This is a genomic window from Streptomyces sp. NPDC051320 (assembly GCF_040682175.1).
GTDB lineage: Bacteria > Actinomycetota > Actinomycetes > Streptomycetales > Streptomycetaceae > Streptomyces.
On record NZ_JBFBAL010000005.1, the window covers coordinates 226,075 to 341,359 of the forward strand.

Genomic DNA, 115,285 nt, shown 5'->3' on the forward strand with positions numbered 1-115,285 from the left:
CCGGCCGCGGTCCTCACCGGAATCGGCCTCGCGGTCCTGGTCTACCTCGGACTGCAGCTGGCGTTCCTCTTCACCGTCCCCGACGCACTGCTCGGCCACGGCTGGCACGGAGTCAACTTCGACTCGCCCTTCGGTCAGCTCGCCCTGGTGCTCAATCTGCACTGGCTGGCGACGCTGCTCTATGCCGACGCGGTGGTCTCTCCTGGCGGCTCGGCCTACGTCGGGGTGGCCATCGACGCCCGGCACACCTACGCACTGGCCAAGAACGGACTGCTGCCCCGCTTCTTCATGCGCATCGATGCCGGCTCGGGGACGGCGCGCCGGGCGCTGGTGCTCAACCTGGCGGTCATCATCATCTTCATGCTGCCGTTCGGCGGCTGGCAGGACATCGTCAGCGTGATGGGGGATATGTATCTGCTCATCTACGCGGCATCGGCCGTCGCCGTCGCAACGTTCCGGGCACATGACCGGGAACAGGGCCGGGCACGGACCGAAGGTCAGGTGCCCGGAGTGCGCTGGATCGCGCCGGTGAGCTTCGTGGTGGCCGGCGAATTCGTCTACTGGTCGGGCTGGCACGATCTGCGGCTCGCCCTGCCGCTCGTGCTGGTAGGCGTCCCGCTGTTCCTGACGTTGCGCAGGCAAGCGGACGGGCCTTCTCCGCGCGACGAACTGCGGCACGGAGCCTGGCTGGTCTGCTATCTGGCCGCACTCACCCTGCTGTCATGGCTCGGCACGTTCGGCGGTTCCGGCCACCTGCCCGCGCCCTACGACACCGTGGCGGTGGGCGCCGTCTCGCTTGCCGTGTTCGGCTGGGCGGTCCGCTCGGGCGCCGACCATCTCAGAACTGATCCCCCCGAGGTCTCACCGGGCCCAGCCGTGTGAACGCGCGGTCCTCGCCGCGGGTGTCCAGCTGCTGACCGGCGCCGATCCGGTGCGGGCCGGTCGTGCGATGCTGGGGCCTGTCCGGAACCGGACCTGGGCAGAAATCAGGAGAGTACGGCAGCGCGATGGCAGTGAAACGGGGTAGCGGCACCGGTATCTGGGGCCGATTCGCGGCATCCGACCCGGGGCTCCTGCGGCTGATGGCCGGATTGCGCACGGTGGGCTCGATCGCATTCACCCTGGTCGTACTCGCCGTGCTTCACACCGCCGTCACACATCTGGTCGCCGGCGCCATGACGGCCATGGTCGCCACCTTCGCCATCAGGGAGAAGCAGGTAAGGGCCCAGGCGATCACCCTCGCGCTGGGGCTGCCCGTCGTCCTGGCGGCCATGTCGCTGGGCGCACTGCTCAACACCCGGATCATCGCCGGTGACGCCTTCTTCGTTCTGCTGATCTTCGGCGCCGTGTACTTCCGCCGGTTCGGCGACCGGGCCACCGCGCTCGGACTGATGGGCTTCCAGGTCTACTTCGTTTCGCTCTTCGTGCACGCCACATCCGCGGCCCTGCCAGAGCTGTACGTGGCCCTGACCATCGCCTTCGCCGGCAGCGCGATCGTACGCTTCGCCCTGGTGCCCGAGACGCCCGAACGCACCCTGGGCCGATTGCGAGAGGCGTTCCGAGCGCGTCTCGCCCAGCTGGTGGCCACCCAGCTCGAACTGCTGGACGCCACCCCGGATCAGCTGGACAAGGTCCTCGACGACCTGCGCAGACACACCGCGCGGTTGCACGAAGCCGCTCTGATGATCCAGGGCCGCCTCGAGGAGGGCACCCGTCACGCGGGCGATGCGGCGCTGGTGCAACGCCGCGTCGCCGAGGCCGAGATCGCCGCCGAAAGGCTCGGTGTCCTGCTGCTCAACGCCCGCAGTGCCGAGCGGGCGGACACCCTCACCCTGCACCTTCCGCACGCGCCGGTCCCGGCTCCGGCCGGGGCAATGGCGGAGGGAACGCGCCGCGAGGACGACACGACCGCGGCCCTGCGCCGCGACCTGACCGCGCTGCACCTGCTGGTGACCCGGCTCGGCCCCGACAGCCGCGGCACGGCGCTGGCCCATCTGCGCAACCGGCTGCTCGGCTACCGCGATGAGGGGAACCTGCCGCCCACCTCGCTCGCTGTCCAGGACGTCTTCCGCGGACTGGGCGAGGCCGCACGTTCCGTCCTGGGCCTGCGGCTGGCGCTGGACGGACCGCAGGACGAGTCGGACGACGCACCCGAAACCACTCGCTCCCGCGAGGAGTTCGAGGCCGAGGACATCGCGTTCGCGGAAGGCCCGGAAGACGCCGAGGAGGCCCGCGGGCTGCAACGCTCCACCACCCGCGCAGCCTTCCAGGTGGCGGTGGGCTCCACACTGGCCATTGTCGGCGGTGAGTTCCTGTCCAGCCAGCGCTGGTACTGGGCGGTACTCACTTGCTGGGTGGTCTTCCTCAACACGGCGTCCACCGGCGAGATCGTGATCAAGGGCTATCGCCGGCTGCTGGGTACGGTCCTCGGGGTGGTCGCCGGGGTCGGCCTGGCCGGCCTCGTCGGCAACCACACGTGGACCGCGTTCGCCCTGGTACTGGTCCTGATCTTCGGGATGTTCTTCACGGCGCCCCTGTCGTACGCGCTGATGTCCTTCTTCGTCACCGCGATGCTGGGGTTGCTCTACACCCTGCTCCACACCTACAGCTTCGCCGTCCTCGTGCTGCGGATCGAGGAGACGGCGCTGGGGGCGGCCTGTGGTGTCATCGCCGCCGTGCTGGTACTTCCCGTGCACACCGACCGCCGCACCGACGAACTGCTGCGTACCGTCCTCGCCCGACTGCGGGACATCTCCACTGCCGCGGTGTCACAGCTCAGCGGCGGTCCCGCGGTCGATCTGCTGGACATGGCGCGTGACCTGGACACCGCACTGGACGACCTGCGCCGATCCACCAGGCCACTGACGCACCCCATCACCCCGTTGCGGGTGCGCCGCCAGACAGTCCGTTACCTGGTGGCACTGCTGGAGACCTGCGCCTACCACACCCGTTCGCTGGCCGCGACGGCCGAATTGGTGCCGTACAGCAGGACCGTGGCGGCGGACCCACGCCTCGAGCGGGCAGGCAGGCGCATCGCACACAACATCGACGTGCTCGTCGCCGGCCTTCTGGACGAGGACGCGGGCGGCGAAGTGGAGTCCGGCGCCAGCATCGCCTCGATGCTGGAGGACAGCGGCTCCGGAATTCCACGCTCGGGCACGGTGACCTTCCGCGTACTGCGCCACCTGCAGCGTCTGGACGAAGGCGTGGCGGGGCTGGCCCGCCCGCTCGGCGTTCCCGTCGTCGGCCGGGACGAGCACAAGAAGGGCTAGCACGGACGACACGCGGGGCCCGGGGCACGCCGCGCGGGTTTCATCGGTACGGGTGAGGATGGAGTTCCGCGACCGTGGACAGCGGTGACACCGTCACCAGCACATCGGAGGAACTCCCATGCTGACGACCAACTACGTGCCGGGCACACCGAACTGGCTCGATCTTGGAGCCCCCGACATCGACGCAGCGGTCTCCTTCTACAGCGCCGTTTTCGGCTGGACCTTCGAGTCCGCCGGCCCCGATGCGGGCGGTTACGGGTTCTTCCAGCTGAACGGCAGGACGGTCGCCGCGGTCGGTCCTCTGACCGAGGACGGTGCGAGTTCGTCCTGGACGGTGTACTTCCACAGCACGGACGCCGACCGCACGACCGACGCCGTGCGGCAGGCCGGCGGGAATGTACGTCGTCCGGCCATGGATGTCTTTACCGCCGGGCGGCTGGCCGCCTTCACGGACCCCACGGGCGCCGATTTCGCCGTGTGGCAACCGGGCGACGTGCAAGGCCTGGAATCGGTGATGGACGCGAACACCCTCTGCTGGACGGAACTGCACACCATCGACGCGGCGGCAGCGAAGGAGTTCTACCGTTCGGTCTTCGCCTGGGACTACCAGGACATGACGATGGGTGGCGACATGGTGTACACCGTAGCCTCCTCGCCGGGCGGGGGTGTGGAAGGTGACACGGGGCAGGGTGGCATCATGCAGCTCCCGAAGGAGAACGTGCTGGCCGGTTCGACATCCGAGTGGCATCCGTACTTCGGTGTGCAGGACTGCGACGCGACGTTCGCCGCGGCCACCGAACGCGGAGCCACCGTCATGATGCCGCCGAGCGACGCGCCGGGTGTCGGACGTCTGGCGATGTTGCGTGACCCCGCAGGCGCTCAGTTCGCCCTCATCAAGGGCGACCCGGCGACGGCATGATCCCGCCCCAACGACCTTGTGCTGCGTACGGTCGCCTGCCGTGCGGTCGCCTGCGGTGCGGTCGGCCTGTCAGTGGTGGCTGGCAGGGTGGAGGGCATGGACGAATTGATACGGCGCAGGGTGTACGGCGCCGACCATGACGACCCGGACCCGGGCCCGCGGCCCGGCCATGTCTACCGGGAGCTGGTGGGCGGGCCGTTGGACGGTTTGCTGCTGGATGTGACCGGTTGGAGCGGAGCGCAGCTGGGGGAGGGGGCGGTCCTCGTCACCGAGATCGGCTCCTACGGCCCCGGCGGGCGGACGCTCTACGGCCCCCGCGCAGCGGACCCGTTGCGATGGGACTGGGAGGGAGACACACCCTGACCGCCGTCCGGCCCTTCTTGCGGGCCGGACGGCGGTCAGGGTGCGGACGGGTCGATCAGTACGCCGAGTTGACGTTGTCGATGGAGCCGTACCGGTGGGCCGCGTAGTTGGCCGCAGCCGTGATGTTCGCTACCGGGTCGGTGAGCTTATCGGCGGTGCCCGCGACGTGGTAGGTGTCGAAGGTGGGCTGGATCACCTGCAGCAGTCCCTTGGAGGGTATGCCGTTGATGGCGTTGATGTCCCAGTCGTTGACGGCGTTGGGGTTGCCGCTGGACTCACGCATGATGTTGCGGTGCAGTCCCTCGTAAGTGCCGGGAATGCCCTTGGCCTTCATGATGGCGAGCGACTGGCGGATCCACCCGTCGAGGTTGTTCGTGTAGTGCTTGGGCGCCAGAGCCTTGCGGTGCGTGGACCGGTTGGCAGCCTGCTTCGCGGCGTGCTTGGCGGCCTTGGACTGCGCCATGACTGTGAGCTTGAGGTGGTCGGAGACGGATGAGGCGTCCACGATCTTCGCCGTCTTCGTCGTGTCCTTGGCCGTGTCCTTGGCCTGCGTGATGTTCGACGTGACCGGCTTCACGGTGGTGGGCAGCCCGTTCGCCTTGACCGGCTGGACGGTGGAGGCGGCCGCCGTAGTGGTGTGTGCGCTGCTCGGTGCGGCGGTGGCGGTCAGGGCGGTGGCTGCGCCTGCGCTCACGAGAACAGCAGTGGCGATCTTGTGCGAGCGGGTGATGCGGAACGTGGTGAAGCGGGGCATGCGGACCTCTTCCAGGTGCGGGGACGGGGAGGCGGCCTTCGGTGGCGCGTGTCCAGGGGAACCGAGGGTCTTGGCCGCGTCCGCCGGGCTTGGCGTTGTTCGCAGGCTCGTTCTCGGTGCTTGCCGGGAACCATGGTTAGCGCCGGTTCTCGGCGGAGGCAATGCACCCTTCTACTACCTCTCATAGTGAGATAGGGCGGAATGACCGATATTGATGTGGTTTTTTAGGTGATGTACGGGGGCGACCCCCTACTAACCGTGGTCGTATGTGACCAAGGTCCTGTGTCGGGTGTCACGACCTGAGGCCGGCGAAAAGGGCCGCCAAGTTGCCTGGGTCACACGGCATTTCGGCTGCAGGGCAGCTGTGTTGGAGCGGCGCACGGCGAGGGCTCCTGGACGGGCCCACCGGCCGGGCATGGCGAAAGGCGCGTTCGCCGAGATCGACACCGAAACGTCAGACCCGATGAGGCGCTCAGCCGCTGACAGGCCGCTTGTGAGCGGTCATGGGTGGATCGTGCAGGCAGCGCCGATTCCCCCGACGGCAGGAAGGAATGGCGTGGCGAATTGTTTACTCTCCGCTACGCCCTGGTCCCAGCCGCCTCCGTGCGTCAGGCGCGCCGGTCCGCGGTTTCCTCGACCGAGAACCACACGGTCTTGCCTTCCGGCTCCGGACGGACGCTCCACTGGTCGGAGAGGATGTCGAGCAGCACCAGACCACGGCCGGAGGAGGCCATTTCGCCGGGCGCGCGCTGATGCGGCAGCTCGTCACCCCGGTCGGTGACCTCCACTCGCAGGGCCCGGTGGCCGAGCTCCCCATTGACAGTGGCGGTGAACGCGGCGGCCTCGTCGGTATGCACCAGCACATTACCGAGCAGCTCGGAGGCCAGCAGCACGGCTGTATCGATCTGGTCGGGCGACGTCCAGTCGTGCAGTAGCGCCTTCAGCTCGGTCCGCATTTCCGACACGCCTTGCGCCCGGTCCTGCGTGATGGTCAGCACGAGCCGCCGTTCGGGCACGTCCGGCTTCGGCACGCCACCGTCGCGACGCAGCAGCATCAGCGCGATGTCGTCCTCGTTCAGGGTGATCGGCTGGTCCTGGTCGTGCTCCGGCAGCGGACCGCTCACCGCCCGGAGCAGCCGGTCTGCCATCGCCTCGAGGTCCGATCCCGGCCCCGGCGACAGGGCGTCCCGCACGCGCGCCCAGCCGCTGTACATGTCGTGACCGCCGCTCTCGATCAGCCCGTCCGTGCAGAGCAGCATGGTCTCCCCGTCGTGAAGCTTCAGGACGGAGACCGGGTAGTCGTCCTCGCCGGGAATCAGTCCCAGGGGCAGTCCGCCGTCGATGTGCTTGATCACGCAGGTGCCGTCCGGCATGCGCAGCACCGGGTGCGGGTGACCCGCTCGCGCGATCCGGAGAATCCCGGTGGCCGGATCCGCCTCGAGGTAGATGCAGGTGGCGAACCTGTCCGCGTCCAGAGCGGACAGAAAGCGCGAGGCCCGCGAGAGCACGGCGTCGGGCCGGTGCCCCTCCGCCGCGTAGGCGTGCACCGCGGTCCGTAGCTGGGCCATCAGTCCAGCCGCGTGCACGTCATGGCCCTGCACGTCACCGATGACCACAGCGAGTCTCCCGTTGGGCAGCTCGATGCTGTCGAACCAGTCACCGCCCACCACCAGCCCCCCGCCGGCCGGCAGGTAGCGGGTAGCCAGGCTGATCCCTGGGAACGACGGACCATCGTTTGCCATGCTCATCCGCAGGCCGTGGGACAGCGCGAGCTCCGCTTCGCCCGTACTGGCGCGTTCCAGCCCCTGCGCGACCAGCCGCGCCGCCTGGGCCAGCAGGGTGCGCTCGTCCGCGGTGAACGCGACGGGAGAGCGGAACCCCGCCAGCCACACCCCGTTGATCCGGCCGGCGGTCACCAGTGGCAGGAAGGCCCATGAAAGCCGTCCCTTGCGGGCGGAAAGCGGATAAGTCGCCGGAAAACGCCGAAGGTATTCCTCCGGTGATTGCAGAAAGACAGCTCGCCCGGTCCGTACCACTTCCACAGCCGGATAGTGCGTCGTCAGCGGCATCCGGAACATCCGGTCGATCCCTCCGGGGCGGAATCCGTACTCGCCGAGGGCGTTGAGGAACTTCCCGGTCACGCCGAAGACGGCCTGGCCGTCCAGCTGGAAATCCGGTGCGTGCAGCCGGGACAGCACCTTCAGGATGTCGTCGAGCGTCTCCGCCACCGCGACTGCGTGGCCGGCGCCCAGCAGCAAGTTGTCACGGCTGCGGGACGTGGCACGCGAGCCGTCCGGGCCCGCCTCCGGCCCCAGCGCCGGTCCGGGGCGGTCCGCCCGCTGTCCGTCGATCGCCTCCGCCACGGCTTCCCGCCGGTTGAGCGCATCGATCTGGCTCAGCTCGGCAGCGTATTCCCCAGGATTCGGTTCATCCCGTCCGCCACCCATCCGATGCCCCTTCGTGCCGGTGCATGCTCCTCCTTCCATGCTCCGACGGGATGCTGCTCCTCGCAGTGCGGGGCGGAACCAACGACCCGACGGCGGGCCCGTCCGGAGCGGGCGGCTCGGCGCCGGTGGCGGCCCTGGCCGCGTCGGCCGTGACGCCGCCCCGCTACCTCGCAGTGCTTGGGGGGCGGTCTGCTGGGCGCGTATGGGTCGCACCGGCTTCGCTCGCCTGCACGGGTTCTTCGAGCGGTGACCGCCGGAACGCGGCGGGGGCGGTGGCGCCTCAGCGGCTGCGGCGCCGCGGACACCCCGGCCGACCCGTCGACCCACCGCGGAGGGACAGGCGCGGAGGGACAGGAAGCAACTCCCGGGCCGCACCGCCTATTCGGCACCTGCTGCGATCGAATTCAGTTGCGGCGAATGGAAGTTGTACAGGTGCCTTGTTCCCCGTGAGTCACTTGTGCAAGGGTAACGGGCGTCACGCATGGGCAATCGTCGGTCTGCTTCCGGCGTCCGAGATGCCGTACCGGTCGCCCCAAAGGCCTTTCGTCGGCGGCCCCCATCTGTGAAATAGGTACGCACCAATCAGGCCCGCTTTCCGGCGGTCGGAACTTCTCTGTGCCGTTTTTGCGCCTTGGAAGGAAGCAGTGCTGTGTACACCCCCCACACCCCGCGTTCGTCCTCTTTTCCTCCCGCCGGTTCCGTTCCGAGGGAGCCCGACGAGAGCCTCGCAGCTCAGCTGAGAATGCCCTCCGAGGACGACCCGGCACATCCGGTGGCGGTGCTGCTTTCCTGCCACTGGGAAGCGGTCCACGACTATGCGGTCATCTGCGTCGCGTCCTCGGGGGGCGTCGCGCCGGTCGTCGCCGCTGCCGCCTTTCACCAGGTACTCGAGCGCGTGGCACGGGGCGAGTCGGCTGAGGCACTGCGCCCGCGGCTCCTGGTTGTGGTCCGTGACACCGTCCGGGCGTGGTCCGCGGAGCAGCACATCACCATGCTGATGCCGGAACTCCGGAAGCCGACGGGCGGACGCGGCATGCGGACCGCGAAGTCCATTACGGCCGAAAACAGGAAGCTTGCCCGTCGCTCCTTTCGGACATTGCCCGGAGTCGCGCAGTGCTTGCTCTGGCACATCGAGGTCGAGGCTGACCCCATCTCAGTGCCTGCCGGTTTGCTGGGCATGGACGTCCACGAGGCGTCGGCCGCACTCGAGCAGGCGCGCGAGCAATTCCGTGCGGGTTGCGTACGGGCCCACAGGGAACTCGCGCCGAGTAAGGAATGCCGTTCCTACAGCCGACTGCTCGATGTATCGATTCACCGCGGTGACACCCTTCTTCCGGATGTCCAGCAGCATCTCGTGGAGTGCCGCTACTGCCGCGACGCGGCCGAGCAGCTCAGATACGTCGAGGGGGCAGTGGGCACCCTGTTGGCGGAAGCGGTGCTCGGTTGGGGGGCCCGGCGCTATGTCGAGTCACGGCCTGCTCGCGTCACCCGTGGGCTGCACGCCCGGGAACCAGCGGGAGAGGGGCTGTGGCAGCCGGGCACCGGAGGCCATCGCCTGCGGCCCCGGCTCGCCGATATCCGCGCCCGGGTCGCACCCGGGGGGAGGCAGTCGAAAGCATTCATCGGCGGAGTCGGGCTCGTCGCGGCAGCCCTGCTCGCTGCCGTGCTCACCGTCAGTCTCGTCTCCGACGGCGACGGACCTTCGGGCCCCGCCGCGTCCACGGGTGCCACCGGCTCGCACTCCAGCACCTCCGCCCCCCCTTCCGGTACTCCGTCTGCGGGGCCGTCCGCCGACATGTCCGCTGGGCTGCCCGGCACCCCGATCCGCACCAGGCTGCGCAACGCCGCCGCGGGGTTGTGTCTCGACATCAGGGGTGGGGAGGCAGAAGCCGGTGCCGACACGAAACTGGCTGCCTGCTCCTCGGGCCCGAACCAGCAGTGGTCGTACGAGGACAACGGTCTTCTGCGCAGTCTCGCCGACCCGGAACTCTGTCTCGACTCCCGATCCGCCGACGGTCTGACGACGCTCAGCAGGTGCGCCGGGCGCCCCGCGGCGCGCGCCGACGACGTCCGCTACGACCTCACGGTCCAGGGTGAGCTCTTGCCGCGCTGGCAAAGTGGCTTGGCCGTCGCCCCCACGTCCACCCACCCGGACGTGGACGTGGTCGTCAAGACGCGCGACGGTTCCGCGCAGCAGCGGTGGCTGCTCGACTCGTCCACGAGTGCCCCGGTGCCCAAGTCGATCGCCAAAACGCCCCCTCCGTCAGGGAGTCTCCCGCCCGCAGTTTCCCTCCGCCGTGCCGTCGCTGCGGGAGCCGCCCCGGGGCGGCTCCCGCAGCTCGACGCAGCACTGGCCGGCGCGGGGAGCGAGTAGCGCAGCCACGCCGGTGGCTTGCAGACCGTGGAGGAACCCGCAGAGGAACGCGTGGTTGATCCCGCAGACAAGCTCGGGTGAGCGTGCGGCCTGCGCGTGGAAGGGGCAGTTGAGCAGCCGCATCCGCGTGGGAGCCTGTCGGTCGGGTTCGAAACCGTACCGCTCGAGCATGACTTCGGCCGCGCTGATCGAGCGTTCAGGACCCAGTCGACCGGGTCGCACGCGGGTGCGCTCGGCGGCTCCGAGGTCCTCACCACGCCGGCGGGCCGTACGCAGGGCCGCCGCTCGCGCGCCTTCTCCGGGTGACTCGGTGAGGACCGCGTCGATGAGGATCTCGGCGATCACATCGGGTCGCCGTTCCGGGATGCTGATACGGATGTCCGCGTCCGTGGGTTCGTAGACCTTCGGCTTCCGCCCCACCCTGGGTGCACCACCGGGATTCTCGTACCGGCTGCGCAGCAGACCCGCCGCGACGAGCTTGTCGAGATGGAAGGCGGCCAGTTTGACGGAGATCCCGGCAGCGGCAGCGGTTTCCTCCCGGGTGACCGGGCGCCGCGCACGCCGAGCGATGCCGAAGAGGCGGCGACGCTGCTCGTCCGCGAGCACCGAAACCGCTGCCACCGGCGCGTCACTGGACTCTTCGGGGGAGGGCGAACTCGGATACGTTTCCACACCTCCACGATATCGCCGATGCCCATGGGTGTAACCGACGTACCTTGACAGTCGTCGGCAATAAAACCAATACTTGTTAGTGAAATTGCGAGCAAGACCCATCAGCAAGACCCATCGATGTCCCGCATCAAGAAGGTGTGCCATGACGAGTGAGCCCCAGCTTCGGGCGCAGCCTCCGCTGATCACACCGATCGCCGGACCGCCCGGGCAGCATCCGCACTTCGCCGCCACAGCCCCGACCCCCCGGTCGCGGAAGGGCAGTCCGGTCACGCCGCACACCCCGCTGCGGGTGGTGAACGAGACGGACGGTGTCGACCTGGAGGCGGCGGAAGAGGCGGCACGCCGGTTCCTGCATGCGCTCGGGATACGTACGGACACCGAAAGTACGCAGGGCACGCCCGGCCGGATGGCTCGCGCCTACGCCGAACTGTTCACCCCCCGGGCCTTCGACCTGACCACCTTCCCCAACGACGAGGGATACGACGAACTGGTGCTCGCCCGTTCCATTCCTTTCCGCTCGGTCTGCGAGCACCACCTCCTGCCCTTCGTCGGCACCGCGCACGTCGGTTACCTGCCGGGACAGCGGATCCTGGGGCTCTCCAAGCTCGCCCGGGTGGTCGAGCACTTCGCCTGTCGCCCCCAGGTGCAGGAGCGCCTGACCAAGCAGATCGGCGACTGGCTGCAGTTGCACCTCGATCCGAAAGGGGTTGGAGTCGTCATCGAGGCTGAACACACGTGTATGACACTGCGAGGCGTCCAGGCCACCGGCTCGACCACCGTCACGTCCGCTCTGCTGGGCTTGCTGCGCCGGGATCAGCGTTCCCGCAGCGAATTCCTCGCCCTCACCCGCATCGCGTCCTGAACTCGCGACGCATCCCGATCCCCGACACATCCGGGCCCCCGACGGAGGAGCTGGACATGGCAGGAAACAGAGCATTCGTCATCGCCGGGGCGGGTCTCGCCGGTGCGAAGGCCGCCGAAACCCTGCGCACCGAAGGCTTCGACGGCCCGGTCGTCCTGCTGGGTGACGAGACCGAGCGCCCCTACGAGCGCCCGCCCCTGTCGAAGGGCTACCTGCTGGGCAAGTCCGAGCAGGAGAGCGTCTACGTGCACCCGCAGGAGTGGTACGCGGATCACGAGGTCGACCTGCGGACCGGCACTGCGGTCACCGGCATCGACGCGGACGGCCATGAGGTGGCGCTCAGCGACGGCCGTCGCATCGGTTACGCGAAGCTGCTGCTGGCGACCGGGTCATCGCCCCGCCTTCTGCCGGTACCGGGGGCGGACCTCGACGGGGTGCTGTATCTGCGACGGCTCCGGGACAGCGACCGCCTCAAGGAAACCTTGCGCAGCGCGTCGCGCATCGTGGTGATCGGAGCCGGCTGGATCGGTCTGGAGACCACCGCTGCCGCTCGCTCTGCCGGTGTCGAGGTGACGGTGCTGGAGGCGGCGGAACTCCCGCTTCTGCGGGTACTGGGCCAGGAGGTCGCGCAGATCTTCGCCGGGCTGCACACCGAGCACGGAGCCGACCTCCGGTTCGGCACCCAGGTGGCGGAGATCACCGGGAGGGACGGCCGCGCCGACGGAGTCCGGCTCGGTGACGGCGCCCGGATCGCGGCGGACGCCGTTGTCGTCGGCGTCGGCATCGTGCCGAACAGCCGGCTGGCCGAGGTGGCCGGCCTCGACGTGGGCAACGGCATCCGCGTCGACGCGCGACTCCGTTCGTCGCACCCGGACATCTACGCAGCCGGTGATGTCGCCGCCGCGTTCCACCCCGTGCTGGGCAAACACATCCGCGTCGAGCACTGGGCGAACGCACTCCATCAGCCACGGACGGCGGCCCGGGCCATGCTCGGCCAGGACGTGAGTTTCGACCGCATGCCCTACTTCTTCACCGACCAGTACGACCTGGGCATGGAGTACACGGGTTACGTCGAACCGGGCGCCTATGACCAGGTCGTCTTCCGAGGCAGCACCGAGAATCGTGAGTTCATCGCCTTCTGGCTCTCCGGTGGACGGGTGCTGGCGGGGATGAATGTCAACGTCTGGGACGTGACCGACCCGATTCGCGCACTCGTGACCGGGGGGCGCCCCGTCGACGCGGAGGCGCTGGCCGACCCCGGCGTGCCGCTGACGGACCTCGTCCCGAGCGCCGGGCCGTCGTCCGAGTGACACCGGAGTCGGTCAATGCGCCCGGAGCGTCGTAGTGGGGCCGTAGTCGTCGAGGTCTCCCTTTCGCAGACGGTAGACCTGCAGCCGCAGTCCGTAGTACTTGTCGGTCTCCCCGACCCATTCCATCCCCACGCGCCGGGCTGTGGCGGCCCCCCGGTTGTTGCGCGGCCGCAGCACGGCGAAGAGCTCCTCGATGCCCGAGGGCGACTCGAAGGCCTGATGCGCGACGGCATGCCCCGCCTCGGCGGCCAGGCCCCGGCCCCAGACGTTCGGGGCCAGCTGCCAGCCGATCTCGAGATCGCCCTCGTCGGGGGGCAAGGGCAGCAGGCTGACTCCACCCACCAGTTGGCCCGTTTCCCGTAGCTCGACCGCCCAGCGGCCCTGTGGCGGCTCCAGCGTGTCGGCTTCGGCGACCCACCGATCCACCAGTCGCTGCATCGCTGCCACATCGGCCACCGGGTCCAGTGCCGGGGCCAGCCATCGGGAGACTTCCCCCGCGCCGTAGATCGCCAGCGCCGCTTCGGCATCACGCGTGGCCCAGGGCCGCAGGGTCAGCCGGGGAGTGATGATGCGCGAACCTTCGATCACGACACGGTGTGTACGGTCAACCATGACCTCGACAATATCACCGTAAGTATGGACATTGCCGGTCAAAAGTGCGCATTCGGTCCCAGGTGGATCGGTCGGTGCGGTGGTTCCGCGGCCCTCGGGCGCTTCCTGGCGATCATGTTCCGGCTCCGGCGCCCGTTTCTGCGAGAGGGCGTCCCCACCGGGAGTTCCTAGCCAGAGCATGTCAGGCCACTTCGTGGCAGGGTCCTGACAAATATTTGGCCAAATCTCGTACACCTGAGCACGCTTGCTCGCATGACCGTGATCAGGTCTATCCCGATCGGCTGACACAGAGCCCGCATCGGGAGGGAACACGGTGGCATCATCCGCCCGTAAGAGACGATGGTTCACGATCTGCGCCATCACCGCATCCGCCGCACTATGTGCCGTACCCGCAGGCGCGGCGTCCGGCGGCAAACCGAGCCCCTTCGGCCCCCGCGCCATGGACCGCCTCGCACACCAACGTACGGCGTCCCACGGCAACTTCACCGCCCAGGTGGCAGGTGATGACGACGGTAACGAATCCGACGAAATCGCCGAGGGCGCGGACCAGTTCGCCGAAGCCCGCACCGCGCCGGGGGTGGTATCGCCCGGCGCCTACGGAGCTGCCTGGAGCAGCTTGAACGGCCTGCGCCGTGCCGGCGGCAGCTGGAAGAACATCACCGACCTGCCGTACGACTCCGACGACCCCCGCTATCGGGACTTCGACTCCAACTCGAGTGGCGGATCCGGCACGGTCACCGGCCGGATGGCCGCGATGGCCGCCGACAACGACGGCTACGTGTACGCCGGCAGCGCGGGAGGCGGTGTCTGGCGTTCCCGCACCGGTGGCGGTCACTGGGCGCCCATCAGCGACAAGCTGCCGACCCAGTCCACCGGAGCGCTGGCGCTGGACGGTGCCGGCCGGCTGTGGCTGGGCACCGGTGAGGCCACCACCAACGCGGACTCCTATCTCGGCAGCGGCGTCTACGTGCTGGCGGGTCCTCACCACGGCACGTTCTCGCAGCGCGGCAGAGTCGGCGGTAACGAACTGGAGAGCACCACCATCCACCAACTCCGGTTCGGTGGCGGCCGGGTGTGGGCGGCAACCAGCGAAGGCGTGTGGTCCCACTCCACCAGCCGCCTCTCGGGTGCTTGGAAGCTGGAGTACGCCCCGAATCCGGACTACCTGCCGGGTCACGCCAAGGCGCACGATCCGGAGGCCGCATACAAGAACATCACCAACGACATCGCCATCGACGCGAAGGACCCTTCCCGGGTCGTGCTCGCGGTCGGCTGGCGCAGCGGTGACGACTACAACGGCTTCTACGCCAAGAAGGACGGCAGTTGGCAGAGGCTGACAACGGGTCTGGGCGACCTCCCGTCGGACCCGGACACGGTCGGAGAGGTGACCTTCGCCGCCTCCGCCGACGGGTCGCGCTACTACGCCATCGACCAGTCGCCGAAGCAGTTGGAGAACAACCCGGACAGCTCGTTGGAAGGCATCTACGTCTCCAAGTCCGGCTCTCCGTTCGGCCCTTGGACGAAAACCGCCGACTACCGTCAGCTGGCCGCCTCGGGCTCGGCGCTCACCGACCCGGGGTACATGCCGGGTGTGCAGGCCTGGTACAACCAGTTCCTCGCCGTGGACCCCGGGCATGCCGATCATGTCTACGCGGGTCTCGAGGAGGTCTACGAGAGCCAGGACGGCGGCGCCCGGTGGTCCACCGTCGGCCCGTACTGGAACTTCGGCTTCACCTGCTGGAACATCGATCCCGCGGAGCAGACGGGTGACTGCAACCCGACCACACACTCCGACCAGCACGGTGTCGCGATCGGCCGCTACCACGGGAAGGCGTACGTCTACGTCGGCAACGACGGCGGAGCGTACAGGCGTCCGGTGCAGGGCTCTCAGGACGCCGACGGTCACGCCACCGACTGGACCTCGCTGAACGACGGAACCATCGACACCCTGCAGTACTACTCGGTGGGCATCGGCAAGGACCTCGACCACGGTGGCGTCTCGGTCACCGGTGGCCTGCAGGACAACGGCCAGTCGGAGCTGCGCAGCAATGACAAGGTGATGGGCTCCAACTTCGGCGGTGACGGCACCGATACGATCACCGACCCCGCCAACGGCTGCAACATCGCCCAGGCCTACGTCTACCTGCAGATCCAGGTCACCCAGAACTGCGCCGTCAACGACGGCTCGTGGGAGGACGACCCGGCCAACGCCACCTCGTACTCCGTGGCCCCGCCGGACAACCTGACCGGCGAGGCCCGCTTCGTCGCCCCCATGGCAGCGGACGGCAAGGACAGTTCGACCTGGGTCGCCGGCGGCCGGCATGTGTGGGTCCAGACCCATGGTTACGCGATCCGCAGCAGCGCGGAGTGGTCGAGCGCGTTCGACCTCGGCGAGGGGCACACCGCTACCGCGGTGGCCTCCTCGGGCGGCAAGGTCTATGCCGCCTGGTGCGGTCCGTGCGACAGCAAGGACTTCACCCGCGGCATCGCGGTCGGCAACGCGGACGGCACCGGCTGGCACCAGGTCGCCCTTCCGGTGGACGGCTCCGTGCCCAACCGCTACCTCAGCGGCTTCGCCATCGACCCGGCGAACGCCGACCACGCCTACCTCACGGTCAACGGCTTCTCCCGCCAGTGGACCGAGGGCCCCGGCGCGGGGGTCGGCCACGTCTTCGAGACCAAGGACGGTGGCAGCACCTGGCAGGACATCTCCGGAAACTTTCCGGACATTCCCGCCGACGCGGCGGTGGTCCTGCCGGGTGGCGGACTCGCAGTCGCCACCGATCTGGGAGTCGTCTACCGCGGACACCGCACCACGCGGTGGGAGCGGCTCGGCTCACTGCCCGCGGTGGCCGTGCTCCAGCTCAGGATCGGCCCGGACGACAAGCTGTACGCGGCCACCCACGGTCGCGGCATCTACACGATGTCCGTGCGCGGTCTGAGGTGACCCGACGGTGATCACGGGCGCCGGACCTGCCGGGTCCGGCGCCCGTGGCGTGACCGTGAGGTACCTCCCCGCCCGGGGTGGCTGCGCCGTCACCCCTTCGGCGTAAGGGCCGGTGTCGCTACGTCCACCGTCGCAATCGGCGTCCGCCTGCGCCACACGGCCCACCGGCCGGTCCTAGCCCGGGATCATGGATTGCCGGTTCGCGGTTATGGCATTTGACTGATTTTCGTCAGAGCCTGAACCGGATTGTGGGCGCCTTGGTGCACGGAGGTGGCAGTGATGCTTTCGGCGCGGAGCATTCTCCAGGAAATCGTCGATGGCGAGCACTCCTTCCGTCTCTTCTGCTCCATCGCGGCAGGCGGGGAGTCCCAGGGTGGCTGGGAGAACGGTCGCATCGCCGCTCTGGTACCCGACAGCATGCGCGATCTCGCACCGAAGATCGCCCGGCACGGCGCGGACGAGGACAAGCACGGCCGGATCTTCAACGCCCTGCTCAGGAAGCGCGGTCTCGATCCGGTGGCGGTGCCGCCGGAGACCGACTACACGATGCTGCTGGAGCGGCAGGGAATCGGGCTGAGCCACCAGAAGTTGCACGGAAGTGAGCAGCTGTCCGAGCGGGACATCGTCGTCTACCTCGCCCACAGCCGGGTCACCGAACAGCGGGCCGCGGATCAGATGCACGTTCTGGTGAAATGTCTCGGCGCGGCATCCGAGCTCGGCCGGGCGGTGAGAATGATCAGTCAGGACGAGGACAACCACCTCGCCTACTGTCATGAGGAACTGCTCCGGCTCGCAGCGCAGGGCCACGCACGCACCATCCGTACGGTGCTGAGGGAAAGCGCGCTGGCCGAGATCCGGGTGTACCGGGAGGTCACTCTCGCGGTGATGGGTGAGATGGGCCGACTGCTCGACTGGCCGAAGGGCAAGGCCGGTGTGCTGGCCGCGGGTATCCACGGCCTGTACGGGTACGAACACATGGGCGGCTGGCGCCGGATGGTGAGCCTGAGCATGCCCGCGCGCAAAAACGCGCTGGGCGGCGCGTCGCCCGTTGCGCCGGCCCCGGCCAGTGAGCGAAGCTCGTCACGTCGGCTGTGACCCCTGCAGTCGCACGTCACGGGCAACTTCTGAGATGGGACGCTGGAACCATGCCTCTTGAGGGTCAGTACGAGCCGAGTCCGGAACAATGGGTGCGCGATCAGGTCGATTTGTACGAGAGCTCCGGCGGCACCGAGGGGACAGTGATGCGGGGCCTGCCCGTCATCGTTCTCACCACCGCGGCGCGAAGAGCGGGAAGATCCGCAAGAGCCCGCTGATGCGGGTGGAGCACGACGGGAAGTACGCCGCCGTCGCATCCCTGGGGGGCGCTCCCAAGCATCCCGTCTGGTACCACAACGTGGTGGCGGACCCGAGGGTGCAGCTGCAGGATGGCCCGGTGCGCCAGGACATGACTGCCCGTGAGGTGACCGGAGATGAGAAGGCCGTGTGGTGGGAGCGCGCTGTCGCGGCGTTTCCCGACTACGCCGACTATCAGAAGAAGACCGACCGTGAGATTCCGGTCTTCGTCCTCGAGGCCGCGCCCGAGGGGCACTGACCCGACCATCGCGAGCTTCCCGAGGCGCTCCCCAGCCCGTTCGGCGGTCTTGTCGTAAGCCGCCGGGTCTCCTACGGTCCTTTGCGAGGTGGTGCCGGGCAGCGGTCGACAACGTTGTCCACGCCACGGATCGCGATGCTGAGGGCGGGGATATGAAGCGAACAGGGCGAGGAGCCGGGCGGATGCTGCGGCTCGGTGCGCTGCTGGGTGTGCCGGTGCTCCTGCTGTCGCTGGGCGGCGCGGTGCAGGCAACCGGAGCCACCTCGGTACGTGCAGCCCACGACGGGGGCTGGTACACAGCGTGGGCGGAGTCCCAACAGGACGCCGCGCCCTCGCCGTTGCGCAACCAGTCGGTTCGTTCCCTGACGCACCTGAGCCAGGGAGGGGACGCCGTTCGGATCCGTATCCAGAACCAGTTCGGCACGGAGCCACTCGAGATCGCCAGGGGCGCCGTGGCCCTCAGCGACGGGACGGGACCGGCGGTTCGCGGCGGTACCGGTCACACGCTCACCTTCCACGGCGACCGCTCGGTCACCGTGCCCGTGGGTGGCGAAGCGTGGAGCGATCCGGTCGGCCTCGGCACCGAACCGGAGGCCGATCTGGCGGTGAGTCTGTACGTACCGGGGACCGCCAGGCCCGGCCGCCACATTTCTGCGTTCCGTGACAACTACCTGACTCCGGCCGGCAGCGGTGACCACGTCCGGGACACCGACGGTGCGGCGTTCACCCAGACCGTCGGCTCGACGTACCTGGTCAGCGCGGTCGACGTGCACAACCCACGGCTCCGCGGAACGGTCGTCGCGTACGGCAGCTCGGTCGTGGACGGTACCGGCAGCACCAACTGCGGACCCGGCTGCACCACGAGCGGCAACAACCAGCGATGGACGGACGACCTTGCCCGGCGGGTGACCGGGGAATTGACCGCACATCAGCAGTTCACCCTCGCCAACGCCGGCATCGGCGGCACCACCAGCTCGGAAGAATGCCCCAGCGAACCCGCGGGCGTCGTGGGCCTGGAAGCGGCCCCGCGACTCGGCCGTGACGTCCTCGCTCTGCACGGCGTCACCGGTGTGATCTTCTTCTACGGAACCAACGACCTGGCGGACGGCTGCACCTCGGCCCAGATCATCGACAGTTACCGGCAGGTCTTCACTCGCCTGCACGGAGAGGGGATCAAGGTGTATGTGGTTCCGAGTACCCCGAGGCCCTCGTACACCGATCAGATGAACCGGTACCGCTGGGATGTCGGCATGTACGCCTCCAACCAGGGAAGCTGTGGCGGTGCGTGCGACGGCGTAATCGACTTCGACCAGGTCATCAAGGACCCGGTGCACCCCAACAGCATCAACCGGGTCTACGACAACGGCGACGGCATCCATGTGAACGTCGCCGGGCAGCAAGCGGAGGCGGATACGATCTCGCTGCCCCTGCTTCTCGCGTCGACCCGTCACTGAGCCAGTGTCAGCCCCGGGCCGTCGTGGAATCGAGCGCGATTTCCGCGACGGGCATGACGGAAAGGTGCACACTGACTCATGGCCCGTCAGCCCGCCCTCGATGACCTCGACCGCAAGATCCTTGCGGCGCTCGTAGCCAACGCCCGCGTGAGTTTCGTGGAGATCGGACAGGACATCGGGCTGTCGCCGGCCGCGGTGAAGCGGCGGGTGGACCGGCTCCGGGACACCGAGGTCATCACGGGCTTCACGACACTGGTGCGCCCCAGCGCGCTGGGCTGGCGCACCGAGGCCTATGTCGAGGTCTACTGCGAAAGCGCCGCACCGCCGCGCAGGCTGGCCGAAGTCGCCCGCACCTACCCGGAGGTCGTGGAGGCGATGACGGTCACCGGAGGCGCCGATGCCCTGATGCACATCAGAGCGGCGGACATGGAGCACTTCGAGGAGGTCCTGGAGCGCATCAGGGCCGAACCCTTCGTCCACCGGACCAACAGTGTCATGGTCCTGACGCACCTGTTGCCCGCCAATCAGGCGACGGATCTGACGACTGATCCGGTCGACGAAAAGAAACGCCACTGAACCGGGGCGGAACGCAACGAAGCTGCGCGTTCGCACAATCGACGGTCCTTGCCGTTCGGCACCATGGATTTCTACGATTGCTGGCAACCTCAGAGTTGTTTCGGCGGAAGGAAACCCCTGGTGCCGTCCATTCCTGTCGCGCGCCCGCGCCGTTACCTGCTGTGCGAACCACGTCATTTCGACGTGCGCTACACCATCAACCCCTGGATGGCCGACGGTGTCGAGGTAGATCGGGAGCGAGCCCTGGCCCAGTGGCGTGTCCTCGTCGACACCTACCGCCGCCTCGGCCACACCGTGGAGACGGTCGATCCGGTAGTCGATCTGCCCGACATGGTCTTCGCCGCCAACGGTGCTGTCGTCATGGGCGGACGAGTCCTCGGTTCCCGCTTCCACGCACCGCAGCGCCAACCGGAAGCGGCGGCCTTCGAGGCCTGGTTCAAGGACGCCGGATTCGACGTCCACGAACCCGAGTCCACCTGCGAGGGCGAGGGCGATCTGGTACCCGTCGGCCGATTCCTCATGGCGGGCACGGGATTTCGCACCGTTCCCACCGCGCATCAGGAAGCCCAGGAGTTTCTCGGCGTCCCCACGATCAGCCTGCGGCTGATCGACCCGTACTTCTACCACCTCGATACGGCGCTGTTCGCCCTGGACGACGAGAACATCGCGTACTACCCGGACGCCTTCTCGCCCGGCAGCCGGGAGGTGCTGCGCGCGCTCTACCCGGACGCGATCATCGCCACCCGTGAGGACGCGCTCACCTTCGGGCTCAACTCGGTGTCCGACGGCCGCCACGTCATCGTGGCGCCTCGGGCCACCGGGCTCATCAACCAGCTGGCGGGCCGTGGATACGTCCCCGTCCCCGTCGACCTGTCAGAACTGCACAAGGCCGGCGGCGGCGCCAAGTGCTGCACCCAGGAGGTACGAACCGCATGACCACGACCGCTCAGGATATGACCGCCCAGGACAGGACCGCACAGGACGCGACCGTTCGCCGTTCTTCGGGGGCCCTGATCGAGGCGGAGAAGGCCTGCGTCGCGCACAACTACCACCCGCTGCCCGTGGTCGTCTCACACGCGGAAGGCGCGTGGGTGCGGGACGTGGAAGGCCGTCGTTACCTCGACATGCTGGCCGGCTACTCGGCACTCAACTTCGGTCACCGCCACCCCGCCCTCATCGAGGCGGCCCGCAGTCAGCTCGACCACGTCACCCTGACCTCACGAGCCTTCCACAACGACCGCCTCGCCGGATTCGCCGAGGGTCTCGCCCAACTGACCGGGCTCGACATGACGCTTCCGATGAACACCGGAGCCGAAGCCGTGGAGAGCGCCGTCAAGATCGCTCGCAAATGGGCGTACGAGGTGAAGGGAGTCGCCGAGGACCGGGCGACCGTCATCGTCGCCTCCGGCAACTTCCACGGGCGCACCACCACCATCGTCAGCTTCTCCGACGACCCGACGGCGCGTACCGGCTTCGGCCCGTTCACCCCGGGATTTCGCACCGTTCCCTACGATGACCTGGCAGCCCTGGAGGCTGCCGTCGACGAGACGACGGCGGCTGTCCTCCTGGAGCCCATCCAGGGTGAGGCCGGCGTCCGCATCCCGAGCGACGGATACCTGGCGGGTGTCCGCGAACTGGCGAGCCGTCGAGGCATCCTGTTCATCGCCGACGAGATTCAGTCCGGCCTCGGCCGCACCGGCGCCACGCTGGCCGTGGAGCACGAGGGCGTGCTCCCCGACCTGCTCCTGCTGGGCAAGGCGCTCGGCGGTGGCATCGTTCCCGTTTCCGCGGTCGTCGGGCGCCGGGACGTGATGGGCGTCCTGCGTCCCGGCGAGCACGGTTCGACGTTCGGTGGCAACCCGCTGGCCGCCGCCGTCGGCACCGCGGTCGTCGACCTGCTGAACACCGGCGAGTTCCAGCAGCGTGCCGGCGACCTGGGCGGTGTGCTCACCGAGCGGCTGTCCCAACTGGTCGGCCGCGGGGTGCTCGCCTTCCGGGCCCGCGGACTGTGGGCAGGCGTCGATGTGGACCCGGCGATCGGCACGGGACGGGAGATCAGCGAACGGCTGCTCGCCGAGGGCATCCTGGTCAAGGACACCCACGGTTCGACGATCCGGCTGGCCCCGCCGCTGACTCTGACCCGGCAGGAGCTGGAATCGGCGCTCGATTCGCTGCAGAAGGTGCTTTACCGCCCTCGATGACCGCCGCTGGTGTGACGTTTCTGCGGCTCCGTGCGCTGAAAGGGACATGCCCGGTCGTGCAGACGGAGACGTGATGAGCGTGGTGGAAGTGATCTCGCAGGCCGATGAACGAGGCCTCGCGGTGAGCGGGCTCGCCTGCCTCGACCGCTGTGTGCCCTTGTTGTGCGCTGACGACGAGGTCCTGCGGCCGTTGTGGACAGGGCTCGCGAACGGAGGCAGAGGCTGGAGTGAAGGCCTGGGCTCCGCGCGGTCCGCGCCGGTGTGCCCGGGCACCGCGGTCGACGCGGGCCTGGTCAGGGCGGCGGAGCTCACTCGGACCATGCTCGACGAGGCGCCTGCCGATCTCCTTCCGTACCTTGAGGGCACGGCAGGCGCCTCCGCCCGTGGCCCGCTGTACGCCTGGGCCGACTCGTGTTCCGCTGCCGCGCTGGAGGTCCACCGGATTCTGTCCGGCACCTGCGATGCCACCTGGTCCGTGACCGCAGCACGTGAGGACGGCGCTCATGGCACGGCACCCCTCGTCGTGGCGGAACTCCGGCGTCAGAAACAGATCCTGGGGCTGCTCTCGGATCCAGGGCCCGGGGCCCTGCGCCGCGCTCTCGACCTGACGACGGAAGGCCGCCATGTCGTCCGTGCGGTGGTGTCGCGCCGGGCACGGGCCAGGTCCTGACGCCCCCGCTGCCGGTGCGCGGTTCGCCCGGCCTATGCCGAGGGTGTAGAAAGAGGTCATGGCCGGACGCTACGGCCGCCCGCGTTCGGTTCTCAGGATGCGAACTGTCGCAGGCCAGGTCTTTCTCCTGCAGGTGGCGATCGTGGTGCTGCTCGTCGCCGCCGCCCTGACCGCGCTCGTCCTGGAGTCCCGGGCCGACAGCAAACGGGAGGCCCGCAACCGGTCGGTCGCCGTGGCGCAGACCTTCGCGAACGCGCCCGGCATGGAGAAGGCACTGGCGAGCCCGGATCCGACTGCCGTGCTGCAGCCACGGGCCGAAGCCGCCCGCAAGGGATCCGGCGTCGACTTCGTCGTCGTGCTGAACCGGCAGGGAATCCGCTATACGCACCCCCTGACCAACCGGATCGGAAAGAAGTTCGTCGGTAACCTGCGGCCCGCGCTCGCCGGTCACGTCAGCACCGAAACGATCAACGGGACCATCGGGCCCCTGGTGCAGGCCGTGGTGCCCGTCTTCGGCCGAGACGGCAAGGTCGTGGGGATGGTGTCCGCCGGGATCACCATCGAACGAGTGAGCGGCGTCGTGACGGATCAGCTTCCCCTCCTGTTCGGCTCCGCCGGAGGCATCCTGCTTGTCACCACGGGTGGGACCGCGCTGGTGAGCAGGCGGCTGCGCCGGCAGACCCACGGCCTCGGGCCCACCGAGATGACCCGGATGTACGAGCACCACGACGCCGTCCTGCACGCCGTACGGGAAGGGGTGCTCATTGTCGGCGGCGAGGGCCGGCTGTTGCTCGCCAATGACGAGGCACGACGGCTGCTCGGCCTGTCGGCGGACGTCGAAGGGCGCTCGGTGACCGAGCTCGGTCTCGACCCGGTCGCCACCGAGCTGCTGGTCTCCGGAAGAGCCGCGACCGACGAGGTCCACCCCATCGGGGACCGGCTGCTCGCCGTGAACCAGCGCCCGACGGACCAGGACGGCGGCCCGCCCGGGAGCGTGGCGACGCTGCGTGACACCACCGATCTGCGGGCGCTCACCGGCAGGGCCGATGTGGCACGGGGACGGCTGAAGCTGTTGTACGACGCGGGCGCGGAGATCGGCACGACCCTCGACGTGGTGCGGACCTGCGAGGAACTGGCCGACTTCGCCGGGACCCGATTGGCCGATTTCGTCACCGTGGATCTGGCGGAGGCCGTGCTGCGGGGCGAGGAGCCGACGGCCAGGGGTGCGGGCGGCACCATGCGCCGTATGGCCTTCAGCGGCCTGCGGGAGGACACCGGGCTCTACCCGCTGGGCTCGGTGATCCGCTTCTTGCCGATCACGCCGATGGGTTCCGGTCTCCGCAGGGGCGAGGCGGTCCTGCAAGCGGACCTGGGTGCGCTCTCCGACTGGCAACAGCAGAATCCGGTACGGGCCCGGCAGCTGATCGAGTGCGGGATCCATTCCATGATCGCGGTGCCGCTGCGCGCCCGCGGTGTGGTCCTGGGAGTGGCCATGTTCTGGCGTTCCGAGCAGCCCGCACCATTCGAGGAGGAGGACCTGTCCCTGGCCGAGGAGCTTGTCGCCCGCGCCGCGGTGAGTATCGACAACGCACGCCGCTACACCCGCGAGCACACCATGGCCGTGACCTTGCAGCGCAGCCTGCTGCCACGCGGTCTGCCCGAACAGAACGCCATCGACGCCGCCTACCGGTACCTTCCCGCGCAGGCTGGGCTCGGCGGGCTCGGGGGAGTGGGCGGGGACTGGTTCGACATCATCCCGCTGCCCGGAGCCCGGGTGGCCCTGGTGGTGGGCGACGTGGTGGGGCACGGACTCCACGCCGCCGCGACCATGGGACGGTTGCGTACCGCCGTCCACAACTTCTCCACCCTGGACCTGCCGCCCGATGAACTGCTGTGGCATCTCGACGAACTCGTGGCGGGGATCGACCAGGAGGAGGCACTCGACGGCGCCGACGCGGGGGTCACCGGCGCCACCTGCCTCTACGCGATCTACGATCCGGTGTCCGGACGCTGCACCATGGCCCGGGCCGGGCACCTCCAGCCGGTGATCGTCCATCAGGACGGCACCGCGGCATTCGCAGACGTCCCCGGCGGCCCACCGCTCGGTCTCGGGGGCCTTCCCTTCGAGACGACGGAAGTACAGCTCCCGGAGAACAGCCGGCTGGTCCTCTACACGGACGGACTCGTCGAGGACCGGCACCGCGACATCGACGAAGGGCTGGGACTCCTCCGGCGCACTCTCGCCGACCACGCCGACCGGACGCCTGAGGAGACCTGCGAGGCCGTCCTGCGCGTCCTTGTCCCCAAACGAGCCCGCGACGACATCGCGCTGCTCGTCGGCCGTACCCGTCGGCTGGACGCCGCGGACGTGGCCGAATGGGAGGTTCCGTCCGATCCGTCAGCAGTGTCCCGGATACGGGTCGACGTCACCGGCAAGCTGGCCGAGTGGGGTCTCACCGAAGCGGCGTTCACCACCGAGCTGATCCTCAGCGAACTGGTCACCAACGCCATCCGCTACGCCACCGGACCCATCGGCGTACGACTCGTCCGGGACCGCGCTCTCATCTGCGAGGTCTCCGACCGCAGCAGCACCTCGCCCCATCTGCGGCAGGCAGCCACCACCGACGAAGGCGGCCGCGGGCTGTTCCTCGTTTCCCAGTTCGCCGACCGGTGGGGGACCCGCTACACCCGCGACGGCAAGGTCATCTGGGCCGAACAGACACTGCTGGCGCATCGCGACTGACTCGCTGCACCAGCGTCGAGGACTGCGATCGCGGCTCACCTGCGCCGGCCCTGGCCGGAACAGACCCACGACGGAACACGGGGTCAGGAACGGGAGCCGGGGGCGTGATCGCCCCGCGCCGCGTTCTTCTCCTTGATACGCACCGTTTCCTTGCGGACCTCGGCCTGGGTGGCACGTTCTTTCCGCAGCCAGTCGGGAAGGTCCTCCTTCAGTGCCTCGATCTTCTCCGTGGTGAGGGCCTCCGTGACTCCGCCGCGGGCGAGACCAGCGATGGAGACACCGAGCTTCGCCGCGACCACCGGCCGGGGATGCGGGCCGACCCGGCGCAGTTCCAGCAGCCACTCCGGCGGATCCGTCTGCAGTGCGGCGAGCTCGTCGCGCGAGACGACCCCCTCCTGGAACTCCGCGGGAGTGGCCTCGAGATACACACCCAGCTTCTTCGCCGCGGTTGATGGCTTCATCGTCTGGGTCTTCTGGTGCGACGTCATGGTGTCAAGAGTATCGAGCGTGTACGGGGCCGCTGACCACGACCGGTAACCTGGCGGGGTGACCGGCTCGGAAGAACCCCCCTCGTTCCGCCTCGCGTACGTCCCCGGCGTGACACCCACGAAGTGGGTGCGGATCTGGAACGAGCGGCTGCCGGACGTCCCTCTGACCCTCGTCGCGGTGCCCGCCGCCGAAGCAGCCGCGCTGCTCCGGGACGGCGGGGCCGACGCGGGCTTCGTACGGTTGCCGATCGACCGGACGGACCTCAGCGCGATCCCCCTGTACACCGAGACGACGGTGGTCGTGGTCCCGAAGGATCATGTTGTGGCGGCCGTCGACGAGGTGTCCGTGGCGGAGCTGGCCGACGACATCGTCCTGCACCCCCTCGACGACACCCTCGACTGGGAGCACCGGCCCGGGCAGCCCGCGAACGAGCGCCCGGCCACGACGGCGGACGCCGTGGAACTGGTGGCGGCGGGGGTGGGACTGCTCCTCGTCCCCCAGTCGCTCGCCCGGCTGCACCACCGCAAGGACCTCACCTATCGGCCCATACGGGACGTCCCCGAGTCCCGCGTCGCCCTGTCGTGGCCGCAGGACGAAACCACCGAACTGGTGGAGGACTTCATCGGGATCGTCCGCGGGCGAACCGTCAACAGTTCACGGGGCCGCCAGGTGACCCCGCAGCAGCCCCCACGTAAGCGCGAAACAGGCGGCGCCCGACTGAAGCCGGCCGCAGGCAGGTCGACCGGCAAGAATCCGCGCAGCGGCTCCGGCGGCGGACAGGGCGGCAAGCGAGGCAAACCTCGCCGCCGGTCGTAGCCACGCCCTCGAGCACGGCCGCCGGGAACGAAATCAAGGTGATCGTCGGCGAGCGGTCGGCGAGACTGACACGGTGCAGCACAACGAGGAGCAGCCGTTGTCCGGCGGGAACGTCAGCGCCGAAGTCGTCCGCGTCGGCGACACGGTACGCCGTCCCGCGGGCCCGTGGACCCCTGCGGTGCACGCACTGCTCACCCATCTCCACGAGAGCGGCTTCCGTGCGGCGCCGCGCCCCCTCGGCATCGACGATCAGGGCCGGGAAGTCCTGACCTTCGTGCCGGGCAACGTCGTGTGGCCCGCTCGGTTCGCCTCGATGCGGCCCGCCCGGCGGCTGGCGCGCGTCGCACGACTCATCAGGGATTTCCACGACGCCGTGCAGGACTTCACGCCACCGTCCGACGCCCAGTGGCAGGTGCTCATCCCTGCTGAGGGAGCCACTGACGAAGCCGGCATCATCGCCCATCAGGACCTGGCGCCCTGGAACCTCGTGGTCTCCGAGCAGGACGACTGGGCCTTCATCGACTGGGACACCGCCGCCCCCGGCTCCCGCCTGTGGGATGTCGCCTATGCGATGCACGGCTTCATCCCGCTGTCGGCGCACCCCGACTGGCAGTGTGCCGACGCCGGCGCCCGGCTGCGGGTCTTCGCCGATGCCTACGGTCTCGATGAGGCCGAACGACGTCAACTCGTACCTCTGCTCGGCCGACGCACCCGTTCCATGCACGACTTCCTCCGCGGCCAAGCCGCCCGCGGCAACCAGCCTTGGACGACCCTCTGGGCGGGGGGCCACGGAGATGCCTGGCGCGGCGACGCCGCATACATCGAACAGCGCGAAGAACACTGGGAGCGGGTCTTGCTCGCCGGATGACGACGGTGTCCCGGGGGAGGGCCGGTGCGGCTGACGTCATGACGTGCGGCCCGCCTCTCACTTCAGAGTCGCTCGCCGGTCTCCTCGGCCTCAGCTCGGATTTCCGACCGGGCCGTGTCCAGACGCGCCCGCTGCTCAGCGGTCAGTTCCAGCTCCACCGCGTCCAGCGCCTCGTCCAGTTGCGAGATGCGGCTGACACCGATCACCGGTACGACAGCCGGCGAATCTCCCAGCATCCAGGCGTACACGACCTGATTGGGCGTGGCATCAGCCTCCGCCGCCACCTCGGCCAGAACCTTCAGCGCGTGTGCTGTACCGGAATGCTGGTACTCGGCAGGCAGTGCCTTGGCCGGCTCGGTGTACGCGCCGTTCAGCAGCGCACCGTAGGCTAGGACCGTCAGGTCGGGCCGACTGCGCGCGTAAGCGAGCATCGGCTCGTCCAGGGCGACCTGGTAATCGAAATCCGCCTCCGGGCCGGGCCGCAGGTAGGTGTGCCGCTGTTGCAGTGCCCCATAGCCGGGTACGCGCATCAGCCGGGCCAATTCACGGGCACGAGTGAAGCGCTCAACTCCCTGGTTGCTCATACCCACCACTTCGGCCAGACCGTCCTCGATCAGCCCGGCGAAAGCGGCGACGGTCTCCTCCAGCGCGGTGGACGGGTCGTCCACATGCCCGTAAACAAGCTCGACGCGATCGGTGCGGAGGCGCTGCAGGCTGCCGCCGATCGCCTTGCGGACGGCGCCCGCCGACAGCCCCTCCCGATTGGCCGGCCAGGCTCCCGCCCCTGCGGGCAGGGCGCCGAGCTTCGTGGCCAGCACCATCTCCTCGCGGTTGCCGCGCGCGGCCAGCCAGCGGCCGAGCAGACGCTCGCTGTCGCCGCCGTCGCTGCCCGCACGCCAGAAGCAGTAGCAGTTCGCGGTGTCGACGAAGGTGCCGCCGCGCTCGACGAATCGATCCAGCAGGGCGAAGGACGTCGTCTCGTCGACGGCTGAACCGAGCGGCAGGGTGCCCAGACACAGTGCGGAAACCTGACGGGTGCCCAGGGTGCGGTAACGCATGGATGGCCTCTTCTCCGGATCGTCTGCTCGTGCTGCACTTCGATGCTCACAACTGGAGCGCGCTCCAGGTCAAGTACCGGCAGAATGCGAGGCATGACCAACACCGCCCCGCACTACCTGACTCCGGCCCAGACCGCCGAGCAGTCCGGTTTCACGCTCGACACGCTGCGCTACTACGAGCGCATCGGCCTGTTGTCCGGGGTGGGCCGGGCTCCCAGCGGACACCGCCGGTTCACGGAGGACGATCTCCAGTGGCTCGGCATCCTTCGTTGCCTGCGTGACACCGGGATGCCCATCGCTGACATGCGCCACTACGCCCAACTGGCCCGCGCGGGAGACACGGAGTCACTGGCCGAGCGGATAGCGCTGCTGGAGAAGCACGACACGTCGGTCCAGCAGCAGATGGCACTGCTGCAAGCTCAGCGGAAGCACCTGAGGGACAAGATCGACTACTACCGTTCCGTACTGCCGCACTGATCGGACCTAGGGGGCACGGCCCGGCGGGTCACGACGACTGGACGGGGCGCCCGTCCTGCGGAGCGGCGACGCTGCGCTCGTGCAGGTGAGCGTGGGCCATGAGGCCGAGAAGGACGACTACGAGCACGGCCGAGGAGCCTGCCGTGCCCAGGTCGAGTCCGCCCTTGGCAGCCGGTTTGGTGAGGAAGTCGCCGGCCGTGGCCCCCAGGGGACGGGTGAGGATGAACGCGATCCAGAAGAGCGCCACGTTGGGGACCGCCGGCACCCGCACAAGAGTGGCGAGCACGGTCAGCAACCCCGTCACGAGCAGGGCGCCACCGGCGTAGCCGAGGCCGGAACTGTCGGACAGGAAGTCGCCCATGGACGTGCCCAGCGTGTTCGACACCAGGATCGCGGACCAGAAGAGGGCCTCGCCACGGAAGGTGACGATGTCTCTGATCGCGAACGTCTGCCCGGTGATCCGCCAAGCGACGAAGAGGGCGACCAGCAGGGAGAGCAGGATCGCCGCTCCCGTGGGATACCCCAGATCGAGGCCCTGCGGTCCCCAGCCGAGCGAGGTCGCACCCGCCGTGAGGAACTTGGCACTGGCGTCACGGTTCATGAAGTCGGAGGTGGTGGTGCCGGCCATGCTGGTGGACAGGATGACCGTCCAGTAGAAGAACGGGTTGTAGCGCCTGGACCGCAGTTGGACCACCAGCGTCACCACGAACACCAGGAACAGTGCGAGGGTGGTGAGGAAGTAGCCCAGTTGCAACGTCTGAGAGAGCAGGTCTCCCGCCGTCTCGCCGAGCGTGGTAGCGGCGATCTTCATGATCCAGAAGGCCGGAGTGACCTCAGGAAGCTTCTTCGTCACGTACAGGCTCTCACCGGAGATGTCCGCCTCGGCGAGAGATTCCGACTGTCCCACAGCGCACTCCCGGTTTACTTTTTGCTGCATCGCTGTGACGCACCGTAGTCGTCTACGTGTCTGTAGACAAATGGACGCGCGGTGGGAGTCTGCGCCTCAGAGCACCTCGGTGAAGGTCACCGTGCGTTCCGTGAGCAGCGGCCGCACACATTCCACATTGAGCTCGACGAAGTGGTCCGCCTTCGTGTGCGCGTCGAAGGCGGCACGGTCGGTGTACTGCTCGTACAGCACGAAACAGCCGGGCCGGTCCGCCTCGGCGTGCACCACGTACGCCAGGTTGCCCGGTTCGGCCAGCGTGCGCTCCCGCAGCTTCAGCAGCGCGGCACGAACCGTGGTCACGTCGGCGGGTTCGCAGCGGTAGTGGGCGATGACGGCGAATGCCATGGTGCTGTCTCCAATGCGGGCACGGGGCGTAGCGATGTCACTACCAGCATGATCGCGTACGCCCGTGCGCAAGGCTCGTCAGTCGACATGCCGCAGCCCTGCGGCCGTGAGCGGCTCGCGCATCGTGTACATGCCCGGCTGCAGCAGTACGGTGACCGCGGGGCGGCAGAGCCTGGCGCCGGGGTAGACCGGCCGCAGGTAAGGGCGCATCAGACCGTCCCGGTCGGTCCCTACATCTGCGGGGCGCGGGCCACCGTCGTGCTTTGCCGCTCGATCAGGCCGGGGAGCGGCACCTGCACCGTTCGCGCGGACCCGCCGTCCAGCAGCGAGGCGAGTTCCTGCGCTGCGGTCCGGCCGAAGGCGATCGTGTCCCGGGACAGTGCGGTCAGCCACGGCACGGCCAACCGGCACAGGGCCGAGTCCTCCCACGAGACGACGGAGACATCGCCCGGAACGGAGAAGCCGAGTGCCGCGGCTCCGGCCGCGCCCGCAGCTGCCATCACATCGTTGTCGTAGATCAGCGCGGTCGGCGGGGAGTCGCCCTCGAGCACTCCACGGGTGGCCGCCGCGCCCTCGGTGTCGGAGTAATCCGTGGTCACCGACCTGGCTTCGACCAGCCCGCGCCGGTCGGCCTCCGCCCGCAGGGATCGGATGCGCCGGTCGGTGTGTGCGAGGGAGGGCAGCCCCGCGATGTGCACGATGCGGCGGTGCCCCAATGCGTGCAACCGCTCGACGATGGACGCCATGGCGCCCGCGTCATCGACGCGCACCTGGGAGAGTCCCGGATGTGCGCCGGTGTCACTGCCGGGCAGCGCCCCGATGACGACGCCGGGCAGCCCGAGTTCGTCCAGCAGGGCGGGGCGGGGGTCATCCGTTCTGGGATCCACCACCAGTACCCCGTCGACCCGGTGCTCGGCCCACCAGCGCCGGTAGACCGCGCATTCCGCCACCACGTCCTCCACCACCTGGAACAGCAGACCGAGTTGGCGCTGAGCGAGGACCTCCTGGATACCGGAGATCAGCTGCAGGAAGAACGAGTCGACTCCCAGGGTCGCCGCCGGACGCGCCACCACGATGCCCACCGTGGCCGAACCCTCGCCGGAGAGCGCGCGGGCAGCGGTGCTCGGCCGCCAGCCCAACTGCTCGGCCACCCGCCGAACGCGGTCGCGTGTCACCTCCGAGACGCCTGGCCGGTCGTTGAGCGCGAACGAGACCGCGCTCTCCGAGACCCCCGCGCGCTGGGCGATGTCCTTCATGGTCGGACGGCGCGCAGGCGTGCGCCGGGCCGTTGGGCCCGTTCCGGGCGGCGAACCGGCGCCTGCCGACGGCTGCTTCCCTGCCATCCGTGTCCCACTCTCTCCGGTTGGGCCGGCCATGCCTCGCGGCACCCCTGTGCTGCTCACCTGGGCATCTTAAGTGCTCGATTCTTCGGCGTGTCCCTGGTGAGACTAAAGCGCTTGAGTCACCGTATTCTAAAGCGCTTTAGTCACCGACGGAAGGCACCTGGTCATATAGCTCTGACCTGCACGCTTGTGGGGCCGTAGACCTGCTTGGAAGCGAATGTATTGACTTTCTCAGAAGAGCATTGCAAGGTCTGCTGGGCGTGAGCAGCCGACGGTACGCAGATTTCGGCTCGCCGCCCGTATGCCTGGTCCGAGCAAAGGAGCCGTCCACCGTGCGCATCCCTCGCAGAGCAGCCGCTGCTGCCGTCGTACTCGCCACCGTCCTGCCGCTCAGCGCATGCGGAGGAGGCGGCGACGGCGACGCGTCCGACGCCTCCGGCAAGGTCGAAGGCAACATCACCTTCCAGACCTGGAACCTGCAGGCCAACTTCAAGGGTTACTTCAACGGCCTGATCGCGGACTTCGAGAAGAAGTACCCCGACACCCATGTGAAGTGGGTCGACCGGCCCGGCGAGGGATATGCCGACAAGATCAGCGCCGATGCCGCCGGCGGAACGCTGCCGGACGTCGTCAATGTGTCGCCCGACCTGGTCGCGCCGCTCGCCAAGGCGGGTCTCGCCCTGGACCTGGACAAAGCAGCCCCCCAATACCGCAAGGAGTACCTGGACGGTGCTTGGAAAGCCCACCAAGTACCGGGCATGCAGGGTACGTACGCCTTCCCCTGGTATCTGAACACCGGGCCGATGTTCTACAACAAGCGCCTGTTCAAGGAGGCCGGACTCGACCCCGAGAAGCCGCCCACCACGTACGACGAGATCTTCGCCGACGGCCTGCAGCTCGCGAAGAAGAGCAAGGGCAAGGTCGCCACGCTCGCGAACGTCCCCACCATCGAGGACTTCGGCCGGTACGGCGGGCAGCTGATGAACAAGGCAGGCACCGGCTTCGCGTTCAACGACTCGAAGGGGGTCGAGCTCCTCACGCACTACAAGGAGTTGTACGACGCCAAGGCGCTCGACCCGCAGGCGCTGACCGCCACCCCGGAGTCCTCCGGGCACAAGTTCCTCACCGAATCCGTGGCCATGAACCCCGGCAGTGCCCTGGACCTGGCCAACTTCAAGAAGCAGGCGCCGAGCCTGTACAAGAACATCGGGATCACCGACCAGGTCAGTAACACGGGCAACGCCAACATGTACGTCATGGGGGTCATGGTGAACTCACGCACGAAGCACAAGCCCGCAGCTGTCGCCTTCGCGCACTACGTGACCGATGCCACCAGGCAGATGGAGTTCGCGAAGAAGGTCGCCATCTTCCCGAGCACCGCGGGATCCCTGAACGACCCGTACTTCACCAAGGAGGACGGAACCGACGAGACCCGTGTCCGCATCGCCGCGGCCAAGTCGCTGAAGACGGCCGTCAATTACACACCCGTTCTCTTCAGTGAGCAGATGAAGACCGCGCTGCGCAACGAGATCGCCAAGGCGCTGCAGGGGAAGCAGAGCCCCAAGGAAGCTCTTGACAACGCTATCAAGGCCTGTGACCGGCTACTGCAGCAGAGCTGAGCCACCGATGAAGACCCCCACCGCATCAGGCGCGACCCTCCGGGACGCCCCCGCGGGCCGCGCTGCCCGGAACTCACCCGGTGACCGCCTGCCCGCCCGCTCCATCAGACGGCATCTGGCGTTCAGCCCCTGGCTGTTCGCGGCTCCCGGCCTGCTCGTCGTCGGCGCCTTCAGCCTCTATCCGTTCTTCAGCACGCTGGTCAACGCCTTCACGGACCGCCGGACCCTCGTGCCGGGCCGGTTCGTCGGCCTGGCGAACTTCCGGGAGCTGATCCACGACGACATGTTCTGGATCGGTCTGCGCAACAGTTCGCTGTACGTCCTGTGCGTCGTCCCGGCGCTCGTCCTCCTGCCGTTGCTGCTGGCGATGCTCGTCCAGCGCCAGATCCCCGGTATCACCTTCTTCCGTTCGGCCTTCTACACCCCGGTGGTCGCCTCGATCGTCGTCGTCGGCCTGATCTGGGTGTGGATGCTCGACGAACGGGGGCTGATCAACTCGCTGCTGGAGGCCGTGGGGGTCGGCCGGATCTGCTTTCTCAGCGATCAGTGGCTTCTGCTGTTCAGCGCCATGGCCGTCACGGTCTGGAAGGGCCTCGGCTACTACATGATCATTTATCTGGCCGCGCTGGCCAACGTACCGCGGGAGCTGCACGAGGCAGCCGCGGTGGACGGCGCCGGGGCCGTACGGCGCTTCATCACCGTCACCGTCCCCGCTGTGCGTTCCACCATGGTGCTCGTGGGCGCCCTGGCCTCGGTCTCCGCCTTCAAGGTCTTCTCCGAGGTCTATCTGATGGCCGGCCCCACCGGCGGGCCGGCCGGCGAGGACACCACTCTGGTGATGCTCGTCCAGCGGGTCGGCACCGGACTGACCGGCCGGGTGGGTTACTCCTCGGCCATCTCCGTCGTCATCTTCGCCGTCACGGTCGCCCTGATGCTTCTGGTGCTGCGCGCCGACCGCAGGGAGGACGCGTGAGCTTCCCGAAGACCACCGACGCCGACGGCCGCCGCATACCGGCCTGGCAGCTCGCCCTCCGCTACACGCTGCTGCTCGTGGTACTTGCGCTGACCGTCGGCCCCTTCCTGTGGCAACTGTCCACCTCGCTGAAGGGCCCGCACGAGGACATTTTCAGTTCCCCGCCGAAGTTCTTCCCCAGCCACCCGACGCTGGACAACTACACCCGCGTCGCCGACACCATCCCGGTGTGGGACTACGCACTGAACTCGCTGAAGGTGGCCACCGCGAACGTGGTGACCAACTGCGTCGGCGCGGCGCTGGCCGGCTACGCACTCGCCCGGATGCGCTACCGGGGCCGCAAGGCGGCGACGCTCGCGTTCATCCTCGCCATGCTCGTCCCCGTCGAGGGCATCATCATCGCCCAGTTCACCACGATGCGTGACCTCGGGCTGAACAACACCCTGATCGGTGTGCTGCTGCCCGGCTCCATCGGCGCGATGAACGTCCTGCTGATGCGCAACGCCTTCCTGCATCTTCCCCAGGAAGTCGAAGAAGCGGCTTTCGTGGACGGAGCCAACGCCTGGCAGCGCTTCCTGCGCATTGCCCTGCCCTCGGTGAGGGGCACGCTCGCCGTCGTCGCGATCTTCGCGTTCATGGGCGCCTGGGACGACTTCCTGTGGCCGCTGATCGTCCTGAGCGACCCGGCGAACTTCACCCTCACCATCGGGCTGAACTATCTGCACGGCACCTTCGCGAACGATGAACGGCTCGTCGCCGCGGGCACGATCATCGCGGTGCTTCCTCTCATCGTGCTCTTCGCCTGCCTCCAGCGCTTCTTCTTCCGCGGCGTCGGCGAAGGCGCCGTCAAGGGCTGAACCCGCCACCGCCCCCGCCCGACAGAACGAGGACCCCCCTTCCGTATGAGCACCTCCGCACTGCCCGCCTCCGTACTGCCCGACACCGCGCCCCCAGTGCCGCGCTTCGGAGCCAACTACACCCCCAGCCAGGGCTGGTTCCACCACTGGCTCGACTTCGATCTGGACGCCGTACGCGCCGACCTGGACTCGATCGCCGGGCTGGGCCTGGACCACATCAGGGTTTTCCCGCTCTGGCCGCTGTTCCAGCCCAACCGCACTCTGATCCGTCCCCGCGCCGTCGAACAGCTCGTCCAGCTCGCCGACGCCGCTGCGGAGCGTGGCCTCGACGTCAATGTGGACGGCCTCCAGGGCCATCTGTCGAGCTTCGACTTCCTGCCCGCGTGGACGCGGACCTGGCACCGGCGGAACATCTTCACCGACCGCGACGTGGTCGCGGCGCAGGCCGCCTACCTGCGGACGCTGGCGAGCGCGCTCGCCGACCGGCCGAACTTCATCGGCATGACGCTCGGCAACGAGATCAACCAGTTCTCCGGCTCTCCGCACCCCGACCCGGACGCCATCACCGCGGAGCAGGCAGGTAGTTGGCTGCGAACTCTGCTCGCCGCCTGCGAGGAGGGCGCCCCCGGGAAGTTCCACCTGCACGCGGAGTACGACGCGGCCTGGTACCACGACGCCCACGCCTTCACCCCCGCCCAGGCCGCCAGGATCGGTGCCGCGACCGCAGTGCACTCCTGGGTCTTCAACGGCACGGCACAGCGGCACGGCCGAACCGGAACCGCCACCGAACACCACGCGGCGTACCTGATCGAGCTGTCCAAGGCGTGGGCCCTCGAACCGCACCGACCGGTGTGGCTGCAGGAAGTCGGCGCCCCGGCGCCGCTGATCCCCGCCGAACACGCCGCCGCGTTCACCGAGGCGACCGTCTCCAACGCCCTGGACTGCGAGGACGTGTGGGGCGTCACCTGGTGGTGCTCCCACGACGTGTCACGTTCGCTGGCCGACTTCCCCGAACTCGAATACGGCCTCGGCCTGCTGACCAACGACCGGCAGGTGAAACCGGCCGGCCGGACCATCGCCCGGCTGGTCGAGGAACGGCGGGAAAGGACCCACCGGCCCGCTCCGCGCACCACGGCGCTCACCGTCGACGCCGGTGGCGACGACACCGCGCCGAACCGCTCGACATGCGCCCCCGGCGGACAGTTCTACGAAGCCTTCGCCCGCCTCACCGCGGACGGGGCCCGCCCCACCGCCGTCCTGGCGAGCCGGGCCGACGACGCGAAGCACCTTGCCGCCCGCTCCATCACCGAGGTACTCAGACCCGACCAGGTCAAGTGACCGCGGCTCCGCCGCTTTTCCCCCAGGCATCGGCACAGCACCGCCGGCCCGCCCCAGCCGCACTCATCCGTAACGGAGCCACCTCATGCATGATGACCGCCACCTGGTCGAAGCCCGTCTCAAGCGGGTGCTCGACGAACGCATACGACCCGCCGTGTACCCGCATGCGGTGCCCTTGGACGTCGCCGTCTGGAACGCCCCGGGAGAGCCCGTTCCCGTCGCCGAAGGCCTCGCCGCGCCGACCGTGCCGGCAGCCGTCGGGGACCGGTGGGGCGCGCCCTGGAGCACCTGCTGGTTCCGGGTGTCGGGAACCGTCCCCGCCGAATGGGCGGGATGCACCGTCGAGGCGCTGCTCGACCTCGGGTTCGACGAGAACATGCCGGGCTTCCAGTGCGAAGGCCTCGTCTACCGGCCCGACGGCACGCCGGTGAAGGGCCTCAACCCACGTAACCAGTGGGTGCGTGTGGGGGCGCCGGCCGCGGGCGGCGAAGAGGTGCTGCTGCACATCGAGGCAGCCTCCAACCCCGTCATTCTCGACTTCCACCCCTTCCTGCCGACCCCCCTCGGTGACCGGGAGACGGCGGGCAGCGAACCGCAGTACACGCTGGCCCGGATGGATCTCGCGGTCTTCGACGAGAACGTGTGGCACCTCGTCCAGGACCTCGAAGTGCTGGGTGAGCTGATGCAGGAGCTGCCCGTCGAGTCGGCCCGGCGCTGGGACGTCCTGCGGGCGATCGGAAAGGCACTCGACACGGTCGATCTCCAGGACGTGAACGGCACCGCGGCCGCCGCCCGTGAGCAGCTCGGCGCCGTCCTGGCCGCCCCCGCCGAGGCCTCGGCGCACCGCGTCAGCGCGGTCGGCCACGCCCACATCGACTCGGCGTGGCTGTGGCCACTGCGCGAGACGGTCCGCAAGGTGGCCCGCACCACGTCGAACATGACGGCGCTTCTGGAGGACGAGCCGGACTTCGTCTTCGCCATGTCGCAGGCGCAGCAGTTCGCCTGGATCAAGGAGCACCGGCCCGAGGTCTACGCCCGGGTCAAGGAGGCGGTGGCAGCCGGCCGGTTCGTGCCGTCCGGCGGGATGTGGGTGGAGTCCGACACGAACATGCCCGGCTCCGAGGCGATGGCCCGTCAGTTCGTGCACGGCAAGCGCTTCTTCCTCGACGAGTTCGGAATCGAGAACGACGAGGCGTGGCTGCCGGACACCTTCGGCTTCGCCGCCGGACTGCCGCAGATCATCAAGGCCGCCGGTTCCAAGTGGCTGCTCACCCAGAAGATCTCGTGGAGCCAGACCAACAAGTTCCCCCACCACACGTTCCAGTGGGAGGGCATCGACGGCACCCGGATCTTCACCCACTTCCCGCCCGTCGACACCTACAACTGCTCGATGAAGGGCAGCGAAATCGCCCACGCGGCGAACAACTTCAAGGACAAGGGGGCCGCACGGCACTCACTGGCACCGACCGGCTGGGGCGACGGGGGCGGCGGCACGACCCGCGAGATGATCGCGAAGGCCGCCAGGATGCGCGATCTCGAAGGATCGGCGACGGTGACCTGGGAGACACCCGCCGACTTCTTCACCAAGGCCGAGGCGGAGTATCCCAACGCCCCGGTGTGGGTGGGCGAACTGTATCTGGAGCTGCACCGGGCCACGCTCACCAGTCAGGCGAAGACCAAGCAGGGCAACCGGCGCAGCGAGCATCTCCTGCGCGAGGCCGAACTGTGGGCGTCGACCGCCGCGGTGCGGGCGGCTGCGCCGTATCCGTACGAGCAGTTGGACCGCGTCTGGAAGACCGTGCTGCTGCACCAGTTCCACGACATCCTGCCGGGATCATCGATCGCCTGGGTACACCGGGAGGCGGAGAAGACCTACGCGGCCGTCGCCGATGAGCTGAACCGGCTGATCGGCGACGCCCAGCGCGCCCTGGCCGGTGACGGCGGGTCGGGCACGACGGTTGCCTTCAACGCGGCTCCGCACGCGCGCGGCGGCGTTCCGGCCGGCGCGGCCGCGATCGTCAGCGGCGAGGACGCCGCAGCAGGCGATGCGAGCCGTCTCGGGACCCGCGAAGGCGGTGGCTACGTACTGGACAACGGTCTGCTCCGCGTGGAGATCGACGGCAGCGGACTGGTCGTGTCCGTGTACGACACCGGTGCCGAGCGCGAGTCGGTGGCGCCCGGCCTGGCGGCGAACCTGCTCCAGATCCACCCCGATTTCCCGAACATGTGGGATGCCTGGGACGTCGACGAGTTCTATCGCAACACGGTGACCGATCTGACGGGCATCGACGAACTCACCCCGCTCGAGCACGACGGAGCGGCCGCAGTCCGCCTCGTGCGCAGCTTCGGTGACTCGCAGGTCACCCAGGTGCTGACGCTCGCGCCGGGCGCGAAGCGGCTCGACATCGACACGGAGGTCGACTGGCACGAGACGGAGAAATTCCTCAAGGTGGCGTTCCCGCTCGACGTCCATGCCGAGCGGTACGCGTCGGAGACGCAGTTCGGCCATTTCTACCGGGCCACGCACACCAACACCAGCTGGGAGGCGGCCAAGTTCGAGGCGTGCAATCACCGCTTCGTGCATCTGGAGGAGCCGGGATGGGGTGTCGCGCTGCTCAACGACTCGACGTACGGCCATGACGTGACCCGCACGGTCCGCGGGACCGACGCGGGAACGACCACCACCGTCCGGGTCTCGCTGCTGCGGGCCCCGCGCTTCCCCGACCCGGAAACCGACCAGGGGGTGCACCGCTTCCGGCACGCCCTGGCACCCGGCGCCGGCATCGGCGACGCGGTCCGCGAAGGCTTCCGCGTCAATCTGCCGGAGCGCCGCGTCGCGGGCGACCGGGAGGTGGCCCCGCTGGTGTCCGTCGACAACGACGCGGTCGTCATCAGCGCCGTCAAGCTGGCCGACGACGCGAGCGGCGATGTCGTCGTGCGGCTGTACGAGTCGACGGGCGGTCGCGCGCGGGTGCGGCTCGGCCTCGGCTTCGACGCCTCGGGCGTGGCGTTGACCGATCTCCTGGAGCGGCCGCTCGAAGGGGCCTCCGTGCCTGCCCTGCAGGAGAACCGGGTGCAGCTGTCGTTGCGGCCGTTCGAGCTGGTGACGCTGCGTCTGACGCGCGGCTGAACCATGCGTCCGGTCCGGCACAGGTGTGCCGGACCGGACCCCGCCGTCGCGGGCGGCACGTCGGCACCTTCGGGAGCAGCACCACGTCTCCACTGGTCTGCACCACTGCCGATCCGCCCAGCTCTTGTCCGCCGTTCCGTTGGGGCCCACGATGGTCGCGACCCATGCATTGTCATGCACTCGCCCAGGTAACGTATCCCCCAGGGAGCTTCCTCATGGACAGGTCCGTACCCCCCACCCCACGCCCCTTAGCCACCCCTTCGCGCCGCGCGGTGCTGCGCGGCGGTCTGGCTTTCGCGGCCGCTGCCACCGCGGCCCTCGGCACCGCGGACAAGGCCATGGCCAGCACCGTCGACCACCCGGGCGCGGTGTGGTCGCCGGCCAGTACCAAGAACTACACGGCATCCAACCGGACCACCAGCTACCCCATCAGCCTCGTCGTCGTGCACGTCACACAGGAGACCTACGCCGACACCGTCCGGCTCTTCCAGGACCCCGCGCACGCCGCCAGCGCCCACTACGTCGTCAGATCATCCGACGGCTCCATCGGACAATGCGTCCGTGAACACGACGTCGCCTGGCATGCCGGGAACTGGAGCTACAACACCCGCAGTATCGGCATAGAGCACGAAGGCTGGGTCGACCAGCCCGGCTACTTCACCTCGGCCATGTACGCGTCCTCGGCGGCGCTCACCGCGGAGATCTGCGACACCTACGGGATCCCCAAGGATCGTGAACACATCATCGGCCATGTCGAGGTGCCGGGGACCGATCACACCGACCCCGGGCCCTACTGGGACTGGACGCGGTACATCCGCCTCGTCAACGGCGGCTGAACCCCCCGGGGGACGGCCAGGAGCGCCGAACGTTCCTGGCCGTCCCCCGCGGCGGGCGAAACACCCGGTACGGCAGACTGGTGTTCCGCCACAGGATGAGCGAGGCGACCGATGGCTTTGCAGATCAGTGCCACCAACCCGGAGCACCCCGCGCTCCTGCTCGAACTGCCCTGGCAGCTACCGCTCGAACAGTGGCCGGAGAAGTACCTGGTGACGTTGCCGCGAGGCATCTCCCGGCACATCGTGCGCTATGCGCGAGCCGGCGCCGACGTGGTCGCCGTCAAGGAACTGGCCGAGCGGCCGGCACTGCGGGAGTACGAGCTGTTGCGCACGCTGGCCCGCCTCGGGATCCCGGCGGTGGACGCGCTGGCGGTGGTCACCGGGCGCACCGGAAGCGACGGGCAGCCGCTGGAGCCGGTGCTGATCACCCGCCACCTTCACGGGTCCCTGCCCTACCGGTCCATGTTCGAGACGACGATGCGGCCGAGCACGGTCCACCGGCTCATGGACGCGCTGGCCGTGCTGCTGGTCCGGTTGCACCTGGCGGGATTCGCCTGGGGCGACTGTTCGCTGTCCAACACACTCTTCCGCCGGGACGCAGGCGCCTATGCCGCCTACCTCGTGGACGCCGAGACCGGCGAGACGCACAGCAGACTGAGCACCGGACAGCGCGATTACGACATCGACCTGGCCAGGGTGAACATCAGCGGTGAAATGCTGGATCTGGAGGCGGCGGGGGCGCTCCACCCCTCGGTGGACCCGATCGCTTTCGGCGTGGAGATCTGCCGGCGATACCACGATCTGTGGAACGAACTGACCCGCACCTCGGTCTATCCGGCGGGTAAATACCACTACATAGAACGGCGCGTGCGCCGGCTCAACGACATGGGCTTCGACGTGGCCGAGATGCAGATCGTCGACTCCGCGGAGGGAGACACGGTCACCTTCGTTCCGAAGGTGGTGGACGCAGGACACCATCAGCGCCAACTCCTGCGGCTGACCGGCCTCGACGCCGAGGAGAACCAGGCCAGGCGACTCCTCAACGACCTCGATACGTGGATGGCCACCCAGGACGACTACGCGCCCGGCGACCCGCTCGGCGCCCGCACCGAGGTGCTGGCCCACCGCTGGGTACGCGAGGTGTTCCGGCCCACGATCCGTGCCGTACCCCTGGACCTTCGCCGCCACCTGGATCCCGCCGAGCTCTACCACGAACTGCTCGAACACCGTTGGCGTCTTTCCGAGCGCACGCAGCAGGACACCGGCTTCGAAGCGGTCGTCGCGGACTTCATCGCCGCCGGCGCACTCAGGCCGTCGGAGTGACGTCGCCGGGCTCGATGGCGATCCGGACTTTGATGCGTTTGCCGACCGGCTCCCGCCGCACCTCGTACCCTTCGGACAACGACAGCACGATCTCCAGCCCGTGCTGCCCGATCCTGCCCGGCTCGGCCACCCGGGCCTGGGGGAGGACCGGGTCGGCGTCCCACACGGTGATCTCCAGAAATCGGCCGTGCAGTTCCAGGTCCAGTACACAGGGGCCGGGAGCGTACTTGCACGCGTTGGTCACCAGTTCACTCACAACCAGCTCGACCACGCCGATCACCCGGGACGACGCCGGAACCCCGCTGACGAAGTGCGCCTCGGCCAGGAAATCAGCGGCGAAGTGCCGTGCGGCAGCGATGGTCTTCGGCTGACCGTCGAAGGCCGCGCCGGCCCGTCGAGCAGACGTCGGAAGTGCCAGGTCTGTCCCGCAGCCCAGTGCCGGTGGATTCATTCGCTTCGTCCCCGTATCGCACGTCCGCACTGTGCGGACGTGCGGTCCTCTACCCCGGATCAGCCCCGGCACTCCCGGTGCGGTCGGAAATGAGGCCGTACGGGGGGTGTCGCGTGTCACAGTGCCGGGGGACCGCTGGGGCGTCGTACGGTCTACGGTCGCCGCACCTCGAACTGGAAACAGCCGTACTCCAGGGCCCGCACGTGCAGCAGCGCCACGTCCGGATCGGCGAAAGCCTCCGCGAAGACCCGGTCGAACCCGGCATCGGCGTTCCCGGGGACCTCGAAGAGTCGACCGCCGACGATGTGCCCCGCGGCGTTGTAGCGGCGGACGGTGCGCAGCGCCCCCTGGCGTGCGAACGGGTAGCCGTCGATGACCGGCGACTCCTTGCATGCGTCGGCATGGATGAAGACGGGCCCGGCCTCGTCATAGGCGCCGGGCTCGGCCCCGGTCGCCGCCGCCCAGCGACGCAGCGGCGCGTAGGACACGAGTGCGATCCGTTCGCCGGGCTCGACGGACCGCAGACAACAGCGCAGCGGGCTGCCCACGCAATCGAGGGGAACGCCGTCCTTCCGCGCGGTGTACGGCTGGGGGGCCCGCCCGAGGTCATCGACGTACCGCAGTTCTTTCAGCGCGGCAGGGGAGATGGGAAGAGGCGTGTACGTAGTGGTCATGGGGACAGCCTGGCTGCCTCCGGGTCGGCCTGCTGGCGGAATCCGGACGCAGAGCTCCGGGCCCCGCGGAGGCGCCGCCCGGCGGAGTGCCCGCCGCGTCACGCGAACCGGCTGGTCAGCCATTCGACCAGGTCAATGATGGTGGCGAAACTCTGGCGTAACATGTTTCGGATAGTCTCCGAGACATGAACCGCACCCTGGACGACGTCGGAAAGGGAGCCCGTCAGCTGTCGTCACCGCCGGGCCCGCCCGGCCGGAGTATTCCTGCCGACCGGGTCTCGTCGCGCCCGCGCGCCGAGCGGGCCCGGCAGATGGCCGACGTGCTGCGGCACCAGATCACCACCGGTCGTTTCACCGACGGCGTCCTGCCCGACGAGCCGAGCCTGGGCCGGGAGTTCAGCGCCTCCCGCAACGCGGTACGCGAGGCGTTGAGCCTGTTGCGCCGTGAAGGGTTGATCACCCGTCGGCGCGGGGTGGGCACCACAGTGGTGATGCCGAAGTACGGGCACGGGCTGGATCGGCTGGCGGGGCTGGCTGAGGTACTGACCGGATATGGCACCGTGACCAACGAGGTCCGGGTGGCGGAGACGGTGAGCGAACTGCCGGCCGCGATCGCCGAGCGGCTGGAGGTGCCTGCGGCGGCGGGCGGAGTTCGTCTGGAAAGGGTGCGGTGGCTGGACGGACTACCGTTGTCGCTGGACACCTCCTACCTCACCGCTGATGTCGGCTCCGGCGTGCTGGCCGGCGACCTGGCAGGCCGCGATGTCTTCAGCCTCATCGAGGAGACCACCGGCTGTCGCCTGGGACACGCCGACATCGCGGTCCATGCGGTCACGGCTGATCCGGACACTGCTGCGTTGCTGGAGGTGCCGGTCGGAGCGGCGATCTTCGCGTTGGAGCGATTGACCCGGCTGTCCGACGGGCGCCCGGTGGACGCGGAGTCGATCCGCATCCGCGCGGACCGGATGGCCCTGCGCGCCACGATGTATCGCGGTCTGCCGCCGGAGCACGGCTGAGCCCGCTGCTTCCTGCGTTGTTCCTGCCAGCCTGCCTCTCCGGGGAGTCGCCGTGTCATCCACCTGTCCCGCGCCACGCTCGATGCGAGCCAAGGCAAGCCGGTAATGGCAGAGCTGTCGATACCGGTGCTGTTCGTGCTGGTCCTCTTCGGGCTCGTCGGTGGGATAGGCATCACCGCCGTCGGCCCAGGTGGAGTGCTCCCCACCATCGGCTTGTTCGCCCTGACCGGACTGTCCCCGGCCGAGGTGGCCGGCACGGCCATCGTCACTCATGTCGCCACCGGGGCGTTGGGCGCTGCGGCCTACACCCGGTCCGGGCAACTGCGCGAACCCGAAACCAGGCGCACAGCGCTGATCCTCGCCGGTAGCGCCTTCGTCGGCACCCCGATCGGTGTCTGGACCAACACGTTCGTGTCCCCGCGTGCCTTCGGGCCGGTGCTCGGGCTTTTCGTGGCGGCTGTGGCCGCACTGGTGTGGTTTCGCGAACGCCGTGGTCCGGCGACGACCCGGTCCCACCCGCCGGCGCTGCTGCCGGCGGGGCTGGGTTTCTCGGTGGCCCTGGCCGCGGGCATCGTCGGCATCGGCGGGCCCATGCTCGCCGTCCCCCTTTTGGTCGCCCTCGGTGTGCCGGCACTTGAGTCCCTCGCCTCGGCCCAGGCACAGTCGATCGTGATCGCAGGCGTGGGAACCCTGGGCTATCTCGTCCATGGCGCCATCGACTGGCCACTGGCCGCCCTGGTCGGCATTCCGGAGCTCGCCGGTGTGCTGCTGGGTTGGCAGATCGCCCACGCGCTGCCGACCCGCAGCCTGAAGAAGCTGCTGATCGTCACTCTCTTCGCGCTCGCTCCCTACCTCGTCCTGCACGGCTGACCCCCGCGTGCTCGGCGGGAGTTGCGAACCGGCTCCCCACGGTTCCTTCGTCACGCGGTGCCGGGCGCACGGTGCCGTTTGTGTGCCCCGCCCGGGGAAGCGAGCGGTGTGGCGCCGGTACGTGTCCAGGTCAGCAGCTCTTCCGCCGTCCAGGACGTGATCACACTCTGCTCCGGGACGCCGCACTCCTCGGCCCGAGCGCATCCGAGGATCTGCCAGGCCAGCTGCCCCGGTGCGTGAGCGTCGGTGTCGATGGCGAAGAGCACGCCTGCCTCAACCGCCCGCCTGATGAGGCGCCTGGGTGGATCGAGCCGCTCGGGACGGCTGTTGATCTCCACTGCCGTGCCTGCCTCGGCGCATGCGGCGAAGACCCGGTCCGCGTCGAAATCTGATTCAGGGCGCCCACGTCCGGAGAGCAGACGTCCCGTGCAGTGCCCCAGGACGTCCGCATGCGGGTTTCTGACCGCCGCGATCAGACGCCGCGTCATCGGCCCGCTCTCCATCCGGAGCTTGGAGTGCAGGGACACCACCACGACGTCGAGCTGTTCCAGCAGCTCGGGTTCCTGATCGAGCGAGCCGTCCGGAAGAATGTCGCACTCGATACCGGTGAGCAGGCGAAACGGCGCCCAGCGCGTATTGAGTTCGGCCACCGTCGTCAGTTGCCGCCGCAGCCGCGCGGGAGAGAGCCCCCGCGCCACGGTCAGCCTCGGTGAGTGGTCGGTGAGCACCGCCCATTCGTGGCCCAGCTCCGCTGCCGTGCGGCCCATTTCATCGATCGGACTTCCACCGTCGGACCAGTCCGAATGCACATGGCAGTCGCCCCGCATCCGGGCAAGAAGACGTTCACCGCCGTCGGTGAGGGGCGCGGTGGACTCGTCCTCCAGCCGTTTCAGGTAGCCGGGCACCTCTCCGGCCTGCGCCTCTCGGATCACTGTGGCCGTTTTCGGCCCGATGCCGCCGACCGCCTCCAGCGACCCGGCTGCCACCCGTTCCGCGAGCTCGCCCTCCGCCATCGCGCCGACCGCGTCGGCGGCCCGGCGGAAAGCCTGCACCCGGTAGGTGGCAGCCCGGGAGCGCTCCAGCAAGAAGGCGATCCGCTTCAACGCGGTGACCGGGTTCATCAGCTCCTCCACTGCCGTCGCAGGCGGCTCCGCGTCAAGTTTCGCTCCGTACTTCCCTGCCCGCACAACGAGACGCGCTTCAGCAGGCACCGCCGGCGCGCCTGGAGGAGGTCCGCGGCTCGCGGTCAGGGCCGGGGTGCGGCTTCTTCGCTGCGGCCGGTTGTTGCCGGCCCAATGGGCTCTGAGCCGGTTCGCCGCGGCGGACGGATCCGGGGGCGCGGGTGACCAGAGCCCCCCAGGCCGTTGACGGCACGCGCGGTGCGGTGGCGGCGGCGCAGCGTGTGATCCGTCGTGGTGCGCAGGGCGCGGTTCCAGTGCCGGACCATGCCGCTCTGGGAGAGGGTGAAGGAGGTGAAGACGCCCAGGATGTAGAGGTGGATCAGGTTGGTGACCGACGCGTGGAAGGCCCAGAGGAGGCCGCCGGCCACGACGGCCAGGGCCACGATGCCGTTGGAGAAGGCGAGGCGGTCCCCGCGGGTGTGGAGTTGGCGGGGGAGATAGCGGTGCTGGGCGAGGATCGACGACAGGAGCAGGAAGCCGTGGCATAGGCCACCGACGACAGCGGGTCCGATGCGAAGATCGGTAGCGCCAGCCGCTTGGGCAGCAGGGTTTCCTGCAGCCCCTCACTGGGCAGGGCCCGTCCGACGACGACCCGCTTGACCACATCAAGAAGTTTTGCCACGTCGGGGAGCGTAAGGGGCGGGCGATGGGCTCGATGGCCGCCGACCCGCCGCCAAACCGGCCGTGCGAGTCCGGCTGCGACCCGCAACCCCCTGCCAGGAGGCCGCGGCGCCGCTCATCGGCACGGCTCAGCGGCGTTTCGGGTTGCCGCACACCCTAACGGAATCCATACGCCGTTCCACCTGATGGACGCCGACGGTGAGGCGGGGCGCAGGCACGGTGGTCGACTCGACGGGCCAGTCTGGCTGTGCCCAATATTTGCCCGACTATGTTTACTTCGCTCAGGCGAGCCCTTAATCTATCCGCAGAGCCACAGGGTCGGACATGAAACGGATCTAAATCAACATGGCCGGACCCCGTCCGTCTTTCGCCACCCACCAGGAGTCGCCTCATGTCTCAGCGCACCGTCGTCATCGCCTCGGCCAGCGGACTGCACGCCCGGCCGGCCTCGCTGTTCGTTCAGGCAGCGGCCCGCCAGCCCGTCAAGGTGACCATCGGCCGCGACGGTGACGCCCCCGTCGACGCCCGGAGTCTGCTCTCCGTCATGGCGCTGGGGGCCCAGTGCGGCGAATCCGTTGTGCTGTCCGCCGAGGGAGCCGGCGCCGAAGCGGCGATCGAGGAGTTGTCACTGCTGATCAGCCGTGACCTCGACGCCTGATCAGGCTCTCGACGGCCGGCAGCGGACCGCGGGCCGTGGTGACACGACGCTCACAGCAACCCCGGCATTCACGGCATCCGGTACTCCTGCTCAGGACGCCCGGTCGCCCCGTAACGCAACTTCATCCGGAGCAGCCCTGCGGTCACAAGACTCGCGAGGTAGCGCTGCGCGGTGGCGCGCGAGACTCCGATGAGCTCGCCGACCTGGCCCGCGGAGAGCGGGACCTCGGAGTCCCGTACCGCTGTCAGCACCGCGTCGCCCGTCACGGTACGGATGGTGGGCCGGCGGACCGGACGGCCGCCCGCCGGGCCCCGCAGCGCACCGTACGTGCTCTCGACCGCACCCTGATCGACCGCCTCCGCATCCGTGAGCTGCCGGAACCTGGCGTATCCCCGCAGCTTCTCCGCGAGCAGCTCCGGCGGGAACGGCTTGATCAAATACGCCAGCGCACCGGCCGACATCGCACGGCGTACCACCGCGCCCTCCGCCGCGGCGCTGAGGACAAAGGCATCACAGTCCAGGCGGCGCAGCAGGTCGATGCCGGAACCGTCGGGCAGATACACGTCGACCAGGGCCAGGTCGACGCCGGCAGCAGCATCCAGCGCCGCACCGGCTGTGTTTGCCGTGCCGGCCACGGTGAATCCGGGCACGCCGTCCACCAAGGAGGCGTGGATTCCGGCGACCCGGAAATCGTCGTCGACGACCAGCACGGACAGTGGCTCGCGGTCCGTCATCGGCTGATCTCCATGACGTCCGGCAGCCGGGCCACGAACACGGCGCCGCCGGAGACCTGTTCACGATCGTTGACCAGACCGCCGCCGGGTGGGCCGCCGGGCTCGGCGAGGTAGACGTCGCCACCCCGCGTCCGGGCGATCTGCCGGGCCAGTGCTAGGCCGATGCCGCGTCCGCCGATGACCGATGCGTGGTTCTTCGTCGACACGCCTTCGCGGAACACATCGTCCGCCAGGCCGTCAGCGACACCGTCGCCGGTGTCGGCGACCGTGATGAGCAGGGTCGTGCCCTCCGTCATGAGTTCCACTTCGACGAGGGAAGCGGTGCGCGCCCCGTGCCGGGCGGCATCGATCGCGTTATCGACGAGGTTGCCGAACACGGTGGTGACGTCCACCGGTGCCGCCACGACGCCGTCGGCCCAGGTCGCGCCCCCGAGCACGATGGTCACGCCGCTCTCTCTCGCCTGGGCGGCCTTCGCGGACAGGAAGGCGCGCAGGTAGGAGTCCCTGACGGCGTCGATGCCGGGCAGGGACTCACCGTGCGGACCGGTGCCGAGAAGCGTCTCGATGTAGTCGGTGGTTTCCGCGAGATGTTCACCGTGGACCAGCGCGGAGATCACATGCAGCCGGTTGGCGAACTCGTGGCGCTGAGCACGGAGCGCGGAACTCATGGCCTGCACCGCGTCGAGCTGGCGGGTCAGCGACTCCACATCGGTGCGGTCCTTGACGGTCAGCAGGGTACCGAGGTCGCGCCCGTCACGTTCGACCGGCCGGGACGAGATCACCAGCACTCGCTCGCCGACGGCCGCCATCACCGGGCTCCCGGCCGGAGCCTGGAGCGTGTCCAGCACCCGTGGAGTCAGCCCGAGGTCACCGACGGCCTTGCCGGGCTTCGCGGTGGTCGCCAGTAGCCGACGCGCCTCGTCGTTGACGATGGTGACCCTTCCTTCGGTGTCGATGGCCAGCACCCCTTCACCGATGCCGTGCAGGACCGCCTCCTGCTCCTGCACGAGACCGGCCAGTTCCTCCGGCTCGAGACCCAGGGTCAGCCGCTTCCAGCGCCCGGCAAGCAGCGCCGAAGCACCGACACCGAGCAGCAGGGCCACCACCAGCCAGCCTAGCCCGCCGAGCAGGACGCGGATCAGCTGGGCCTGTACGTCCGAGACGGCGACACCGGCGTTGGCCTCACCCACCACTCTCTTCGAACCCGGTGCGTACACAGGGACTTTCGCGACCACCTCGTCGCCGAGGTGAGCGTGGTCGCGCGCCATTACCTCGTGCCCGGAGAGCGCGACAGAAGGGTCGGTGCTCACCTTCTTGCCCAGCTGCGAGAGCTCCGGGTGGGCCAGCCTGATTCCCCGGTCGTCGGTGACCACCACGAACAACGAACCCGTACGGGCCCGTGCCGCCTGGGCCACCGTCTGGACCTGGCCGGCGGCCAGCGTCGCAGGAGGAGTGTGCGCCGCGCCGCCCCCCGGGCGGGCGTTCGCCGCCGAATACTGCGCGGCGCCGCGCCGGACGACGGGCTCTGAGGCGACCGTCCGGGCCACCGCCAGTGCGCGCAGCTGGTACTCCCGGACGAGCCGGTGCTCGTTGGAGTACGCGAAGGCGCCGAACGCTGCGGCAAGGGTGACCGCGACGACCGCGCACTGCAGGAGCAGCACCTGCGTTCTCAGCCGCACGTGCCCCTGCCGGCGCACCGACGGCCGCCGGGCGGACGGCTCGAAGATTCTCACCCCGCCGACGGTAACCGGCGCGCGTCCGTGCACAGAACGCGCACAACGTCCAGATCAGAGGTTTCGCGGGTTGCGAGCAGAACCTGGAGAAGCGCGGCGCGCGCCGGATAACTTCCGGGCCGGAACACAACGAGCCGCAAACCAGGAGTTCTTCGATGAAGATAACGCGCACCGAGCCATCCCGGCGTACGACTCGCGCCACCGGAGGCCGGCTGTGACGGGCCACACATGGACGCTCCTGATCATCCTGGCGGCGGCCATCGCAGCACTGATCACGCTGATCAACTCGCGACTGCGGTTCCATCCCTTCGTCGCGCTGATGACCGTCTCGATCGGCGTCGCCCTGGCGGCGGGACTGCCGGCCGAGAAGATCGCCGACTCGCTCGAGTCGGGAGCGGGCAGCATCCTCGGCAACGTCGGTGTGACCCTGGCGTTCGGCGCGATGCTGGGCAGGCTGCTCTCGGCATCGGGGGCCACGGACAGGATCGCGCGGCTGATCGTCGACCGGGCGAGCACCCGGTCGCTGCCCTGGTACATGGCAGGCGCGGCCTTCGTGATCGGCATTCCGATGTTCTTCGAGATCGGTCTGATCGTGCTGCTTCCGCTGATCTTCAGTGTGGCCCAGCGCCTGCAGAGCACCCACAAGGTCAAGGGTTCGCCCTACGTCTATCTGGCCACGCCCGCAATCGCCGCCCTGTCGACGCTGCACGGGATGGTCGCTCCGCACCCCGGGCCGCTGGTCGCGGTGGAGGGCCTGCACGCCAACCTCGGCCTCACCATCCTCGTCGGCCTGGCCTGCGCGATTCCGACGATCATCATCGCCGGACCGCTCTACGGCCGGTGGATCGCACCGCGTCTCGACGTTCGTCCCGACCCGGAGCTGATCGCGAAATTCACCGGTAGCGACCCGACGGCCGACAATGCCCCGCAGGCACCTGATGGGAACAAGGTGCGCACCGGCTGGGCCCTGACCGCGGTGCTTGTCCCCGTTGCGCTGATGTTGCTGCGCACCATCGCCGAGCTGGTGTGCGCCGAGTCCAGCCCGGTGCTCCACGTGCTGACCTTCACCGGCGAACCGGTGGTCGCCATGCTCACCGGATTTCTCTTCGCGCTGTTCGCCCTGGGCTACCGCAGCGACTTGGCGCCGGAGCAGATCCGCTCCTCGCTGACGGACAGCCTCAAGGCCGTTGCCGGCATCCTCCTGATCATCGCGGGCGGCGGTGCGTTCAACCAGGTACTCGAGGACTCCGGTATCGGGAAGGCCGTCGAATCCGCCGCATCCGGCCTGAACATCAACGTGCTGCTGCTCGGCTGGCTGCTGGCCCTGCTCCTCTCCTTCTCGACCGGATCGGCGACGGTGGGGATCGTGGCAGCGACCGGAATCCTGGCGCCCTTGGCGGAGAACGGCAGCAGCCTGCACACCGCGCTGCTCGTCGTCGCCATCGGTGCCGGCTCGATCGGCCTGAACTACGTCAACCACGCAGGGTTCTGGCTGGTCAAGGAGTCCTTCGGGATGACCCTGGGGCAGGCCACGAAGTCGCACACCACGATCCAGACGATCGTGAGCGTCTGCGGGCTGTTGATGGCCCTGCTCATCTCGGTGGTGGCCTGAGACACCGGTCCACGGTTTCGCCCGCCCGAAGCCGTGGACCGTATCGGTGGAGTCCACCGGCATCGACTACGGGGAACTCGATTTCTGAGCCCCGGGTTCTCCACCGTTGACATGGGTCAGGGCCGCTTCATCCGGCTCGCGCCTGGGGAGCGCCTTGAAGACCCACGTCCTGTAGGACCAGAAGCGGAAGAGGGTGGCGAGGCCGATGCCCAGAAACTTGAAGACGTTGCTCTGCAGCCCGCTGTCCCAGCCGAAACCATAGGTGGCCGTGTAGAGAACTCCGTTCTCTATGAGCAGCCCGACCATGCTGAATATCAGGAAGAGAAGCATCTCCGTTGTCTGTTGGCGTTTCCTGCGGCCGCGGTAGGTGAAATATCTGAGCCCCACGTAGTTGAATGCGATCGAAATCAGGGTCGCGATCACGCCGGCCCGAACCACTGGGAAATGACCGAAGTGGCGGCCCAGGTTGAAGAAGACAAGATTGACGATGACCCCCGCGCCACCGACCGCGCCGAATTTCGCGACTTCTTGAGTGAGCTCCCCGGCCGAAGAATGCGGTGCTTGACGTTCGCGCATACGAGTCAACCTCCGTGGTTCGGCGGTCAACAACTCAGTTCAGCTTTCGTGTCAACCATGCACCACCTGCCCGGAATCAACAATTTTGACCCAATCCGTGCTGGTGGACGGGTCGTGATAGGCTAGTGCCTAATCCTATTAGGTAGTACCCTAGTGGCTGAAGCCGAACGAGGAGGGTGATGGCGCGCGCAGGGCTTACTCCGAAGCGCCTGACCGAGGCTGGAGCGGAACTGGCCGACGAGGTCGGCTTCGACCAGGTGACCGTCTCGGAGCTGGCCAGACGGTTCGACGTCAAGGTCGCGAGTCTGTACTCGCACCTCAAGAACTCGCAGGACCTCAGGACCAGGATCGCCCTGCTGGCCCTGGAGGAACTCGCAGACAGAGGCGCCGCCGCCCTGGCCGGGCGGGCAGGCAAGGACGCCCTGATGGCCTTCGCGAACGTCTACCGCGACTATGCCCGGGAACACCCCGGCCGCTATGCCGCCGCCCAGTTGAGACTCGACCCGCAGACAGCAGCCGACAGCGCCGGTGGCAGGCACGCACGGATGACGCGGGCGATCCTGCGCGGTTATGACCTGGTGGAGCCCGAACAGACCCACGCGGTCCGGCTGCTGGGCAGTGTCTTCCACGGCTACGTCAGCTTGGAGATGCAGGGCGGGTTCAGCCACAGCGCCCCCGACGCGCAGGAAACCTGGTCTCGGGTCCTGGACGCCCTGGATGCCCTGCTGCGGAATTGGCCCGCCCCTGACCCGTCGACGTTTTGATCAGCAGACGGCTTCGACCCACAGACGACTTCGACCCACAGACCGCTTCGATCAACAGGACGAGAACATGCACACCAAGGCCGAGTGGATCACCACGCCCGTCACCGCCGAGCTCCTGCGCGGCTGCCTCGACGTGGAGCACACCGCTCATGGCGTGCTGCCGCACCGGTTGCCGGCGCACGCCCGGGCCCAATGCGCCGACGGGCAGCTGGCGATGGCGGAATCCCAGCCCTCCGGCGTACGGCTGATCTTCCGCACCCGGGCCACCGCCCTCGAGCTGGATACGCTGCCCACCAAGCGGGTCTACGCAGGCGCCCCGCCCCGCCCGGACGGCGTGTACGACCTGCTCGTCGACGGCCGCCTCATCGAACAGGCCTGCGTCGCCGGCGGCAACACCCTGACCATCGACATGACCACCGGAAAGACCGAGACCCGGCCCGGCCCGGTCGGCACCCTGCGCTTCACCGGGCTGTCCGACGACATGAAGGACGTCGAGATCTGGCTGCCGCACAACGAGACCACCGAACTCGTCGCCCTGCGCACCGACGCCCCCGTCGAGCCCGCACCGCCGGGGAACCGCCGGGTGTGGCTGCACCACGGCAGCTCGATCAGCCACGGCTCCGACGCCGCGAGTCCCACCACCACCTGGCCCGCGCTCGCCGCCTCCCTCGGCGGCGTGGACCTGGTGAACCTGGGCCTGGGCGGCAGCGCTCTGCTCGACCCGTTCACCGCCCGAGCCATGCGCGACACCGCTGCGGATCTGATCAGCGTCAAGATCGGCATCAACCTGGTCAACGCCGACCTGATGCGCCTTCGCGCCTTCGGCCCAGCCGTCCACGGCTTCCTCGACACCATCCGGGACGGGCACCCGACCGCACCCTTGCTGGTCGTTTCGCCCATCTTCTGCCCGATCCACGAGGACACCCCCGGGCCGGCCGCACCGGACTTCAGCAACCTCGGCGACGGAAGGCTTCAGTTCAAGGCCATGGGCGATCCGGCGGAACGCGCGAGCGGGAAGTTGACGCTCAACGTCATCCGGGCCGAGCTGGCCCGGATCGTGGCACAGCGGGCGGGGGAGGACCCGAACCTCTACTACCTCGACGGTCGGGACCTCTACGGCGAAACGGACTCCGCCGACCTGCCGCTGCCCGACCAGCTCCACCCGGACGCCGCCACACATCGCTGCATCGGCGAACGCTTCGCCGCTTTGGCCTTCGCCCGCGGCGGCTCGTTCAGCCGACGGTCCGGCGGCGCAGTCTGAGGGGCGCGTAGACGACGAGCGCACCGAGGAACGCCGCGTAGTAGGCGAGGTCGGCACCGTGCAGTGCGGCAGCCACCGGGCCCGTGTAGAGGCCGGTGTTCATGAACGGAACCGCTGCGGCGAAGGCGGCGCAGAAGGCCACCAGTGCCGCCCGGCCGGACGGGGAACGATTGCTCCCGGTGGTCAGGCCCACCGGCGCACCCGTCCGCGCCCGGGCGAGCCAGTCCACCAGCACGACGGCCACGAAGCCCGGAATCCAGTAGCCGACGAACAACAGCACGTTCTGGAACCGGGCCGCGGTGTCGGCGGCATGCATCCACAGCACCAGCGGGAAGCCGAGTACGGCGGCGATAACCGCCGCGAGCGGACGCGGGACGCGCAAGCCGATGGTCTGCAGAGCGAGCGAGCCGCTGTAGTCGTTCATCGCATTGCTGCACAGGGCGGCGAGCGCCACGGCCAACAGCCCCAGTCCGCCGAGTACACCGCCACCCAGCAACGCGTCGACACCCCGCGCGGTCTGGTCCGTAAAGACCGACGCCCCCCACAGACCGAGCGTCTGCACGGCGACGAAGGACACACTGACGCCGAGCAGCGTGTACCAGAACATCCGCGGGCGGGACGTGCTGCGCGGCAGGTAACGGCTGAAATCGCTGGCGTACGGCGCCCACGACAGCGCCAGACTCAGAGCGATCGTGCTGGTCAGGACGAACGCACCAACACGGTCGGCCCCATGGACGCTGCCGGCGGCCGCGGGGTGGGCGCTGTGCGGGAGCCTGACGGCCAGGGCGATGAACGCGGCAGCGAGCACGAAGGTCATCAGCTTCTGCAGCCGGTGAATGGCCTCGTATCCCAGCACACCGAGCGCCCCCTGCCCCACCATCATCACCAGCACACCCAGCCAGAACGGCCAGCCGCAGAGACGGGCCAGTGCGTCCCCGCCGAACAGTCCGATCAGCGCGTCCCAGGCCACCGAGGACAGCCACTGCAGTAGCCCCGGCACCGCCACGGACCGGCCGAACGCGAGCCGGGCCAGCGGGAGTTGACCCGCGCCGGTCCGACTTCCCCAGGTACCGAGGTACGCGGTGGGAACAGCACCGACGAGGGTGCCCAGCACCACGGCAAGCAGCGCGGTGGGCAAGTCCAGGCCGAGCGCGATTCCCACGGTGCCGGTGAACACACCGGTCATGGTCAGATTCGGAGCGAACCATACGGTGAACAGCCGCCCAGGACCGCCATAGCGATGGTGCTCCGGCACCGGCGTGATACCGCGCGCCTCGACACGCAGGTCGCCGGGCGCGGCAGGCATCCGGCCGTCGAAGACGGAGCGCGAGCCGGTGTCCGGCGTGCCGCTGGGAGCAGGTGGAAATGACATGTCTGACATCCCTCCGCCAGTGCTAACTGGTTCAGGTTCGGCGGGTGTGATCTCAGCCCCTGGGCGGGGCACCCCGTGTCCGGTACGCCGGTCAGGCTAACGTGCCGCGCCAAGACCTCTGCGCGGAGGGTGTGTCTCGTGCGCCCGTGGTGGGCTGGGGCGCTATGCCCGGGCGAGGGCAACGCCGGACGCGATAAGGGCAGTTGGGAACCGAAGTGGGTCTGCGTCAGGCGTTGACGACCATGTTCGGGGATCCTATGGTCTCCTCGTCCGAAGTTACGTTCATTGTTCGATATAACGAACGCTGAGTGTGCGAGGAGACCGCCGTGAGCCGCATCGACGAACCAACCCCCGCCCCCACCCGGAACCTCGGCCCGCTGGGCAGACGGCATTTCATCGCGACCGCCGCCACCGGCGCCGCGGCCGCGATGCTCACTGCAAACAGCGCCGGTACAGCGCAGGCGAGTGCCTCCCGTGCCGACGTCCACGCCCGGCCCGCACCGGCGAGCGACAGCACCAGCCACCCGTTCCCGCTCGACGCCGTGACCCTGCTCCCGAGCGCCTTCCGCGACAATCAGTCGCGTAACACCGCCTATCTCCACTTCGTGGACATCGACCGGTTGCTGCACACCTTCCGCCGCAACGTCGGCCTGGCGAGCAGCGCACAGCCATGCGGCGGATGGGAGGCCCCGGACGTCGAACTGCGTGGCCACAGCACCGGCCATCTGCTCTCCGGCCTCGCCCTCACCTACGCCAACACGGGGGACCGGGCGCTGCGCGACAAGGGCCGCGAGCTGGTCGCCGCGCTCGCCGAATGCCAGGCCGCGTCCCCGCAGGCCGGATACGGCACCGGGTACCTGTCGGCGTTCCCGGAGAGCTTCTTCGACCGCCTCGAGGCCGGAACCGGCGTCTGGGCGCCGTACTACACGATCCACAAGATCATGGCGGGTCTCCTCGAGCAGTACCGCTCCGCGGGCAGTGAGCAGGCCCTCGATGTCGTGCTGCGCCAGGCCGCCTGGGTGGACGCGCGTACGGCCGAACTCAGCTACCAGCACATGCAGCAGGTGCTGGAAACCGAGTTCGGTGGCATGAATGACGTGCTCGCCGACCTGTACACGGTCACCGGCGACGCGACGTGGCTGAAGGTCGCCGAGCGGTTCACCCATGCCGCCGTCTTCGATCCGCTCGCGAAGAACGACGACCGGCTCGCCGGACTGCACGCCAACACCCAGATACCGAAGATGGTCGGTGCGATGCGGCTCTGGGAGGAAGGGCTGAGCGACCGGTACCGCACCATCGCCGAGAACTTCTGGCAGATCGTCACGGACCACCACACGTATGTCATCGGCGGCAACAGTAATGGCGAGGCGTTCCACGAACCGGACGCCATCGCCTCTCAGCTGTCCAACACCTGCTGCGAGAACTGCAACAGCTACAACATGCTCAAGCTCACCCGGCTGATGCACTTCCGCGCACCCGAGCGGACCGATCTGCTCGACTACTACGAGCGCACTCTGTTCAATCAGATGCTCGGAGAACAGGACCCGGACTCCGCGCACGGCTTCAATATCTATTACACCGGCCTGGTACCGGGAGCCTTCAAGCAGCAGCCGTCTTTCATGGGCACCGACCCGAACGCCTACTCCACGGACTACGACAACTTCTCCTGCGACCACGGCACCGGCATGGAGACCCAGGCGAAGTTCGCGGACACCATCTACACGCACGGCGCCAACACCCTGTTCGTCAACCTCTTCGTCCCCTCCGAGGTGAAGTGGCGGGAGAAGGACATCACCTGGCGACAGACCACCGACTTTCCGGACCGGTCCTCCGTCGCCCTCACCGTTGCCGCCGGGAATGCGAAACACGAACTGCGTATCCGTATCCCGTCCTGGGCCTCCGGCGCGCGCGTCACGTTGAACAACCGCCCGCTCCGGGACCGTCCGCAGCCCGGCAGTTGGCTGGTACTGAACCGCCCATGGCAGACCGGCGACCGGGTGGGGGTCTCCCTGCCGATGCGACTGGCCATCGAGCCGACACCGGACGACCCGGACGTACAAGCCGTGCGGTTCGGTCCGGTGGTGCTCGCCGGTGCCTACGGAGACCGCGCCGCGATGCGCATGCCGCGCCTCGACACGCAGTCCGTGCAGAAGCAGGGCACCGGTGCGGTGCGGTTCACCGCGCGGGCCGGCGGCGACACCGTCACCCTGCTTCCTGTCGCGCGCATGCATCACCAGCACTACAACGTCTACTGGCTGACCGGTGAACCACCGCAGCCTCCGCCGGCGTTCGCCGCCTGGCACCGCTTCGATGAGTCCTCGGGCACCACCGCCGCAGACGCCACCGGCAACGGCAAGGCCGCGCAACTGGTGGACGGCGCCTCCTGGGCCGCCGGGAAGATCGGTGGATCCGTCGCTCTGGACGGCTCGGGCGAACACGTACGGCTCGCGGAGGACGTCCTGGCGGGAGCGTCCGCGTACTCCCTTGCGACCTGGGTCCGGCTCAACGGCCGGCCGCAAGCCTGGAGCCGGATCTTCGACATCGGTACCGGCGTCACGGCCAACATGTTCGTGACCCCGCGCAGCGACGCGGAAACCCTGCGATTCGCGATCACCGTCGCAGGAGGGGGAGCCGAGCAGCGCATCGACGCCGATCCACTGCCGACGGACGAATGGGTCCACCTAGCGGTGACGTACGGTAACGGGACAGCGGTGCTGTACGTGAACGGCCGGGAGGTGGGGCGCAACGAGGAGGTCACCGCCCAGCCGGACTGGTTCGGCAACCACATCCGTGCTGCCTACATCGGCAAGTCCCAGTACCCCGACCCGTATCTCAAGGCCGCCGTCGACGACTTCCGTGTGTACGGCAAGACGCTGACGGCAGCCGAGATCGCGGCCCTCGCCCAGAGCTGACGCCCCGGCCGGCCGGGCCCACCCGCCTCGGCCGGCCTCGCCGCACACAAGCGCTGCCCCGGAGACGCGAGGCTGCAGCCGATCGACTCGCCTGGCACTGTGGTAGGCATGATCGGAAGGCTGCACCACGTGATCATCGACTGTCCCGACCCCGCCGCACTCGCCGCTTTCTACTCGGAGCTGCTGGCACAGCCGGTCACCTATCGAAGCGATGACTGGGTTGTGGTCGCGGCCGGCGAGGCAACCTCGGGTCTCGCGTTCCAGCGTGCGCCCGATCAGCGTCCGCCGACGTGGCCGGACCCCGCGGTCCCGATCCAGCTCCACCTCGACATCATGGTGGAAGACGTCGTCGAGGCCGGACCTCGAGTCCTGGCGCTGGGGGCGACGGAACTCGACGGCGAGAAGCACGTCTACGCCGATCCGGCGGGTCATCCGTTCTGCCTCATCCGCCGACCCGCGTGGGCCCCGCCGATCAGCCAGGACTGATGCCGCCCTGACTCAGCGTGTAGGTTCTCGCGGGCGGGTCCGGTAGTGGCGAATCCACCACGTCGCGAGGCGCGGAACATGCCGAGCACCAGGGTGGCCCGGCCGGCCGTGAAACGCGCCGCGCGCCCTGCACGGCCGGTCCTCCGAGCACCGGGGCCTTCAGAAACCGCCTCCGAAGTCCCCGCCGCCTCCGTCGTTGCCGCCTCCGCCGAAACCCCCACCACCGAAGCCGCCGCCGAAGTCCCCGGGGTCGAAGTCGGAGCCGGACACGTCGCCGCCACCGAAGCTGTCCGGGCCGCCGCCGTAATCGCCGTACCCGTAACCGCCGCCGTAGTACGCGCCATAGCCAGGGCCGGCCATCATGCTGCCCAGCATCGTGCCGAACAGCAGGCCGGGCAGGATGCCGCCGCCGAAGTAGCCGCCCGCCCAGGGGCCGTAGGCCGGGCCTGCTTCCCAGTATGGCCGTCGGCCCATGTCCGTTGCCACGGTGCGGATGTCCGGGTCCCGACCGTCCTGCAAACGTGCGAGGTCAGCGGCGCAGACAGGCACCTCGCGCTCCGCGCCGCCCTGCGGCGCCCACACCGTGTCGGCGACGGAGGGGCCGTGCCTGGGGTCGAAGAAACAGGGCGGACGCCGTTTCGGCAGCGGAGTCCCGTTGCGGCGGCTTTCCAGTGTGGCCAGCGAGAACCGCCCGTCCTCGAGGGCCTCCGTGACACCGCGGACGTCTTCCGGCCGCCGGGCAGCCGCCATGACCGCCTTGGCCTGTTCGTACGCGTCCAGGGCCCGCTGGTAATCCGCTCGCATCGCGTCGTTCGCGCCCTCCTCGTCCGGCCGGAAGTCCAGCCGGTCGAGTTCCTCGCCGTAGGTGGTGATGTCCTCGTCCACGACGATCCGCAGTTTGTCCAGCGCGGCGTGCTGCTCTTCCGCACGCTTGCGCTGCCGGCGCCGGCCGACCGCGTAGAGACCCACCCCGCCGACCAGGACCACCGCACCGATACCGATCAACACGCCCGTCGCGGAGCCGCCGCCCCCGCCACCCCACGACGTCGGCGCCGAGCCGCGAGCGCTGCGCACCGCGATGTCCGTGAAATCGTCGAGCTGCTTACGGGCACTCTCGCCCTGAACGGCGGTGACCGCGGACCGGACGGACTGGCCGCTCATGACGCTGGAGTCCGCTCTGGCATCGAAGCGGTTCCCGAGGCGGATGGCATACACGCCGGTGATGCCCGTCCTGGTCCGCAGATTCCTGAAGAGCTGCGACGTCGGCGTATCCGCCGGCAGTACGGCCACGAAGACGGCCTTGTCCGCGTCCTTGATCCGCTTGGCCAGGGCGTCCTGGTCCGCTCGGGAGACCTGGTTCCGCATCGAGGGGTCGACGTACACAGGCCCCTTGCGCAAGGCGTCCGCGACGGCGGAGAGATCGGAGTCGGCTCGGGCCACCGGGGCCGTCGTCACGACGGTACCGAGCGCCAGGAGCAGAGCGGCCACGGCCGTGATCAGCTGAAGAACACGGTGCGGTGGCTCCCACCGGAGAATGTTCATACATTCGACGCTAGCCCGGATCGCACCCCACAGCCGACCGGAGACCGGAAGCGGACCGCCCGCGGCCCCCGACCCACACGCGGTTCTGCCGGCCGTCGCGGGGCGGCGGCCGACAGAACCAGCTTGATGGATGAACCGGAGCCACTACCACCCAGCAGGCCGCGACGTATACGAGTCGGCCCACCCCGTACACCAGTCCGTTGCCTGAATTGCGCCGCTCCGTGGGGTAGAGCTCGGGTGTGTACGCATAGAGCAGCGCGGCGAAGGTCCGGATGAGGGCGTTGACGCAGAACCCGAAGGCCACGATGGCCACCGTGTTGAACGTGAGCCCATACGCGAGTCCGCACGGCCGAGCCGGCCCGGACTCTCCGGCAACCGGGCGACCAGGGGCAGGGCGAGCAGTCCCAGCGCGCCGAAGACGAACACGAATCGCCGACAGCCCCATGCCGGTCAGCAACCGCGCAGCGGCCAGCGTCGGCACACTCCACGCCACCGCGTTGAGAGTCCCGTGATGGGGCGGCCGATCAGGTCCAGCACGCGTGCGTCGTCGTCGATGCGCAGATCGCCTTCCTGCTCGCCCGGCTGCGTGACCACCCACTCACCCCGTCGGCCAGGGCCATTGCGGACATCCTCGTCGAGACCGCCGCGACACTGCGTCCGTGACGCAAGGCCGCCGCCCCGCCCGGCATACGGCGACTGCGGTCCGGTCGTCCGTCGGAAGGCATGCGCTGACCGGCCCTCAGCCGGCCGGCCACGCCCAGCGCATGGGCCCCGGCACTCGGGGAAGGCTGGGGGCAGATGCCCCGCCCGATCAGACCGTTGGACCCTGGGAGGCCACATGCTTCATCGACGTCGCGCGGATGTTCCCTTGATATCGGCGACGGGCGGTGGCGGTCGATGACCTCCCTGCCCGGTTCCCTGCCCGAGGACCTGGCGGGCTCCGGCGGGACGGACGTCCCCGAGGTGCACTTCCGGCCCTTCGACCGCTGGCAGGCCGATGATCACCGTGAGGAGCTTGCGGATCTCTACGTGGCGGCCTCCCCGGCCACGCCCGGCGAGGAATACCAGCGTCGGGAGGACTTCCTTGCGCGTCTGGAAGCCGATACCCGGCGGCCGGGATTCACGATGTTCATCGCAGAGACATCGACGTTGGTCGCATGTGCCTACGGTTACCTCGTGGACCGAGACGGTTCGTGGTGGCCCGAGCTGGAGACCGGCCTGCCGCCCAGCGTGGAACAACTGACAGCAGCGGGCGAGGTGTTCGCCGTGGCGCAGCTGATGGTGCTCGCCGACCACCGGCGCAGCGGTATCGGGGCCAGCCTGCGCGATCAGCTGTTGTCCGACCAGGAAGCGACGGTGGGCGTCACCCTGGTTGAGCAGGCAGATGACGACGGCCTGGCCGTGTGCCGAGCCTGGGGCTGGCAGGACATCGGCGGCACCGCGGCAACCATGGACGGGCCCCCGCTCCGGGCCTTCGTGCAGCCGCTGGAGCGGTCCGACCGCTAGCCGACCGGACTTCGGCGGTGACCTGGAGGTGAGAGAGGCGAAGGCGGCAGCGCCGCGGTGCGTCCCAAAAGCCTTTTTGTCGCCTGTTCACTGTCGAAATGAGTCTCACTAGTGTCTCTCCCGAGCAGGGCACCGGCGTCCTGCCGACGAGGGAGGACGTGACTGTATGACCAGCTCCGAGAACGGGTGGCATGTCGGCCGGCGGTCCCTGTTGGCCGGCGTCGTCGGCTCCCTGGGAATGGCCGCGGCGCTGCCCGCGACCGCCGCGCAGGCGGCTCCGACGGAGGGCTCGTCGATGCGGCGATATCCTTCGAACCGGCCCGACCTCGAGCCCTACGGCCTGGCGGACTCCCGGCTGGATCTGTGGCCACGTGACGACAACTCACTCATCCTCCCGCTCGAGCTGCGTCCCCGTGATGAGGAGCGGGGCCGGGTCTGGATGCGGGACACCTACGTCAACTGCTTCGTCGTCGACGGTCGTCCGACCTACGTCGCCACCGGCACCACCCGCGTGCCCGGCCTCGAAGCGGCCGCCCCGTGGAACGACGGAATCTTCGTGTGGCTGGCCCCGTCCCTGCAGGGTCCATGGCGGCTGGCGGACACGACCGGCATCCGGCCCGGAGCCGAGAAGGGCAAGGTGTGGTCACCCGAGTTCGTCGGCGAGAACCGGTCCGGGCGTACGGTCGTCGCTCCCTGGCAGGAGTACTGGTACGACGACCAGTTCGGCAAGCGCGGCGAGGCATGGGCCCCGGAGCTGCACTACTTCCGCGGCAGGTGGTACATCGTCGCGTGCATGGGCGACCACTCCCGAAAGGTCGGTTCGTTCATGCTCGTGAGCGACGGCGGGGTCGAGGGACCCTACCGGCTCATCGAAGGGAACCTCGACAAGCCATTCGGCGACTCGTTCATCGGGGGACCCAAATTCATCGAACCAGGTGCCTACCACCACATCGACGGCGGCCTCTACAGCGAGGGCGACGACGCATGGCTCGTGCTGCACAACAACTTCTACGCGAAGTTCCGGGATGACATGGAGGACATCACTCCGGCGACGAACCTCCCGCAGTTCCAGCAGACGCCCTACTCACCCGAGCCGTATCTCGAAGGTGCGTACGTGTTCAAGTACGGGGGCAAGTACTACCTCGTCCAGTCCGCGTGGGACTGGACATCCCTCAATTCCGACGGCAGCACGCGGTACGCCTACGCCCCGCCCGTCCCCGGTCGCGTGCAGTACCAGTACGACGCCGTCGTCGCCGTCTCCGACCACTTCGAAGGCCCCTACTCCAAGCGGTGGACCGCGGGTGTCGGCGCCGGTCACAACAACTTCTTCGTCGATGGCAGCGGCCACCTGTGGGCGACGTTCTTCCGCAACCCGGCTGCTGGTTACTGGTCCGACCCGTCCCGTGTCGCCGACACCGCCGTGCCCGGCGTCGTGCGGCTCGAATGGACCGGACCGCAGGGCAACCGGCTGTACGTCCAGCGCCGGAACCACGGACGCGCGATCAGCGGTTGAACACCTCGCGGCGGTCCGGCTCTCCGTGGACGGAGGCCGGCCCCGCCGCCGTGCGTGACGGCGCCGCATGGTCGCTATGGCATCGATCCGGAGGCGTCGTTGGCGCAGCGGAACCCGAGATTGCCCGACGAGGACTCCGCGGTGTTGGAGGAGCGCGCGGCGACCCGGTAGCGGTTGCAGTACGAGTCGTGGCACAGGTAGGAGCCGCCGCGCATGACTCGTGCCGTCCCGGTCTGCGGGCCGTGCGGGTCGTCCAAGGGGGCTCGGGCGTAGTAGGTGGGGGAGAACCAGTCGGCGCACCATTCCCACACATTGCCGGCGGTGTTCCACAGGCCGAAGCCGTTCGGGCGGTAGGACTTGGCGGGTGCGGTGGTCAGATAGCCGTCCTCGGCGGTGTTGGTGTGGGGGAAGCGGCCCTGCCAGATGTTGCAGCGCCACCGGCCGTCGGGGTTGAGCTCGTCGCCCCAGGCGTACCGGCGGGCGTTCAGTCCGCCGCGCGCGGCGTACTCCCACTCGGCCTCGGTGGGCAGACGCTTGCCGGCCCAGCGGGCGTAGGCGCTCGCATCGTTCCAGGAGACGTGTACGACGGGGTGGTGCTGCCGGTCGGTGATATCGGAGCGGTCGCCCTCGGGCCGGCGCCAGTGGGCTCCGCGGACATTGATCCACCACGGGGCACCGACGGCGCTGCCGAGGATGTCGGCAGAGGAGGCGGCGACCACGAGGTGGAAGACCGCGGAGGACCCGTAGCGCTCGGCCTCGGTGACGTAACCGGTGGCTTTGACGAAGGTCGCGAACCGAGCGTTGGTCACGGCGGTCTCGTCCATGTGGAAGGGCCTGACCCGTACCGGGTGGACGGGTGTCTCACCGTCGGCGGGATAGCCCTCATCGAAGGCGTCGCCCATGGCGAACTCGCCGCCGGGCAGGCTGATCTGGCCGCGTAGTGAGCGACGGCGGTCAGGCCGGACCGGCATCGGCGGCACTGCGGGAGGGGCGGAGCCGCGCGTGGCGGCCGATACGTTCGTGGGGGCGCAGCAGGGGTGGCGCTCGTGGGCCATGGTGACGTCCTCGATGGCGGGTCGGTGGGCCGTCCCGCGGGTCGGTTCGATCCTGCGAGCTGTCTTCGTCGTCACCTCTTCTGTGCCTGGTAGGTGGACTCGTCGAGCCCGCTCAGGGTCGGGTCGTGTGCCACCTCACCGACGTCGTACATCGACGTCATCCAGTGGTAGAAGTTGTCGCCGCGCTTCCGCAGGACGTCGTAGAGCCGGCGCATCATCCGGGAGCGAATCTCCACCTGTTCGGGGTGGGTGTATACGTTCAGCAGCTCGTCCGGGTCGGTCCGCAGGTCGTAGAGCTCGTTGACCGAGTCGGGGTTCACGACGAGTTTGTACCGGTCGGTGCGCAGCATGCGCTGCGGGTACGGGAAGTGGTGGCCGTGGAACTCGCAGACGATGTCCTCGTCCCACGGCACCTCCTCGCCGTGCACGAGCGGTAGCAGGCTGCGCGAGTCGACGGCCGGCCCCGGGTCGATGCCTGCCAGCTCCAGGATGGTGGCGGTGCAGTCGATCAGGCTGACGAACTCCGGGCGCACGACACCGGCGGGCGCGCCCGGTACGCGGAGCAGGCCGGCCGTGCGGTAGATGTCCTCATACATCGCCGGGCCCTTGTCGTGCAGCCGGTGAGATCCGGTGAACTCGCCGTGGTCACAGGTGAAGAACACGGCGGTGTCGTCCACCAGGCCCAGTTCCTCCATCGCTTTCATGACGCGGCCGATCTGCATGTCGATCAAGGCCACGTAGCCCCAGTAGACGGCGATGAGCTTGCGGGTCGTCTCGATCGGCAGGGTGTCGAAGGTCCAGTGCGCGCTGTAGTTGCGCTGCACCGGAGGTTTGCCCTGGAAGGTCTCCGCGATGGACCGCGGCAGTTCCACGTCCGCCGGGTCGAACAGGTCGAAGTACTCGTCCGGGAGGATGTACGGCAGGTGCGGACCGAAGAAGTGCAGCGCGAGGAAGAAGGGTTGCTCACGCTCGCCTGCGTCCGCGGCGTACTGTTCAAGCTTCTGTATGGCGCGGGTGGCCAGGTAGTGCTCGAAGGTGGCCTCGACCGGCTGGTGCAGCCGGGCGGCGAGCAGGTTACCGGGGCCGCCGTTGGGCAGGGTGCCGCGGATCCGGTCGCTGATCTCGTACGGCGGAAGGCCGTGCTCGCTGAGGTAGGCGAGGTAGTCCGGGTGGTCCACCGGGTTGTGCCAGCCGGGCAGGTCCGGGCCGTCGAAGCCGTAGTCGGCCGCCGTCCGCTCGTTGCCGACATGCCATTTGCCGATGAGCCCGCAGTTGTAGCCGTTCTCCCGCAGCGCCCGGGAGAACGTGAACTGGTCCTCCGGCAGATCCTCGATGTAGCCGACGTTGCGTTCGTGGTTGGCCAGCAGCTTGTGCCGGAAAGGAGCCTGCCCGGTCAGCAGGCTGGCCCGGGCCGGGGCGCAGATCGCGGTCGGGGTGTACCAGCGTTCGAAGCGGGTGCCGGTGGCGGCGAGTTCGTCGAGGGCGGGGGTGCGCGCCAGCCGGTTGCCGTAGGCGCCGAGCGTGTCCGCCCGGTGCTGGTCGGTCATGAGGAAGAGGATGTTCCTGGGCGTGCCGGAGGGGGTCACTCTCCTGCTCCCGTGAAGAGATCGCCGGTGTAGTAGGTCTTCGGATCGACCGGTCGCTTGAGTTTGCCGGCCTGGACGAAGTAGTCGTTCATTCCCTTGAGCCATTTGTCGATGGTGCCGTCCTTGGTCAGCGCGTCCAGCTTGGTCAGATCGAGGAGTTCGACGTTGGCGGCATCCGCTTTCACCTGTTCCACCGGGATACGGAGTTTGGCGGCGGTGAGCTCGATGGCCTCGGCCGTATGCGCGGAGCGGAACGCGATCGCCTCCCGAAGCACGGCGAGAACCTTTTTCACCTTCTGCGGATGTTTGGCCACGAGATCGTTGCCCGCGACGAAGGCCGTGGGGAAGGAGACCTGCTCGGCGAAGTCGGAGTTCTTCGCCAGTTCGACGAGGTCCGGCACCTGCTTCTTGATGGTCGCGGCCGCGGGATACCAGAAGCCAGCGGCATCCACCTTCCTGGCGGAGAACGCCGAGACGATGGTCGAGGGATCCATCGGAACGATCTTGAGGTCACTCTTGCTCATCCCCGCCTTTTCCAGGGCCAGGGTGAGGATCATGTCGCCGGAAGTGCCCTCGGGCACGGCGACGGTCTTGCCCTTGAGCTGTTTCATGGAGGTGATGCCCGGCTGGGCGAGGACGCGGTCGGCGTTGCCCAGGGTGTTGATCGCGACGACCTTCGCCTGGCCGGAAGCGGGCAGCCACATCGCACCGGGGCCGATGTACCCGAAGTCGAGATGGCCGGTGCCGAGGGCCTGGATCTGCAGCGGCCCATTGGTGAAGACCCTGCTTTCGGCCGAGAGACCGTGTTTGCTCCACAGACCCTTGGCGTCGGCGATGGCGATGAGGCTGGTGCCGTTGAAGTCGCCGATGTACCCGATGCGCACCGCTTCACCTCCCTTCCCGGAAGAGGAGTCGCTGCCGCAGGCGGTCAGGAGGGCGGAGGCGGCGAGGCCGGCGACCGCTGCGGTGAAGCCTCTGCGTGAGGTGGCGAGGGGCATACGTGCATCCCTTGTGGTCAGGCCGTCGTCGACGGCTGGGAGACGGCGGTGCGGCCGTCCTGGTGATAGACGGAGTGCCACACGCGATTGCGTAGGGCGGCGAACTCCGGACTGAGGCGGAACTCCTCGTCCCGCTTCTGGTTCCGGCCGACTTCGATGACGTCGTAGACGCGCCCGGGACGGGCGGCCATGACGATCACGCGGTTCGCCAGGAAGACGGCCTCGTCGACGTCGTGAGTGATGAACAGGACCGTCCGCTTCTCCTTGCTCCAGGTATCCAGGAGCTGCTCCTGGAGCTTGACCCGGGTGAGAGCGTCCAGCGCGCCGAACGGCTCGTCCATCAGCAGGATCGAGGGGTTGACGGCGTAGGCGCGTGCGATGGCGCACCGCTGCCGCATACCGCCGGAGAGCGTCTTCGGGAGTGAGTCGGCGAACTGATCAAGCCCGACCAGGCTGATGAAGTGCTCGGTCCGGGCCCGGCGTTCGGCCTTGCGCATGCCCGCGGTCCGCAGGCCGAACTCGACGTTCTGACGGACGGTGAGCCAGGGGAAGAGAGCGTACTGCTGGAAGATCACTCCGCGCTCGGGCCCCGGCCCGGACACCGGTATGCCGTCCACCAGGGGCCGGCCCCTGGACGGCTCCTCCAGTCCGGCGAGGATGTTCAGCAGGGTGCTCTTGCCGCAGCCGGAGGGGCCGACGACAGTGACGAACTCGTTGTCCGCGATGTCGAGCGAGACGTCGTCGAGAGCGGTGAACGTCTCGCGTCCCAGGGCGAAGGTCTTGGTGACGCCCTGGACGGATATCTTGGCCGGGTTGCTGGTCATCGGCGTTCCTGCCATCCGGTGAGCTTGCGTTCTGCGAGGAGGAGGATGCGGTCCATGAGGAGCCCGAGGATTCCGATCGAAATGAGTGCGACGAAGATGGTCGGCAGGTCGTAGTAGAGCTGGGCGTTCTGCATCCGGTAGCCCAGGCCTTTCTGAGCCGCGATCAGCTCGGCGGCCACCAGGGTGGCCCAGGCCGAGCCGAGGCCCACCCGCATGCCCACGAGGATGAACGGCGTGGAGGCCGGTACCACGACGCGGGCGAAGATCGTCATGTCCTTGGCGCCGAGGACCCGGGCGGCGTTGATCAGTGTCCGGTCGACGTTGACCACGCCCTGAAACGTCGAGATGACGCACGCGAGGAACGCGGCCAGGAAGATGACGAAGATTTTCGGGGTCTCGTCGATGCCCATGACCACGATGGCCATCGGAATGATCGCCAGCGGCGGGATGGTTCGGAAGAACTGGATCCACGGCTCGATCAGGCCACGCAGCACCGGGTACCAGCCCATCAGAAAACCGACCGGCACGGCCACAGCCGTGCCGAGCGCGAAGCCGATGAGCACCCGCGTCAGGCTGGCGACGACGTCCTCGCCGAGCGTCCCGTTGCCGATCAGCGTCCACCCCTGCGACACGACCTCCGGCGGTGTCGGCAGCTTGAAACCTGCGTCTGCCAGGCCCCACCAGATCGCGATACCCAGCGCGACGGACACGGCGTTCAGAACCAGAGGCAACCCGCGTCGACCCGAAGGCGAGCGCTGCGCTGCGGTTTTCGTATCGCCGACGGCCCCGGAGCCGGCCGAGGCCCCTGACTCCTTGTCCGGTACCGGGCCCGGCCGGCCGGCGCCCTGCTGGTCAACGACGGACATGCGCGGCTCCTTCGGTGGTGGTGTGGTGTGCATCGGAACGGCCCGTCACGTCGGCGGTTGCGGGATACCTGGCCAGGAGGGGGGAACTGTGGAAGACCGCTGCGAGGGCACCGATGGCGCCGTCGTCGTCGGAAAGCCGTGCCGCCTCGACGACGGGACGGGTCGGTGCCGTCGGGAAGAGCTCGGTGGCGAGGGTGGCGGCGACCTGCTCGACGAGTACGGGCGCGAACCGGGTGATCTCGCCGCCGATGACCACCTTCGCCGGGTTGAGGGTCATCGTCGCTGCCCCGACGACACGTCCCAGCGCCACAGCCGCCTCCCGCAGCACCCGCTCCGCGACGGGGTGCGCGGCAGCCACAGCGGACGCCAGATCCCCGAGGTCCTCCAGGCGGAGGCCGAGCACCCGGCAGGCGGCGAGGATCCCGGGGACCGAAGCCACGGTCTCCAGGCAGCCGCGCTTGCCACACCGGCACGGCCGGCCCGTCGGCTCGACGGTCACGTGCCCCAGCTCGCCCGCCAGCCCCGACGAGCCGGTGACCAGTTGGCCGCCGACGACGAGGCCACCGCCGACACCGTCCGACACGCGCACGTACACCAGGTCGGCGACACTGTCGGTGCCGCTGATCGCCTCCGCGAGGGCGGCCAGGCGGGTGTTGTTGTCCACGACCACCGGCGCGTCGAAGCGCTCGGCAAAGGCCATGTCGACGCCCTCCGGGGCGGGGCGGAGCACCGACGCCTCGGAGGTGGCGCGGGACCAGGCCCCCTCGGGGACCGGGTAAGGGCCCGGTACGCCGATCCCGATGCCCTGGAGCGCTCCGTAGTGGACGCCGGCCCCGGTGCTCAGCCGGTCGACCAGCCCGAGAGCCAGCTCGGTTCGCGTCCGCCAGGACGCCGTGTCGTCGTAGCGGACGGACCCCGAGACCATGATCTCGTGCGAGGCATCGGCCACGACGACGTGGACCCGCCGGTGGCCGAAATCGACGCCCATGAACTGTCCGGAGGCCGGGTCGAGCGCCAGCCGTTCGGCCGGCCGCCCGCTGCCCTCACGCCTGGCGGCGTCGGTGTCCACGACCACGATGGCGCCCCGTTGGCGGAGGCTGCCGGTGATCTCCGAGAGAGTGGTCCTGGACAGACCGACGAACCGGGCGATCTCGCCGCGGCTCATGGCGCCGTTCTCCCTCAACGCACGCAGCACCCGTTCTTCATGGGTACGCCTGACCAACGCGTGCACTCCCGTGGGCATCTGCATGCCGGTCAAGGTAGGAACCCCGAATTATTCCGTCAACACTCCGACAGAATAAGGAATTGCAACGGTGCACCGCAGGAGAAGCCGACCCCACGCCCGCAGTCAGGCGGCGAATACCTGGGAGTCGTCGGCGAACGCCTTGAACTCCAAGGCGTTGCCGGCCGGGTCGAGGAGGAACATGGTCCATTGCTCGCCCTGCTGACCCTCGAAGCGGACGTAGGGCTCGATGACGAACTCGGTGCCCACCGCGCGCAGCCGCTCCGCGAGCTTCCGGAACCCGGAGAGCGGCAGGATCAGGCCGAAGTGCGGCACCGGAACGTCATGGCCATCCACCGGATTACGTATGCGCTGGGCGCGCTCCGGCGCGAGATGCGTGACGAACTGGTGGCCTTGCAGATTCCAGTCCACCCAGGTGTCCGCGCTGCGGCCCTGCTCCAAGCCCAGCACCTCACCGTAGAAGCGGCGCGCGGCGGTCAGGTCGTCGACCGGCACGGCCAGGTGGAACCGCGGGATCGGAGAGTCGAGAACGGTCATGTCACTGCCTTCCTGCGAGCAAACGGAACGGGCCCCGTGGGGCTCCGCGGCCAGTCTCCCGGTGTTCGCCGCCGTCGGCCAGGGGCGCCTCGCGGACGCGTAGAACGGCCGTCACGGCACCGTAAGATCATTGACCGTAAGCAAGAGGGGGAACGACGTTGAGCGACACTCCGAGTCCGTCGAGCACGGGCCATGGGGGTACGGGGACCGTCAGGAACGGGCCGGCCAAGGTGAGTGTGTTCTTCGCACTCGGTGGCATCGCCTCACTGGGAAACTTCTACACGGGCGTCGCCTGGCTGAATCCCGGCATCTTCGTCGGCATGGCCATGTTGTGTGCACTCGTCGCCATCGTTACGGGACACATCGGTCGTTTCCGAGGCCGCCGACTGCCGCAGAAGGAGGGCCGCGGTGTCGCACTGTCGGCCATCCTGGTCGGCTGGCTGCTGCTCCTCGTCTGCCTGCTGGCGGGCCTCGCCTACTTCGGGCTCATGGTGGGGCTGGCCTACCTGAGCACAGCCGTCTGAGGCCGGCCGCGTACAGCGCCGGCCTCAGCGTGCTCACTCCGGGTCCGGGTGACCACCGTTGCTGATGCCGGCCCCGCCCCGAGCTTGATTCCTGCGTTCCGCCGGCTGCTCAGCCGGTGATGCTGATGTGCGAGGCGAGCGCGGTGACGTCGAGGTCACCGTTGTCGACCCACTGGGGGAACTTCAGGGTCTTGTGGGTGGTGGCGGCGGGCGGGGTGACCACGAGGTAGGAGGCGTGCCTGGCGCCGGAGGTGCCGGTGTTGGCGTGCGTCCAGGCGATGACCGCCTCGGCACTCTGACCGCTCTTGAGGGTCAGCGTCTGCTTGGCCGGGCCCTTGGTGTACCAGGTGCTGCCCCAGTGCACGGAGGAGGCGACTGTGTGGTGGCCTGCGTCCTGGAGCCCCAGTCCCGGGTATCCACGCAGGTCGCAGGCATGGCTGCTGGTGTTCTTGAGCTTGAGGACGACCCCCTGGTGGTTCATCCCGCCGGCCAGGCCCTGCCCGAAGGAGGCCGAGAGTCCCGAGGTGGTGCAGGTAGGCACGGTTCGGCTTCCCGCCGCCTGTGCGGCCCCGGCTCCGACGAAACCGAGTCCGGCAACGGCGACGACGGCTAGCCCCGCACCCCCGAGACGGCGGGCTGTACGGATACGGGGTGCGCGGGCGCGCGTGACCGTGCTGGTCCAGTGCTGCTCAGCCATGGCGATCGATCTCCACTCTCACCTGTGCGGTTCGCGTTCTTGTCGCGTTGTACATGAAGTGTGATGCGGCCGACGGCGAGAAAGTTCACGGCAATTTCGGACAGGTGTGGAGGCACCCGCCACAGCGGAACGGGTGCAGGTCCGTCACTGTCCGCGTTCGGTGCACGATCTGCTGGTGTGGGCGAAGCTGCCTCGAGTGTTATTCAATGAAGTGTGCGGTCCGGGATTTCGGGGGCTCCGTCGCACGGGTTCGGGTAAGTCCCGGCAAGGTGCCGGGGTCGGCGAGCGAGCTGAGAGAGCCGCATGGACTCCACATCCTCCCCCTCGTCCTCGTCCTCGTCGCCGTTCGACCTGGTCAGCAGCGCCCTGGGGCACTACCTTCCGCGCGGTGGAGCGGCAGCGTCCGCCGGTCCTGCCGATTCGCAGGGCGAACCCACCGCCCCCGATCCAGGAAACGCCGGTCTGACGGCGGGGCATCAGGAGCAGATCCTCGGTGCCGTCAACCTGGACCGGGATCTGAGGATCACCCGCTGCAATCTGGATGCCCCTGTTTTCGCGGGGCTGAATGCCGTGACCGGTAGCCCTTTCGTCGACCTGCTGCCTCCCGGCGACGTCCCGACGGTCACACGGCGGTTGCAGCAGGTGCTTGACACAGGGGAGGCGCACGTCGCCCGGGTCCAGCGCCTGCGGCGCGGTGACGGGTCCGAGTTGGTCGTCTCGATGAGCATCCTGCCCGCCGCTGCGCCTCAGGAGGGCTTGACCGTCTCCGTGATCGCCATGGCCAGGAGGCTGCACCTGTACGCCGCCGAGACCGCGGTCGGCACCTCGCTGGACATCGGCGACACCGCGCAGTCCCTGGCGGAATCCCTGCTGGCCTGGGGAGACGTGGCGGCCATCGATCTCGACTTCGCCGTGTGGACGGGCGAGGCGGTCACTGAGCAGGCGCAGGAGCGCATCCGGCTGCGGCGGGCGGCTCTGGTGCCGGACCGGGCGTGGCCCGAGGGCTACGTGACGTTGGGTGACGACCTGCCCGGTGACGCGAGTCGCCTACTGTCCCTTGCCGTCCGGCGTGATGACGTCCCGCAGGCCATCGTCATCCCTGACCGGGAGGCGCTCGAGCGGGTGCTCGGCGATCCACGGCTGGTGCGTGCTCTGGTGCCCGGTGAGCGGCCGGCGAGCGTGGCGTGCATACCGCTGGTCCTGGCGGGCCTGGACGGCGCGCCGCCCGTCGTGCTGGGCGTGGCGGAGGTCTGGCGGCGGGCGGACCGCCCCTTCCACGACAGTGAGCTGTTCGACCTGCAGGAACTGGTGGCCAGGACCGCCCATCACGTCGACCTGGCCCGCCAGCATCAGCGCGAGCACACGCAGGTGCTGGCGTTGCAGCGTCGGCTGCTGCCGCGGGCCGGCGGCGACACCATCGAGGTCGCCAGCGTCTACCAGCCGACGACGCCCGACAGCGCGGGCGTCGGCGGTGACTGGGTGAACAGCTTCCCGCTGCCGGGAGGCAGTACTGCTCTCGTGGTCGGAGACGTCGTGGGGCACGGCCTGGGAGCCGCGGCGGTCATGGGTCAGCTGAGCATGGAGGCCCGCGCGCTGTTGTCCGCGGGGCTGGCGCCCGACGAGGTGCTGGGGCACCTGGACGAGACCGTGACAATGCTGGATGAGGCGGAATCCGGGCTGGCGGCCGGCTACAGCGCCCTCGGGTCGACCTGCTGCATCGCCGTCTACGACCCGGTCCGCCACCAGGTGGTGCTGTCCAGCGCCGGCCACCTCCCCCCGGTCCTGGTGCTCCCGGACGGGGGCGCCAACACGCTCGAGGTCCGCCCCCACCCCAGCCTGGGCGCCGAATTCGCGTTGCGGGAGCCGTTCGACGTGCACACGTTCGCCGCACCCCCGGGCTCCCTGATCGCCCTCTACACCGATGGCCTGGTGGAGGATCCCGCCGTCTCGATCGACGAGGGCATCGGCAGGCTGGCGGATACCGTGCGCATGGTGCATCCCTGGGACGACCTGCAGCAGGCCGCTCGGCGCGTGGTCGCCGAACTGGCGGCGCAGAGCCATCCGCGCGACGACGTGACCTTGCTGCTCGCCCGCATGGTCGGCTGTCGCAAGGGGGACACCGCGACCTGGCGGCTGCCCGCCCGCGACGACGCGGCCGCCCGGGCTCGCACGCTGGTCTCCGCGCTTCTGCGGCAATGGGGCACCAGGGATGACACCCGGGACGGTGTGCTGCTGTTGATCAGCGAGCTGGTCACCAATGCGGTCCGCTTCGCTACCGGGCCCATCACGGTGCGGCTGATCAGGGCCGGTCGTGGCCTGCTGTGCGAAGTGGGCGACACCGGCAACGGCAGGCCGCGGCTGGGCCGCGGCGGGGTGCTCGACGACAGCGGGCGCGGCCTGCACGTGGTGCACAAACTCACCACCCGGTGGGGGGTGCGGTGGACAGACACGGGCAAGGTCGTCTGGGCGGAAGTCGCCCAGTAGCGCGGTCGAGGCACCGGTGGCACGGCTGACGCGCTCGTCAGGCGGCGCGACCCTTACGGTCGGCCCAACCGGTGGCACGGCTGCCGCGTGCTTGCGCTACAGCCACTCTCCCTCCACGGCGGTGGCCGTCAGGCCCGGGGCCGCCGCGAACAGCACGGCACGGTTGCCCGGCTGCTGCCCCGAGTCGTGCGCCCGCCGCAGGATGTCGAACACGGCGGCGCCTCCGCGGTTGCCGCTGGTGTAACTGTCCCGGCTGTAGTCCAGCAGCCCCGACGGCCACTCGCTCGGCATCGTCTGCTCCATGTACTCCAGCACCCGGGTCCCGCCGGGGTGCGCGAGCAGAACGTCGGGGTGCCAGGAGTCGGGGTCGTCCTGGTGACGGACCCGCAGCCACTCCCACATCGCGGTAACGGTGTCCTGCACAGCGCGCGGCCCGCGCCGGTCCATCACGAAGTGGGTGCCGTCGGCCCGCGTCTCCAGGCGGTGCAGGTCCTGGGTGCTGGGCAGGGTGTGGTGCCAGGCCGCGTCCAGCCGCAACACCGACTCTGGCCTTTGGCGGCCCGTGACGACGGCGGCGACCGCGGTGTCGGCGAACAGCAGCCGGACGATCAAGGATTCCAGAGTGTCGTCCGCGGGCTGGTAGGTGGTGCTCAGCGCCTCCGCGATCACGACCAGGACGACCCGGTCGGGGTCCGCGGCCACGAGATCCGCCGCCAGCGCCAAGGAGCGAGTCCCGGCGATGCAGGCCCACTGCGTGGCTGGAAGCAGCATCACGTCGTCGCGGAGCGGAAGCTTGTTGGCCAGGGCGACGTCCAGACCCGGCAGCGCCGGTGTGGTGGAGTGACTGGTGATGAGGCAGTCGACGTCGGTGGCGTCCAGCCCGGCGCTCTGCAGGGCCCCGCGCGCTGCACGCTCCCCATAGGACTGCACGGCCTCCCAGGCCGGCGCGGTGCGCTCCTGGACGGTCTGCGGCGCAGGTATCGCCTCAAGGCTGGCGATCACACGGTCCACGTCCTGCTCGGTGAACCCGTCGCGGGCCAGCGCATCTCGGGCCGGGCCGATGCCCGGAGCCCCCAGGCCATTCCCGCTACCGGGCGCGACGGCCGTCTCCAGCGGCAGCATCCATCCGCGGGTGTCGATGCCCGTGCTGGCCGCGATTCCGTCGATCCGCGGCGCCCATGCCGCGTGCGGGTGCCGGCCGCGCACTTCCGCCGCTATCTGGCTGGTCTCCACGGCGTAGTCGCCGTGTATCACCGCGGGAGGAGACAGATAAGCAGTCAAAATTCGCACCTTTCTGCGCAGAACGATGGGGATGCCACGCGTGCTGTGACATGGCTCACTTCAACAGTTCGTACTCAAGTCGATGCCATTGCGCTCCACTTCGGAGGTCGGCATCTGTTCCGAGCATGCACGCTAAAGGGACATTTCCGCTGTGAGCCACGCAACTTGGGCATTCTTTGGATGTGTGACACGAGGCACACCGCCGGAGGCGGGAGCGCGGCATCGCCGGCGGCGTCCCCGGCGTCTCGGCGCCGAACCACTGCCGCGCGGCACGGCACTCCAAAGAGGCCCAACCTTCCCTGCGTCCACCGGTGATGGCGCTATGGCGGACGGGACCCAGCGGCGTGCCGCCACCCCTCGGAGCGGGATATGGCGGCACGCCTGGGCTACGCAAGGGCTCGCGTGATCAGTAGCGAGCGGGCGGGGGTCAGGTCAACGACGGTTCCCGTGGTCCTCGTTGCGGTGGTCGCGGCCGTGGTCACGGTGGTCGCGGTGGTCACGGCGGTGGTCGCGGCCGTGGTCACGGTGGTCGCGGTGGTCACGGCGGTGGTCGCGGCCGTGGTCGCGGTGGTCGCGGCCGTCGTTTCGGTGGTCGCGGTGGTCGCGGTGGTCGCGGGCCGAGTGGGAGTGCTCCTGGTGGTGACGGCCACGGTCGTGTGCGGAGGCCGGCGTCGCCATCGCGGCGATGACGGACCCAGCCAGCAGGACGGTGGCAACGAGACGACGGACGGAATGAGAAGCAGACAAGTGATGTCCCCTCAAGTACAGGCGCTCGGGCCCAGGTCAGGGCCATGCGCGGTGCGGTCCCGGCTCAACAAGCCGGGGAGACCACACTCTGAAGCCTGGACCCCTGGCTGAGGCGCAGACTTCAGCTCACTTTACGCAATGCGGACATTTTCGTAACCAACGCCTGTGCAGTTTCACCGCACCGTCCGGGCGGCGCCGCTGGTGATCCGGGATCGCCCTCGACCACTTCTCTAAGCGCTTAACCATATGTATGCTCGGGCGCCCTGCGTGAGAAACCTGGGAGGCAGCCGGTGAAGAGGACAGACCGTCGGAGCAGCGACAGTTCGGGGGCGTTGTCCAGGCGGCGACTGCTGGGCGCTTCCATCGTCGCGGCCGCAACAGTGGGAGCCGAGGGGACCGGGGCACAGGACGCCTTCGCGGCGGAACATGGAAGCGGCCAAACCGCTGCCGCACACGAGTCGCTGTCCGCTGCCCCGCGTGACCGGACTGTGCTCTGCCTGCTCGGCACCGCCGGCGGCCCGCCACCGGTCACCACCCGGACCGGCACCGCCGCCGCACTGTCGGTGCGCGGCCGGGTGTACGTCGTCGACTGCGGACGTTCCGCCGTCACGCAGTACGGGCGAGCCGGGCTGAAGTTCGGTGATCTGGCCGGGGTGTTCATCACTCATCTGCACATCGACCACATCGCGGACTACCCGAACTTCGTCCTGCTCGCGGCGCATGGCCGCAACGACGTCGGCGATGCCGCACCCACCCCGTTTCCCGCCTACGGGCCGGGGTCCGCCGGCGCCCTGCCCGTCGGACGCGGCGACGGGGCGCCGCCGGTCGACCCTGCCGACCCCGTGCCGGGGCTGCGGGAGCTGACCAGGGATTCGCTGAACGCCAGCGCCTACAGCAGCAACATCTTCAGCCGGGAGTCCGGAGCCTCGGACCCGCGTACCCGTGTACAGGTGCACGAGATCACTGTGCCGGACGTGGCGGCCGACCCGCTCGGCGACCGCGCGCCGGACATGGAGCCGTTCCCGGTCATGGACGACGGAACGGTGCGGGTCAGCGCGGTGCTGGTGCCGCACGGCCTGGTGTACCCGAGCTTCGCCTACCGCTTCGACACCCCGGACGGATCGGTGGTGTTCTCGGGCGACACCGCCCCCAGCAACAACCTGGTCCGCCTCGCCCGGGGCGCTGACATCCTGGTGCACGAGGCTATCGACCTGGACTTCTACCGACACAGTTCCGGCTACAGCCAGGCGTTGTTGGACCACTTCGCCGCCGCGCACACCGACGTCTCGCTGCTCGGGCAGATCGCCGAGCGGTGCGGGGTCTCGATGCTTGTGCTGACCCACCTTGTCCCGGCGGACACCTACCTGGTCCCGAATGCCTCCTGGCGTCGCCGGGCGGCGAAGGGGTTCAGCGGGCGGGTGGTGGTCGGAAACGACCTTGACCGGATACCGCTCTGACTCCCGCTGCGGCCTTCGCCTCCGACGGCGGCAGCGGCAGCGGCGGGGGCGAAGGAGCAGCGGTCCCGGGGCAGGGCCGGGCTGCCATGTGGAAGTCAGCAGCTCTGCCAGAGTCGGGTCATGACGCGGACGCCGAAGCGCAGGCCCTCCAGCGGGACGCGTTCGTCCACGCCGTGGAAGAGGCGGCCGTAGTCCAGGTCGTGCGGGAGCTTGAGGCCCTTGAAGCCGAAGCAGCGGATGCCGAGGTGGGTGAAGGCCTTGGCGTCGGTGCCGCCGGGGTTGCAGTACGGGACCGGGTGGCCGTCCGGGTCCTCGGCGCGGACGGCTGCGCACATGGCGTCGACGAGCGGGCCGTCGAACGTCGTCTCCAGCGCGATGTCGTGGTTGACCCATTCGCGGGTGACCGAAGGGAGGAGAAGCTTGTCGATGGTGTCGATCAGTTCCTGCTCGTGGCCGGGCAGGAAGCGGCCGTCCACCCGGGCGGTCGCCTTTCCGGGGATGACATTGGTCTGGTAGCCGGCGTTGAACAGGGTGGGGTTCGCGGAGTTGCGGAGCACCACCTGTATGAAGTCGGAGACCGGACCGAGTTTGTTGAGGCTGCTCTCGATGTCGTTCTCGTCGAACTCGACACCGAACAGACGGGCTGCCTCTTCGAGCAGGGCGCGGACCGGTTCGATCAGGCGGATCGGGAAGGTCTCGCGGCCGATGCGGGTCAGCGACTCGGCGAGGTCGGTGACCGCGTTCTCGTCGTTGGGCGACGAGCCGTGGCCGGCCCGGCCGGTGGCGGTGAGTTCCATCCAGGCCATGCCGCGCTGGGCGTTCTCGATCGGGTAGAGGCGACGGGTGTCGTCGATGGCGAAGGAGAAACCGCCGCCCTCACCGATCGCTTCGGTGACCCCGGAGAAGAGCTCCGGCCGGTGCTCGACCAGCCAGTGGGCGCCGAACCTGCCGCCTGCCTCTTCATCGGCGAGGAAGGCGAGGACCAGGTCGCGCGACGGCTTGGTGCCGGTACGGGCGAAGTGACGGGCGGTGGCCAGCATGACGGCCACCGTGTCCTTCATGTCGATCGCACCGCGGCCCCACAGATACCCGTCGCGGATCTCGCCGGAGAACGGCGGTACCTGCCACTCGGAGGCGTCGGCGGGTACGACGTCCAGGTGGCCGTGGACCAGCAGGGCACCGCGCTCGGGGTCGCTGCCCGCGATCCGGGCGATGACACTGGCACGGCCCGGGGCGGACTCGATCAGCTGGGAGCCGATACCCGCATCGGCGAGGCGCCCCACCACCCAGTCGGCGCTCGCGCGCTCGTCGCTGGTGGGGTTGGAGGTGTCGAACCTGATGAGTTCGCTGCACAGTTCGATGACTTCGTCCTGGGCCTCGTCGGAGGCCGGGACGAACGAAGCGGTGGTGCCGGGGGTGGTCATGCTGCTCCCACAGAGGTTGTCGCGTGGGCGGCGGGGACCGCGCTGTCCTCATCCGCCAGGGTGGAGGTGCCGTACGGCTTCACCCAGCCCAGCAGGCCCAGGACGCTGTACAGGATGAAGGCGGTGGCCAGCGAGTTCAGGGCCGGGATGCCGCCGTCGTAGAACTTGCCGACGCAGAACGCCGCGATCCAGATGGCCAGGGACATCGGCACCCAGGTCGGCGATGACGTCGGCAGCGTCTCGGCCTCACGGGTGGCGTCCAGCGGCGCCCGCATTCGCTTCACGACCCAGTACTCGGCCACGATGATCCCGCCGACCGGCGGGATCGCGACGCCCAGGATGGAGAGGAACTCGGTGAAGTGGGTCATGATCCCGACCGCGGACAGTACCGTGCCGGCGATGCCGAGGGCGATCGTGACCGCGCCGCGGTGCATCCGCTTGCCGAAGACGACCTGGAAGAAGTTGACGACGCCGAGGGATGAGCCGTACAGGTTCCAGTCGTTGATCTTGGCGGTGGACATCAGGACCACGATGACACCGAAGGCACCGGAGGTGGACAGCACGATGTGCGAGACCTCGTTGCTCCGCACCAGGTGGCCCAGGAGTACACCGGTCAGACCGACGATGTACTCGGAAAGGATCATCGACGAGGCGCTCTGCAGGAAGACGTGCGAGCCCTTCCTGTTGTACCGGGTCATCTCCGGGGCCACGATCGCGCCGGTCATGAAACCGCCCGCGATGGCGGTGGCGGCGACGGCGAGCGGGATCGTCCGGCCGGGGGCCGGCGAGTGGATCAGGTCGCTGAGGGAGTGGTCCTTCAGTGTCGCGATGATCGACCAGGCGACCATCGCGAAGAAGAGCGGCGTCACGACCTTGGCGAAGACGGCCATATAACGGAAGCCGAAGATCACCAGGGCGGTGATGGCGATGCCCGCCAGTACGCACCACATCCAGGACGGGCCGCCGACCAGCGCCGAGACGCTGGTGCCGAAGATCGTGTTCTGGACGCCGAACCAGCCGACGAGACTGACCGCGATGACAAAGCTGACCAGCGCCGAGCCGTTGCGCCCGAAGCCGACCCAGCGGGTCAGCAACGGGGTCGCCAGACCCTCGCGCATCCCGGCCAGGCCGATCGCGAAGATCACGACCTCCAGGATCACAGCGCCGAGCGTGAAGGCGAGGAAGGCGTTCCCGAAGGTCATGCCGACACCGATGGTGGCGCCGAGGGTGAACTGCGATATCGAGCCGGACTGGGCCAGCCACTGCAGCAGCATGGACCAGAACCCGAAACGCTCGTCACGCGGGACGCGGGAGAGCGCGTAGTCGTCGCTGCCGATGCTCTTGGCCTCGGGGGCCAGTGCCTCGGCCTGCGGGGCGGCTGCCATCAGGACTCCTGGGGTGTACGGCCGAAGGTCTGCAGGTGAGCCAGCGACCCGTAGCGGTTGACGAGGTTTTCGAACTCCACCGCGTCGTGGAAGTCCAGGTGGCCGTTGCCGTAGGCCTTGGCGACCTCCACGGCGTAGCGGGCGGCGGATGCGATGTCGCTCTCGTGACTCGCGCCCGTACCGCAGCCCGGCACCGCGGCGGCCGAGGTGATGGCAAGGCCGACGACCGGGGCGGCCGTCGCGGTGGAGGGCTGCAGGATCGAATTGATGTGGTGTGCCCCATTACCGTATGGGGTGATGTCCTGCGTGGTCACGGGGTACGTGACCAACGGCTCACCGGTCACCACGGCCAGCAGCTCACCGAGCTGCTCGCTGACCCGGAGCACCCAGCCCTGCTTGACGGTGGGAGACAGGGCGAGGCCCTTGTGGTTGATGATCCGGTTTCCCTTGGTGGTGTCGATGGAGAGCACGGCCTCCATCTCGCCAGTCACCTCGTGGCGGTTCATGGTGGCGATGTCCACGGGCGAGCCCATGAACGGCACCGGATCGTGCGGTTCGGTCGGCGCGTTCGGGCAGATGTGGGTCGCGACGATCACGTCGCCGGGCAGCACGTCGCCCCGGCGGCGCATGTCGAGCAGCTTGGCCGCGGTGGCGATGGCGGAGACCGCGCCGTCGGCGTCGGAGACCATGCCGGTCACCTCGGGCCGGGCGCCGATCCCGCCGAGCCGGCCCACCACGCCCAGCGTGCGGGCGCCGCCTCCGGATGTACGCCCTCGGGCGCCCGGGATGCGGACCATCACGAAGTCCGTCGAGCCCTGCTCGCCGGCGACTGTGGTCACCTGTGCGGACGAGCCCTCGGCCCCGGCTACGGAGTCGAGGTAGTCGACGACTGTCTTGCCATTGACCTGGGGATCGTCCAGCAGATCGACGATGTCCAGCACGTGCTTCAACATGGGGGCCTTTCTCACTCATCCGGGCACCCGGGCCGACACCCGACAGGGCGCGCGGGGCTGGGTGCTGAGGCCACATTCGGGATCGGATAGCCTTGAGCGCAACTGTTTCCCGTTATTTGCAATTCAGGTCTGAATGGTGAGATGACGATGGCGGATTTCGATCTGGACCGGCGCACCCCGGCCGGGGCTCTGCAAACCGTCGACCGGGCGCTCCTGGTACTGCTCGCCTTCGAGCGGACCCGGCCCGACCTGGGCGTGAGCGAGGTCGCCGAGGAGTTCGGCTGGGACACCTCGGTGGCCCAGCGGCTGCTCGCCACTCTCGCGGGGCGCGGCTTCCTGGTCTCGGATCCGGTTACGCGCCGCTACCGCATCGGCCCCGCCGTGCTGCGCCTGGGCAGACTCTGGGAACGCTCCGGATCGCTGGAGCTGCTGGCCGGACCGGTCCTGGAGGAACTGCGCCGGGTCACCGGCGACACCGTCCTGTTCTGTCTGCCGGACAGCTTCCACATGCGGTGCGTCGCCGCGGAGGAAGGGGAGGCAGGGCCGCTGCGCTACTACCCGCTGGTCGGCGAGCTCTACCCGGCGCACGCCGGGGCCACCAGTAAGTCGTACTACGCGTATCTGCCCGACGAGCAGCGCCACCGGCTCTTCCGGGGCCGCCCGATGGCCCGCTTCACCGACCGGACGGTCACCGATCCGGACCGGCTGGAGGAGGAGCTCCTCAGGGTCCGCGCCCAGGGATACGCCTGGACGGTCGGCGAGTACGACACCGGTATTGCGACCGTCGCCGTCCCGGTCTTCCTCGGGCGGGAACCGTACGGGAGCCTCAGCCTCGGCGGCGCCGAGGCGCTCTTCCGCGGGGCGCCGGAGGACCGGCTCGACGCGCTGCGCCACGCGGCCCAGCTGCTGGAGAGGCGGCTCACCCACCCTCCGCAGCGCCCGAAGCCGCGCGCCCGCCGCCCCCGCACCGACTGACGCATCAGAACAAAACCAAAAGGAAACTCGTGAATCTGCTGCTGCTCTCCAACTCCACCCAGTACGGCCGCGGTTATCTGGAACACGCCCTCGACACCGTCGCCGCGTTCCTGCCCTCCGGGGCCCGACTGGCCTTCGTCCCGTACGCTCTCGCCGACCACACCACGTACACCGCACGCGTGCGCGACGCCCTCGCGCCGTCCGGCATCAGTGTCCGCGGCGTCCATGAGAACACCGACCCGGTCGCGGAACTCGCCGCGTCCGACGCCGTGTTCATCGGCGGCGGCAACTCCTTCCGGCTGCTGAGCGCTCTGTACCGGACCGGTCTGCGCGACGCCCTGACCGAAGCTGTCCGGGGCGGGCTGCCATACATGGGGGCCAGCGCCGGGACGAACATGGCAGCACCCACCCTCCGTACCACCAACGACATGCCCATCGTGCAGCCGCCGTCGTTCGAGACACTCGGCCTCGTCCCGTTCCAGATCAACCCGCACTATCTGGACCCGGACCCGGAGAGCACCCACAAGGGCGAGACCCGCGCGGAGCGGCTCACCGAGTTCCTGGAGGAGAACGACGTGCCGGTACTCGGCCTGCGCGAAGGGTCATGGCTGCGGGTCGACGGCCGCCAGGCCCGGGTGCAGGGCGCCCGCCCCGCCCGGCTGTTCAACCGCGGCGCACAGCCGCAGGAGCTTCCGGTGGGGTCGGACGTCTCTCATCTGCTCACGACGACACCGCGGTTCGACGCCCCGGTGCGTTGATCGTCGAGCGCCGGGACGAGGGCCGGCAGCAGCCCGGTCGGCACACCGGTTCACCTGCTCGTCGACCGTGCTGCAGGTCGTTCAGCCGCCGCCTGAGCCCGAGCCGTGGAGCGCCGCGATGTCTTGGGACGTCGCCCACCGGCTGTAGGTGGGCGATTGAGGCCAGCCCTCGGGCGAGTCCTGCCATCGCTCCTGCCGTCCGTACGGCAGGACGTCGATCAGCGCGAAGGTGTGACTGAGCTGCTCGGTTCCCCGGCCGTTGGTGTGCCAGGTGCGGTAGACGGTGTCGCCGTCGCGCAGGAAGACGTTGACCGCGAATCCTCCGTCCGGCGGTGCGCCGACGTCGGCGCCGAATGAGCTGTTGGCAGTCGAGTACCACGTCATCCGGTTGCCGACCCGCTGCTTGTAGGCAAGTGCCTCTTTGATCGGGCCCGGGGTGACGACGACGAAGCGCGCATCGTAGTTGTCCAGGAAGGCCAGGCGGGTGTACTGCGAGGTGAAGCCCGTGCAGCCCGGGCACTGCCATTCCTTGTCGGCGAACCACATGTGGTTGTAGACGATCAGTTGCCTCTTGCCTTCGAAGACGTCCGCCAGTCGAACGGCGCCGTCCTCGCCCTCCAGGGTGTAGTCGGGCATCTCGACCATCGGAAGACGACGACGCTCGGCGGCGATGGCGTCAAGCTCCCGCGTCGCGGCCTTCTCCCGGGCGCGCAGGTCCTCGAGCCGGCGTTCCCAGGTTGCGGCGTCGACGACGGGCGGTAGTGCGTGGGTGGTCATGGTCCCTCACAGAGCTCGTGCGCAGCTTTTGCTTGTGCAGAGACAGACCGCCCCGGGCCCCGGAACTCATCGGTCGCCTGGTGGGACAGGTGCCTGGCCGTTGTACAGGGCTGCCCCGATCACCGGGCTGCCGCAGGTATGGCTTCGACATCACTTCTGGGAGTCCAGAACAGGGCGGGACACCGGTTCAGGGCCGGTCGCGGCGGGACCGCCGTCCGTACGCGCCTGACTGCGGGCACGGTAGGCACGGATTCCGTACGCGCCCAGCACCACCGCGAGTGTCAGCACGCTGGCGGCGAAGTCGGAGCGGGTGGACGGCAGGACCGCCATCGTGATGATGACCACGGCCATCGCGCCGATGGTGAACCAGCTCAAATAGGGGAAGCACCACATCTTCAGCGTGAGCGACCCCGGGTCCTCGCGCTCCAGCCGCCGCCGCAATCGCACTTGGGAGAGGGCGACCAGGAGATAGACGAAGAGCGCGACCGCCCCGTAGGAGTGGACGATGAAGGAGAAAACGGCGTCCGGCGAGACATACGCGATGATCACCGACACATAGCCGAGCACCGTCGCGAGCAGGATCGCGCGCCGGGGTACGCCCCGCTTGCTGAGCTTGGTCAGGCTGCGCGGCGCGTCGTTGTTCCCGGTCAGGGCGAACACGATCCGGGAGGCGCTGTAGAGGCCGGCGTTGAGCGAGGAGAGCACCGCGACCAGGATCAGCACGCGCATGAGGTTGCCGGCGCCGGAGATCCCGATGTGCTGCAGCGTCGCGACGTACGGGCCCTGCGCCACCGACGGGTCGTTCCACGGCACGATCGCGATGACGAGGAAGATCGAGCCCACGTAGAACATCAGGACGCGCAGCACGACCGAGCGGGTCGCCCTGGCGACACTGCGCTGCGGGTTCTTGGACTCGGCGGCGGCCAGCGCGGCGATCTCGGCGCCGGTGAAGAAGCCGACTGCCGGAATCACGGCGGTGAGCACCGCGCCGACGCCGTGCGGGGCGAAACCGTGGTGCTGGGTCAGATTGCTGACGTCGGCATGGGCTCCGGGCCACAGACCGAGGACGAAGACCAGGCCGACGACGAGGAAGACGGTGATGGCGGCGACCTTGATCGAGGAGAACCAGTACTCGAACTCCCCGAACGAACGCACCGAGAACATGTTGACCCCGGTGAGCAGCACCATCAGGCAGAGGCTGACCACCCACAGAGGGACCGCGGGCAGCCAGGCATGGATCTGGTTGGCGCCCGCCACCGCTTCCAGAGCGACCACGTTGACCCAGAAGTACCAGTAGAGCCAGCCGATGGTGAAGCCGCCCCAGTTGCCCAGGGCGAGCCGGGCGTACGCGTAGAAGGAGCCGACCGCCGGCCGGGCCACCGCCATCTCGCCCAGCATCCGCATGACGAGGATGACAAGCCCGCCGGCCAGCAGAAACGCGATGATCGCGGCCGGCCCGGTCTCGTCGATCACCACTCCGCTGCCGACGAAGAGCCCTGCTCCGATCACCCCGCCCAGCGCGATCAGGGTCATGTGCCGCTGTTTGAGTTCGCTCCGGAGTCCGGCCCCTCCGGTCTCTTCGCGTCCGATCTCGCCGGACCCGTTGTTCTCTGCCACGGGGACCCCTTATGTCGGAAAGTGCGTGGAGCTGCCGTCGAGAAATCAGCAGTGCCCGGAATGTTGGCTGAAAAGTGGATGCATGAGGAAGATCCAGGACGGGCCGCTGACCCGGTACCAGTCCCTGGGTTCCGGTCCCACCGCCGGTTCCACCGGAATCTCCGCAGCGTATTCACGCGTATTCACGCGTATTCACGAGGGGAACGGGGGTGGAATTCCGGTCAGGGGCGGTGAAGGCGTACGCGGGTGCACAGCGGGGCAGCCGGTGCGGGGAGGAGGACCGTTTCTCCCGCCGCACCGGCATACGGCTGCTTCCCGTCAGCCGGTGACGCTCTTCTGGACATCGCCGGCCATCACGTCGACCGCCGCGAGCAACTCGTCGAGCACCTCACGGTCGGCCACCAGGGGCGGCGAGATCATCAGCATCGTCGCGCCGCGATCGTCCGGTCGCAGGATCACCCCGGTCTTCCTGAACGCCTGCGGGAGCACCTCACGCAGCACCTTCTGCGCCTGCTCCGGGCTGAGTTCGCGCCCTGTGTCACGGTCTGCGGTCAGCTCGACCGCGTAGAAGAAGCCCATGCCCCGTACGTCCTTGACGACGCGGTGGCGCCGCTTGATCTCGTCGAGGCCGGCGCGGAGTTCGGGCCCGAGGTTGCTGACGTTGTCCAGGACCTTCTCGTCCCGCATCGCGGTGATGTTGGCGACCGCGACGGCGGTGGACACCGGGTGCCCGCCCCAGGTGGCGCCGTGGGTGAACGTTCCGCCGCCGGGAGCCTCGTAGAGCCCGCGGACCAGCGGCTCACGGGCGATCATGCCGCCGAGCGGGGCGTAGCCGGAAGTGGAGCCCTTCGCGAAGGTGATCATGTCCGGCACCACGCCGAAATAGCCGCTGCCGAACCAGTGACCCAGCCGCCCGAAGGAGCAGATGACCTCGTCGGCGACGAGCAGGACCCCGTACCGGTCGCAGATCCGGCGCAGTTCGCGCCAGTATCCGTCCGGCGGGACGAGCGCGCCGCGCCCGTTCTGCACCGGCTCGGCGAAGACGGCCGCGACGGTCTCGGGGCCCTCTTCGAGAATGGCGGCCTCGATCGCCCGCACGCAATCCAGCTCGTCGGCAGGTCCACAGTCGCCGGTGTGGCCGAGCGTGTTGGGCACATGCCGGATGCCGGGCAGCAGCGGCAGGAACGGATCGCGAATCTTGGGAAGGCCGGTGACCGACAGGGCGCCCAGGGTGACGCCGTGGTAGGACATGTCACGGCTGATGATCTTCGTACGCTCGGAGTGGCCCTGGCTGCGGTGATACTGCCGGGCGAACTTGATCGCCGTTTCGACGGCCTCCGAGCCGGAGTTCACGAACCACGTGACCTCCAGGTCCCCGGGGGCGAGTTCTGCGATCAGGCTCGCCGCTTCCACAGCAGGCGGGTGCGCGGCGCCCCAGTTGGTCGAATAGGCCAGCGTCTCCATCTGCCGGGTGGCGGCTGTGACGATGTCCCCGCGGCTGTGACCCATGTTCACACAGAACAGGCCCGCCAGACCGTCGAGGAAGCGCCGGCCCTGTTCGTCGTACAGATAGCATCCCTCGCCCCGAACGAAGACCGGCAGCTCGTCGCTCCGCCAGACATCCTGGCGGGTGAAGTGCTGCCCCAGATGGCGCTGCGCCCTGGCACGGAACGCGGACTCGGTGGTCACGATTGATCTCCCCTCCTGGCCCGGCAGCCGCCGGGCGAGTGGTGTGCGGTGGACTGCGGATGTGCTTGGATGCGGCGGCAGTTGAGCCGGCCCGTCGATGCCGCCCGGACGAGTGCCGCGGCGGCCTAGACGAGCGCCTGTTCGGCTTCGACGTACTTGAGACCGTGCGCCTCGGCCACCGGGCGATAGGTGACCTGGCCGCCCACGATGTTGATGCCGCGCCCGATGGCGGCGTCCGACTCCGCGGCGGCGGCGATCCCGTTGTTCGCGATGTTCAGAACGTACGGAAGCGTGACATTGGTCAGCGCGTAGGTGGAGGTGTTCGGCACCGCGCCCGGCATGTTCGCGACGCAGTAGAAGACCGAGCCGTGCACGCGGTAGACGGGATCTGCGTGGGTGGTCGCCCGGGAGTCCTCGAAGCAGCCGCCCTGGTCGATGGCGATGTCGACGAGGACCGACCCCGGCTTCATGCGCGAAACCAGGTCGTTGGAGACCAGCCTCGGCGCCCTGGCGCCCGGGATCAGCACCGCGCCGATGACGAGATCGGCATCCAGAACCGCCGCCTCGACCTCGTACGCGTTGGAGGCGACGGTGGTGATCCGGCCCCCGTACATCCGGTCGGCGGCCCGTAGCTTGTCGATGTTCTTGTCGAGCAGCACCACGTCGGCCCACATACCGGTAGCCACTGCCACCGCGTTCATCCCCGACACCCCGGCGCCGATCACGACGACCTTGGCGGGCCTGGTCCCTGAGACGCCTCCCATGAGTACGCCACGCCCACCCGCCGCCCGGGTGAGGTGGTGGGCGCCGGCCTGCGGCGCCAGTCGACCGGCTACCTCGGACATCGGGAAGAGCAGCGGCAGCGAGCCGTCGACCGGCTGCACCGTCTCGTACGCCACCCCGGTGATCCCGGATTCCAGCATCGCCTCCGTGCACTCCCTGGAGGCCGCCAGATGCAGGTAGGTGAACAGCGTCTGGTCGGCGCGCATGCGGTGGTATTCCTCCGCGACGGGCTCCTTGACCTTCAGTACCAGCGCTGAATCCGCCCAGACCTCATCGGCGGTCGGCGCGATCGTGGCGCCCGCCCGGACGTAGTCGGCGTCCGCGATCGACGAGCCGGTGCCGGCATCCTTCTCGACCTTGACGGTGTGACCGGCCCGGACCAGCTCATGGACGCCGGGGGGAGTGATGGCCACCCGGTATTCGTGGTTCTTGACCTCGCGCGGAATCCCGATCTTCACGACGATCTCCCCTCGGTGATGCGGGGCGCTTGCGGCTCGTGCCGGAGCGCTGGAGCCGTGCCGGGGCAGGCCCGGAACGGCTGACCCGCAATGCGGACGGGTGCCCCGGCGGGGCACACCGTGCTGAATGCACCACCAGACTGCCGACCGGCTGGTCCGGGGGAAAGCGCCAGTTCTGCGCAGTCCGACGGGTCCAGCCCGGAAGCGGGATCCCGGCATCTCGCCCGCTTCGACCTCTGGAGTAAAGGCTGTTCCACGGCTACGCTGCCGGTCAGCTGGTACCCCCGAGCAGCCCGGAAGCGGCCTGCCGGATGGGGACAGCGGAGTACCGCGCCCGGGGCCCGGCCCGGTGGGCCGCGCGCGGCCCACGTCATCCGCAGGAGGCGCGTATGCCACGTACATTGATCGAAATCGACCGGACGTCGGGGGAGCCGCTCTACCGGCAGATCCGCAAAGCGCTCGAACACGGCATCGCCGTCGGAACCATCGACGCCGAGCGGAGGCTGCCTTCATCGCGGGAGCTGGCCCGGGAGCTGAGCCTGTCCCGCAACACCGTCAACGCGGCCTACCAGGAGCTGGTCGCCGAGGGGTTCGTGGAGAGCCGCGAACGGCAGGGCATCTTCGTCAACCGCGAGATGCGCCCCTACTGCGCGGTGGAGGTGCGCCCGCCGGCCGAGCGCTTCGACTGGGGGGCGCGGCTGCGCGGTCACCCCGAGGACCGGCTGCCGCACATCGAGAAGCTGCCCGACTGGGCCGACTACCCGTACCCCTTCCTCGCCGGGCAGGTGGACCTGCGGGCCTTCCCCGCCCGCGACTGGTCCAGAGCGCTCAACGAGGCCCTCTACCAGCCGCACGCCCAGTACAGTCTCCAGGACAGCATCGCCGCCGACGACCCGCTGCTGGTCGAGATGCTCTGCCGCCAACTACTGCCCGCCCGCGGGGTGGAGGCCGCGCCGGACGAGGTCCTGGTCACCGTGGGATCCCAGCAGGGGCTGGACCTGCTGAGCCGGGCCCTGCTGGGAACGGGCTCGACCGTGGCCGTGGAGGACCCCGGCTATCTGGACGCCAGACACATCTTCGTACGGGCCGGGGCCCGGCTGCTCCCGCTGCCGGTCACCTCCGCCGGGGTGGTCCCGCCGGCCGGTCTGGCCGGGGTGGATCTGCTGCATGTGACGCCGTCCCACCACCATCCGACCAACGTCACGCTGAGTATCGGACGGCGCAGGGAGCTTCTTTCGCTGGTGCGGGAAAGCGGCACGGTCATCGTCGAGGATGACTACGACAGCGAGTTCCGTTACCAGGGCAGCCCGACCCCCGCGCTGAAGGGGCTGGACAGCACCGGCCAGGTCGTCTATCTGGGGACGTTCTCGAAGTTTCTGGCACCCGGACTGCGCATGGGGTACATGGTGGCCTCCCGCGAACTCATCAGGGAACTACGTGACTTGCGGCGCTACTCCGTACGGCATCCGTCCGGGCACATCCAGCGCGCCCTCGCGCTGCTCATCCAGTCGGGCGAGTACCACCGCGCCGTCCGCCGCTACCGGGGCCAGCTGATGCGCAAGTGGGAGGCCATGACCGCTGCCGTCAACACCCACCTGCCCTGGCACACCGCGCCGTCGCAGGGCGGGGTGAGCCTGTGGATGACCGGGCCACGCGAACTGGACTGCCGCAAACTGGTGGAGCTGGCCCAGCGGCGCGGCGTGCTCATCGAGCGCGGCGACATCTACTTCCTCTCGGGGCAGCCGCCACTGAACCACTTCCGGATCGGCTTCGCGGCTCCACAGGTACCCGCGATCGACCCGGGCATCAGCATTCTGGGCGGGCTGGTGGAGAGGATGCTGGCGGCGGCTTAGGCGGCGCTTGCCGGGGGCGGATCACTGCCGATCAGGCCGAGAATCTCCCGGAACACCCCGTTGTCCGGGCCTCGCGAGAGGTCCAGGACGCGGGAACGGCGGTAGTACGGGCTCAGATCGAGACCCAGCCCGACCCCGTAGACCTCTACCGCGCCGGACTGCTCGTACCGCGCCACCATGTCCTGGAGATGCCGGTCGAGAAAGTACCGGTCGTTGGTGAGCTGTGTCGCGGTGTCCATCGGGCCACCGTCCGAGAGCACGAACAGCAGCCGTCGGCTACCGGGGCCACGCTCCGCCGCTGTGCCCGCGGTGCGGCGGGCCGCCCAGGCTACTGCTTCGCCGTCCACACCCTCACGGAAGAGGTCCGGTTTCAGCAGCGCGGCGATGTCCCGGCGGGCGGTGCGCCACGGGGTTGCGGCGTCCTTGAACACCAGGTGGCACTGTTCGTTGAGCCGCCCGGGTCGCGGCGGCCGTCCGGCGCGCAGCCAGTCGCGCCGGGCCCGTCCGCCGTTCCAGGCTCGGGTGGTGAAGCCCAGAACCTCGCACTCGGCCCCGGCCCGGTCCAGTGCCCTGGCGAACACATCGACCAGCAGGGCGAGCGCTTCGCCGTACTCCTTCATGGAGCCCGAGCAGTCGATCAGGAACGTCACCCTCGCATCGGTCGCCGTTTCGGTCCGCTCGGCCCTGAACACCCGCCGTTCGGTCGGGGATCCGATCAGCCGGGCCAGCATGCGGCCGTCGATGTACCCCTCCTCCTGCGCGCCGTCCCAGCCCCGGGTCGTGGGCGACGCGAGCCGCGCCGCCAACTCCCGCGTGATTGCGGACAGGTTGACGCCCTGCGAGGCGATCCGGCGATCGAGACGCTCGCGGTAACCGGTCAGCGCCGCGGGGCGCACCAGAGTGCCCGCACGCCACTGCCGGTCGTAGACGGTGGTGAAGACGCGGTAACCGTCGTCCTCGCCGGTGTCCGTGCCGTGGAGCGCGGCGGCGCTGCCTCCCGGGCCGTCATCGAACTCCGTCAGCAGGGTGAATCCGTTGCGTGCGGGAGCGGGCCGTGCGTCGTCGCACTCCGCGCGGCCCCGGCGGGCGGGCGCCCCGGCGGAAGCCGTCATCCCCGCCACGGCACGGGCGATCGTCAGGGCATGCACGGCGAATCGGGCCTGTTCCGAGCGGTCTTGACGCAGCCCCGCCAGCTCATGGCCGATCACCGGGGCCAGGGCGCCGCGGGTGGCCTCGATGACCCCCTCGGTTTCCTCGACGACCGGGCGTCCGGTGATTCTGGCCCGGCACACCTGCGCGACCGTGTGGAGGAGAAGGCCGCTTGCTGTTTCGGTCAGCCCCGACTGGTGGAAGGCGAGCGACCACTGCTCGTGGCGATGCTGCAGGTTGTGCTCCATCCCGGGCAGGTGCGCCGGCGCCAGCGACTCGACCCGGAACTGCTCCAGCATCTCGAAGACCAGCCGCGCCGTCCGGTCGTCCGGGCACAGCCGCAGGTGCAGTTCCTGGTCGGAGTGGGCCAGACGCAGCGCCAGGCCGTCCGCCGCGCCCCGGAAGGAGCCGAAGTCGTCCTGCGCGGAGGGATACAGATGCGGTGCGAACACCGGGAGCGCCTGCCGCCCGCGGTGCGGCCGCCCGCCGCGGAAGTGCAGGTCCGGGACACCGCACAGGGCGCGGACCGCTGCCCCGCACAGCTCCTGGACCTGCTGCCGGTTGCGGGCCGCGGCCTGGGTACCGCCCACCTCAGGCGCCCCGGACCGGCTCGCCGACGAGCGGGCTGTGACCGGACACCCGTTCCGGCTGCTCGGGCTCCCTGCCGAAGCAGCGCTGGAAGTACTCGGCCACGACGGGGCGTTCGCCCTCGTCGCAGCGGTTGAGGAAGGACAGCCGGAACGCCGCGGCGCAGTCGCCGAATATTTCGGCGTTCTCCGCCCACGTAATGACCGTACGGGGAGACATCAGCGTCGACAGATCGCCCGCGCGGAACCCCGCACGCGTCAGCGCGGCGACCGCCACCATCGCGGTCACCAGCTCGCGTCCCGCCTCGTCGGCGAACGCGGGGACGCGTGCCCGTACGATGGCCGCTTCCTCGTCGGCGGGCAGGTAGTTGAGGGCCGCCACGATGTTCCAGCGGTCGATCTGGGCGTGGTTGAGGCGCTGCGCCCCGTGGTAGAGCCCGTTGAGGTTGCCCAGACCCACCGTGTTCGCCGTGGCGAACAGCCGGAACTGCGGGTGCGGGCGCAGCACCGCGTTCTGGTCGAGCAGGGTGAATCTGCCCTCCCGTTCCAGCAGCCGCTGGATGATGAACATGACGTCCGGGCGCCCCGCGTCGTACTCGTCGAGGATCAGGGCGACCGGCCGGCGCAGCGCCCACGGGATGATCCCTTCCTGGAAGGCGGTCACCTGGCGGCCTTCGCGCAGCACCACCGCGTCCTTTCCGACGAGGTCGAGGCGGCTGAGGTGGCCGTCCAGGTTGACGCGTACGCAGGGCCAGTTGAGCCGGGCAGCTACCTGCTCGATATGGGTGGACTTGCCGGTGCCGTGCAGTCCCTGGACCAGCACCCGCCGGTTGTGTGTGAAGCCGGCCAGCAGAGCCAGGGTCACATCGGGGTTGAACCGGTAGGCGGGATCGGTCTCGGGCACGTGCTCGGACGGCGCGGAGAATGCGGGGACCGTGAGGGGTGATTCGATGCCGAACACGTCCTTCACGGCCAGCCTGACGTCCGGTGCGGACGTCGGAGGAGCGGGCTCGGCCTCCGCCGCGCCGTCGGTGTGGCCCGCGGTCGCGGTACAGGTCGTCATGGGGAATTCCCTTCATCAGGGGGAGTCGGTGCCGCCGTCCGGCGTTCCCTCCGCCTCGATGCGGCTGATCGCCGCAGCGGCGCGCTGGAGCGCGGGCAGGACCTGCAGGGCCTTGTCGGCGGTGAGCCGTACGGCGGGTGCCTGCACGGCGACGCACAGGTTGGAACGGGTGCCCGCGGTGGGCACGAGGACGGCCACGCACACCAGACCGGGCAGAAACTCCTCGTCGTCCAGCGAGAATCCGTCTCGGCGCACGCGCCGGAACTCCTCCTCCAGAGCTTCGAGATCGGTCACTGTGTTGGGGGTGCACTGCTTGAGCGGCGCGTGGGCGAGCAGCTTGCGCCGCTGCGCCGGGAGCATTTGGGAGAGGATCATCTTGCCGCTGGCCGAGCAGTGGGCGGGCACCCGGGAACCGGGCCGCAAATAGAAGCGCAGCGGCTCGGGGGTCTCCACCCGGTCGAGATAGACGATCTCGTTGCCCGAGAGCGTGGTGATGTTGCAGCTCTCGCCGAGCTCGTCCACCAGACTGCGCAGCACCGCGTGGCGTGCACCGTGATGGGTGGCGTTGAGCAGCAGGTTCTCGGCGAGCCGCCGCAGCCTCGATCCGGTGCCGTAGTGCCTGCCGTCGCTCTGGCGAATGAGCAGGCCCGCGCTCTCCAACTGCTGCAACATGCGGTGCAGCGTCGGTTTGGGCATGCCGGTCTCCTCGACCAGGCCCTGGAGTGAGACCAACTGGTCCTTCGAAGCGATCAGTTCGAGCAGCGCGAAGAGCCGCATGGTCGGCGTGTCGCCGTTCAGTGCGGCGGAGTCGGGTTCTCGAGACAGGTCCACGGTAGCTCCAGGTAGATCCAAATTCCGGAAACTAGCGTATCAGGTATCGATTTTCGGAACATCCCGTTGACGGAGCGAGGTAGGACTCCTATGGTCCACTCAGATCCTGATTTCAGGAACGCCACGTACCGATTCTTTAAGAGATCCGGTGTGCTGAAGGAGTGGAACCATGAGCGAGAACCCCGCGGACACCAGCCGTACTGTCGCCGCAGGCCCGCAGCGGATGACCCCGTCGGAGGCGTTCGTCGAGACGCTGGTGGCCAATGACGTCACCGACATCTTCGGCATCATGGGCTCGGCGTTCATGGACGCCATGGACATCTTCGCGCCGGCCGGTATCCGCCTGGTGCCGGTCGTCCACGAGCAGGGCGCCGCCCACATGGCCGACGGGTACGCCCGGGTCAGCGGCCGGCACGGTGTCGTCATCGGCCAGAACGGCCCGGGCATCAGCAACTGTGTCACCGCCATCGCGGCCGCGTACTGGGCGCACAGCCCCGTCGTCATCGTGACCCCGGAGACCGGCACCATGGGCATGGGCCTGGGCGGCTTCCAGGAGGCCAACCAGCTGCCGATGTTCCAGGAGTTCACCAAGTACCAGGCCCACGTGAACAATCCGAACCGCATGGCCGAGTTCACCGGCCGCGCCTTCGACCGGGCCATGTCCGAGATCGGCCCGACCCAGCTGAACATCCCGCGCGACTACTTCTACGGTGACATCAACACCGAGATCCCGCGGCCGAACCGGCTGGATCGCGGCGCCGGCGGTGAGAAGAGCCTGAACGAGGCCGCCGAACTGCTGGCCACCGCCGAATTCCCGGTCATCATTTCGGGCGGCGGCGTCGTCATGGCCGACGGGGTCGACCAGTGCAAAGCACTCGCCGAGCGGCTCGGCGCCCCGGTCGTCAACAGTTATCTGCACAACGACTCGTTCCCGGCGAGTCACCCGCAGTGGTGCGGACCGCTGGGCTACCAGGGCTCCAAGGCGGCGATGAAGCTGATCGCGCAGGCCGACGTCGTGGTCGCGCTGGGGTCCCGCCTCGGTCCGTTCGGCACTTTGCCGCAGCACGGCATGGACTACTGGCCGAAGAACGCGAAGATCATCCAGATCGACGCCGACCACAAGATGCTCGGCCTGGTCAAGAAGATCACGGTCGGTATCTGCGGCGACGCTCGGGACGCTGCCGCCGCTCTCACCGAACGACTCACCGGCCGGACCCTGGACTGCGACGCCACACGCGAGCGGCGTGCCGCCACCATGAAGGCCGAACAGGACGCGTGGGAGGAAGAACTCAGCGCCTGGACCCACGAGAAGGACCCGTTCAGCCTCGACATGATCGCCGAGCAGGAGGAAGAGGAGGGCGACTGGCTGCACCCGCGCGAAGTGCTGCGGGAGCTGGAGCGCGCCATGCCGCCCCGCGTCATGGTTTCCACCGACATCGGCAACATCAACTCCGTCGCCAACAGCTATCTGCGCTTCGAGGAGCCCCGCTCCTTCTTCGCGCCGATGAGCTTCGGCAACTGCGGCTACGCCCTGCCGACCATCATCGGAGCCAAGGCCGCAGCCATGGACCGCCCGGCCATCTCCTATGCGGGAGACGGCGCCTGGGGCATGAGCATGGGCGAGATCATGACCGCCGTACGGCACGACATCCCCGTCACTGCCGTCGTCTTCCACAACCGCCAGTGGGGCGCGGAGAAGAAGAACCAGGTCGACTTCTACAACCGGCGGTTCATCGCGGGAGAGCTGGAGAACGAAAGCTTCGCCGCCATCGCCGAGGCCATGGGCGCCGACGGCATCGTCGTGGAGAAGCTGTCCGATGTCGGTCCGGCCCTGCAGAAGGCCGTCGACGCCCAGATGAACGAGGGCAGGACCACGGTCATCGAAATCATGTGCACCCGTGAGCTCGGCGACCCGTTCCGCCGCGACGCGCTGTCCAAGCCGGTGCGCTACCTGGAGAAGTACCAGGACTACGTCTGAGGGACTCCGGCCGGCGGGCGCTCGCGCCCTCACGTCCGGCTGCGACTGCGGAGGTCCCGGCCCCGGCTGCCCTGCCAGGGGCCAGGGCCTCCGCACCGGTGGCCGTGCGCGCCCCTCACGCGCACGGCGCCTTTCCGGAATCCGGGCGCCACGGCCCGTGCACCGACCCCGGTCCGCCCACGTCAAGGGAACTGCCCCATGCTCATCGACCCGCTCGCCCCGGCGCGGCCCCCTGCAGGACCGGCCGGAGCCGCTGTGCAGCACCTGCGCGACACCTGGGCACAGCGGCTGCGGCCTGCCCCCCGCCGCCCCCGCGTCGCCCTGGCCGAAGGAACCGACCCACGGGCGCTCTGGGCCGCGGTCCACCTCGCCGAACAGCACGCCGTCACCCCGGTACTGGTCGGCGACCCGGCACACATCCGCGCGGGTGCGGCCGAACTCGGCCTGAAGCTGCCCGACGACCCCGACCGGCTCGACCTTCTCGACCCGGCAGCGCTGGCTGCCGACGACCGCTGCGCCGGCACCCTCGCGGACGCGCTGTCCTCCCGGCGCGGTCTCGCACTCGCCGGACGGCGCGCGCTCGCCGCCGATCCCCTCTACCTCACCGCGACAGCGCTGCGCCTGGGGGACATCGACGCGTGTGTCGCCGGCAGCAACCGCCCCACCGCAGACGTACTGCGGGCCGGACTGCACGTCGTCGGCCTCGCCCCCGGTATCCGCACCCTCTCCAGCAGCTTCCTGATGGTGATGCCCGACGGCGCCCTGCTCGGCTATGGCGACTGCGCGGTCGTCGTCGACCCGACCAGTAGAGAACTCGCCGACATCGCCCTGGCCACCGCCGTCACCTACCGGGCCCTCACCGGCGAGCCACCCCGGGTGGCGCTGCTGTCCTTCAGCACCAAGGGCAGCGCCTCCCACCCGCAGGTGGACCGGGTGCGCGAGGCTCTGAGCCTGGTCCGTGCCACCTCACCGGACCTCGTCGTCGACGGCGAGCTGCAGTACGACGCGGCGGCTGTCCCTGCGATCGGCCGGTCCAAGGCGCCCGCATCGGACGTCGCAGGCCGAGCCAACACCTTTATCTTCCCCGGCCTCGCCGTGGGCAACATCAGCTACAAGATCGCCCAGTGGGCCGGCGGAGCCGCCGCCGTCGGCCCACTGCTCCAGGGTCTTGCCGCACCCCTGCACGACCTTTCGCGCGGCTGCACCGGATCGGACATCGCGGCCCTCGCCCTGGCAGCCGCCCTGCAGGCGGACATCGTCCGCAGCAACCAAGCACCGGAGGAAGCACCGTGCCCCTGACACCCTCTGCCTCTGCTCATCACACCGCTCCCCGGACTGCTCAGCGCATGGGGTCCCGCGACGAAATCAGCCTCGCCGTCATCGACATGGCCGGTACCACGGTCACCGATGCGGGCGCCGTGGAGGACGCCTTCGTCCAGGCCCTTGCCCCATGGACAGCGGAAGGCAGTGAACCCCACGCCCGCATGATGGACCACGTCCGTGCCACCATGGGCGAGTCCAAGATCTCCGTGTTCCGTCATCTTCTCGGTGCACCGGACGACGCGGGCCGGGCGAACGACATCTTCGAGCGAGCCTACGCAGAACTCGTCGCCGCCGGCCGCTGCACACCGATCCCCGGAGCGCGGGAGACCATCGAAGCCCTCAGGGCGTCCGGCGTCGCCGTCGTCCTCAACACGGGATTCTCGCCCCGGACCCGCGACGGCCTGCTGGCATCCCTCGGCTGGCTGGACCTCGCCGACGAGGTGCTCTCGCCGGCCGACGCCGGTCGCGGCCGACCGCACCCCGACATGGTGCTCACCGCCGTCCTGCGCACCAGGACGCCCTCCGTCCACCACACCGTCGTCGTCGGCGACACTCCGTACGACGTCGAGGCGGGCCTGCGCGCCGGAGCGGGTCTGGTGGTCGCCGTCCTGACCGGAGCCCACACGGAGCTCCAACTGCGGGCCGCCGGAGCCCACTACGTCATCGACTCCATCCGTCGTCTCCCGGACGTCCTGCGCGGCAGCTGAGCCGTGCACCCCAGGGTGTGGGGTGGGGGGAGGGGCGGGGGCCGGAACGGGTGGGTGTACCGGTTCCGGCCCTCGTCAGAACCTGAGTCCTGCTGTTCCTGGAGGGGGCGGCCGTCCCAGGGACTCAGGTGGTTGGGGTGGTGTGTGGTCGGTTGGGCGGGTTAGTAGGCGGAGTTGACGTTGTCCATCGAGCCGTATTTGTCGGCGGCGTAGTTGGCGGCGGCGACGATGTTGGCGACGGGGTCGGTGAGGCTGTTTTTGGTGCCCTTGACGTGGTAGGTGTCGAAGGTGGGCTGGATGACTTGGAGGAGGCCCTTGGAGGGGATGCCGTTGCGGGCGTTGACGTCCCAGTTGTTCTGGGCGTGGGGGTTGCCGCTGGACTCGCGCATGATGTTGCGGTAGAGGCCCTGGTAGCTGCCGGGGATGTGTTTGGCTTTCATGATGGCCAGCGACTCGCGGATCCAGCCGTCGAGGTTGTTGCTGTACTTCTTGCTCTTGACGATCTCGGCGACGGTGTCGGCGTGTTCGGCGCCGGGGGCTTTCTTCGCCGGGGAGTGCTGGGCGGCCTTCTCGGCGTGGTCGGGCTGCTGGGCGGTGTGGGCGGCGGCGATGGCGGAGATTGACACAGGTGCGGTGTGGGCGCGCTCGGTGGCGTGGGCCGGGTGCGGGGCCAGGGACAGCGCGCAGGCGGCGGCGCCGGAAGCGGCGATGCAGGCCAGGGAGGTCTTGCGGGGGTTCAGGATGCGGCGGGTGGTGGCAGTCATGGGGGTACCTCTCCAGGGGGACGTCGTGGGGAGGCCGACTGGGGGGTCGGCGACACGGGTGTGGCGCTGGGGCCGTGGTGCGTGTCGTGGGGCCGGTGTCTGGATGACGGGCGGTGTGTTCCGCCCGGTCCGGCGCTCGGCTCCCCGGTATGTCCAACACCTTGCGAGAGGGTCTGGGCTGCTGGCAATGGTGTGACCTACGACCCCAGATAGTGACAAAACGGACAGGGGGTGGGGGAGGCCGTGTGACAGGGGGGAAAGCCCGGCCGTCCGTCTACTAGGGGCGGTCCTGTGTGACGCGGACCCTATGCCCGAGCTCACAAACCCCCGCCCTCGCACCCCCGATTTCCCACTGCGCGTCACACCCCGAACACAGCAACGCCCCGCCCCGCGCTTCGGTGCATACTCGTGCGGTCGGTTGCGGCGATGGCTGCATCAGGCGCGGCGGTGGCTGCGGCAGATACCCATCGCCGGGTCGTCCGGGTACGGGCTCGACACACCGGGACGTTCACGAGCGACGCAATGGGCCGGGGTGCTCGTAGGCTCATGCCGTGTTTCTGGCACGCCCTTGTTCTACGCCTTGCCGCCGTGCGGTTCGGCTGGGGCCTGCCCAACGGTTTGGACTGGCAACCACGCTCCCGGCTCGCCGCGCTCACCCCTGGCGGGAGGCGGCAGCGCGACCGACCCTGAGCGCCCCCCTACGCCCGCAGGCGGGCGAAACCCGCGAAGGAACCACATGGCGAACAGCGTAGGGACAGTGCTCACCGGCCTTGACGACCTCCGCGCCGGCGTGGAGGACTTCTATAAGGACCTTCACGCCCACCCGGAACTCGGCCTGCGGGAGCACCGCACGGCCGGGAAGGTCGCCGGGGCCCTGCGGGAGTGCGGTTATGAGGTGACCGAGGGCATCGGCACCACCGGTGTCATCGGTGTGCTCACCCGGGGAGACGGCCCGACGGTGATGCTCCGGGCGGACATGGACGCGCTGCCGGTGCGGGAGAACACCGGTCTGCCGTACGCCTCCACGGTCACCGTCACCGACAGGGACGGAGTCGAGCAGCCGGTCATGCACGCCTGCGGTCACGATGTGCACGTCGCATGCCTGGTCGGCTTCGCGCAGCTCATGGCCAAGAGCCGTGACGCCTGGCGGGGAACGGTGGTCGCGCTGTTCCAGCCCTCGGAGGAGAACGGCGACGGGGCCCGGGCCATGATCGAGGACGGTCTGACCAGCATGGTTCCTCGGCCCGACATCGTACTTGCGCAGCACGTGCTGCCCTACCCCGCGGGATACGTCGCGACCCGCACCGGGTCCTTCCTGTCGGCTGCCGACAGCCTGCGCATCACTCTGCACGGGCGGGGGGCCCACGGTTCGTCCCCGCAGGCAGCCGTCGACCCGGTGGTCATGGCAGCGATGTGCGTCGTCCGTCTGCAGACGGTGATCTCCCGCGAACTGGCGGCCACCACCCCCGCTGTCCTTACGGTCGGCAGCATCCAGTCGGGTACGGGCCCGAATGTCATCCCCGACCGCGCTGTGCTCCAGTTGAACGTACGTACGTACGATCCGGCCGTCCGCAAGCAGGTACTTGCCTCGATCAAGCGGATCGTACGGGCCGAGGCCGCAGGGGGAGACGCCCCCAAGGAGCCGGAATTCGAGCACCTGTCGTCGTTCCCGCCCACGATCAACGACCAGGATGCCACCGACACCGTTGCCCGGGCTTTCGCCGCCTGCTTCGGTGATGAGGCGCGCACGGCCGAACTGCAGACGGCCAGCGAGGACATGAGCGAGATTCCTCATGCCTTCGGCGCCCCGTTCACCTACTGGTGCATCGGCGGCATCGATTCCGGCCTCTACGACGCCGCGCAGAAGAAGGGCACCATTTCCCAGGACATCCCGGTCAACCACAGCCCCGCCTTCGCCCCGGTGATGCAGCCCACCCTCGATACCGGCATCAAAACCCTCGTCGCGGCCGCACTCGCCTGGCTCGCACCTGAAGAAACGAGTCCAGAGGCTCAGAACTTCTGACCGGGGGAGTGGCCCGAGGAGTGACCCGGCCGAGGCAGTGGTGTGTTGATGACGATCCGTGAGCTGCGAACGAGCCGCTGCTGCCCAAGGTCGGCGCCGACCGGTGAAGCCGATGTGTGTTCATGAATGCTTCGCATCGGGTGTGGTCGAAGCCTGGCGGCCGGGCAGACGTGGCCACTATCTCTGTTTCGGGGTTCTTCCGGCTGGAAGTACCGCGCCGTCAACCCCTACCTGGCAAGGAGCCGCATCACCATGACCCGTAACACCGATCCCCAGCCGTCCCCCTCAGGCCCCTCGCGCCGCCTGTTCCTGGGAAGCATTTCGCTGAGCGTGCTCGCTGCAGCCGTGCCGCTGGCGGGCGCCTCACCGGCTTCCGCGGCAACTTCCCGCTACAGGGATTTCCCGGTGGGAGACACCTGGCACGACACCAGCGGAAACCGGATACAGGCCCACGGTGGCGGCTATCTGAAAGTCGGCGCCCACTACTACTGGGTCGGTGAAGACAAGAGCGACAATAGCTCCCGCTTCTCCAAGCTCGCGCTGTACCGCTCCACCGACCTGCTCAACTGGACCTTCGTCAACCACATCCTGACCAAGGACAGTGCCGCAGCGCTGAACTCCTGCACGGTGGAACGCCCAAAGCTCATCTACCACGCGGCTGCCCGCAAGTACGTCCTGTGGGCACACTGGGAAGACGGACAGGACTACAGCGCCTCGCACCTCATGGTGGCCACCTGCGACACCATCGGAGGCGACTACGTCTTCCAACGGCATTTCCGTCCCGGCGCCGGCAGCATCGCCTCCACCAGCGTCGACCCCACCTATACCGGCACAGACGGCCTGTACGGCTACGGATCACGCGACTTCACGGTCTACGAGGGCCCCGACTCCCGCGCCGCCTACCTGGTCTCCACCCAGAACAGCACCGACATGCGCGTGTACAGACTCACCGAGAACTACCAGGACGTCGACTGGGCCAACTCCTACACGCTGTTCGCCGGCAAGCGGCGCGAAGCGCCGGCCATGGTGAAGGTGCACGACCACTATTTCCTGCTGACCTCCGCTCAGTCCGGCTGGTACCCCAATCAGTGCATGTTCGCGTACACCAAGGATCCCGGCGACCCCAACGGATGGTCGGAGCTCGCGCCGGTGGCCAACAACACCACGTTCTACAGCCAGCCCGCGAACATTCTCACCGTCCCCACGAAGACAGGCCCCGACCGCTACATCTACATGGGTGACCGGTGGAACCCGGCAGCGCTGGGGAGCTCCGCCTACGTCTGGCTTCCGCTGTCGTTCACCGACGCGAACGGCCAGAGCCCCCAAGCGTCGATGCAGTACCTCCCGAGCTGGTCGGTCAATCTCTCAACCGGCGCCATCAAAGCCCCGAACAACACCCTGCTCTCGCAAGGCCGACCCGTCACTGCAACCGCGAGTGATGACACTCACGCGGGCACCGTCGCAAACGACGGAAACTTCTTCAACCTCAACACCACAGGCGACAGTTCCTCGTACTTCCAACCGGCCGCAGTTCCCTTCGCCTGGACAGCCGACCTGGGATCGGCTCATAGCCTGAGTCGCATCGACATCAGCTGGCGCTCCTACAACGGATCCGAAACCTACTGCGGTTACACGGTCTCAGGCAGCGCCGACGGCACCAATTGGACAACGCTGACGGACCGTTCGAGCAACACCACAGTCGGCTTCACCAGCGACAGCCTTCACGGCACCTACCGGTACGTACGCTTGAGCGTTTCCAAGGTCATCAACGACCACAACGGCAATTCCGCCACATGGGCGGCGGGACTGGTGGAGGTCCAGATCTACTCCTGAGGCCCCTGGGCACCAGTCCAGAACCAAAGAGTGCCGCCGCGGCCGCCGGCGGAGCGCAGTGTGCGCCGGTTTCCGCAGGCGGCCGCAGGCAGAGGCTGTCTGTGTCCTTCCTCAGTAGGTGACGGTGAGGGGGGCATGGACGCTGCGCTGCGGGACCGTGATAGTCAAAGTCCCGGTACGGTCGTCCCAGTGGTATGCCTTCGGCGAAAGCCGAGTCCCGGAAACGGCTACCTTGCTGGGTGCCTCGGTTCCCAAGAGTGAAAGCGTCCACTGGCGTTTCTTGACCTGGCCGCGGAAGGAACCCCTCACCGGGCTGATCGACACCGTGTGGTGCGATCCGGTTTGCCCGTAGCGGATGGTTGTCGTGGCGCTCTGACTCTTTCGTGTCGTGGTCCCGTTGTCCTCGTAGAGGCTGTACGAGCCCGAGGCGCCGGTGGCGATGGTCAGGGTGACGTCGGTCAGGGGATTCCGGTCGTTGTCCGTGACGTCGTGGGTGCGGGTGGGCAGGATGCCGCCCGCCTTGATGAACACCGGCATTGAGTTGAGGTCGGTGGTGACGTCGTGGGTGGTTCCGCCGGTGTAGCTCTTGCCGGTGAAGTAGTCGGTCCACTGGCCGGGCGGGAACCACACCGAAGTGGTGGCGGAGTCACCGGGCGTGGTCACCGGGGCGACCAGCACGTCGGAGCCGTAGAAATACTCGCTGTTCGCGACAGCGTACGCCTGCGGCTCGTTGGGGTATTCCAGGTAGGTGGGGCGGACGACAGGCACACCGGTACGGTGCGCTTCCTCAGCGAGGGAATACGTGTAAGGCACCAGGTTTTCACGGAGGTTGAGGAAGGTGTCGGCTGACTTCCGCGCCGCGGTCCCGTACTGCCAGGGCAGCCGGTCGCTGTGGTTGCTGTGCAAGCGGTCGATCGGCTGGAAGGCTCCGAACTGGACCCAGCGAGCGTACAGGTCATCCGGCAGCTTGGACGTTGTGCGGGAGGTGTCGCCGTCGGTGTACGTCTCCGAACCGGTCAGTCCCGTCGTGTCGTTGTGGCCACCGATGTCATGCGTGATGGCGGACATCCCGGTCGCGGCGGACTCGCCCGGGGTGTAGCCGACCTCCAGCTTGAGCGTGCCCCAGGTGGAGGATGTGTCACCGGTGAAGTGGACGGTGGTGCGTTTGTCCGCCCACGGACCGGTCGGCAATGCCTGTTGGCCGCTGTAACCGCCGGCCTGCAGTGAGCCGTAGGCCCTGGAGAGGACGAATCCCCGGTCGTTGGCCGAGGCGTACTGCTGGTTGATCCATGCGTCCGGGGTTACGCCCGGCAGCGACGATTGCGACGCGTCGCAGCACCAGTCCAGCCACCAGAAGTCGTTGCCCTGCTGGTCCATGGTCCGGTGCAGGTCCATGTACGCCTTGAGCTGGTCAGGGTCACCGAAGTCGAAGGTGTAGCAGTTGTCCTGGACGTTGGCGCCCGAGGCGCAGCCTCCCTTGGTCAGTTTGCCCTTGGCGGTGGCCTGAGCCTGGGCGAACTGTGGATCGGAGGCGAGGATGCTGGGATGCACGTTGAGTGTGTTGTGCATTCCCTGGGCGGCCGACCAGTCGAAGAAGCTTGGGGGATCGGGGAACTTGGCGGGATCCATTTCCCAGCCGCTCCAGGAATTCACGGCCTTGAAGTCCGTATCGGTTACCAGGACGTCCAGGGGGACGCCCTCGGACCGGAACGCCGGGAGGATCTTGTTCTTGTAGTCCGCCGCGGTGCGGTCGATGTACTCCGAGTACCAGACGCCGTAAGCCCACTGAGGCAGCAACGCCGGTGGCCCCGTCAAGGTGGCCAGGTCCGTCAGTCCCTGCTCGTAATCGTGTCCGAAACCGAAGACATAGCCGTCCTGGTACGGTGCGCCGCTGTGGCCGGAGCGCTGGGTGACCTTTTTCGCCGCGGTGTCGTAAAGAGCCGATGGCGTGTCGTCCAGCAGATACCATCCGTCCTTGTTGAGCAGGCCCGGCGTGGTCACGAGAGGGGCATTGCCGGTCACTCCGTCCAAGCCCCGGCGATACCCGCCGAGGGGGAGGTGCGGCGGGGGTGCGTCCGACTTCGGGCCGGTCACGGAGAGGGTGTCCGCATTGACGTGACAGCTCGCCGTGTCGGGGCAGCTGAGGCTGATGTCATTGGCACCTGCCTTGAGGGCCACCGGCATCGAGGCTGTCTGCCAGTCGTCCCAGTCCTTTGTGGCGGGAAACGTCAGGGCGTCGGTCGCGCCGTCTGTGCTGACAGTGGCCGTGCGCGTCTGGTGCCGGCCGTCGCTGCCTGCGCCATTGGCATAACGCACTCGCAGGGTGTAGTCGCCGTCGGCGGGAACATCGACCACATGGGTCGACAAGCTCGATCCCTGGTTGAGCTCGGCAACGAAGCCCTTGCCGGCGTATCCCGCATGGTCCGTTGCACTGGCTGCCGTGCCGCCGATCCGCGCCGCCTCCGCCTCGCAGCTCACGCCGAAACGGCAGTCCGGGATCGCTGTTGTCGAGACAGGCGGGTACGGGTCGCCCGGCCGGACGAGCGCCAGGCTGTCGAGGTTGACGTCACCGGAGTCCGAGGCGGTCCGGGTCAGGGCGATGGTGTGATGACCCGCGCTGAGCTGGAGACTCTTGGTGACCAGATTCCATGTGTCCCAGTTCGCCGTGGTCGGCAGACTCACTGTCTGCTGCCCGCCGCCGTCCACGGTCAGGGTCAGGGTGCGGGTATCGGTCTTTCCGTCGCCGCCGAGGGAGTTCGCGTACCGCAGGCCGAGTTGGTAGCTCCCGCCGTCGCTGACATCGATGTCAGAGGACACCGAACTGCCGGTGCCTTCGAAGCCCGCCGCGAAGCCGCTTCCGGTATGGCCACCGTGGTCCGAGGCCAAGGAGACCCCGTTGAGCTGCAGATCCTCGGCCTCGCACAACGCGCCGAGCGCGCAGGTCAGGCGCTGCCAGGGGGCGGCCGTCACCGGTGAGCTGCCGGCGGCCAGTTGCAGGGAGAAGTTTTTGGCGTCGAACGGCCCGGAGCCGACTCGGTAGCGCAGGGTCATGGCGCTCGTCTTGATGGTGAGCCAGCCGTCGGACGTCGTAGAGCTGTAAGAAGCCGGTGTGAACCCGTCGCGACCGATCGCGTTGAACGTCGGTTGATCGGTGAACTCATGATCCCCCGCGTACTCGGTGCGGATGAGGGTGGGCGACAGAATCTCGAAGCGGGCGTCCCCCGACGAAACGGTCGGAATCCGGTCACTCCGCGGACCTCCAGCTGCCGAGGAACCGGTGTTGCCCAGTGACATCGCCGCGGCCGTGGCAAGGGCAACGGCGACCCCCACCTGCCGCTGCGTTGATCGTTGCCGGCGTCTCGGTGTCATGACTGGCATAAGCACTCCGTTCTCCTGTCGGCCGGGCGGCTTGTCCGTCCTGCGAGGGAAGGTCCCGGCGACCGAGGGCCCGCTCGCAGTGGCGGTGCTGAGTCGCGCTGTTCTCTGGAAGCAAGGTCCGGCGGCCATTTCAACGTTGGAAATTGCGCACTCAGCATGAGAGCACGTCGTCTCGCACGGTGTCCATAGAGGTGTCGAAGAACGCCCCTCACACGGGAGTTGACGTCTCGCACGGGACGCCGACACCGGGTCTGTCACATGAGCCACTGCCGCCGGCAGCACTCGGCCCCCCGCATCACGACGAGGCGGAGCACTCAGGCCCGGACTGACCCACAGCACTCGTTGCGTGCCGGAAGCCTTCGGGTGGTCGGGGAAGGTTGAGCACAGGGTCGCGGGCGTTCAGGGCCTCGCGGACGGCGGGGATGGAGCCCTTTGAGCTGACGGCGCGGTTGTCCGGCGTTTGCTCCAACGTCCTTGGCGCACGAAGAAGCGGCGCGGCGCAGTCGTCAGCCCTCTGTACGCGCTGTGCGACCTGTAGGAACGAGAGGTGCAGACACGCTCCAGGCCGACTGCCCCGGGCTTGATCCGGTGCCGGGCGAGCGCCCGGGTGGCAGCGGTAGGACGTCGCGACCGGCCGCCCGCTCCAGCGAGACCTTTCTCCTGCGGCCGGGCTGCTGTCATGCGACCGGGAAGGGATCCGGGCTGGTGCGGCGGGCGTTGTCCAGGGGGCCGCGGGCGGCCGCGCTGCTGGGGGCGATGACCTTGAAGGCTGTCCCCAGCGCCCGGGCTCGGCGGTGGGCGCGAACCAGCGCGGGTACCGCGCAGCAGGGACAGACGACGCTACAGGCGCTCAGGTCCACGACAAGGCCCTTCGCCCCGCGATTGAGGAAGATCAGCAGCTGGTCGCGCACCTGTGGGGCCTCACGGCAACCGAACGCCTCCAGCCGCAGGCGAACGATGCCTCCCTTGGTCCGTACGTGGTGAAGAGTGAGGTTCTTGTTGCGCATGACACGCTCCTCCCACCCGCACTGCAGGGGTCCGGGATCAGCAGGCTGGGATCCACCGCCGATTATCCCAGGTGTCATCCAGGACCGCAGGTCAGCCGGGAGCCGGCGCCGGTTGGACAAGGGCGGCTTACGGTGTGGTGAGGAACTGCTCGAGGGCGCGTGCGATGCCGGCAGCGATGGCCTGTTGGCCGGTTCGGCTGTGGGCGATGCTCCCTTCGGCCGGGTTGCTGATGAACAGCGGTTCGACGAGCGCGCCGGGCATGGCTGAGGGGTGGTCGTTGTAGCCCTGCTTGCGCGGCCCGAGGATGATCAGGTGGCCGTAGGCGGCGGCTTCCGATGTCAGCGTGCTGCCGCCGGTGCTGTTGCTGGTGGCCGCTCGATCGGACACGTGCCAGCCGTGGGCCGCCAGGGCCGCGACGATGTCGCGTTGCAGCAGACCGGCGAGTGTCCGGCTCCGGGCGGAGAACGACCGGTCGGCGTCGAAGAAGGTGATGGCGCCACCGGTACTCGCATAGCCGTCCAAGTTGAAGTGGACTGACACGAGCGCGGCGGCGCCGGCGAGGTTCGCACACCGGGCGCGAGCGACCAGGTCCTTGCGTTCGCCACTGGTCGACATGACACTTCCGGACAGGTCGCTGCCGGAAAGGCGAGCGACCGCGCTGTCCCCGGTGCGGGAGACCACCACCCGATAACCGTCAGCACGCAGGAGCTGTGTGGTGTCCAGCACCGTGGCGAGGGTCTCGGTCTTCTCGTCGATCCGCCGGCCCGTAGTGGTCACGCCCTGGCCGCCCGGATCGGGGCCGCCGTGTCCGGCGTCGAGGAAGACGGTGCGATGCCGGTTGCCCGAGGTGGGTGCGAATACCACGCACGCGCCGGGAGCGAACGCGGCAGGATCCAGCGCGGTGCGCGGGGGCACACCCGTCGATGACGCGTGCCGGTGTGCGGCGACGCGGCGGCTCTCTGTCGTGGCGGTGATGAGCACGGCCACGGCAGCACCGACACCGAGGGCGGCGGTGCTCAGCCCTATGATGCGTATCGCTCGCCTCCGCACGACGCCCGCCCCGACGTCCGGGTCATCCTCGGATATGGGCGGCGGAGTGGGATCGCCAGTGACCATAAGCAGCGCGTCCTGTCTCTCCGGGAACCAACAGCAGCTCGGCGCGGCCGCCCCGACCGTGACAAGTGAACGCGGACTTCCCGCGTGCTGCCAGGCCACTGCCGCCGATCGAGCGAAGCCGCCGGTGGTATCTGGCCGGGTGCTGCTCCGGTGGCGCATCGGCCTCTTCGTGATGCGATGGTTCGAGGAGTGGGGCGCCGAGCAGTGGTTCGGCGTGTGGTCCCCGGTCACGCTGTCCGCTGTCGCGGAAGAGCCGGGCACGGGGCTGTCGCCCCGTGCCCGGCACCGGCCGTTCCTTCTACAGGTTCCGCACCCGGATGTTGCGGAATTCGATCAGGTCGTTGTCACTGTGGTTCTGCAGTCCCACGTAACCGCTGAAGAACTGACGCAGGTCCGTGGACGGATCGCCCGCCCGCGACGACGACTTGCCGGGCGTGTTGTCGAACTCGTTGATCACCACGCCGTTGCGGATGATCGTGTAGTGCTGCCCGACGACCCGGATCTCGTAGTCGTTCCACTGGCCCTTCGGGGTGACCCTCGCATGGTCCAGGTCGTTCGGATCGAAGTTGTAGACCGAGCCGGTTTTCTGGGGCTCGCCGCTGTCTCCGTCGTAGATCTGGATCTCGTTGCCGCAGTAGACCGCGACCCACTCCTGAGCGGTGCGGGCAGCTCCCGTCGTGCTGCAGCCCTCGGGCCGTTCGGCCAGTGGCGTCCGCGGATCGGGGAACCTCACGAACACACCGCTGTTGGCCTGGTGGCCCTCCGGAGCGACATCCCGGAACTGCAGCCTGATCGAGTAGTCCTTGAACTGCTGCTTGCTGTACCACAGCATGCCCATGCCGCCGGAACTGCGCAGGGTGCCGTCCGGCAGCAGCGAGAACTGGCCCGCGCCCGACTGGCTCCATCCGGCGAGACTGCTTGCCGACCCGTCGAAGAGGGACTTGTACCCGGGCGTCTTGCCGATGGGCGACTGGGCCCCCTTCTTGCGGAGTGTCGCCGCCTCGTGGTTGTCGATGACACCGTCCCTGCGGAACTGGTTCACCAGGTCGTTGAGGTCGCTGACGAACGCGCCGTGGTTCGGCCAGCTGCCCTCGTCGTCGATCAGGTCGTTGAGGGTGCAACCGCCGCCGACCTTGTGGTTGGCCACACCGGTGTCGGTGTCGAGCAACCGGACCGTGGAACGGGCGTCGGGCGCCTTGCAGCCCGCCGTCACGTCGATCTTCCCGGTGGACTGCTCACCGTTGGCGTAGGTCACCTTGAGGGTGGCGTGGTAAGTGCCGTAATCGGCGTAGGTGTGGGTGGGGTTGGGATCGTGCGACGGCTGGCTGCCGTCCCCGAAGTCCCACTCCCAGGCGACGCCGCCCGCCTTCGCGGCCGAGAACTGGATCGTCCGCGGCTTGCTTTGCTCGACGGCGCGGCCCGATGCGTCGCTCGGGTTCGGCGTGGCCGGGCCACCGTGGTAGCTGACGCGGACCAGTTTCTGGTTCGGGTCCAGGCTGAAGAACCCGCCGGCGTAGTCGAGCATGTAGAGCGCGCCGTCCGGGCCGAACTTGGCGTCCATCCAGCTCTGGACCTTGTTGTCCCCGATGCCGCCGGGGAGGATCTGACGCAGGTCCTCGCCGAAGGCCGGCTGGGAGTTGTCCTTGACATTGTCCGCGGTGACGGTGACCGCGACGCGGTTGTTGGCGTTGGACTCGTCACCGATGAACCACTTGTTGTCCCAGTACGAGGGCCAGGCGACACCGCTGTTGGTGTCGACCTCCGAACGGTGGTAGGTCGGGCCGTCCATGATGGCCTGGCCACCGCCCTTGAGGTAGGGCTCGGTGTACTTCTCGTCGCTCTGCACGTAAGTGGGCAGCCCGCTGCCGTCGCTGCGCTTCGGGTAGTCCACGCCGCCGCCCTGCGGTGAGTACCAGATCATGTTGCTGCGGATCGGCGGGAGGTCCACCAGTCCGGTGTTCCGGGGCGAGGTGTTCTTCGGGTGGTCGCAGTCGTACCAGCCGGTGAGCACACTGGCGTCGGTGTTGCTGCGGTCACGGTAGGGCTGCTTGTTGCCCATGCAGTACGGCCACCCCTGGTTGCCCGCGGAGGTGATGATGGTCGCGGTCTCGTACTTGGCCGGTCCGAGCTCCGGGTCGGGAGTCGGTGCGTCGGGGCCGACCCAGGCCGCGGTCAGCCAGTTGTTGGCCTTGTCCCAGGCGATCCGCGCGACGTTGCGGACACCCATGACGTAGATCTCCGGGCGGGTCTTGCCGCCGCCCTCCTCCTTGCCGGTGAACAGGTTGCCCTTGGGGATCGTGTACGTGCCGTCGGGCTCGGGGTGGATCCGCAGGATCTTGCCGTTGAGGTCGTTGGTGTTGCCGGCCGTGCGGCGGGCGTCCTGGAAGGACAGGCCCTTGTAGTCCTTGGTCCAGTTGTTCCCGGAGTAGCCGGCCCCGGCTCCCTGCGAGGAGTTGTCGTCACCGACGCCGACGTAGAGGTTGCCGTCGTTGTCGAAGGTCATGCCGCCGCCCGTGTGGCAGCAGCTGTGGATCTGCGCTGTCCAATGCAGCAGGTCCTTGCGGGTGTTCTTGTCGATCGACTGGTTCTTGAGGTCGTAGGTCAGCCGAGAGACGGTGCGCTGCCCCGTCTGCTTGTCCCGGTCGACCGACTCGTGCGGCATCCAGTAGACGTAGATCCATCCGTTCTGCTCGAACTTCGGATCGAGGGTGATGCCGACGAGGCCCTCCTCGTTCTTCACGAGTTCGTCCCCGCTGCCCCGGTTGCCCATCACGTCGAGCGTGGTGAGCAGCTTGGCCTGCTTCGTCTTGGGGTCCCACACGTGAAGGGTGCCGCAGCCGAGGCCGACCTTGGGGTCGTTCCAGTCGGGAATGGGTCCGCCGGGGCAGGCCGCCTTGCCGATGTAGAACGTCTTGCCGTCAGGAGCGACGGTCAAGCCGTGCGGCTCGCCGATCTGGTCGAGCTGGCCTGGCTGGTTCTTCGCCGTGAGCCTGTCGATCGAGTAGTTCGACGCGATGGTCGCCTGGCAGTCGCCGCGCACCATGCCGGTCGTCCACTCGATGGCGCCGAGCAGGTGGCTCTGGAACTTCGTGTCCGAGGTGTAGCTGTCCTGAGTGCGGCCCATGCCCGTGTAGAAGGACCGGCCGCCGTCGTAGTCACGGCACCAGGAGACGGGGTGGAAGGGGCCGTTGCCGGCCGATCCCGCGTCGTAGGTGTTCTCCTCGACCTGGGCGACAGTCTGCACCTTGCCGGTCGGGTTCGGGTCCCAGTTCATCCACTGGTCGGACCGGGTCCACTTGAGAGGCAGGTCCTTGTTCGCCGGGTGCTGCCGGTCGGTGACGTCCACGACGGCCTTTTGCACCTTGGTCTCGGGCGCCGGCGCCGGGTTGTCGCCGAACAGCCGCAGCTCCGCCAACTGAGTCGCGGGTTCGCCGGAGTTGGCTGTGACGTTGAGCCGGTAGTACTGGTACGCCTTGGTGTTGGAGAACTTGTACTGCTTGGTCTGGAAGCGATCTGTGAAGTTCTCACCGGTCCGGGTGTCCAGCGTTGTCCAGCTGCTCCCGTCCTGCGAGCCCTGAAGCGTCCAGTCCTTCGGGTCCCGGCCCGCGAAGTCGTTGGCCGACGTCAGCGCGTACTGGGCCACCGCGACCGGCTGCGCCATCTTGGCCGCGACCCAGCCCGTCTTCTGGAAGGCCAGCCACTTGGTGCTGTTGCTGCCGTCGAACAGCTTGTCCTTCGATTCGTTGGGCGGATTCTCACTGCTCGCCGTCGCCTCCGATACCTTCTCCGAGGCGGGAAGGCTGGCAGCCGGCCGGGTTCCGATCAGACCGGTGAACCAGCTGGAGCCTGACTGCGCGCGGGCCGCGTCGTGAACGCCGACGAATCCGCCCCCGCCCTTGATGTACGCCTGGAATGCGGATTCCTCATCAGAGGTGAGCGACACGTCCTCGGCCGACAGGAAGACCACGCCACGGTAGCGGGCCAGGTTGTCGGCGGTGAAGACGCCCGGATCCTCCGACTCGTTCACGGAGAAGCCGTTCTTCTGCCCCAATTCCTTGATCGCCGAGGCGGCGGTAGCGACTGGATCGTCCTGTTGGCCGGTCGGCCCGTGGAATACCAGGACATTCACCAGGGGTTCATTGCTGGGGCCTTCGTCCCGGCTGTGTCCGGACGGCGGCTTGGCTTGTGCCTGCACGGCCGGCATCGCGGACAGTCCCAGGGTGAGCGCTGTGCTGGACAGCAGGATGACCGCGCGGCGCCAGGACCGCGCGTGACGAGGGGTTCGCACGGGACGCGACGGTGGCGCTCCGCTTCGTCGTGACAGGGTGAATCGGTCTCTTCGGCCCATAGTTGCTCCTTGACTCGATCCGACATCGGAAGAGTGGCCAGGGGGTGGAGCCAGGGCTGCCGCGCGGGGCTCGTCCGACATGCACCGGGCGAGGCGAATCCGGCTCGACCATCGGGACGTTCCGGAGATGGCCGGGGCGCCGGAGCCTGTGAGGTCGCGGACGCCCCGGACCTCATGTGGCCCGGGACCGACCGGCGGCAGGCTGAACAGGGCCCGTCAGGCCGTCAAGTCGGCGTGACGGGTGTGGCTTCGGAAATGCGGACGGGGTGTGCGATGCGACAGGTCACTTCGGCTACATGGAGGGCGGTCCGCCGGGGACCGTGCCGTCGGCCTCGGTCACCAGGAATATTCCGGACATACCCATGTCCGAGTGGCTTTGGACGTGACAGTGGTACATCCAGGCGCCCGCGCCGACCCCTTCGCCGGCGATCACCTGGAACCCGAAGGAATCCGCGGGGCCGGTGGTCTTGTTGTCGATGACCCGGCTGACGTCCTGCGGACCCTGCAGGATCCCGGTGCGGTTGTCCACCCAGCGGTGGCCGTGCACGTGGAAGGTGTGGAAGAAGTCGCCGTGAGTGATCATGATGAACTCCACCCGCTCGCCGCGGACGGCCTTGAAGGTGGGGGTGTCGGGAGCGATGGTGTTGTTGATCGTCATGTTGTTGAAGACGACCGTGAACTGCTTGTCAGGCAGCACATCGCCCTTGCGTCGCACCACCACGGGGCCGTAAAGGCCCCGTCTGATCCCTTCGGTGCCATGCTCGGTGCCCACGTTGTGGTCGTGGTAATGCCAGTAACCGGCGCTTCCGGCCTGCCACGTTCCATCGTGGCGTCGGCCCGGGGCATGAGTACGCCAGACGTAGGTTCGCCGGGCACCCGGCTGGACGACGCTGCTGTTCATCTTCGTGCCGTCGCTGGCCGTGTCGTAGTCCAGGCCGTGTACATGCAGGCTGGCAGCGACGTCGAGGTTGTTGACGACCTCGATGTTCATGGTGTCGCCCTCGGTCAGCTCGATGAGCGGGCCCGGAATCGTCGCTTCACCGGGGTGGAGGCCGTAGCCCATCTCACCGTTCGGCAGCTTCTCCATGTACAGCGTCATGTTGCCGGCCTTGCCGCCGTTGCCTTGCGGCGTGGGCTTGTTCACGGGGGCGGCGGCGGTGCTGCCGAGCACCGCGGGTACGACGGCCGCCGCCGCGGCTCCCGTGGCAAACGATCGCCGGGAGAAGAGACGTCGCGCGCCTACGCCTGAGTCGGTCATCGCTCTCCAATCCTCGACAGGCATACGTGCCTGAAGGCCGTTTCTTGGTCGTGAGCGCGCCGCCCCGGCAGGGCAGCCGGTCGCGGCGGTTAGCGGTGGTACGCCGGGCGTCCGGCCCCATGGGGCCGGAAAAGGTCGTTACGTCGGTCTACGGGCTGTCCGGCCTGGCTGACGCGCCGGTACGGCAGAGACTGGTTCGGCGGCGAGGCCGACTGAGCCCCGAGGACGGCCTCACCGTAGCGGCGTGCCTCCTGTTTTTCCAGACGCAGGCCAAAGTTGGTTGGATTGTGGCAATACATCTTGGCGAACCGTCAAAAGACCGGTAGCTTCCCATCGTTGTCCTAATCCGGGAATGGTGGGCGAGCCATGTACGCGGGCCTGCGGCTCCACCGCTCCGGTATGAGAGGAGCGGACCACGATTGTTCGTTCGTCGACCGCGGCCGGCCCGCCAGCATCACGCCCGGCGAACCACCCGAAGTGAACCCCTTGCCCGATGAGTTCAGGCCGCCGGTCAGGTGACGGAATGCGCCACCGCAGCCGCCACCGATGGGAACGAACTCCGCGCGGCACCCGGCCGAACGGGCCCCGACGCCGTCATCCCGGCGGCTGGTCGTCCACCCGGCGTTACCGCGTATCCGTACGCGGTAACGCACAAGCGATTCGCGAAAGGTACAGCGGTGATCGGAAGACTGCTCCATACCCAGACGGATCCGCCCCCCTCCAGATCCGCGCCGCGAGGCAGGTTCCACCCACATGCGGTGTTGGTGACGCTGGTGGCCGTAGTGCTCACAGCGTTCTCGTTGACCGCGCCGGCCGCGTACGCGGCGATGAACCGGTCCGCAGCCACGACATCGACCCAGGTGCTCACGTGGACTGCCGGCGACGGTTACATGGGATACACGTCCGCTCCGGCCACCGCGGTGGCCGGCCCGGCGACGATCGTGTTCGAGAACAGCGCGGCAACCGGCAACACGACAGGAATGCCACACACGCTGACGTTCGACACCTCCAACCCTGACTACAACGTCGACGTCAACCTCAACCTCCAGGCGAGTCCGTCGGACTCCAACGGAGGCAGAGCAACGGCCCAGGTCACGCTGACCCCCGGCGTCTACCGCTACTTCTGCGCGATGCCCGGTCACATGATGTCCGGAGAACTGACCGTGACCGCGGCCCCCGGAGGTGACACCACTGCGCCGGATACGTCGGCGTCGGTGTCGGGGACGAAGGATGACTCGGGGAACTATGTTTCCAGTGCCACGGTGACGGTGACGGCTTCGG

90 protein-coding genes, 3 pseudogenes and 1 riboswitch (1 of these 94 cut by a window edge) are annotated in these 115,285 nt (G+C 68.7%); of the genes and pseudogenes, 48 read left to right on the forward strand and 45 right to left on the reverse strand.

Annotation, left to right across the window (positions count from 1 at the left end; genetic code table 11):
* From AB0M87_RS13790 to AB0M87_RS13805, 4 genes are all read left to right on the forward strand, one after another.
* Positions 1-882: the 3' portion of an APC family permease gene (locus AB0M87_RS13790; protein WP_365852286.1), read on the forward strand. The gene continues 705 nt to the left of window position 1, outside the view; only the last 882 of its 1,587 coding nucleotides appear in the window; its start codon lies beyond the left edge, outside the window; it ends in the stop codon at positions 880-882.
* A 125-nt stretch (positions 883-1,007) separates the two neighbouring features.
* The gene (locus tag AB0M87_RS13795; protein ID WP_365852288.1) at positions 1,008-3,272 is read left to right on the forward strand and encodes an FUSC family protein; all 2,265 of its coding nucleotides are present in this window, start codon (positions 1,008-1,010) and stop codon (positions 3,270-3,272) included.
* Positions 3,273-3,390: 118 nt separating this feature from the next.
* Positions 3,391-4,191 (forward strand): VOC family protein, encoded by an 801-nt coding sequence (locus AB0M87_RS13800; protein ID WP_365852290.1) that lies wholly within the window; start codon positions 3,391-3,393, stop codon positions 4,189-4,191.
* A 96-nt stretch (positions 4,192-4,287) separates the two neighbouring features.
* On the forward strand, positions 4,288-4,554 hold the full coding sequence (locus AB0M87_RS13805) for a hypothetical protein (RefSeq protein ID WP_365852292.1): 267 nt from the start codon (positions 4,288-4,290) through the stop codon (positions 4,552-4,554).
* Positions 4,555-4,609: 55 nt separating this feature from the next.
* Here the strand turns inward: AB0M87_RS13805 and AB0M87_RS13810 are convergent, their stop codons facing one another.
* The gene (locus tag AB0M87_RS13810; RefSeq protein ID WP_365852294.1) at positions 4,610-5,308 is read right to left on the reverse strand and encodes a transglycosylase SLT domain-containing protein; all 699 of its coding nucleotides are present in this window, start codon (positions 5,306-5,308) and stop codon (positions 4,610-4,612) included.
* Positions 5,309-5,916: 608 nt separating this feature from the next.
* Positions 5,917-7,755, reverse strand: coding sequence for a SpoIIE family protein phosphatase (locus AB0M87_RS13815; protein ID WP_365852296.1), 1,839 nt, complete (start codon positions 7,753-7,755; stop codon positions 5,917-5,919).
* Positions 7,756-8,497: 742 nt separating this feature from the next.
* Here AB0M87_RS13815 and AB0M87_RS13820 point away from each other — a divergent pair.
* The gene (locus tag AB0M87_RS13820) at positions 8,498-10,129 is read left to right on the forward strand and encodes an RICIN domain-containing protein (protein WP_365852298.1); all 1,632 of its coding nucleotides are present in this window, start codon (positions 8,498-8,500) and stop codon (positions 10,127-10,129) included.
* Here the strand turns inward: AB0M87_RS13820 and AB0M87_RS13825 are convergent.
* On the reverse strand, positions 10,019-10,801 hold the full coding sequence (locus tag AB0M87_RS13825) for a transcriptional regulator (protein WP_365852300.1): 783 nt from the start codon (positions 10,799-10,801) through the stop codon (positions 10,019-10,021). The two genes, AB0M87_RS13820 and AB0M87_RS13825, sit on opposite strands and share 111 nt — an antisense overlap.
* Before the next feature lie 142 nt (positions 10,802-10,943).
* Here AB0M87_RS13825 and folE point away from each other — a divergent pair, with 142 nt between their 5' ends.
* Positions 10,944-11,663: a GTP cyclohydrolase I FolE gene (gene folE, locus AB0M87_RS13830; RefSeq protein ID WP_365852302.1), complete on the forward strand. Its 720-nt coding sequence runs from the start codon at positions 10,944-10,946 to the stop codon at positions 11,661-11,663.
* 56 nt (positions 11,664-11,719) lie between these two features.
* Positions 11,720-12,973 (forward strand): FAD-dependent oxidoreductase, encoded by a 1,254-nt coding sequence (locus AB0M87_RS13835; RefSeq protein WP_365852304.1) that lies wholly within the window; start codon positions 11,720-11,722, stop codon positions 12,971-12,973.
* Between the two features lie 12 nt (positions 12,974-12,985).
* Here the strand turns inward: AB0M87_RS13835 and AB0M87_RS13840 are convergent, their stop codons facing one another.
* Complete coding sequence (locus AB0M87_RS13840; protein WP_365852306.1) at positions 12,986-13,585, reverse strand: GNAT family N-acetyltransferase; 600 nt, start codon at positions 13,583-13,585, stop codon at positions 12,986-12,988.
* A gap of 313 nt (positions 13,586-13,898) precedes the next feature.
* Here AB0M87_RS13840 and AB0M87_RS13845 point away from each other — a divergent pair, with 313 nt between their 5' ends.
* From AB0M87_RS13845 to AB0M87_RS13885, 9 genes and pseudogenes are all read left to right on the forward strand, one after another.
* Entirely contained in the window at positions 13,899-16,532 is a 2,634-nt protein-coding gene (locus AB0M87_RS13845) for a glycosyl hydrolase (RefSeq protein ID WP_365852308.1), read from the forward strand.
* Between the two features lie 279 nt (positions 16,533-16,811).
* A complete protein-coding gene (locus tag AB0M87_RS13850) occupies positions 16,812-17,627 on the forward strand; it encodes a ferritin-like domain-containing protein (protein WP_365852310.1) in 816 nt (271 codons plus the stop codon).
* A gap of 50 nt (positions 17,628-17,677) precedes the next feature.
* A pseudogene (locus AB0M87_RS13855) lies at positions 17,678-18,123 on the forward strand (nitroreductase family deazaflavin-dependent oxidoreductase).
* Positions 18,124-18,305: 182 nt separating this feature from the next.
* On the forward strand, positions 18,306-19,577 hold the full coding sequence (locus AB0M87_RS13860) for a GDSL-type esterase/lipase family protein (protein WP_365852312.1): 1,272 nt from the start codon (positions 18,306-18,308) through the stop codon (positions 19,575-19,577).
* A gap of 78 nt (positions 19,578-19,655) precedes the next feature.
* Positions 19,656-20,153, forward strand: coding sequence for an Lrp/AsnC family transcriptional regulator (locus tag AB0M87_RS13865; RefSeq protein ID WP_365852314.1), 498 nt, complete (start codon positions 19,656-19,658; stop codon positions 20,151-20,153).
* Between the two features lie 120 nt (positions 20,154-20,273).
* A complete protein-coding gene (gene ddaH, locus AB0M87_RS13870) occupies positions 20,274-21,089 on the forward strand; it encodes a dimethylargininase (protein WP_365852316.1) in 816 nt (271 codons plus the stop codon).
* Between the two features lie 17 nt (positions 21,090-21,106).
* Positions 21,107-22,354, forward strand: coding sequence for an ornithine--oxo-acid transaminase (gene rocD / locus AB0M87_RS13875; protein ID WP_365852681.1), 1,248 nt, complete (start codon positions 21,107-21,109; stop codon positions 22,352-22,354).
* 73 nt (positions 22,355-22,427) lie between these two features.
* Entirely contained in the window at positions 22,428-23,024 is a 597-nt protein-coding gene (locus AB0M87_RS13880; RefSeq protein ID WP_365852318.1) for a hypothetical protein, read from the forward strand.
* A gap of 58 nt (positions 23,025-23,082) precedes the next feature.
* Positions 23,083-25,767, forward strand: coding sequence for a SpoIIE family protein phosphatase (locus tag AB0M87_RS13885; protein ID WP_365852320.1), 2,685 nt, complete (start codon positions 23,083-23,085; stop codon positions 25,765-25,767).
* An 83-nt stretch (positions 25,768-25,850) separates the two neighbouring features.
* Here the strand turns inward: AB0M87_RS13885 and AB0M87_RS13890 are convergent, their stop codons facing one another.
* Positions 25,851-26,255, reverse strand: coding sequence for a DUF5997 family protein (locus AB0M87_RS13890; protein ID WP_365852322.1), 405 nt, complete (start codon positions 26,253-26,255; stop codon positions 25,851-25,853).
* Between the two features lie 58 nt (positions 26,256-26,313).
* Here AB0M87_RS13890 and AB0M87_RS13895 point away from each other — a divergent pair, with 58 nt between their 5' ends.
* Entirely contained in the window at positions 26,314-27,072 is a 759-nt protein-coding gene (locus AB0M87_RS13895; RefSeq protein WP_365852324.1) for a LysR substrate-binding domain-containing protein, read from the forward strand.
* A 73-nt stretch (positions 27,073-27,145) separates the two neighbouring features.
* The gene (locus tag AB0M87_RS13900; protein WP_365852326.1) at positions 27,146-27,940 is read left to right on the forward strand and encodes an aminoglycoside phosphotransferase family protein; all 795 of its coding nucleotides are present in this window, start codon (positions 27,146-27,148) and stop codon (positions 27,938-27,940) included.
* 62 nt (positions 27,941-28,002) lie between these two features.
* Here AB0M87_RS13900 and AB0M87_RS13905 read toward each other — a convergent pair whose 3' ends face one another.
* Positions 28,003-28,998, reverse strand: coding sequence for an aldo/keto reductase (locus tag AB0M87_RS13905; protein ID WP_365852328.1), 996 nt, complete (start codon positions 28,996-28,998; stop codon positions 28,003-28,005).
* A 93-nt stretch (positions 28,999-29,091) separates the two neighbouring features.
* Here AB0M87_RS13905 and AB0M87_RS13910 point away from each other — a divergent pair, with 93 nt between their 5' ends.
* On the forward strand, positions 29,092-29,475 hold the full coding sequence (locus AB0M87_RS13910; RefSeq protein WP_365852330.1) for a MerR family transcriptional regulator: 384 nt from the start codon (positions 29,092-29,094) through the stop codon (positions 29,473-29,475).
* A 28-nt stretch (positions 29,476-29,503) separates the two neighbouring features.
* Here the strand turns inward: AB0M87_RS13910 and AB0M87_RS13915 are convergent, their stop codons facing one another.
* The 4 genes and pseudogenes from AB0M87_RS13915 to AB0M87_RS13930 form a co-directional block, all read right to left on the reverse strand.
* A complete protein-coding gene (locus AB0M87_RS13915; RefSeq protein WP_365852332.1) occupies positions 29,504-30,382 on the reverse strand; it encodes a hypothetical protein in 879 nt (292 codons plus the stop codon).
* A gap of 96 nt (positions 30,383-30,478) precedes the next feature.
* The gene (locus AB0M87_RS13920) at positions 30,479-30,766 is read right to left on the reverse strand and encodes a putative quinol monooxygenase (RefSeq protein ID WP_365852334.1); all 288 of its coding nucleotides are present in this window, start codon (positions 30,764-30,766) and stop codon (positions 30,479-30,481) included.
* A 132-nt stretch (positions 30,767-30,898) separates the two neighbouring features.
* Positions 30,899-30,988, reverse strand: a pseudogene (locus AB0M87_RS13925) (4-carboxy-4-hydroxy-2-oxoadipate aldolase/oxaloacetate decarboxylase); the annotation flags it as partial.
* Positions 30,989-30,996: 8 nt separating this feature from the next.
* Positions 30,997-32,022: a LacI family DNA-binding transcriptional regulator gene (locus AB0M87_RS13930; protein WP_365852336.1), complete on the reverse strand. Its 1,026-nt coding sequence runs from the start codon at positions 32,020-32,022 to the stop codon at positions 30,997-30,999.
* A gap of 419 nt (positions 32,023-32,441) precedes the next feature.
* On the opposite strand from AB0M87_RS13930, the gene AB0M87_RS13935 reads away from it, so the two are divergent.
* The 7 genes from AB0M87_RS13935 to AB0M87_RS13965 all read left to right on the forward strand — a co-directional run bounded on the left by AB0M87_RS13935 (position 32,442) and on the right by AB0M87_RS13965 (position 42,185).
* Entirely contained in the window at positions 32,442-33,728 is a 1,287-nt protein-coding gene (locus tag AB0M87_RS13935) for an extracellular solute-binding protein (protein WP_365852338.1), read from the forward strand.
* Positions 33,729-33,735: 7 nt separating this feature from the next.
* Positions 33,736-34,701 carry a sugar ABC transporter permease gene (locus AB0M87_RS13940; RefSeq protein ID WP_365852340.1) on the forward strand — a complete coding sequence of 322 codons (966 nt, stop codon included), beginning with the start codon at positions 33,736-33,738 and terminating at the stop codon, positions 34,699-34,701.
* Positions 34,698-35,558, forward strand: a complete 861-nt coding sequence (locus AB0M87_RS13945; protein ID WP_365852342.1) for a carbohydrate ABC transporter permease — start codon at positions 34,698-34,700, stop codon at positions 35,556-35,558. Before AB0M87_RS13940 ends, AB0M87_RS13945 begins: the two co-directional genes overlap by 4 nt.
* 45 nt (positions 35,559-35,603) lie before the next feature.
* Positions 35,604-36,896: a glycosyl hydrolase gene (locus AB0M87_RS13950; protein WP_365852344.1), complete on the forward strand. Its 1,293-nt coding sequence runs from the start codon at positions 35,604-35,606 to the stop codon at positions 36,894-36,896.
* An 85-nt stretch (positions 36,897-36,981) separates the two neighbouring features.
* Positions 36,982-40,026 carry a glycoside hydrolase family 38 C-terminal domain-containing protein gene (locus AB0M87_RS13955; protein WP_365852346.1) on the forward strand — a complete coding sequence of 1,015 codons (3,045 nt, stop codon included), beginning with the start codon at positions 36,982-36,984 and terminating at the stop codon, positions 40,024-40,026.
* A 215-nt stretch (positions 40,027-40,241) separates the two neighbouring features.
* Positions 40,242-40,862, forward strand: coding sequence for a peptidoglycan recognition family protein (locus tag AB0M87_RS13960; protein ID WP_365852348.1), 621 nt, complete (start codon positions 40,242-40,244; stop codon positions 40,860-40,862).
* 111 nt (positions 40,863-40,973) lie between these two features.
* The gene (locus AB0M87_RS13965; protein WP_365852350.1) at positions 40,974-42,185 is read left to right on the forward strand and encodes a DUF4032 domain-containing protein; all 1,212 of its coding nucleotides are present in this window, start codon (positions 40,974-40,976) and stop codon (positions 42,183-42,185) included.
* Here AB0M87_RS13965 and AB0M87_RS13970 read toward each other — a convergent pair.
* A complete protein-coding gene (locus AB0M87_RS13970; RefSeq protein ID WP_365852352.1) occupies positions 42,169-42,636 on the reverse strand; it encodes an ATP-binding protein in 468 nt (155 codons plus the stop codon). The genes AB0M87_RS13965 and AB0M87_RS13970 overlap by 17 nt on opposite strands.
* A gap of 152 nt (positions 42,637-42,788) precedes the next feature.
* Positions 42,789-43,310, reverse strand: coding sequence for a DUF1203 domain-containing protein (locus AB0M87_RS13975; protein WP_365852355.1), 522 nt, complete (start codon positions 43,308-43,310; stop codon positions 42,789-42,791).
* A 185-nt stretch (positions 43,311-43,495) separates the two neighbouring features.
* On the opposite strand from AB0M87_RS13975, the gene AB0M87_RS13980 reads away from it, so the two are divergent.
* Positions 43,496-44,326: a GntR family transcriptional regulator gene (locus tag AB0M87_RS13980; RefSeq protein WP_365852357.1), complete on the forward strand. Its 831-nt coding sequence runs from the start codon at positions 43,496-43,498 to the stop codon at positions 44,324-44,326.
* A 105-nt stretch (positions 44,327-44,431) separates the two neighbouring features.
* Positions 44,432-45,196, forward strand: a complete 765-nt coding sequence (locus tag AB0M87_RS13985) for a sulfite exporter TauE/SafE family protein (protein WP_365852359.1) — start codon at positions 44,432-44,434, stop codon at positions 45,194-45,196.
* Positions 45,197-45,246: 50 nt separating this feature from the next.
* On the opposite strand, the gene AB0M87_RS13990 is transcribed toward AB0M87_RS13985, so the two are convergent.
* Together AB0M87_RS13990 and AB0M87_RS13995 are read right to left on the reverse strand one after the other, a co-directional pair.
* Positions 45,247-46,317 carry a PHP domain-containing protein gene (locus AB0M87_RS13990; RefSeq protein WP_365852361.1) on the reverse strand — a complete coding sequence of 357 codons (1,071 nt, stop codon included), beginning with the start codon at positions 46,315-46,317 and terminating at the stop codon, positions 45,247-45,249.
* 233 nt (positions 46,318-46,550) lie between these two features.
* Positions 46,551-46,859: pseudogene (locus tag AB0M87_RS13995) on the reverse strand (DNA-binding protein); the annotation flags it as partial.
* A 530-nt stretch (positions 46,860-47,389) separates the two neighbouring features.
* On the opposite strand from AB0M87_RS13995, the gene AB0M87_RS14000 reads away from it, so the two are divergent.
* Positions 47,390-47,656, forward strand: a complete 267-nt coding sequence (locus tag AB0M87_RS14000) for an HPr family phosphocarrier protein (RefSeq protein ID WP_365852363.1) — start codon at positions 47,390-47,392, stop codon at positions 47,654-47,656.
* 68 nt (positions 47,657-47,724) lie between these two features.
* Here the strand turns inward: AB0M87_RS14000 and AB0M87_RS14005 are convergent, their stop codons facing one another.
* Both AB0M87_RS14005 and AB0M87_RS14010 read right to left on the reverse strand, forming a co-directional pair.
* Positions 47,725-48,390, reverse strand: coding sequence for a response regulator (locus AB0M87_RS14005; protein ID WP_365852365.1), 666 nt, complete (start codon positions 48,388-48,390; stop codon positions 47,725-47,727).
* Positions 48,387-50,123, reverse strand: a complete 1,737-nt coding sequence (locus tag AB0M87_RS14010) for a sensor histidine kinase (protein WP_365852367.1) — start codon at positions 50,121-50,123, stop codon at positions 48,387-48,389. The genes AB0M87_RS14005 and AB0M87_RS14010 overlap by 4 nt, the downstream gene beginning before the upstream one ends.
* Before the next feature lie 214 nt (positions 50,124-50,337).
* Here AB0M87_RS14010 and AB0M87_RS14015 point away from each other — a divergent pair, with 214 nt between their 5' ends.
* Positions 50,338-51,735 (forward strand): gluconate:H+ symporter, encoded by a 1,398-nt coding sequence (locus tag AB0M87_RS14015; RefSeq protein ID WP_365852369.1) that lies wholly within the window; start codon positions 50,338-50,340, stop codon positions 51,733-51,735.
* 66 nt (positions 51,736-51,801) lie between these two features.
* Here AB0M87_RS14015 and AB0M87_RS14020 read toward each other — a convergent pair whose 3' ends face one another.
* Positions 51,802-52,311 carry a GtrA family protein gene (locus tag AB0M87_RS14020; RefSeq protein WP_365852371.1) on the reverse strand — a complete coding sequence of 170 codons (510 nt, stop codon included), beginning with the start codon at positions 52,309-52,311 and terminating at the stop codon, positions 51,802-51,804.
* Between the two features lie 179 nt (positions 52,312-52,490).
* Here AB0M87_RS14020 and AB0M87_RS14025 point away from each other — a divergent pair, with 179 nt between their 5' ends.
* Positions 52,491-53,075, forward strand: coding sequence for a TetR/AcrR family transcriptional regulator (locus tag AB0M87_RS14025; RefSeq protein ID WP_365852373.1), 585 nt, complete (start codon positions 52,491-52,493; stop codon positions 53,073-53,075).
* A 67-nt stretch (positions 53,076-53,142) separates the two neighbouring features.
* Positions 53,143-54,336 (forward strand): GDSL-type esterase/lipase family protein, encoded by a 1,194-nt coding sequence (locus AB0M87_RS14030; protein ID WP_365852375.1) that lies wholly within the window; start codon positions 53,143-53,145, stop codon positions 54,334-54,336.
* Here AB0M87_RS14030 and AB0M87_RS14035 read toward each other — a convergent pair.
* Complete coding sequence (locus tag AB0M87_RS14035) at positions 54,308-55,708, reverse strand: cytosine permease (RefSeq protein ID WP_365852377.1); 1,401 nt, start codon at positions 55,706-55,708, stop codon at positions 54,308-54,310. The two genes, AB0M87_RS14030 and AB0M87_RS14035, sit on opposite strands and share 29 nt — an antisense overlap.
* Positions 55,700-55,794: riboswitch (TPP riboswitch) on the reverse strand. Its footprint overlaps the gene before it by 9 nt.
* Before the next feature lie 342 nt (positions 55,795-56,136).
* Between AB0M87_RS14035 and AB0M87_RS14040 the strand changes: the two genes are divergently transcribed.
* Positions 56,137-58,620, forward strand: a complete 2,484-nt coding sequence (locus tag AB0M87_RS14040) for a beta-L-arabinofuranosidase domain-containing protein (RefSeq protein WP_365852683.1) — start codon at positions 56,137-56,139, stop codon at positions 58,618-58,620.
* Positions 58,621-58,728: 108 nt separating this feature from the next.
* Positions 58,729-59,106 (forward strand): VOC family protein, encoded by a 378-nt coding sequence (locus AB0M87_RS14045; protein ID WP_365852379.1) that lies wholly within the window; start codon positions 58,729-58,731, stop codon positions 59,104-59,106.
* A 159-nt stretch (positions 59,107-59,265) separates the two neighbouring features.
* Here AB0M87_RS14045 and AB0M87_RS14050 read toward each other — a convergent pair whose 3' ends face one another.
* On the reverse strand, positions 59,266-60,648 hold the full coding sequence (locus tag AB0M87_RS14050) for a hypothetical protein (RefSeq protein ID WP_365852381.1): 1,383 nt from the start codon (positions 60,646-60,648) through the stop codon (positions 59,266-59,268).
* Positions 60,649-61,545: 897 nt separating this feature from the next.
* Here AB0M87_RS14050 and AB0M87_RS14055 point away from each other — a divergent pair.
* Together AB0M87_RS14055 and AB0M87_RS14060 are read left to right on the forward strand one after the other, a co-directional pair.
* Complete coding sequence (locus tag AB0M87_RS14055; protein WP_365852383.1) at positions 61,546-62,154, forward strand: GNAT family N-acetyltransferase; 609 nt, start codon at positions 61,546-61,548, stop codon at positions 62,152-62,154.
* A gap of 166 nt (positions 62,155-62,320) precedes the next feature.
* Complete coding sequence (locus tag AB0M87_RS14060) at positions 62,321-63,667, forward strand: family 43 glycosylhydrolase (RefSeq protein WP_365852385.1); 1,347 nt, start codon at positions 62,321-62,323, stop codon at positions 63,665-63,667.
* A 74-nt stretch (positions 63,668-63,741) separates the two neighbouring features.
* On the opposite strand, the gene AB0M87_RS14065 is transcribed toward AB0M87_RS14060, so the two are convergent.
* From AB0M87_RS14065 to AB0M87_RS14095, 7 genes are all read right to left on the reverse strand, one after another.
* A complete protein-coding gene (locus AB0M87_RS14065; protein ID WP_365852685.1) occupies positions 63,742-64,638 on the reverse strand; it encodes a formylglycine-generating enzyme family protein in 897 nt (298 codons plus the stop codon).
* A 155-nt stretch (positions 64,639-64,793) separates the two neighbouring features.
* Positions 64,794-66,308 carry a sulfatase-like hydrolase/transferase gene (locus tag AB0M87_RS14070; RefSeq protein WP_365852387.1) on the reverse strand — a complete coding sequence of 505 codons (1,515 nt, stop codon included), beginning with the start codon at positions 66,306-66,308 and terminating at the stop codon, positions 64,794-64,796.
* The gene (locus AB0M87_RS14075) at positions 66,305-67,306 is read right to left on the reverse strand and encodes an aliphatic sulfonate ABC transporter substrate-binding protein (protein WP_365852389.1); all 1,002 of its coding nucleotides are present in this window, start codon (positions 67,304-67,306) and stop codon (positions 66,305-66,307) included. The genes AB0M87_RS14070 and AB0M87_RS14075 overlap by 4 nt, the downstream gene beginning before the upstream one ends.
* A gap of 17 nt (positions 67,307-67,323) precedes the next feature.
* Positions 67,324-68,130 carry an ABC transporter ATP-binding protein gene (locus AB0M87_RS14080; RefSeq protein WP_365852391.1) on the reverse strand — a complete coding sequence of 269 codons (807 nt, stop codon included), beginning with the start codon at positions 68,128-68,130 and terminating at the stop codon, positions 67,324-67,326.
* Positions 68,127-68,996 (reverse strand): ABC transporter permease, encoded by an 870-nt coding sequence (locus AB0M87_RS14085; protein WP_365852393.1) that lies wholly within the window; start codon positions 68,994-68,996, stop codon positions 68,127-68,129. The genes AB0M87_RS14080 and AB0M87_RS14085 overlap by 4 nt, the downstream gene beginning before the upstream one ends.
* Positions 68,983-70,245 (reverse strand): ROK family transcriptional regulator, encoded by a 1,263-nt coding sequence (locus AB0M87_RS14090; protein WP_365852395.1) that lies wholly within the window; start codon positions 70,243-70,245, stop codon positions 68,983-68,985. Before AB0M87_RS14090 ends, AB0M87_RS14085 begins: the two co-directional genes overlap by 14 nt.
* Positions 70,246-70,344: 99 nt before the next feature.
* Positions 70,345-70,776, reverse strand: a complete 432-nt coding sequence (locus tag AB0M87_RS14095; protein ID WP_365852397.1) for a VOC family protein — start codon at positions 70,774-70,776, stop codon at positions 70,345-70,347.
* A gap of 230 nt (positions 70,777-71,006) precedes the next feature.
* On the opposite strand from AB0M87_RS14095, the gene AB0M87_RS14100 reads away from it, so the two are divergent.
* Positions 71,007-71,300, forward strand: coding sequence for a hypothetical protein (locus tag AB0M87_RS14100; RefSeq protein ID WP_365852399.1), 294 nt, complete (start codon positions 71,007-71,009; stop codon positions 71,298-71,300).
* 109 nt (positions 71,301-71,409) lie between these two features.
* Here the strand turns inward: AB0M87_RS14100 and AB0M87_RS14105 are convergent, their stop codons facing one another.
* Entirely contained in the window at positions 71,410-71,997 is a 588-nt protein-coding gene (locus tag AB0M87_RS14105; RefSeq protein ID WP_365852401.1) for a DUF4232 domain-containing protein, read from the reverse strand.
* Between the two features lie 303 nt (positions 71,998-72,300).
* On the opposite strand from AB0M87_RS14105, the gene AB0M87_RS14110 reads away from it, so the two are divergent.
* Positions 72,301-74,481, forward strand: coding sequence for a SpoIIE family protein phosphatase (locus AB0M87_RS14110; protein ID WP_365852403.1), 2,181 nt, complete (start codon positions 72,301-72,303; stop codon positions 74,479-74,481).
* A 96-nt stretch (positions 74,482-74,577) separates the two neighbouring features.
* Here AB0M87_RS14110 and AB0M87_RS14115 read toward each other — a convergent pair whose 3' ends face one another.
* The gene (locus AB0M87_RS14115; RefSeq protein WP_365852405.1) at positions 74,578-75,762 is read right to left on the reverse strand and encodes a type III polyketide synthase; all 1,185 of its coding nucleotides are present in this window, start codon (positions 75,760-75,762) and stop codon (positions 74,578-74,580) included.
* A 386-nt stretch (positions 75,763-76,148) separates the two neighbouring features.
* Positions 76,149-76,412, reverse strand: coding sequence for a hypothetical protein (locus AB0M87_RS14120; protein ID WP_365852407.1), 264 nt, complete (start codon positions 76,410-76,412; stop codon positions 76,149-76,151).
* Between the two features lie 387 nt (positions 76,413-76,799).
* On the opposite strand from AB0M87_RS14120, the gene AB0M87_RS14125 reads away from it, so the two are divergent.
* The gene (locus AB0M87_RS14125) at positions 76,800-77,966 is read left to right on the forward strand and encodes an MBL fold metallo-hydrolase (protein ID WP_365852409.1); all 1,167 of its coding nucleotides are present in this window, start codon (positions 76,800-76,802) and stop codon (positions 77,964-77,966) included.
* A 95-nt stretch (positions 77,967-78,061) separates the two neighbouring features.
* On the opposite strand, the gene AB0M87_RS14130 is transcribed toward AB0M87_RS14125, so the two are convergent.
* Genes AB0M87_RS14130 through AB0M87_RS14140 form a run of 3 tightly spaced genes read right to left on the reverse strand, consistent with a single transcriptional unit; the run spans position 78,062 to position 81,728 of the window.
* Complete coding sequence (locus AB0M87_RS14130) at positions 78,062-79,390, reverse strand: M20/M25/M40 family metallo-hydrolase (RefSeq protein ID WP_365852411.1); 1,329 nt, start codon at positions 79,388-79,390, stop codon at positions 78,062-78,064.
* Positions 79,387-80,775, reverse strand: a complete 1,389-nt coding sequence (locus tag AB0M87_RS14135) for a cytosine permease (protein WP_365852413.1) — start codon at positions 80,773-80,775, stop codon at positions 79,387-79,389. The genes AB0M87_RS14130 and AB0M87_RS14135 overlap by 4 nt, the downstream gene beginning before the upstream one ends.
* Positions 80,775-81,728: a DUF1177 domain-containing protein gene (locus tag AB0M87_RS14140; RefSeq protein WP_365852415.1), complete on the reverse strand. Its 954-nt coding sequence runs from the start codon at positions 81,726-81,728 to the stop codon at positions 80,775-80,777. The genes AB0M87_RS14135 and AB0M87_RS14140 overlap by 1 nt, the downstream gene beginning before the upstream one ends.
* A gap of 147 nt (positions 81,729-81,875) precedes the next feature.
* Between AB0M87_RS14140 and AB0M87_RS14145 the strand changes: the two genes are divergently transcribed.
* Positions 81,876-82,703, forward strand: a complete 828-nt coding sequence (locus AB0M87_RS14145; protein ID WP_365852418.1) for an IclR family transcriptional regulator — start codon at positions 81,876-81,878, stop codon at positions 82,701-82,703.
* 29 nt (positions 82,704-82,732) lie between these two features.
* Positions 82,733-83,461, forward strand: a complete 729-nt coding sequence (pepE, locus tag AB0M87_RS14150; protein ID WP_365852420.1) for a dipeptidase PepE — start codon at positions 82,733-82,735, stop codon at positions 83,459-83,461.
* Positions 83,462-83,542: 81 nt separating this feature from the next.
* On the opposite strand, the gene AB0M87_RS14155 is transcribed toward pepE, so the two are convergent.
* The 4 genes from AB0M87_RS14155 to ald form a co-directional block, all read right to left on the reverse strand.
* The gene (locus tag AB0M87_RS14155) at positions 83,543-84,238 is read right to left on the reverse strand and encodes a DUF899 family protein (RefSeq protein ID WP_365852422.1); all 696 of its coding nucleotides are present in this window, start codon (positions 84,236-84,238) and stop codon (positions 83,543-83,545) included.
* Between the two features lie 150 nt (positions 84,239-84,388).
* Positions 84,389-85,855: an amino acid permease gene (locus tag AB0M87_RS14160; protein ID WP_365852424.1), complete on the reverse strand. Its 1,467-nt coding sequence runs from the start codon at positions 85,853-85,855 to the stop codon at positions 84,389-84,391.
* Positions 85,856-86,173: 318 nt separating this feature from the next.
* Positions 86,174-87,544, reverse strand: a complete 1,371-nt coding sequence (locus tag AB0M87_RS14165; protein ID WP_365852426.1) for an aspartate aminotransferase family protein — start codon at positions 87,542-87,544, stop codon at positions 86,174-86,176.
* A gap of 125 nt (positions 87,545-87,669) precedes the next feature.
* The gene (ald, locus tag AB0M87_RS14170) at positions 87,670-88,785 is read right to left on the reverse strand and encodes an alanine dehydrogenase (protein WP_365852428.1); all 1,116 of its coding nucleotides are present in this window, start codon (positions 88,783-88,785) and stop codon (positions 87,670-87,672) included.
* Positions 88,786-89,174: 389 nt separating this feature from the next.
* On the opposite strand from ald, the gene AB0M87_RS14175 reads away from it, so the two are divergent.
* On the forward strand, positions 89,175-90,638 hold the full coding sequence (locus tag AB0M87_RS14175) for a PLP-dependent aminotransferase family protein (protein WP_365852430.1): 1,464 nt from the start codon (positions 89,175-89,177) through the stop codon (positions 90,636-90,638).
* Here AB0M87_RS14175 and AB0M87_RS14180 read toward each other — a convergent pair.
* Genes AB0M87_RS14180 through AB0M87_RS14190 form a run of 3 tightly spaced genes read right to left on the reverse strand, consistent with a single transcriptional unit; the run spans position 90,635 to position 94,268 of the window.
* Entirely contained in the window at positions 90,635-92,377 is a 1,743-nt protein-coding gene (locus tag AB0M87_RS14180; RefSeq protein ID WP_365852432.1) for a cobalt chelatase, read from the reverse strand. The two genes, AB0M87_RS14175 and AB0M87_RS14180, sit on opposite strands and share 4 nt — an antisense overlap.
* Before the next feature lies 1 nt (position 92,378).
* Positions 92,379-93,437 (reverse strand): AAA family ATPase, encoded by a 1,059-nt coding sequence (locus AB0M87_RS14185; protein ID WP_365852434.1) that lies wholly within the window; start codon positions 93,435-93,437, stop codon positions 92,379-92,381.
* A 15-nt stretch (positions 93,438-93,452) separates the two neighbouring features.
* Entirely contained in the window at positions 93,453-94,268 is an 816-nt protein-coding gene (locus tag AB0M87_RS14190) for an IclR family transcriptional regulator (RefSeq protein ID WP_365852436.1), read from the reverse strand.
* Between the two features lie 169 nt (positions 94,269-94,437).
* On the opposite strand from AB0M87_RS14190, the gene xsc reads away from it, so the two are divergent.
* The 3 genes from xsc (at position 94,438) to AB0M87_RS14205 (ending at position 98,276) form a co-directional block, all read left to right on the forward strand.
* The gene (xsc, locus tag AB0M87_RS14195) at positions 94,438-96,246 is read left to right on the forward strand and encodes a sulfoacetaldehyde acetyltransferase (RefSeq protein ID WP_365852438.1); all 1,809 of its coding nucleotides are present in this window, start codon (positions 94,438-94,440) and stop codon (positions 96,244-96,246) included.
* A 198-nt stretch (positions 96,247-96,444) separates the two neighbouring features.
* A complete protein-coding gene (locus tag AB0M87_RS14200) occupies positions 96,445-97,545 on the forward strand; it encodes a phosphate acyltransferase (protein WP_365852440.1) in 1,101 nt (366 codons plus the stop codon).
* A gap of 47 nt (positions 97,546-97,592) precedes the next feature.
* Positions 97,593-98,276: an HAD-IA family hydrolase gene (locus AB0M87_RS14205; protein WP_365852442.1), complete on the forward strand. Its 684-nt coding sequence runs from the start codon at positions 97,593-97,595 to the stop codon at positions 98,274-98,276.
* A gap of 161 nt (positions 98,277-98,437) precedes the next feature.
* Here AB0M87_RS14205 and AB0M87_RS14210 read toward each other — a convergent pair whose 3' ends face one another.
* A complete protein-coding gene (locus AB0M87_RS14210) occupies positions 98,438-99,040 on the reverse strand; it encodes a transglycosylase SLT domain-containing protein (protein ID WP_365852444.1) in 603 nt (200 codons plus the stop codon).
* Between the two features lie 736 nt (positions 99,041-99,776).
* Between AB0M87_RS14210 and AB0M87_RS14215 the strand changes: the two genes are divergently transcribed.
* Positions 99,777-101,063, forward strand: coding sequence for a M20 family metallopeptidase (locus tag AB0M87_RS14215; protein WP_365852446.1), 1,287 nt, complete (start codon positions 99,777-99,779; stop codon positions 101,061-101,063).
* Positions 101,064-101,315: 252 nt separating this feature from the next.
* Positions 101,316-102,896, forward strand: coding sequence for a family 43 glycosylhydrolase (locus AB0M87_RS14220; RefSeq protein ID WP_365852449.1), 1,581 nt, complete (start codon positions 101,316-101,318; stop codon positions 102,894-102,896).
* A 111-nt stretch (positions 102,897-103,007) separates the two neighbouring features.
* Here the strand turns inward: AB0M87_RS14220 and AB0M87_RS14225 are convergent, their stop codons facing one another.
* The 5 genes from AB0M87_RS14225 to AB0M87_RS14245 form a co-directional block, all read right to left on the reverse strand.
* Positions 103,008-106,190 (reverse strand): TIM-barrel domain-containing protein, encoded by a 3,183-nt coding sequence (locus AB0M87_RS14225; protein ID WP_365852687.1) that lies wholly within the window; start codon positions 106,188-106,190, stop codon positions 103,008-103,010.
* A 761-nt stretch (positions 106,191-106,951) separates the two neighbouring features.
* Positions 106,952-107,281: an STAS domain-containing protein gene (locus AB0M87_RS14230; RefSeq protein ID WP_365852451.1), complete on the reverse strand. Its 330-nt coding sequence runs from the start codon at positions 107,279-107,281 to the stop codon at positions 106,952-106,954.
* Positions 107,282-107,408: 127 nt separating this feature from the next.
* Positions 107,409-108,269, reverse strand: a complete 861-nt coding sequence (locus AB0M87_RS14235; RefSeq protein ID WP_365852453.1) for an N-acetylmuramoyl-L-alanine amidase — start codon at positions 108,267-108,269, stop codon at positions 107,409-107,411.
* A 427-nt stretch (positions 108,270-108,696) separates the two neighbouring features.
* Positions 108,697-112,686 (reverse strand): ThuA domain-containing protein, encoded by a 3,990-nt coding sequence (locus tag AB0M87_RS14240; RefSeq protein WP_365852455.1) that lies wholly within the window; start codon positions 112,684-112,686, stop codon positions 108,697-108,699.
* A gap of 352 nt (positions 112,687-113,038) precedes the next feature.
* Positions 113,039-114,004 (reverse strand): multicopper oxidase domain-containing protein, encoded by a 966-nt coding sequence (locus AB0M87_RS14245; protein ID WP_365852457.1) that lies wholly within the window; start codon positions 114,002-114,004, stop codon positions 113,039-113,041.
* A gap of 827 nt (positions 114,005-114,831) precedes the next feature.
* On the opposite strand from AB0M87_RS14245, the gene AB0M87_RS14250 reads away from it, so the two are divergent.
* Positions 114,832-115,285, forward strand: a 454-nt coding sequence (locus AB0M87_RS14250; protein ID WP_365852689.1) for a plastocyanin/azurin family copper-binding protein, incomplete at its 3' end; no start/stop codon positions are given.

Bases quoted from the DNA above. Each gene is read 5' to 3' on its own strand.
- AB0M87_RS13795 (WP_365852288.1), top strand. From the start codon at position 1,008: ATGGCAGTGAAACGGGGTAGCGGCACCGGTATCTGGGGCCGATTCGCG.
- AB0M87_RS13800 (WP_365852290.1), top strand. From the start codon at position 3,391: ATGCTGACGACCAACTACGTGCCGGGCACACCGAACTGGCTCGATCTT.
- AB0M87_RS13805 (WP_365852292.1), top strand. From the start codon at position 4,288: ATGGACGAATTGATACGGCGCAGGGTGTACGGCGCCGACCATGACGAC.
- AB0M87_RS13810 (WP_365852294.1), bottom strand. From the start codon at position 5,308: ATGCCCCGCTTCACCACGTTCCGCATCACCCGCTCGCACAAGATCGCC.
- AB0M87_RS13815 (WP_365852296.1), bottom strand. From the start codon at position 7,755: ATGGGTGGCGGACGGGATGAACCGAATCCTGGGGAATACGCTGCCGAG.
- AB0M87_RS13820 (WP_365852298.1), top strand. From the start codon at position 8,498: ATGCCCTCCGAGGACGACCCGGCACATCCGGTGGCGGTGCTGCTTTCC.
- folE (WP_365852302.1), top strand. From the start codon at position 10,944: ATGACGAGTGAGCCCCAGCTTCGGGCGCAGCCTCCGCTGATCACACCG.
- AB0M87_RS13835 (WP_365852304.1), top strand. From the start codon at position 11,720: ATGGCAGGAAACAGAGCATTCGTCATCGCCGGGGCGGGTCTCGCCGGT.
- AB0M87_RS13840 (WP_365852306.1), bottom strand. From the start codon at position 13,585: ATGGTTGACCGTACACACCGTGTCGTGATCGAAGGTTCGCGCATCATC.
- AB0M87_RS13850 (WP_365852310.1), top strand. From the start codon at position 16,812: ATGCTTTCGGCGCGGAGCATTCTCCAGGAAATCGTCGATGGCGAGCAC.
- AB0M87_RS13860 (WP_365852312.1), top strand. From the start codon at position 18,306: ATGCTGCGGCTCGGTGCGCTGCTGGGTGTGCCGGTGCTCCTGCTGTCG.
- AB0M87_RS13865 (WP_365852314.1), top strand. From the start codon at position 19,656: ATGGCCCGTCAGCCCGCCCTCGATGACCTCGACCGCAAGATCCTTGCG.
- rocD (WP_365852681.1), top strand. From the start codon at position 21,107: ATGACCGCCCAGGACAGGACCGCACAGGACGCGACCGTTCGCCGTTCT.
- AB0M87_RS13880 (WP_365852318.1), top strand. From the start codon at position 22,428: ATGAGCGTGGTGGAAGTGATCTCGCAGGCCGATGAACGAGGCCTCGCG.
- AB0M87_RS13885 (WP_365852320.1), top strand. From the start codon at position 23,083: ATGGCCGGACGCTACGGCCGCCCGCGTTCGGTTCTCAGGATGCGAACT.
- AB0M87_RS13890 (WP_365852322.1), bottom strand. From the start codon at position 26,255: ATGACGTCGCACCAGAAGACCCAGACGATGAAGCCATCAACCGCGGCG.
- AB0M87_RS13905 (WP_365852328.1), bottom strand. From the start codon at position 28,998: ATGCGTTACCGCACCCTGGGCACCCGTCAGGTTTCCGCACTGTGTCTG.
- AB0M87_RS13910 (WP_365852330.1), top strand. From the start codon at position 29,092: ATGACCAACACCGCCCCGCACTACCTGACTCCGGCCCAGACCGCCGAG.
- AB0M87_RS13920 (WP_365852334.1), bottom strand. From the start codon at position 30,766: ATGGCATTCGCCGTCATCGCCCACTACCGCTGCGAACCCGCCGACGTG.
- AB0M87_RS13930 (WP_365852336.1), bottom strand. From the start codon at position 32,022: ATGAAGGACATCGCCCAGCGCGCGGGGGTCTCGGAGAGCGCGGTCTCG.
- AB0M87_RS13940 (WP_365852340.1), top strand. From the start codon at position 33,736: ATGAAGACCCCCACCGCATCAGGCGCGACCCTCCGGGACGCCCCCGCG.
- AB0M87_RS13950 (WP_365852344.1), top strand. From the start codon at position 35,604: ATGAGCACCTCCGCACTGCCCGCCTCCGTACTGCCCGACACCGCGCCC.
- AB0M87_RS13955 (WP_365852346.1), top strand. From the start codon at position 36,982: ATGCATGATGACCGCCACCTGGTCGAAGCCCGTCTCAAGCGGGTGCTC.
- AB0M87_RS13960 (WP_365852348.1), top strand. From the start codon at position 40,242: ATGGACAGGTCCGTACCCCCCACCCCACGCCCCTTAGCCACCCCTTCG.
- AB0M87_RS13965 (WP_365852350.1), top strand. From the start codon at position 40,974: ATGGCTTTGCAGATCAGTGCCACCAACCCGGAGCACCCCGCGCTCCTG.
- AB0M87_RS13970 (WP_365852352.1), bottom strand. From the start codon at position 42,636: ATGAATCCACCGGCACTGGGCTGCGGGACAGACCTGGCACTTCCGACG.
- AB0M87_RS13975 (WP_365852355.1), bottom strand. From the start codon at position 43,310: ATGACCACTACGTACACGCCTCTTCCCATCTCCCCTGCCGCGCTGAAA.
- AB0M87_RS13980 (WP_365852357.1), top strand. From the start codon at position 43,496: ATGAACCGCACCCTGGACGACGTCGGAAAGGGAGCCCGTCAGCTGTCG.
- AB0M87_RS13985 (WP_365852359.1), top strand. From the start codon at position 44,432: ATGGCAGAGCTGTCGATACCGGTGCTGTTCGTGCTGGTCCTCTTCGGG.
- AB0M87_RS13990 (WP_365852361.1), bottom strand. From the start codon at position 46,317: ATGAACCCGGTCACCGCGTTGAAGCGGATCGCCTTCTTGCTGGAGCGC.
- AB0M87_RS14000 (WP_365852363.1), top strand. From the start codon at position 47,390: ATGTCTCAGCGCACCGTCGTCATCGCCTCGGCCAGCGGACTGCACGCC.
- AB0M87_RS14005 (WP_365852365.1), bottom strand. From the start codon at position 48,390: ATGACGGACCGCGAGCCACTGTCCGTGCTGGTCGTCGACGACGATTTC.
- AB0M87_RS14020 (WP_365852371.1), bottom strand. From the start codon at position 52,311: ATGCGCGAACGTCAAGCACCGCATTCTTCGGCCGGGGAGCTCACTCAA.
- AB0M87_RS14025 (WP_365852373.1), top strand. From the start codon at position 52,491: ATGGCGCGCGCAGGGCTTACTCCGAAGCGCCTGACCGAGGCTGGAGCG.
- AB0M87_RS14030 (WP_365852375.1), top strand. From the start codon at position 53,143: ATGCACACCAAGGCCGAGTGGATCACCACGCCCGTCACCGCCGAGCTC.
- AB0M87_RS14035 (WP_365852377.1), bottom strand. From the start codon at position 55,708: ATGTCATTTCCACCTGCTCCCAGCGGCACGCCGGACACCGGCTCGCGC.
- AB0M87_RS14040 (WP_365852683.1), top strand. From the start codon at position 56,137: ATGCTCACTGCAAACAGCGCCGGTACAGCGCAGGCGAGTGCCTCCCGT.
- AB0M87_RS14045 (WP_365852379.1), top strand. From the start codon at position 58,729: ATGATCGGAAGGCTGCACCACGTGATCATCGACTGTCCCGACCCCGCC.
- AB0M87_RS14050 (WP_365852381.1), bottom strand. From the start codon at position 60,648: ATGAACATTCTCCGGTGGGAGCCACCGCACCGTGTTCTTCAGCTGATC.
- AB0M87_RS14055 (WP_365852383.1), top strand. From the start codon at position 61,546: ATGACCTCCCTGCCCGGTTCCCTGCCCGAGGACCTGGCGGGCTCCGGC.
- AB0M87_RS14060 (WP_365852385.1), top strand. From the start codon at position 62,321: ATGACCAGCTCCGAGAACGGGTGGCATGTCGGCCGGCGGTCCCTGTTG.
- AB0M87_RS14065 (WP_365852685.1), bottom strand. From the start codon at position 64,638: ATGCCGGTCCGGCCTGACCGCCGTCGCTCACTACGCGGCCAGATCAGC.
- AB0M87_RS14075 (WP_365852389.1), bottom strand. From the start codon at position 67,306: ATGCCCCTCGCCACCTCACGCAGAGGCTTCACCGCAGCGGTCGCCGGC.
- AB0M87_RS14080 (WP_365852391.1), bottom strand. From the start codon at position 68,130: ATGACCAGCAACCCGGCCAAGATATCCGTCCAGGGCGTCACCAAGACC.
- AB0M87_RS14085 (WP_365852393.1), bottom strand. From the start codon at position 68,996: ATGTCCGTCGTTGACCAGCAGGGCGCCGGCCGGCCGGGCCCGGTACCG.
- AB0M87_RS14090 (WP_365852395.1), bottom strand. From the start codon at position 70,245: ATGCAGATGCCCACGGGAGTGCACGCGTTGGTCAGGCGTACCCATGAA.
- AB0M87_RS14095 (WP_365852397.1), bottom strand. From the start codon at position 70,776: ATGACCGTTCTCGACTCTCCGATCCCGCGGTTCCACCTGGCCGTGCCG.
- AB0M87_RS14105 (WP_365852401.1), bottom strand. From the start codon at position 71,997: ATGGCTGAGCAGCACTGGACCAGCACGGTCACGCGCGCCCGCGCACCC.
- AB0M87_RS14110 (WP_365852403.1), top strand. From the start codon at position 72,301: ATGGACTCCACATCCTCCCCCTCGTCCTCGTCCTCGTCGCCGTTCGAC.
- AB0M87_RS14130 (WP_365852411.1), bottom strand. From the start codon at position 79,390: ATGACCACCCCCGGCACCACCGCTTCGTTCGTCCCGGCCTCCGACGAG.
- AB0M87_RS14135 (WP_365852413.1), bottom strand. From the start codon at position 80,775: ATGGCAGCCGCCCCGCAGGCCGAGGCACTGGCCCCCGAGGCCAAGAGC.
- AB0M87_RS14140 (WP_365852415.1), bottom strand. From the start codon at position 81,728: ATGTTGAAGCACGTGCTGGACATCGTCGATCTGCTGGACGATCCCCAG.
- AB0M87_RS14145 (WP_365852418.1), top strand. From the start codon at position 81,876: ATGGCGGATTTCGATCTGGACCGGCGCACCCCGGCCGGGGCTCTGCAA.
- AB0M87_RS14155 (WP_365852422.1), bottom strand. From the start codon at position 84,238: ATGACCACCCACGCACTACCGCCCGTCGTCGACGCCGCAACCTGGGAA.
- AB0M87_RS14175 (WP_365852430.1), top strand. From the start codon at position 89,175: ATGCCACGTACATTGATCGAAATCGACCGGACGTCGGGGGAGCCGCTC.
- AB0M87_RS14185 (WP_365852434.1), bottom strand. From the start codon at position 93,437: ATGACGACCTGTACCGCGACCGCGGGCCACACCGACGGCGCGGCGGAG.
- xsc (WP_365852438.1), top strand. From the start codon at position 94,438: ATGAGCGAGAACCCCGCGGACACCAGCCGTACTGTCGCCGCAGGCCCG.
- AB0M87_RS14200 (WP_365852440.1), top strand. From the start codon at position 96,445: ATGCTCATCGACCCGCTCGCCCCGGCGCGGCCCCCTGCAGGACCGGCC.
- AB0M87_RS14205 (WP_365852442.1), top strand. From the start codon at position 97,593: ATGGGGTCCCGCGACGAAATCAGCCTCGCCGTCATCGACATGGCCGGT.
- AB0M87_RS14210 (WP_365852444.1), bottom strand. From the start codon at position 99,040: ATGACTGCCACCACCCGCCGCATCCTGAACCCCCGCAAGACCTCCCTG.
- AB0M87_RS14215 (WP_365852446.1), top strand. From the start codon at position 99,777: ATGGCGAACAGCGTAGGGACAGTGCTCACCGGCCTTGACGACCTCCGC.
- AB0M87_RS14220 (WP_365852449.1), top strand. From the start codon at position 101,316: ATGACCCGTAACACCGATCCCCAGCCGTCCCCCTCAGGCCCCTCGCGC.
- AB0M87_RS14225 (WP_365852687.1), bottom strand. From the start codon at position 106,190: ATGTCACTGGGCAACACCGGTTCCTCGGCAGCTGGAGGTCCGCGGAGT.
- AB0M87_RS14230 (WP_365852451.1), bottom strand. From the start codon at position 107,281: ATGCGCAACAAGAACCTCACTCTTCACCACGTACGGACCAAGGGAGGC.
- AB0M87_RS14245 (WP_365852457.1), bottom strand. From the start codon at position 114,004: ATGACCGACTCAGGCGTAGGCGCGCGACGTCTCTTCTCCCGGCGATCG.